Origin of the sequence: Enterobacter sp. JS8-1, from assembly GCF_049187015.1 — a bacterium.
Classification (GTDB): domain Bacteria; phylum Pseudomonadota; class Gammaproteobacteria; order Enterobacterales; family Enterobacteriaceae; genus Enterobacter; species Enterobacter mori.
On record NZ_CP185805.1, the window covers coordinates 3,600,127 to 3,712,288 of the forward strand.

Annotated in this window: 116 protein-coding genes, 1 other RNA gene and 2 pseudogenes (2 of these 119 running past the window's edge); 46 read left to right on the top strand and 73 right to left on the bottom strand. The window is 54.3% G+C overall.

Translation table 11 applies throughout. The features are described from left to right. A protein-coding gene (gene pheA, locus ACOQH0_RS17030; protein ID WP_010434130.1) for a bifunctional chorismate mutase/prephenate dehydratase crosses the window boundary here: on the top strand, positions 1 to 541 show its final stretch. 620 nt of this gene lie to the left of the window's left edge; only the last 541 of its 1,161 coding nucleotides appear in the window; its start codon lies off the left edge, out of view; its stop codon occupies positions 539 to 541. Here the strand turns inward: pheA and ACOQH0_RS17035 are convergent. Genes ACOQH0_RS17035 through aroF form a run of 3 tightly spaced genes read right to left on the bottom strand, consistent with a single transcriptional unit; the run spans position 538 to position 3,673 of the window. After that, positions 538 to 1,410 carry an SMP-30/gluconolactonase/LRE family protein gene (locus ACOQH0_RS17035; protein WP_010434131.1) on the bottom strand — a complete coding sequence of 291 codons (873 nt, stop codon included), beginning with the start codon at positions 1,408 to 1,410 and terminating at the stop codon, positions 538 to 540. The two genes, pheA and ACOQH0_RS17035, sit on opposite strands and share 4 nt — an antisense overlap. A 60-nt stretch (positions 1,411 to 1,470) precedes the next feature. Continuing rightward, the gene (gene tyrA / locus ACOQH0_RS17040; protein ID WP_120159269.1) at positions 1,471 to 2,592 is read right to left on the bottom strand and encodes a bifunctional chorismate mutase/prephenate dehydrogenase; all 1,122 of its coding nucleotides are present in this window, start codon (positions 2,590 to 2,592) and stop codon (positions 1,471 to 1,473) included. A gap of 10 nt (positions 2,593 to 2,602) precedes the next feature. Beyond that, positions 2,603 to 3,673: a 3-deoxy-7-phosphoheptulonate synthase AroF gene (aroF, locus tag ACOQH0_RS17045; RefSeq protein WP_010434135.1), complete on the bottom strand. Its 1,071-nt coding sequence runs from the start codon at positions 3,671 to 3,673 to the stop codon at positions 2,603 to 2,605. Positions 3,674 to 3,886: 213 nt separating this feature from the next. Between aroF and ACOQH0_RS17050 the strand changes: the two genes are divergently transcribed. The 4 genes from ACOQH0_RS17050 (at position 3,887) to ACOQH0_RS17065 (ending at position 6,660) form a co-directional block, all read left to right on the top strand. Further along, the gene (locus ACOQH0_RS17050; protein WP_089600696.1) at positions 3,887 to 4,261 is read left to right on the top strand and encodes a DUF2799 domain-containing protein; all 375 of its coding nucleotides are present in this window, start codon (positions 3,887 to 3,889) and stop codon (positions 4,259 to 4,261) included. A gap of 153 nt (positions 4,262 to 4,414) precedes the next feature. Continuing rightward, positions 4,415 to 4,951, top strand: coding sequence for a YfiR family protein (locus ACOQH0_RS17055; RefSeq protein ID WP_172411144.1), 537 nt, complete (start codon positions 4,415 to 4,417; stop codon positions 4,949 to 4,951). Beyond that, a complete protein-coding gene (dgcN, locus tag ACOQH0_RS17060) occupies positions 4,944 to 6,164 on the top strand; it encodes a diguanylate cyclase DgcN (protein WP_411778371.1) in 1,221 nt (406 codons plus the stop codon). The genes ACOQH0_RS17055 and dgcN overlap by 8 nt, the downstream gene beginning before the upstream one ends. A gap of 13 nt (positions 6,165 to 6,177) precedes the next feature. Continuing rightward, the gene (locus tag ACOQH0_RS17065) at positions 6,178 to 6,660 is read left to right on the top strand and encodes an OmpA family protein (protein WP_421510861.1); all 483 of its coding nucleotides are present in this window, start codon (positions 6,178 to 6,180) and stop codon (positions 6,658 to 6,660) included. A gap of 2 nt (positions 6,661 to 6,662) precedes the next feature. Here the strand turns inward: ACOQH0_RS17065 and ACOQH0_RS17070 are convergent, their stop codons facing one another. The 7 genes from ACOQH0_RS17070 to ffh all read right to left on the bottom strand — a co-directional run bounded on the left by ACOQH0_RS17070 (position 6,663) and on the right by ffh (position 12,079). Continuing rightward, positions 6,663 to 8,033 carry a PepSY-associated TM helix domain-containing protein gene (locus tag ACOQH0_RS17070; protein WP_421510862.1) on the bottom strand — a complete coding sequence of 457 codons (1,371 nt, stop codon included), beginning with the start codon at positions 8,031 to 8,033 and terminating at the stop codon, positions 6,663 to 6,665. Between the two features lie 38 nt (positions 8,034 to 8,071). Next, positions 8,072 to 8,476, bottom strand: coding sequence for a DUF2946 domain-containing protein (locus ACOQH0_RS17075; RefSeq protein ID WP_421510863.1), 405 nt, complete (start codon positions 8,474 to 8,476; stop codon positions 8,072 to 8,074). Between the two features lie 131 nt (positions 8,477 to 8,607). After that, positions 8,608 to 8,955, bottom strand: a complete 348-nt coding sequence (rplS, locus tag ACOQH0_RS17080) for a 50S ribosomal protein L19 (protein ID WP_002914145.1) — start codon at positions 8,953 to 8,955, stop codon at positions 8,608 to 8,610. 43 nt (positions 8,956 to 8,998) lie between these two features. Beyond that, positions 8,999 to 9,766 (bottom strand): tRNA (guanosine(37)-N1)-methyltransferase TrmD, encoded by a 768-nt coding sequence (gene trmD, locus ACOQH0_RS17085; protein WP_010434154.1) that lies wholly within the window; start codon positions 9,764 to 9,766, stop codon positions 8,999 to 9,001. A gap of 31 nt (positions 9,767 to 9,797) precedes the next feature. Continuing rightward, on the bottom strand, positions 9,798 to 10,337 hold the full coding sequence (gene rimM, locus ACOQH0_RS17090; protein WP_021241995.1) for a ribosome maturation factor RimM: 540 nt from the start codon (positions 10,335 to 10,337) through the stop codon (positions 9,798 to 9,800). 15 nt (positions 10,338 to 10,352) lie between these two features. Next, positions 10,353 to 10,601, bottom strand: a complete 249-nt coding sequence (gene rpsP / locus ACOQH0_RS17095; RefSeq protein WP_003863133.1) for a 30S ribosomal protein S16 — start codon at positions 10,599 to 10,601, stop codon at positions 10,353 to 10,355. A gap of 116 nt (positions 10,602 to 10,717) precedes the next feature. After that, complete coding sequence (gene ffh, locus ACOQH0_RS17100) at positions 10,718 to 12,079, bottom strand: signal recognition particle protein (RefSeq protein WP_003863132.1); 1,362 nt, start codon at positions 12,077 to 12,079, stop codon at positions 10,718 to 10,720. Between the two features lie 166 nt (positions 12,080 to 12,245). Between ffh and ACOQH0_RS17105 the strand changes: the two genes are divergently transcribed. Both ACOQH0_RS17105 and ACOQH0_RS17110 read left to right on the top strand, forming a co-directional pair. After that, on the top strand, positions 12,246 to 13,037 hold the full coding sequence (locus ACOQH0_RS17105) for a cytochrome C assembly family protein (RefSeq protein WP_041951454.1): 792 nt from the start codon (positions 12,246 to 12,248) through the stop codon (positions 13,035 to 13,037). An 18-nt stretch (positions 13,038 to 13,055) separates the two neighbouring features. Then, positions 13,056 to 14,342, top strand: coding sequence for an HlyC/CorC family transporter (locus tag ACOQH0_RS17110; RefSeq protein WP_421512366.1), 1,287 nt, complete (start codon positions 13,056 to 13,058; stop codon positions 14,340 to 14,342). 51 nt (positions 14,343 to 14,393) lie between these two features. Here the strand turns inward: ACOQH0_RS17110 and grpE are convergent, their stop codons facing one another. After that, positions 14,394 to 14,987, bottom strand: a complete 594-nt coding sequence (gene grpE, locus ACOQH0_RS17115) for a nucleotide exchange factor GrpE (protein WP_139157916.1) — start codon at positions 14,985 to 14,987, stop codon at positions 14,394 to 14,396. A 122-nt stretch (positions 14,988 to 15,109) separates the two neighbouring features. On the opposite strand from grpE, the gene nadK reads away from it, so the two are divergent. The 3 genes from nadK to bamE all read left to right on the top strand — a co-directional run bounded on the left by nadK (position 15,110) and on the right by bamE (position 18,212). Further along, a complete protein-coding gene (gene nadK / locus ACOQH0_RS17120) occupies positions 15,110 to 15,988 on the top strand; it encodes an NAD(+) kinase (protein ID WP_042717523.1) in 879 nt (292 codons plus the stop codon). Between the two features lie 85 nt (positions 15,989 to 16,073). Beyond that, on the top strand, positions 16,074 to 17,735 hold the full coding sequence (gene recN, locus ACOQH0_RS17125; RefSeq protein WP_421510864.1) for a DNA repair protein RecN: 1,662 nt from the start codon (positions 16,074 to 16,076) through the stop codon (positions 17,733 to 17,735). A 138-nt stretch (positions 17,736 to 17,873) separates the two neighbouring features. Then, positions 17,874 to 18,212: an outer membrane protein assembly factor BamE gene (gene bamE / locus ACOQH0_RS17130; protein ID WP_014884883.1), complete on the top strand. Its 339-nt coding sequence runs from the start codon at positions 17,874 to 17,876 to the stop codon at positions 18,210 to 18,212. Between the two features lie 106 nt (positions 18,213 to 18,318). Here the strand turns inward: bamE and ACOQH0_RS17135 are convergent, their stop codons facing one another. Continuing rightward, entirely contained in the window at positions 18,319 to 18,606 is a 288-nt protein-coding gene (locus ACOQH0_RS17135; RefSeq protein WP_023308884.1) for an RnfH family protein, read from the bottom strand. Continuing rightward, complete coding sequence (locus ACOQH0_RS17140; RefSeq protein ID WP_010434164.1) at positions 18,596 to 19,033, bottom strand: type II toxin-antitoxin system RatA family toxin; 438 nt, start codon at positions 19,031 to 19,033, stop codon at positions 18,596 to 18,598. The genes ACOQH0_RS17135 and ACOQH0_RS17140 overlap by 11 nt, the downstream gene beginning before the upstream one ends. Before the next feature lie 156 nt (positions 19,034 to 19,189). On the opposite strand from ACOQH0_RS17140, the gene smpB reads away from it, so the two are divergent. Further along, entirely contained in the window at positions 19,190 to 19,672 is a 483-nt protein-coding gene (smpB, locus tag ACOQH0_RS17145) for an SsrA-binding protein SmpB (protein ID WP_006178063.1), read from the top strand. Positions 19,673 to 19,761: 89 nt separating this feature from the next. Beyond that, positions 19,762 to 20,125, top strand: a transfer-messenger RNA (tmRNA) gene (ssrA, locus tag ACOQH0_RS17150). A gap of 115 nt (positions 20,126 to 20,240) precedes the next feature. Here ssrA and ACOQH0_RS17155 read toward each other — a convergent pair. The 9 genes from ACOQH0_RS17155 to ACOQH0_RS17195 form a co-directional block, all read right to left on the bottom strand. After that, positions 20,241 to 20,459: an ogr/Delta-like zinc finger family protein gene (locus tag ACOQH0_RS17155; protein ID WP_045334934.1), complete on the bottom strand. Its 219-nt coding sequence runs from the start codon at positions 20,457 to 20,459 to the stop codon at positions 20,241 to 20,243. Positions 20,460 to 20,536: 77 nt separating this feature from the next. Continuing rightward, the gene (locus ACOQH0_RS17160; RefSeq protein WP_421510865.1) at positions 20,537 to 21,628 is read right to left on the bottom strand and encodes a phage late control D family protein; all 1,092 of its coding nucleotides are present in this window, start codon (positions 21,626 to 21,628) and stop codon (positions 20,537 to 20,539) included. Further along, positions 21,625 to 22,110: a phage tail protein gene (locus ACOQH0_RS17165; RefSeq protein ID WP_014884887.1), complete on the bottom strand. Its 486-nt coding sequence runs from the start codon at positions 22,108 to 22,110 to the stop codon at positions 21,625 to 21,627. Before ACOQH0_RS17165 ends, ACOQH0_RS17160 begins: the two co-directional genes overlap by 4 nt. Then, positions 22,110 to 25,553, bottom strand: coding sequence for a phage tail tape measure protein (locus ACOQH0_RS17170; RefSeq protein ID WP_421510866.1), 3,444 nt, complete (start codon positions 25,551 to 25,553; stop codon positions 22,110 to 22,112). The genes ACOQH0_RS17165 and ACOQH0_RS17170 overlap by 1 nt, the downstream gene beginning before the upstream one ends. Then, entirely contained in the window at positions 25,546 to 25,665 is a 120-nt protein-coding gene (locus ACOQH0_RS17175; RefSeq protein ID WP_007848878.1) for a GpE family phage tail protein, read from the bottom strand. The genes ACOQH0_RS17170 and ACOQH0_RS17175 overlap by 8 nt, the downstream gene beginning before the upstream one ends. Before the next feature lie 14 nt (positions 25,666 to 25,679). Beyond that, on the bottom strand, positions 25,680 to 25,982 hold the full coding sequence (locus tag ACOQH0_RS17180) for a phage tail assembly protein (RefSeq protein WP_007848877.1): 303 nt from the start codon (positions 25,980 to 25,982) through the stop codon (positions 25,680 to 25,682). Between the two features lie 54 nt (positions 25,983 to 26,036). Continuing rightward, entirely contained in the window at positions 26,037 to 26,552 is a 516-nt protein-coding gene (locus ACOQH0_RS17185) for a phage major tail tube protein (RefSeq protein ID WP_007848874.1), read from the bottom strand. A gap of 9 nt (positions 26,553 to 26,561) precedes the next feature. Beyond that, entirely contained in the window at positions 26,562 to 27,734 is a 1,173-nt protein-coding gene (locus tag ACOQH0_RS17190; RefSeq protein WP_421510867.1) for a phage tail sheath protein, read from the bottom strand. A 62-nt stretch (positions 27,735 to 27,796) separates the two neighbouring features. After that, positions 27,797 to 28,372 carry a recombinase family protein gene (locus ACOQH0_RS17195; RefSeq protein ID WP_421510868.1) on the bottom strand — a complete coding sequence of 192 codons (576 nt, stop codon included), beginning with the start codon at positions 28,370 to 28,372 and terminating at the stop codon, positions 27,797 to 27,799. Between the two features lie 249 nt (positions 28,373 to 28,621). Between ACOQH0_RS17195 and ACOQH0_RS17200 the strand changes: the two genes are divergently transcribed. Genes ACOQH0_RS17200 through ACOQH0_RS17210 form a run of 3 tightly spaced genes read left to right on the top strand, consistent with a single transcriptional unit; the run spans position 28,622 to position 31,445 of the window. After that, positions 28,622 to 30,577 carry an ATP-dependent nuclease gene (locus tag ACOQH0_RS17200; protein WP_421510869.1) on the top strand — a complete coding sequence of 652 codons (1,956 nt, stop codon included), beginning with the start codon at positions 28,622 to 28,624 and terminating at the stop codon, positions 30,575 to 30,577. Positions 30,578 to 30,621: 44 nt separating this feature from the next. Then, positions 30,622 to 31,008 carry a gp53-like domain-containing protein gene (locus ACOQH0_RS17205; RefSeq protein ID WP_421510870.1) on the top strand — a complete coding sequence of 129 codons (387 nt, stop codon included), beginning with the start codon at positions 30,622 to 30,624 and terminating at the stop codon, positions 31,006 to 31,008. Positions 31,009 to 31,010: 2 nt separating this feature from the next. After that, positions 31,011 to 31,445, top strand: a complete 435-nt coding sequence (locus tag ACOQH0_RS17210) for a tail fiber assembly protein (protein WP_421510871.1) — start codon at positions 31,011 to 31,013, stop codon at positions 31,443 to 31,445. Here ACOQH0_RS17210 and ACOQH0_RS17215 read toward each other — a convergent pair. The 6 genes and pseudogenes from ACOQH0_RS17215 to ACOQH0_RS17240 form a co-directional block, all read right to left on the bottom strand. Beyond that, positions 31,426 to 31,611, bottom strand: a complete 186-nt coding sequence (locus tag ACOQH0_RS17215; protein WP_421510872.1) for a hypothetical protein — start codon at positions 31,609 to 31,611, stop codon at positions 31,426 to 31,428. The two genes, ACOQH0_RS17210 and ACOQH0_RS17215, sit on opposite strands and share 20 nt — an antisense overlap. Before the next feature lie 313 nt (positions 31,612 to 31,924). After that, positions 31,925 to 32,770: pseudogene (locus ACOQH0_RS17220) on the bottom strand (phage tail protein); the annotation flags it as partial. Next, the gene (locus ACOQH0_RS17225) at positions 32,767 to 33,372 is read right to left on the bottom strand and encodes a phage tail protein I (protein WP_421510873.1); all 606 of its coding nucleotides are present in this window, start codon (positions 33,370 to 33,372) and stop codon (positions 32,767 to 32,769) included. The pseudogene ACOQH0_RS17220 and the gene ACOQH0_RS17225, both read right to left, overlap by 4 nt. After that, positions 33,365 to 34,273, bottom strand: coding sequence for a baseplate assembly protein (locus tag ACOQH0_RS17230; protein ID WP_047726008.1), 909 nt, complete (start codon positions 34,271 to 34,273; stop codon positions 33,365 to 33,367). Before ACOQH0_RS17230 ends, ACOQH0_RS17225 begins: the two co-directional genes overlap by 8 nt. After that, entirely contained in the window at positions 34,260 to 34,619 is a 360-nt protein-coding gene (locus tag ACOQH0_RS17235) for a GPW/gp25 family protein (RefSeq protein WP_421510874.1), read from the bottom strand. Before ACOQH0_RS17235 ends, ACOQH0_RS17230 begins: the two co-directional genes overlap by 14 nt. After that, on the bottom strand, positions 34,616 to 35,194 hold the full coding sequence (locus tag ACOQH0_RS17240; RefSeq protein WP_014884896.1) for a phage baseplate assembly protein V: 579 nt from the start codon (positions 35,192 to 35,194) through the stop codon (positions 34,616 to 34,618). Before ACOQH0_RS17240 ends, ACOQH0_RS17235 begins: the two co-directional genes overlap by 4 nt. Before the next feature lie 93 nt (positions 35,195 to 35,287). Between ACOQH0_RS17240 and ACOQH0_RS17245 the strand changes: the two genes are divergently transcribed. After that, entirely contained in the window at positions 35,288 to 35,902 is a 615-nt protein-coding gene (locus tag ACOQH0_RS17245) for a hypothetical protein (RefSeq protein ID WP_200521266.1), read from the top strand. On the opposite strand, the gene ACOQH0_RS17250 is transcribed toward ACOQH0_RS17245, so the two are convergent. The 11 genes from ACOQH0_RS17250 to ACOQH0_RS17300 form a co-directional block, all read right to left on the bottom strand. Next, the gene (locus ACOQH0_RS17250) at positions 35,899 to 36,345 is read right to left on the bottom strand and encodes a phage virion morphogenesis protein (RefSeq protein ID WP_200521268.1); all 447 of its coding nucleotides are present in this window, start codon (positions 36,343 to 36,345) and stop codon (positions 35,899 to 35,901) included. The two genes, ACOQH0_RS17245 and ACOQH0_RS17250, sit on opposite strands and share 4 nt — an antisense overlap. Beyond that, entirely contained in the window at positions 36,338 to 36,769 is a 432-nt protein-coding gene (locus ACOQH0_RS17255) for a phage tail protein (protein ID WP_421510875.1), read from the bottom strand. Before ACOQH0_RS17255 ends, ACOQH0_RS17250 begins: the two co-directional genes overlap by 8 nt. Then, positions 36,732 to 36,980 carry an Rz1-like lysis system protein LysC gene (gene lysC / locus ACOQH0_RS17260; protein ID WP_227743268.1) on the bottom strand — a complete coding sequence of 83 codons (249 nt, stop codon included), beginning with the start codon at positions 36,978 to 36,980 and terminating at the stop codon, positions 36,732 to 36,734. The genes ACOQH0_RS17255 and lysC overlap by 38 nt, the downstream gene beginning before the upstream one ends. Continuing rightward, the gene (gene lysB, locus ACOQH0_RS17265; protein WP_421510876.1) at positions 36,865 to 37,293 is read right to left on the bottom strand and encodes an Rz-like lysis system protein LysB; all 429 of its coding nucleotides are present in this window, start codon (positions 37,291 to 37,293) and stop codon (positions 36,865 to 36,867) included. The genes lysC and lysB overlap by 116 nt, the downstream gene beginning before the upstream one ends. Beyond that, positions 37,290 to 37,805 carry a lysozyme gene (locus ACOQH0_RS17270; RefSeq protein WP_421510877.1) on the bottom strand — a complete coding sequence of 172 codons (516 nt, stop codon included), beginning with the start codon at positions 37,803 to 37,805 and terminating at the stop codon, positions 37,290 to 37,292. The genes lysB and ACOQH0_RS17270 overlap by 4 nt, the downstream gene beginning before the upstream one ends. Next, entirely contained in the window at positions 37,786 to 38,001 is a 216-nt protein-coding gene (locus tag ACOQH0_RS17275) for a hypothetical protein (protein ID WP_063843689.1), read from the bottom strand. Before ACOQH0_RS17275 ends, ACOQH0_RS17270 begins: the two co-directional genes overlap by 20 nt. Positions 38,002 to 38,004: 3 nt before the next feature. Continuing rightward, the gene (locus ACOQH0_RS17280; protein ID WP_000868184.1) at positions 38,005 to 38,208 is read right to left on the bottom strand and encodes a tail protein X; all 204 of its coding nucleotides are present in this window, start codon (positions 38,206 to 38,208) and stop codon (positions 38,005 to 38,007) included. Further along, complete coding sequence (locus ACOQH0_RS17285) at positions 38,208 to 38,675, bottom strand: head completion/stabilization protein (RefSeq protein WP_395478114.1); 468 nt, start codon at positions 38,673 to 38,675, stop codon at positions 38,208 to 38,210. The genes ACOQH0_RS17280 and ACOQH0_RS17285 overlap by 1 nt, the downstream gene beginning before the upstream one ends. A gap of 98 nt (positions 38,676 to 38,773) precedes the next feature. Continuing rightward, positions 38,774 to 39,424 (bottom strand): phage terminase small subunit, encoded by a 651-nt coding sequence (gene gpM, locus ACOQH0_RS17290; protein ID WP_110108670.1) that lies wholly within the window; start codon positions 39,422 to 39,424, stop codon positions 38,774 to 38,776. Between the two features lie 3 nt (positions 39,425 to 39,427). Further along, complete coding sequence (locus ACOQH0_RS17295; RefSeq protein ID WP_421510878.1) at positions 39,428 to 40,522, bottom strand: phage major capsid protein, P2 family; 1,095 nt, start codon at positions 40,520 to 40,522, stop codon at positions 39,428 to 39,430. 16 nt (positions 40,523 to 40,538) lie between these two features. Continuing rightward, a complete protein-coding gene (locus ACOQH0_RS17300; protein WP_421510879.1) occupies positions 40,539 to 41,372 on the bottom strand; it encodes a GPO family capsid scaffolding protein in 834 nt (277 codons plus the stop codon). 142 nt (positions 41,373 to 41,514) lie between these two features. Between ACOQH0_RS17300 and ACOQH0_RS17305 the strand changes: the two genes are divergently transcribed. Beyond that, complete coding sequence (locus tag ACOQH0_RS17305; RefSeq protein WP_421510880.1) at positions 41,515 to 43,281, top strand: terminase ATPase subunit family protein; 1,767 nt, start codon at positions 41,515 to 41,517, stop codon at positions 43,279 to 43,281. After that, complete coding sequence (locus ACOQH0_RS17310; RefSeq protein ID WP_421510881.1) at positions 43,281 to 44,309, top strand: phage portal protein; 1,029 nt, start codon at positions 43,281 to 43,283, stop codon at positions 44,307 to 44,309. Before ACOQH0_RS17305 ends, ACOQH0_RS17310 begins: the two co-directional genes overlap by 1 nt. 31 nt (positions 44,310 to 44,340) lie before the next feature. Here the strand turns inward: ACOQH0_RS17310 and ACOQH0_RS17315 are convergent, their stop codons facing one another. The 12 genes from ACOQH0_RS17315 to ACOQH0_RS17370 all read right to left on the bottom strand — a co-directional run bounded on the left by ACOQH0_RS17315 (position 44,341) and on the right by ACOQH0_RS17370 (position 52,578). Continuing rightward, a complete protein-coding gene (locus tag ACOQH0_RS17315) occupies positions 44,341 to 45,705 on the bottom strand; it encodes a hypothetical protein (protein WP_421510882.1) in 1,365 nt (454 codons plus the stop codon). 256 nt (positions 45,706 to 45,961) lie between these two features. Then, positions 45,962 to 46,228: a hypothetical protein gene (locus ACOQH0_RS17320; RefSeq protein WP_127353323.1), complete on the bottom strand. Its 267-nt coding sequence runs from the start codon at positions 46,226 to 46,228 to the stop codon at positions 45,962 to 45,964. Between the two features lie 185 nt (positions 46,229 to 46,413). Beyond that, positions 46,414 to 46,575: a hypothetical protein gene (locus ACOQH0_RS17325; RefSeq protein ID WP_045143141.1), complete on the bottom strand. Its 162-nt coding sequence runs from the start codon at positions 46,573 to 46,575 to the stop codon at positions 46,414 to 46,416. Positions 46,576 to 46,729: 154 nt separating this feature from the next. Further along, the gene (locus tag ACOQH0_RS17330; protein ID WP_421510883.1) at positions 46,730 to 49,084 is read right to left on the bottom strand and encodes a replication endonuclease; all 2,355 of its coding nucleotides are present in this window, start codon (positions 49,082 to 49,084) and stop codon (positions 46,730 to 46,732) included. Beyond that, positions 49,081 to 49,911: a hypothetical protein gene (locus ACOQH0_RS17335; RefSeq protein WP_421510884.1), complete on the bottom strand. Its 831-nt coding sequence runs from the start codon at positions 49,909 to 49,911 to the stop codon at positions 49,081 to 49,083. Before ACOQH0_RS17335 ends, ACOQH0_RS17330 begins: the two co-directional genes overlap by 4 nt. Continuing rightward, positions 49,908 to 50,762 (bottom strand): DNA adenine methylase, encoded by an 855-nt coding sequence (locus tag ACOQH0_RS17340; RefSeq protein ID WP_126493298.1) that lies wholly within the window; start codon positions 50,760 to 50,762, stop codon positions 49,908 to 49,910. Before ACOQH0_RS17340 ends, ACOQH0_RS17335 begins: the two co-directional genes overlap by 4 nt. After that, on the bottom strand, positions 50,759 to 50,986 hold the full coding sequence (locus tag ACOQH0_RS17345; RefSeq protein WP_048987514.1) for a TraR/DksA family transcriptional regulator: 228 nt from the start codon (positions 50,984 to 50,986) through the stop codon (positions 50,759 to 50,761). Before ACOQH0_RS17345 ends, ACOQH0_RS17340 begins: the two co-directional genes overlap by 4 nt. Beyond that, positions 50,986 to 51,192: a DUF2732 family protein gene (locus ACOQH0_RS17350; protein ID WP_241277385.1), complete on the bottom strand. Its 207-nt coding sequence runs from the start codon at positions 51,190 to 51,192 to the stop codon at positions 50,986 to 50,988. Before ACOQH0_RS17350 ends, ACOQH0_RS17345 begins: the two co-directional genes overlap by 1 nt. 88 nt (positions 51,193 to 51,280) lie before the next feature. Then, on the bottom strand, positions 51,281 to 51,622 hold the full coding sequence (locus ACOQH0_RS17355) for a DUF5347 family protein (protein WP_045325574.1): 342 nt from the start codon (positions 51,620 to 51,622) through the stop codon (positions 51,281 to 51,283). Further along, a complete protein-coding gene (locus ACOQH0_RS17360; RefSeq protein ID WP_126493294.1) occupies positions 51,586 to 51,786 on the bottom strand; it encodes a phage filamentation protein Fil family protein in 201 nt (66 codons plus the stop codon). Before ACOQH0_RS17360 ends, ACOQH0_RS17355 begins: the two co-directional genes overlap by 37 nt. 7 nt (positions 51,787 to 51,793) lie before the next feature. Continuing rightward, positions 51,794 to 52,303 carry a phage regulatory CII family protein gene (locus ACOQH0_RS17365; RefSeq protein ID WP_421510885.1) on the bottom strand — a complete coding sequence of 170 codons (510 nt, stop codon included), beginning with the start codon at positions 52,301 to 52,303 and terminating at the stop codon, positions 51,794 to 51,796. Between the two features lie 32 nt (positions 52,304 to 52,335). Then, the gene (locus ACOQH0_RS17370; protein ID WP_057060132.1) at positions 52,336 to 52,578 is read right to left on the bottom strand and encodes a Rha family transcriptional regulator; all 243 of its coding nucleotides are present in this window, start codon (positions 52,576 to 52,578) and stop codon (positions 52,336 to 52,338) included. A 119-nt stretch (positions 52,579 to 52,697) separates the two neighbouring features. On the opposite strand from ACOQH0_RS17370, the gene ACOQH0_RS17375 reads away from it, so the two are divergent. Genes ACOQH0_RS17375 through ACOQH0_RS17385 form a run of 3 tightly spaced genes read left to right on the top strand, consistent with a single transcriptional unit; the run spans position 52,698 to position 55,589 of the window. After that, positions 52,698 to 53,330, top strand: a complete 633-nt coding sequence (locus tag ACOQH0_RS17375; protein ID WP_421510886.1) for a phage repressor protein CI — start codon at positions 52,698 to 52,700, stop codon at positions 53,328 to 53,330. 1 nt (position 53,331) lies between these two features. After that, complete coding sequence (locus ACOQH0_RS17380; RefSeq protein ID WP_421510887.1) at positions 53,332 to 54,357, top strand: site-specific integrase; 1,026 nt, start codon at positions 53,332 to 53,334, stop codon at positions 54,355 to 54,357. Beyond that, the gene (locus ACOQH0_RS17385) at positions 54,357 to 55,589 is read left to right on the top strand and encodes a hypothetical protein (RefSeq protein ID WP_421510888.1); all 1,233 of its coding nucleotides are present in this window, start codon (positions 54,357 to 54,359) and stop codon (positions 55,587 to 55,589) included. The genes ACOQH0_RS17380 and ACOQH0_RS17385 overlap by 1 nt, the downstream gene beginning before the upstream one ends. 268 nt (positions 55,590 to 55,857) lie before the next feature. On the opposite strand, the gene ACOQH0_RS17390 is transcribed toward ACOQH0_RS17385, so the two are convergent. Both ACOQH0_RS17390 and ACOQH0_RS17395 read right to left on the bottom strand, forming a co-directional pair. Beyond that, positions 55,858 to 56,904 (bottom strand): bifunctional transcriptional activator/DNA repair enzyme AdaA, encoded by a 1,047-nt coding sequence (locus ACOQH0_RS17390; protein WP_089599037.1) that lies wholly within the window; start codon positions 56,902 to 56,904, stop codon positions 55,858 to 55,860. Continuing rightward, complete coding sequence (locus tag ACOQH0_RS17395) at positions 56,888 to 57,664, bottom strand: isocitrate lyase/PEP mutase family protein (protein WP_421510889.1); 777 nt, start codon at positions 57,662 to 57,664, stop codon at positions 56,888 to 56,890. Before ACOQH0_RS17395 ends, ACOQH0_RS17390 begins: the two co-directional genes overlap by 17 nt. Before the next feature lie 155 nt (positions 57,665 to 57,819). Here ACOQH0_RS17395 and ACOQH0_RS17400 point away from each other — a divergent pair. Further along, a pseudogene (locus ACOQH0_RS17400) lies at positions 57,820 to 58,104 on the top strand (DUF7079 family protein); the annotation flags it as partial. Between the two features lie 106 nt (positions 58,105 to 58,210). On the opposite strand, the gene ACOQH0_RS17405 reads toward ACOQH0_RS17400, so the two are convergent. From ACOQH0_RS17405 to ACOQH0_RS17435, 7 genes are all read right to left on the bottom strand, one after another. Then, positions 58,211 to 59,221, bottom strand: coding sequence for a TauD/TfdA family dioxygenase (locus ACOQH0_RS17405; protein ID WP_010434255.1), 1,011 nt, complete (start codon positions 59,219 to 59,221; stop codon positions 58,211 to 58,213). Between the two features lie 87 nt (positions 59,222 to 59,308). Further along, positions 59,309 to 59,848 (bottom strand): 3-isopropylmalate dehydratase small subunit, encoded by a 540-nt coding sequence (locus ACOQH0_RS17410; protein ID WP_010434257.1) that lies wholly within the window; start codon positions 59,846 to 59,848, stop codon positions 59,309 to 59,311. After that, positions 59,838 to 61,193, bottom strand: coding sequence for an aconitase/3-isopropylmalate dehydratase large subunit family protein (locus tag ACOQH0_RS17415; RefSeq protein ID WP_325828029.1), 1,356 nt, complete (start codon positions 61,191 to 61,193; stop codon positions 59,838 to 59,840). Before ACOQH0_RS17415 ends, ACOQH0_RS17410 begins: the two co-directional genes overlap by 11 nt. A gap of 108 nt (positions 61,194 to 61,301) precedes the next feature. Next, a complete protein-coding gene (locus ACOQH0_RS17420; RefSeq protein ID WP_421510890.1) occupies positions 61,302 to 62,528 on the bottom strand; it encodes an MFS transporter in 1,227 nt (408 codons plus the stop codon). Then, positions 62,525 to 63,130 (bottom strand): L-threonylcarbamoyladenylate synthase, encoded by a 606-nt coding sequence (locus ACOQH0_RS17425; RefSeq protein ID WP_042713381.1) that lies wholly within the window; start codon positions 63,128 to 63,130, stop codon positions 62,525 to 62,527. Before ACOQH0_RS17425 ends, ACOQH0_RS17420 begins: the two co-directional genes overlap by 4 nt. 12 nt (positions 63,131 to 63,142) lie before the next feature. Continuing rightward, the gene (locus ACOQH0_RS17430; protein WP_010434263.1) at positions 63,143 to 64,369 is read right to left on the bottom strand and encodes an HlyD family secretion protein; all 1,227 of its coding nucleotides are present in this window, start codon (positions 64,367 to 64,369) and stop codon (positions 63,143 to 63,145) included. 10 nt (positions 64,370 to 64,379) lie between these two features. Further along, positions 64,380 to 64,856, bottom strand: coding sequence for a YbhB/YbcL family Raf kinase inhibitor-like protein (locus ACOQH0_RS17435; protein ID WP_010434264.1), 477 nt, complete (start codon positions 64,854 to 64,856; stop codon positions 64,380 to 64,382). A 234-nt stretch (positions 64,857 to 65,090) separates the two neighbouring features. Here ACOQH0_RS17435 and ACOQH0_RS17440 point away from each other — a divergent pair, with 234 nt between their 5' ends. Continuing rightward, on the top strand, positions 65,091 to 65,870 hold the full coding sequence (locus tag ACOQH0_RS17440) for an L-threonylcarbamoyladenylate synthase (RefSeq protein ID WP_029485171.1): 780 nt from the start codon (positions 65,091 to 65,093) through the stop codon (positions 65,868 to 65,870). A 39-nt stretch (positions 65,871 to 65,909) separates the two neighbouring features. Then, positions 65,910 to 66,503: an L-threonylcarbamoyladenylate synthase gene (locus ACOQH0_RS17445; protein WP_421510891.1), complete on the top strand. Its 594-nt coding sequence runs from the start codon at positions 65,910 to 65,912 to the stop codon at positions 66,501 to 66,503. Here the strand turns inward: ACOQH0_RS17445 and ACOQH0_RS17450 are convergent. Next, positions 66,487 to 67,401 carry a LysR family transcriptional regulator gene (locus tag ACOQH0_RS17450; RefSeq protein ID WP_218308460.1) on the bottom strand — a complete coding sequence of 305 codons (915 nt, stop codon included), beginning with the start codon at positions 67,399 to 67,401 and terminating at the stop codon, positions 66,487 to 66,489. The genes ACOQH0_RS17445 and ACOQH0_RS17450 overlap by 17 nt on opposite strands. A gap of 340 nt (positions 67,402 to 67,741) precedes the next feature. On the opposite strand from ACOQH0_RS17450, the gene ACOQH0_RS17455 reads away from it, so the two are divergent. The 7 genes from ACOQH0_RS17455 to nudI all read left to right on the top strand — a co-directional run bounded on the left by ACOQH0_RS17455 (position 67,742) and on the right by nudI (position 87,350). Beyond that, a complete protein-coding gene (locus ACOQH0_RS17455) occupies positions 67,742 to 69,148 on the top strand; it encodes an MFS transporter (protein WP_421512367.1) in 1,407 nt (468 codons plus the stop codon). A 184-nt stretch (positions 69,149 to 69,332) separates the two neighbouring features. Continuing rightward, positions 69,333 to 69,689 (top strand): hypothetical protein, encoded by a 357-nt coding sequence (locus ACOQH0_RS17460; protein WP_421510892.1) that lies wholly within the window; start codon positions 69,333 to 69,335, stop codon positions 69,687 to 69,689. Positions 69,690 to 70,429: 740 nt separating this feature from the next. Beyond that, positions 70,430 to 81,862 carry a BapA/Bap/LapF family large adhesin gene (locus tag ACOQH0_RS17465; protein ID WP_421510893.1) on the top strand — a complete coding sequence of 3,811 codons (11,433 nt, stop codon included), beginning with the start codon at positions 70,430 to 70,432 and terminating at the stop codon, positions 81,860 to 81,862. A 79-nt stretch (positions 81,863 to 81,941) separates the two neighbouring features. Next, positions 81,942 to 83,345: a TolC family outer membrane protein gene (locus tag ACOQH0_RS17470; RefSeq protein ID WP_421510894.1), complete on the top strand. Its 1,404-nt coding sequence runs from the start codon at positions 81,942 to 81,944 to the stop codon at positions 83,343 to 83,345. Further along, positions 83,342 to 85,534, top strand: a complete 2,193-nt coding sequence (locus tag ACOQH0_RS17475; RefSeq protein ID WP_421510895.1) for a type I secretion system permease/ATPase — start codon at positions 83,342 to 83,344, stop codon at positions 85,532 to 85,534. Before ACOQH0_RS17470 ends, ACOQH0_RS17475 begins: the two co-directional genes overlap by 4 nt. 10 nt (positions 85,535 to 85,544) lie before the next feature. Then, positions 85,545 to 86,714: an HlyD family efflux transporter periplasmic adaptor subunit gene (locus ACOQH0_RS17480; RefSeq protein WP_421512368.1), complete on the top strand. Its 1,170-nt coding sequence runs from the start codon at positions 85,545 to 85,547 to the stop codon at positions 86,712 to 86,714. Between the two features lie 210 nt (positions 86,715 to 86,924). Then, on the top strand, positions 86,925 to 87,350 hold the full coding sequence (gene nudI, locus ACOQH0_RS17485) for a nucleoside triphosphatase NudI (protein WP_174340974.1): 426 nt from the start codon (positions 86,925 to 86,927) through the stop codon (positions 87,348 to 87,350). 46 nt (positions 87,351 to 87,396) lie between these two features. Here the strand turns inward: nudI and ACOQH0_RS17490 are convergent, their stop codons facing one another. Together ACOQH0_RS17490 and ACOQH0_RS17495 are read right to left on the bottom strand one after the other, a co-directional pair. After that, on the bottom strand, positions 87,397 to 88,578 hold the full coding sequence (locus ACOQH0_RS17490) for a PLP-dependent aminotransferase family protein (protein ID WP_182945828.1): 1,182 nt from the start codon (positions 88,576 to 88,578) through the stop codon (positions 87,397 to 87,399). Between the two features lie 20 nt (positions 88,579 to 88,598). After that, the gene (locus ACOQH0_RS17495) at positions 88,599 to 89,486 is read right to left on the bottom strand and encodes a LysR family transcriptional regulator (protein WP_042715351.1); all 888 of its coding nucleotides are present in this window, start codon (positions 89,484 to 89,486) and stop codon (positions 88,599 to 88,601) included. 97 nt (positions 89,487 to 89,583) lie between these two features. Here ACOQH0_RS17495 and ACOQH0_RS17500 point away from each other — a divergent pair, with 97 nt between their 5' ends. Next, positions 89,584 to 90,186, top strand: a complete 603-nt coding sequence (locus tag ACOQH0_RS17500; protein ID WP_421510896.1) for a short chain dehydrogenase — start codon at positions 89,584 to 89,586, stop codon at positions 90,184 to 90,186. Here ACOQH0_RS17500 and ACOQH0_RS17505 read toward each other — a convergent pair. From ACOQH0_RS17505 to ACOQH0_RS17535, 7 genes are all read right to left on the bottom strand, one after another. Next, positions 90,180 to 90,914: a class I SAM-dependent methyltransferase gene (locus tag ACOQH0_RS17505; RefSeq protein ID WP_421510897.1), complete on the bottom strand. Its 735-nt coding sequence runs from the start codon at positions 90,912 to 90,914 to the stop codon at positions 90,180 to 90,182. The genes ACOQH0_RS17500 and ACOQH0_RS17505 overlap by 7 nt on opposite strands. A gap of 127 nt (positions 90,915 to 91,041) precedes the next feature. Then, entirely contained in the window at positions 91,042 to 92,421 is a 1,380-nt protein-coding gene (locus tag ACOQH0_RS17510) for an amidohydrolase family protein (RefSeq protein ID WP_421510898.1), read from the bottom strand. Between the two features lies 1 nt (position 92,422). Further along, a complete protein-coding gene (locus ACOQH0_RS17515) occupies positions 92,423 to 93,379 on the bottom strand; it encodes a carbamate kinase family protein (protein ID WP_421510899.1) in 957 nt (318 codons plus the stop codon). Continuing rightward, the gene (locus ACOQH0_RS17520) at positions 93,376 to 94,956 is read right to left on the bottom strand and encodes a xanthine permease (RefSeq protein WP_218308450.1); all 1,581 of its coding nucleotides are present in this window, start codon (positions 94,954 to 94,956) and stop codon (positions 93,376 to 93,378) included. The genes ACOQH0_RS17515 and ACOQH0_RS17520 overlap by 4 nt, the downstream gene beginning before the upstream one ends. A gap of 11 nt (positions 94,957 to 94,967) precedes the next feature. Further along, on the bottom strand, positions 94,968 to 96,383 hold the full coding sequence (locus tag ACOQH0_RS17525) for a DUF1116 domain-containing protein (protein ID WP_172411100.1): 1,416 nt from the start codon (positions 96,381 to 96,383) through the stop codon (positions 94,968 to 94,970). After that, positions 96,383 to 97,924, bottom strand: a complete 1,542-nt coding sequence (fdrA, locus tag ACOQH0_RS17530) for an acyl-CoA synthetase FdrA (protein WP_421510900.1) — start codon at positions 97,922 to 97,924, stop codon at positions 96,383 to 96,385. Before fdrA ends, ACOQH0_RS17525 begins: the two co-directional genes overlap by 1 nt. A gap of 107 nt (positions 97,925 to 98,031) precedes the next feature. Further along, the gene (locus ACOQH0_RS17535) at positions 98,032 to 98,637 is read right to left on the bottom strand and encodes an ankyrin repeat domain-containing protein (protein WP_089598173.1); all 606 of its coding nucleotides are present in this window, start codon (positions 98,635 to 98,637) and stop codon (positions 98,032 to 98,034) included. A 320-nt stretch (positions 98,638 to 98,957) separates the two neighbouring features. Between ACOQH0_RS17535 and ACOQH0_RS17540 the strand changes: the two genes are divergently transcribed. Further along, on the top strand, positions 98,958 to 99,887 hold the full coding sequence (locus tag ACOQH0_RS17540) for a LysR substrate-binding domain-containing protein (protein WP_100166249.1): 930 nt from the start codon (positions 98,958 to 98,960) through the stop codon (positions 99,885 to 99,887). Here ACOQH0_RS17540 and ACOQH0_RS17545 read toward each other — a convergent pair. Next, positions 99,884 to 100,042, bottom strand: coding sequence for a YqaE/Pmp3 family membrane protein (locus ACOQH0_RS17545; RefSeq protein WP_010434321.1), 159 nt, complete (start codon positions 100,040 to 100,042; stop codon positions 99,884 to 99,886). The two genes, ACOQH0_RS17540 and ACOQH0_RS17545, sit on opposite strands and share 4 nt — an antisense overlap. A 176-nt stretch (positions 100,043 to 100,218) precedes the next feature. On the opposite strand from ACOQH0_RS17545, the gene ACOQH0_RS17550 reads away from it, so the two are divergent. The 3 genes from ACOQH0_RS17550 (at position 100,219) to ACOQH0_RS17560 (ending at position 101,307) form a co-directional block, all read left to right on the top strand. After that, positions 100,219 to 100,518: an ArsR/SmtB family transcription factor gene (locus tag ACOQH0_RS17550; RefSeq protein ID WP_089598175.1), complete on the top strand. Its 300-nt coding sequence runs from the start codon at positions 100,219 to 100,221 to the stop codon at positions 100,516 to 100,518. A 9-nt stretch (positions 100,519 to 100,527) separates the two neighbouring features. Beyond that, positions 100,528 to 101,049 (top strand): rhodanese family protein, encoded by a 522-nt coding sequence (locus ACOQH0_RS17555; RefSeq protein ID WP_421510901.1) that lies wholly within the window; start codon positions 100,528 to 100,530, stop codon positions 101,047 to 101,049. A 78-nt stretch (positions 101,050 to 101,127) separates the two neighbouring features. Next, complete coding sequence (locus tag ACOQH0_RS17560; protein WP_010434327.1) at positions 101,128 to 101,307, top strand: hypothetical protein; 180 nt, start codon at positions 101,128 to 101,130, stop codon at positions 101,305 to 101,307. A 38-nt stretch (positions 101,308 to 101,345) separates the two neighbouring features. Here ACOQH0_RS17560 and stpA read toward each other — a convergent pair whose 3' ends face one another. After that, complete coding sequence (stpA, locus tag ACOQH0_RS17565) at positions 101,346 to 101,750, bottom strand: DNA-binding protein StpA (protein ID WP_421510902.1); 405 nt, start codon at positions 101,748 to 101,750, stop codon at positions 101,346 to 101,348. Between the two features lie 492 nt (positions 101,751 to 102,242). On the opposite strand from stpA, the gene alaE reads away from it, so the two are divergent. Further along, the gene (alaE, locus tag ACOQH0_RS17570; RefSeq protein ID WP_042716310.1) at positions 102,243 to 102,692 is read left to right on the top strand and encodes an L-alanine exporter AlaE; all 450 of its coding nucleotides are present in this window, start codon (positions 102,243 to 102,245) and stop codon (positions 102,690 to 102,692) included. Positions 102,693 to 102,724: 32 nt separating this feature from the next. Here the strand turns inward: alaE and ACOQH0_RS17575 are convergent, their stop codons facing one another. Further along, positions 102,725 to 103,069, bottom strand: a complete 345-nt coding sequence (locus ACOQH0_RS17575; protein WP_010434335.1) for a DUF2002 family protein — start codon at positions 103,067 to 103,069, stop codon at positions 102,725 to 102,727. A 160-nt stretch (positions 103,070 to 103,229) separates the two neighbouring features. Here ACOQH0_RS17575 and ACOQH0_RS17580 point away from each other — a divergent pair, with 160 nt between their 5' ends. From ACOQH0_RS17580 to ACOQH0_RS17620, 9 genes are all read left to right on the top strand, one after another. Beyond that, a complete protein-coding gene (locus ACOQH0_RS17580) occupies positions 103,230 to 103,556 on the top strand; it encodes a DUF883 domain-containing protein (protein WP_421510903.1) in 327 nt (108 codons plus the stop codon). Between the two features lie 242 nt (positions 103,557 to 103,798). After that, positions 103,799 to 104,038 carry a glutaredoxin-like protein NrdH gene (gene nrdH / locus ACOQH0_RS17585; RefSeq protein ID WP_010434342.1) on the top strand — a complete coding sequence of 80 codons (240 nt, stop codon included), beginning with the start codon at positions 103,799 to 103,801 and terminating at the stop codon, positions 104,036 to 104,038. After that, complete coding sequence (gene nrdI, locus ACOQH0_RS17590) at positions 104,035 to 104,445, top strand: class Ib ribonucleoside-diphosphate reductase assembly flavoprotein NrdI (RefSeq protein WP_421510904.1); 411 nt, start codon at positions 104,035 to 104,037, stop codon at positions 104,443 to 104,445. Before nrdH ends, nrdI begins: the two co-directional genes overlap by 4 nt. Further along, entirely contained in the window at positions 104,418 to 106,562 is a 2,145-nt protein-coding gene (nrdE, locus tag ACOQH0_RS17595; protein ID WP_421510905.1) for a class 1b ribonucleoside-diphosphate reductase subunit alpha, read from the top strand. Before nrdI ends, nrdE begins: the two co-directional genes overlap by 28 nt. Before the next feature lie 9 nt (positions 106,563 to 106,571). Further along, the gene (nrdF, locus tag ACOQH0_RS17600; RefSeq protein ID WP_421510906.1) at positions 106,572 to 107,531 is read left to right on the top strand and encodes a class 1b ribonucleoside-diphosphate reductase subunit beta; all 960 of its coding nucleotides are present in this window, start codon (positions 106,572 to 106,574) and stop codon (positions 107,529 to 107,531) included. Between the two features lie 333 nt (positions 107,532 to 107,864). Continuing rightward, entirely contained in the window at positions 107,865 to 109,067 is a 1,203-nt protein-coding gene (gene proV / locus ACOQH0_RS17605) for a glycine betaine/L-proline ABC transporter ATP-binding protein ProV (RefSeq protein WP_042715648.1), read from the top strand. Next, the gene (gene proW / locus ACOQH0_RS17610) at positions 109,060 to 110,130 is read left to right on the top strand and encodes a glycine betaine/L-proline ABC transporter permease ProW (protein WP_089601292.1); all 1,071 of its coding nucleotides are present in this window, start codon (positions 109,060 to 109,062) and stop codon (positions 110,128 to 110,130) included. Before proV ends, proW begins: the two co-directional genes overlap by 8 nt. Positions 110,131 to 110,139: 9 nt before the next feature. Next, positions 110,140 to 111,135, top strand: a complete 996-nt coding sequence (gene proX / locus ACOQH0_RS17615) for a glycine betaine/L-proline ABC transporter substrate-binding protein ProX (protein WP_010434360.1) — start codon at positions 110,140 to 110,142, stop codon at positions 111,133 to 111,135. A 188-nt stretch (positions 111,136 to 111,323) separates the two neighbouring features. Beyond that, positions 111,324 to 112,162, top strand: the 5' portion of a protein-coding gene (locus ACOQH0_RS17620; protein WP_089601290.1) for an MFS transporter. It continues 346 nt past the right edge of the window; only the first 839 of its 1,185 coding nucleotides appear in the window; the start codon lies at positions 111,324 to 111,326; its stop codon lies beyond the right edge, outside the window.

Here is a 112,162-nt window from a genome sequence, read left to right on the forward strand (position 1 = left end):
CAGCCATCCTCAACCGTTCCAACAGTGCAGCCAGTTCCTTAACCGCTATCCGAACTGGAAAATTGAGTACACTGAAAGCACCTCGGCGGCGATGGAAAAAGTGGCGCAGGCTAACTCTCCAACCGTCGCCGCGCTCGGCAGCGAAGCGGGTGGCGCGCTGTATGGCCTGCAGGTGCTTGAACGCAATCTGGCAAACCAGACGCAAAACATCACCCGTTTCGTGGTGCTGGCGCGTAAAGCGATTGATGTCTCGGATCAGGTTCCGGCAAAAACGACCCTGCTTATGGCTACCGGCCAGCAGGCAGGCGCACTGGTTGAAGCGCTGTTGGTACTGCGTAATCACAATCTGATCATGACAAAGCTGGAATCACGTCCGATCCACGGTAATCCGTGGGAAGAGATGTTCTACCTCGATATCCAGGCCAACCTGGAATCTGCATCCATGCAGAAAGCCCTGCGCGAACTCGGCGAAATCACGCGCTCCATGAAAGTGCTGGGCTGCTATCCGAGCGAGAACGTGGTCCCGGTTGACCCGGCTTAATGTTCAATAAATCGACTTTTCTTCATCCCTGCCACGCTGACGGGCAGGGTGAAGATGGCACCGGAGAGGGGGTATTTCGCCACCTCTTCCGCATCCATATTTTCCCGCGTGGTGGTAATAAACAGCGTTTTCATGTCATCACCGCCAAAACAGACCATCGTCGGGCAACGTACCGGCATGCGGTATTCTTCAAGTTGCTCCCCTTGCGGTGAAAAACGGGCAATACGCCAGCCGTCAAACAGCGCGCTCCAGTAGCAGCCTTCTTCATCCATAGCCGCACCGTCGGGTATGCCTTCCCCCTCGTTAAACCGGCGAAACGCCTCGCGCTTGCCGGGTTCGCCCTGCTCATCAAGCGGCGTACGGTAGATCACGCCGTTTGGCGTGTCTGAGGTAAACATCCACTGCTTGTCCGGACTAAACGCTAAGCCGTTATGCCCGTGAATATCACACTGGATCACTTTCGGCGTCAGGTCGTTATCGATACGCATCAGCATGGCACCGTTATAATCTCCCGGCCCCCAGAAGGTGCCTGCATAGAACCGTCCCAGATGGTCGGTACCCCCGTCGTTAAAACGAGCAAGCTGCGGGTTGGACGGGTTATCGCACACCTTGCGCCGGAGCAGACCGTGTTTATCGGTCAGCCAGATCCCCGTACGCATCGCCACAATAAACCCGCCACGCTCGCGCAGCGCGAAACAGCCCACCTCTTCGTGAAAAGAGAGCACGGTGTGTTCTGCCGTGGGCAGATGATAACGATGGATCTCCCCTTCCAGAATATCCGCCCAGTAGAGTGCATTCTCTTCCGCACTCCACGTCGGGCACTCTGGCAAATGTCCGGTGTAATTCAACAGCAGCTGCGGTTCAGCCATGACAGGTCCCCAAAATGAAAAAAGCCAGCAATGCTGGCTTTCAGTATATACATCATCGCATTACTGGCGACTGTCATTTGCCTGACGCAACAGCGTGCGGCTTTCGCTCTGGAAACGCGTGGCGTAATCGCCGAACCAGTGCTCTACCTTACGGAAGCTGTCGATAAACGCCTGCTTGTCTCCGTGCTCCAGCAGCGTAATAGCTTCGCCAAAGCGCTGATAGTAGCGCTTGATCAGCGCCAGGTTGTTTTCGGAGGACATAATAATGTCCGCGTAAAGCTGTGGATCCTGAGCAAACAGGCGCCCGACCATCGCCAGTTCCAGACGATAGATAGGTGAAGAGAGCGCCAGCAGTTGTTCAAGCTGCACGTTCTCTTCCGCCAGATGCAGACCATAGGCAAAGGTTGCAAAGTGGCGCAGCGCCTGAATGAAGGCCATGTTCTGGTCGTGCTCAACTGCGCTAATGCGGTGCAGTCGCGCCCCCCACACCTGAATTTGTTCCAGGAACCACTGGTATGCTTCCGGCTGACGCCCATCACAGTAGACGACTACCTGCTTCGCCAGACTGCCACTGTCCGGGCCAAACATCGGGTGCAGACCCAGTACCGGGCCCGTATGCGCAGCCAGCATCGCCTGCAGCGGACCATTTTTGACGGAAGCCAGATCCACCAGAATGCAATCATCCGGTAAAGGAGGAAGCTTCCCGATGATCTGCTCCGTCACGTGGATCGGGACGCTGACAATAACCATTCCGGCATCTTTCATGAGTTCCGGGGCATGCTCCCAGTCTTCTTTTTCCAGAATGCGTACCTGGTAGCCAGAAAGCGTCAGCATTTTTTCAAACAGACGGCCCATCTGACCGCCGCCGCCGACAATCACTACCGGGCGCAGCGAAGGACAAAGGGTTTTGAAGCCTTTGTCATTTTCACTGGAGTAAGATTCGCGCATCACGCGGCGCAGGACATCTTCAATTAAATCCGGAGAAACGCCCAGCGCCTGAGCCTCTTTACGGCGGGAGGCGAGCATAGAGGCTTCGCGTTCCGGGACGTAAATCGGCAGGCCGTATTTGCTTTTGACCTCACCGACTTCAGCAACCAGCGCCATGCGGCGCGCCAGCAGGTCCAGCAGCGCCTTATCCACTTCATCAATTTGATCGCGTAATGCGGTCAATTCAGCAACCATAACTACCCTCTTAAGCCAGACGCGTCGCCAGCTGGCCGTTCAAATCTTTGTGGATCTCACGCAGCAGCGCATCGGTGGTTTCCCAGCTGATGCAGGCATCCGTAACGGAGACGCCATGCTTCATTGCGCTACGCGGTTGTTCCGATGACTGATTGCCTTCATGAATGTTGCTCTCAATCATCAGGCCGATAATGGAACGGTTGCCATCTTTAATCTGTGCGATCACCGATTCCGCAACCGCAGGCTGGCGACGGTAATCTTTATTCGAATTACCATGACTGCAATCTACCATCAGCGCCGGGCGCAGTCCTGCCTGTTCCATCTCTTTTTCACACTGCGCGACATCAGCCGGGCTGTAGTTTGGTGCTTTACCGCCGCGCAGGATCACATGGCCATCGGGGTTGCCCTGCGTTTGCAGCAGGCACACCTGGCCCGCCTGGTTGATACCGACAAAACGGTGCGGCATTGCGGCAGCGCGCATCGCGTTAATCGCCGTCGCCAGACTGCCATCGGTACCGTTTTTAAAACCGACCGGCATCGACAGGCCAGACGCCATCTCGCGGTGGGTTTGTGATTCCGTGGTACGCGCACCAATCGCAGACCAGCTGAAGAGATCGCCCAGGTACTGCGGGCTGTTCGGATCCAGCGCTTCGGTAGCCAGCGGCAGCCCCATGCTCACCAGTTCCACCAGCAGGCGACGCGCAATTTTCAGTCCTGCTTCCACATCAAACGAGCCATCCATGTGCGGATCGTTAATCAACCCTTTCCAGCCCACGGTAGTACGTGGCTTCTCAAAATAGACGCGCATCACGAGATAGAGGCTATCGCTGACCTCCTCCGCTAATGCTTTAAATCGACGAGCGTACTCAATGGCGGTTTCAGGATCGTGAATGGAGCAAGGACCGCAAACCACCAGCAGGCGCGGGTCGCGGCCAGCGATGATGTCAGAAATGGTCTGGCGCGAGTGCTCGATTTGAGCTTCCTGCGCAATGCTCAGCGGAAATTCCGCTTTAAGCTGATCCGGAGTGATTAAAACCTGTTCGTCAGTGATATGTACGTTATTCAGCGCGTCTTTTTGCATGATGGCGATCCTGTCAAGCTCGTTTGCGATAGTTGTTTTCCTCAAAGAGGTGAAACCACCATACCATAAAAAGTAAACATTTCAATCCAAAATACGTACACATTAGTTTACACAAGCCAATTTATTGCAAAAATCAGCCGATAAAAACGTAAACTTTAAATTACAGACGGACTTTCATTAGCCAGGCTATGCTGAAGAAAAAGGAGAATGGCTATGCGTTCAATTGCTCTCACGCTGTTGTCTCTGTTCTTATCAGGTTGCCAGATCAATCCTTACACCTTCCAGCCTGACTGGACCAGCCCGAGTTGGTTTGATGCAGGTAAAGAAGACGCCATGAATGGCCTGCCGGTTAAAGATAATCAAACCCTGGCCGATAGTTTTAACGACCCCCATGTCGATCGGAGTGAATATCTCCGGGGTTATACTGACGGTCAGAAGAAAGTGTGTGAAGAGGGTTTTATTCACGCATGGGGATTAGCAGGTAAATCTTTTCCTGCCAGTTGTGATACTGCCGAAAATGCAGCAAAGCTGCATGAGTCATGGCAAAAAGGGATGGATGAAAGTATGAGTACCAGCAGACTTAATTGAGTCTGGCTTTTAATGTCCAAATATAAGCAATTGTAGGATTTAGCTTAAGTCTGGCCTGCGATTTTTCTGACATAATGACGGCGTTGATAAACAATGGTATTCTGCCAACAACTCTTAAGGACAACTATTTCCAGAGCAGTGTGGCGGAATCTGGTGAGAAATTTATTCTTGATCTCTTTGTTCCGATTCACTCTGGTGATAATGCTGTTCTTTACGGCAGGTTCAGCGACGGCAGCTCCGTTCACAGATACCGATAAATCGGTACGTTCGATTGTTTCCGGTATTGTGAGCTATACCCGATGGCCTTCACTCTCAGGGCAGCCTAAGCTCTGTATTTATGCTTCATCTCACTATACGCAAGTACTCAGCAGTGAAGATGCGCAAAGCCAGTTACCTTATACTCCTGTCATTGTACGTAACGATCAGGAAGCACTCTCCGCGACGTGCGATGCTATTTATTTCGGGGCTGAATCGCCTGCAAAACAACTTGAATTAATTAGTCAATATCAGGGCCGAGCGTTGCTATTAATCTCAGAGCAAAATCCTGAATGTGTTATTGGCAGTGCATTTTGCCTGATAACAGAACAGAACCAGGTCAGATTTTCCGTCAATCTGGATGCATTGACGCGCAGTGGCGTGCGCGTCAATCCAGATGTATTAATGCTTGCACGGAATAAAAAGCATGAATAAGGATTTCGCCTCTACTCCGCGTCCGACGTTTAAAAGAACGTTGCGCCGGATCAGCATGATAAGCGTCATCATTACAATGACATTTATATGGTTATTGCTGTGCTTCGCTTCCGTGGTGACATTAAAGCAATACGCGCAAAAGAATCTCGAACTCACCGGCTCAACCATGAGTCACAGCCTTGAAGCCTCATTGGTTTTCAATGATTCACTCGCTGCCAATGAAACACTTGCAGCCCTTGGGAAACAAGGGCAATTTGCCGTGGCGGAAGTTCTCAATGCCCACCAAAAACGTTTCGCTTACTGGTCATGGGATCCGGAAGATAACACCGACACCCTGGGTGCGCTGGTCAGTCGCTGGCTGTTTCCTGTCCCTGTTGCACAACCGATCGTGCATAACGGCACGGTGATTGGCGAAATTCGACTTACCGCACGAGACAGCCTTATCAGCCACTTTATCTGGCTGTCGTTTGCTGTCCTGACCGGCTGCATTCTGTTAGCTTCTGCCGTTGCGCTCACCATTACACGTTCCCTGCATCACGGCATGGTTACGGAGATGCAGAATATTACCGACGTCGTCCATGACGTGCGCGCCAACCGTAATTTCTCCCGTCGGGTGACGGAAGGCCGTATTGAAGAATTCCACCAGTTTGGCGAAGACTTCAACAGCCTGCTGGATGAGATGGAAGAGTGGCAGCTAAAGCTCCAGGCCAGGAATGCCCAGTTACTCCGTACTGCCATGCACGACCCCTTAACCGGGCTGGCTAACCGCGCTGCGTTTCGTAATAGCATTGCGGCACTGATGAACGATTCATCGGCAAAGGCAAACTCGGCCCTGCTTTTCCTCGATGGGGATAACTTCAAGTTTATCAACGATACCTGGGGACATGCGGCAGGTGACGGCGTGCTGATAGAAGTCGCCAGCAGGATGGTTGAGTTTGGTGATAAACGTCATCAGTCATACCGCCTCGGCGGCGACGAGTTCGCTATGGTGCTGTACGGCGTCCATTCTGAGCGTGAAGTTCAACATCTTTGTGCTGCGCTTTCTCAGCAGTTTATCCGTCCGTTTGATCTGCATAACGGGCAAACTGCATCATTGTCACTCAGCATTGGCTTCGCTCTGGCGTGGGAAAATGCCTCCGTGGAAGCATTACTGGAGCAAGCCGACCGCAATATGTACCTGGTCAAGAATCAGCGTACAAAAACAATAACTTAGAAAGGAATGTACTATGTTAAAGCGATATATCGCGCCCTTGTTACTCGGATCGCTGGCCCTGGCAAGCTGCCAGACACCGCCAGGTAAATTTACACCAGAACAAGTTGCGGCGATGAAGTCTTACGGCTTTAACGAACTGAATGGCGACTGGTCCCTGGGGCTGTCGGATAGAATCTTATTTGATAAAAATGATGCAAGACTGCGCCCGGAGAGCGAAACACAGATCCAGACCATGGCCTCGCGTCTGGCGGCAACCGGCCTGAACCACGCCCGGATGGACGGCCACACGGATAATTATGGTGAGGATAGCTATAACGAAGCGCTCTCGTTAAAACGTGCCAATGCCGTTGCAGACACCTGGGCAAAGGGTGCGAATATCCCACGCAGTAACCTCACCACGCGGGGATTAGGCAAAAAATATCCCGTTGCCAGCAACAGCACCTCGCAAGGGCGCGCTGAAAACCGCCGGGTCGCGGTAGTCATCAGCACGCCATAAGGTTATTTAACGGAGGAGCCGGCGAGCGACACGCCTGACGCCGCTCGCCAGCGTAGCCAGTCGACAAAGATAAACAAGGCCAGACTAACGCCCATCACCGGCAACGCCAGTCCCAGCAGAGCACTAACCACTATCGTGACCACCCTCCCCCAGAATGACAGCGCCAGCCAGCTCTGACAAAGCGTCTGCACCGGGTTCGCAGCTGACCTCGCCGGACGACGCATCCACCACATTCGGTATCCCCAGATAATGAGCACGCAAAGGGCGAGTCCGAACGCAACGAGCAGCAGCTGATTCACCAGCCCGAATAAGATCCCCATATGGAAATCCACGCCCCAGCGGGTCAGTTTTGCCATTAACGGGAAATCTTCAAAGCGGGTTCTGTCCATGACCTGCATCGTATTGGGATCAACCGCAACGGCATCAACCTGCGTTGGCCAGCTGCGATCGATTTCCGTTACCGTCCAGGCTCGATCGGATGTACTGGCGGGGCGGATCTCAAGCTTGTTAGCATCAATTCCTGCCTTTCGCGCAGCACTCAGCACCCCATCAAACTGCGTCAGATCCATCGCCATCTCCGGCACGATCATTCCCCCATGATGGCCGCGATGTTCGGCGTGTTCGTCCATGACCATGGGCGTACCGAAGAGCATTGTATTGACCTGCGGCGTCAGCCAGTTCATCTCAGCACGCAGCTTATCAACGTTCCCCCCCGCCCACTGGGACCAGGTCAGGCCGGTTGCTGAGAATAACAACATTCCGCCCAGCAGCGTCCAGCCTAACGCCACATGCACTCGACGTCGGTTCTGAAAGGGGTTGTTAATGCGCCGTTTGGGTCGGGTATAAAACCACAGCGCAATGCCGCCGAGCGCAGCGACCCACATCCACGAGGCCGCCAGCTCGCTGTAGAGCCGCCCAACATCGCCCAGCATCAACGACGTATGCAGGTAATCAATGGTCTGACGCAGCGGTAAAATCCCGCTGGTGCCGTATACCGTCATATCCCCCAGCACCGCCAGGCTAATCGGATCGACAAAGATAGCCCGATGTTCCGACGGACCAAGCGACGGGTCAGCAAACATCACGCGGGTGGTTTCACCTTCAGCCAGCCCCGGACGGACGGCGTGCAAACGCAGATCTGTTCCAATGGTTTTTTCCGCCACGGCAATTTGTTCCGCCAGCGGCTGCAACTCGCCCACGGAATTCGTGTGGAGCGCGTGCCGGTAGAGCGCATTCTCCAGCTGCGGGGTTGCCACATACAGCGTACCGGTCAGCGCGGCGAAGAAGATAAACGGGCCGACAAACAGCCCGACGTAGAAATGAAGGCGACGCAGCAGGTTTCCCCATGCCGCGCGCGGAGTGCAGGTAGTCATACTTTTCCTTTTTAAGGCAGTAAGTTATCGATTTATTTTTAAAGGGAAAAAGCAGACTGCCGCGGCGGCGCGCGGGTATCAGGGTAAAGCCAGGGGAAAAAGTGCCAGTGGCTGACCGCCTGGCGCGGCGGCTTAACGCGCAGCCTTTGCAGCACCGCGCTTAGCAGGACGATCAGCGCCAGCATCACGCCAGGTACATGCGCTAATAGCACGCAGTAGCCGCAGGCCTCCGCATGGTCAACAGGTATGGAATGCTGCATATCGCCGTGATGGTCATCCACCGACATCATGCTCATATCATGATGCATGCCCGGCATGGAGCTCATGGGATCTTTTTGCAGCGAGACAGAGATAAGCGGCGCGACCACGATCAGCAGGATCGCAAACAGCGCGGCCAATGCCGCTGCGCGTTTCCCATTATGCTGATGCAGTACGTTATCCACTTACCCTCCGGTGAAGAGGCAAGCATTGTAAATGATTTATGTCGAAAGAGTTAATGCGTGAGATGCGATTACAAAAAAAAGGGCCAGCCTTTCGGCCAGCCCTTTCTAACAGGATGTCGCTTAAGCGAATCTTAGTTCAGACGCTCTTTAATACGAGCAGACTTACCAGTACGCTCACGCAGGTAGTACAGTTTAGCTTTACGTACAGCACCACGACGTTTAACAGCAATGCTGTCAACTACCGGAGAGTGAGTCTGGAAGACACGCTCAACGCCTTCGCCGTTGGAAATTTTACGAACAGTGAATGCAGAGTGCAGACCGCGGTTACGAATAGCGATAACCACGCCCTCGAATGCCTGCAGACGTTTTTTGGAACCTTCAACAACCCATACTTTCACTTCCACGGTGTCACCTGGACGGAAGGAAGGTACGTCCTGCTTCATCTGCTCTTGTTCAAGTTGCTTAATAATGTTGCTCATAATTTAATCTCTTATCCTGGGTAAACTGATATTCGGGAGCGTATTACGCATTCCCATCATGTTCATGCTGCTGGTGCGCGTGTTCAGTTTTGAACTCGGCCAGCAGCTTTGCTTGCTCTTCAGTCAGAGCCAGGTTTTCCAGAAGTTCAGGTCTTCTAAGCCAGGTTCGGCCCAGCGACTGCTTCAAACGCCAGCGACGTATCTCGGCATGGTTTCCAGACAGTAACACTGCCGGGACGTCCATCCCTTCTAACACTTCAGGACGAGTATAGTGTGGACAGTCCAGCAATCCATCGGCAAAGGAATCTTCCGTTGCCGAAGCTTCATGGCCCAGTACCCCCGGAATAAACCGGGCGACGGAGTCAATCAGCGTCATTGCGGGTAACTCACCACCGCTGAGAACGTAATCGCCGATAGACCATTCTTCGTCAATCTCGGTTTGAATTACGCGCTCATCTATCCCTTCGTAGCGACCACAGACCAGAATCAGCTTTTGATTCGTCGCCAGTTCGCTCACGCCCGCTTGATCAAGCTTGCGTCCCTGAGGTGACAGATAAATCACCTTTGCGCCTTCACCTGCCGCGGCTTTTGCTGTGTGAATGGCGTCCCGTAAGGGTTGCACCATCATTAACATCCCCGGTCCGCCGCCGTAAGGACGATCGTCCACGGTACGGTGCCGGTCATGAGTGAAGTCACGAGGACTCCAGCTCTGGATGCTCAGCAGGCCATTCTTTACTGCCCGGCCAGTTACCCCGTAATCGGTAATCGCGCGGAACATTTCAGGAAACAGGCTAATTATGCCAATCCACATAGCGCCGTCTTTTACCGTTTATCCGGAGAATTTAAAAACCAGGATCCCAATCTACTTCAATGGTTTGAGTAGTGAGATCGACTTTCTTGATAACCTGTCCATCGAGGAACGGAACCAACCGCTCCTTGATGCCAAATGCATCTTTCAGGTTTGCCTTAATGACGAGAACGTCATTTGACCCGGTTTCCATCATATCGATGACTTTCCCCAGGCTGTAGCCTTCGGTAGTGACTACCTGGCAACCCATAAGGTCTTTCCAGTAGTAGTCACCCTCTTCCAGCTGTGGCAACTGCGACGAATCCACGACAATTTCACAATTAGTCAGGGCATTCGCGGCATCACGATCGTCAACGCCTTTCAGCTTGATGATGATGTCCTGATTGTGGTGACGCCAGCTTTCCAGCTCGACCTCTTCCCACTTACCGCCTTTCTGGATAAACCAAGGCTGGTAATTAAAAATGCTATCAGCGTCTTCAGTGGAGGAAAACACTCTGAGCCAACCACGGATACCGTAGCAAGAACCCATTTTTCCCAATACGATCGGTTCAACAGGTGCTTTATTGCTCATCATGACCACCGTGACAGATTAAGCTGCTTTGTTTGCTGCTTTGATCAGCGTAGCAACGCGATCGGAAACAGTAGCGCCCTGGCCAACCCAGTGAGCGATACGATCCAGATCCAGACGAGTTTCTTCTTCTGCGCCAGCGGCCAGTGGGTTGAAGAAACCAACGCGCTCGATGAAGCGACCGTTGCGTGCATTACGGCTGTCAGTCACAACAACCTGGTAGAACGGACGCTTTTTAGCGCCGTGACGAGCTAAACGAATAGTAACCATAACATCCTCTTGTGTGAATAAAACAACCGGGCCCCATCGAGGAACGGAGCCCGGGTGTCATATTAAAAGCCCGAAAATTTTACTCATTTTCGGGCAAAAAGCAATCTCAAAAGCGATTAACGCCCTGGAAAACCGGGTGGCATCATGCCTTTCATGCCGCGCATCATCTTCGCCATGCCGCCTTTCTTCATTTTCTTCATCATGCGCTGCATGTCGTCGAACTGTTTCAGAAGGCGGTTTACGTCCTGCACCTGCATGCCGCAACCGGCCGCGATACGGCGTTTACGGGAACCTTTGATGATTTCTGGCTTCGCACGCTCTTTCAGCGTCATCGAGTTGATGATCGCCTCCATACGCACCAGCACTTTGTCATCCATCTGGGATTTTACGTTGTCAGGGATCTGGCCCATGCCCGGCAGTTTGCCCATCAGGCTGGCCATGCCGCCCATGTTTTTCATCTGACGCAGCTGCTCAAGGAAGTCGGTGAGATCGAAACCGTCACCTTTTTTCAGCTTGCTGGCCAGCTTCTCGGCCTGCGCGCGGTCAACCTTGCTCTCGATATCTTCGATCAGCGACAGCACGTCGCCCATGCCGAGAATTCGGGAAGCAATGCGGTCCGGATGGAACGGCTCCAGCGCTTCGGTTTTCTCACCGACGCCGAGGAACTTGATTGGCTTACCAGTGATATGACGAATGGAGAGCGCCGCACCGCCGCGGGCGTCGCCGTCCACTTTGGTCAGCACCACGCCGGTTAACGGCAGCGCTTCGTTAAACGCTTTCGCGGTATTCGCCGCATCCTGACCGGTCATGGCGTCAACAACAAACAGGGTCTCTACCGGGTTGATAGAGGCATGCACCTGCTTGATCTCGTCCATCATCGCTTCGTCGACGTGCAGACGACCGGCGGTATCCACCAGCAGCACGTCGTAGAATTTCAGCTTCGCTTCTTTCAGCGCCGCGTTAACGATGTCGACAGGCTTCTGCGCCACGTCTGACGGGAAGAAATCCACGCCAACCTGCTCTGCCAGCGTTTCCAGCTGTTTGATCGCCGCCGGGCGATAGACGTCTGCAGACACCACCAGCACTTTTTTCTTGTGCTTTTCGCGCAGGAATTTACCCAGCTTACCAACGCTGGTCGTTTTACCCGCACCCTGCAGGCCCGCCATCAGCACCACGGCCGGAGGCTGAGCGGCCAGGTTAAGCACCTGATTCTCTTCGCCCATCGCCGAAACCAGCTCGTTACGTACGATTTTGACGAACTCCTGACCCGGAGTCAGGCTCTTGTTAACTTCATGTCCAACCGCTTTTTCTTTTACGCGGTTGATAAAATCACGCACGACCGGTAACGCAACGTCTGCTTCGAGCAGCGCCATGCGCACTTCGCGCAGCGTTTCCTTGATATTCTCTTCGGTGAGGCGTCCGCGGCCGCTGATGTTGCGCAGCGTGCGCGACAAACGATCGGTTAAATTATCAAACATTGTCTCTCGCCTGGGGTAGAAACGTTGGGTCGCGTAAGCGACACATACACAGAATTTTGCCGGAGTATAACATGAAGGCAGCTTTGTTGTTATGCAACGGTTGGAGCACGCGTCACGTAACGTTATACTGCTTATCTTTCTTATTAAGACAACTGTCGACGCCTATATGCCTGTTTTCGCACTGATCGCCCTTGTTGCCTACTCTGTCAGCCTCGCGCTGATCATTCCCGGCCTGCTGCAAAAAAACAGCGGCTGGCGGCGCATGGCTGTTCTTTCGGCGGTAATAGCACTGATAAGCCATGCTTTTGCACTGGAATCTCGCATTATTCCTGGCGACGGCAGCGTGCAAAACCTGAGCGTATTGAATGTCGGCTCACTGGTCAGCCTGATGATTTGTACGGTGATGACCATTGTTGCGTCCAAAAACCGCGGCTGGCTTCTGCTGCCGATTGTTTATGCCTTCGCGCTGATCAATCTGGCATTGGCCACGTTTATGCCCAATGAGTTCATTACCCATCTGGAAGCGACGCCGGGGATGCTGGTGCATATCGGCCTGTCGCTGTTTGCCTACGCGACGCTGATTATTGCGGCGCTTTACGCCATGCAGCTCGCCTGGATTGATTACCAGTTGAAGAACAAAAAGCTGGCCTTCAATCACGAAATGCCGCCGCTGATGGTCATTGAGCGTAAGATGTTCCACATCACCCAGGTCGGCGTGGTGCTGCTGACGCTCACGCTCTGCACCGGTCTGTTTTACATGAAGAACCTGTTCAGCGTGGAGAATATCGATAAAGCGGTGCTCTCCATCATCGCGTGGTTTGTCTATATTGTCCTGTTGTGGGGCCATTATCACGAAGGCTGGCGCGGTCGTCGCGTAGTCTGGTTCAACGTCGCGGGCGCGGGTATTCTTACCCTTGCCTATTTTGGAAGTCGCTTCATACAGCAATTTGCTGGCTAAGTAACAAAGGAGTTCCCCCTGGAACACATCTCCACCACCACGCTGATCGTCACCCTGATCATCATGGTGGTCATCTCCGCCTATTTCTCAGGCTCGGAAACCGGCATGATGACGCTCAACCGCTACCGGTTACGCCATCGCGCCAAACAGGGTAACCGTGCCGCCCGTCGTGTCGAAAAGCTGCTGCGTAAACCGGATCGCCTGATTAGCCTTGTGCTTATCGGTAACAACCTCGTCAACATTCTCGCCTCGGCACTGGGCACCATCGTCGGGATGCGCCTGTATGGCAACGCTGGCGTCGCGATTGCCACCGGGGTACTGACGTTTGTCGTGCTGGTGTTTGCTGAAGTACTGCCCAAAACCATTGCCGCGCTTTACCCGGAGAAGGTTGCCTACCCGAGCAGCTTCCTGCTGGCACCGCTGTTGATCCTGATGATGCCGCTGGTCTGGCTGCTGAATATGGTGACACGCCTGCTGATGCGCATGGTTGGCATCAAAGCAGACGTCACCATCAGCAGCGCGCTCAGCAAAGACGAGTTGCGCACCATCGTGAATGAATCCCGCTCGCAGATCTCCCGTCGCAACCAGGACATGCTGTTGTCGGTACTGGATCTGGAAAAAGTCAGCGTAGACGACATCATGGTGCCGCGTAACGAGATCGTTGGGATTGATATCAACGACGACTGGAAAGCCATCGTCCGACAGCTGACGCACTCACCACACGGGCGCATCGTGCTGTATCGCGATTCTCTGGATGACGCCATCAGTATGCTGCGCGTGCGTGAGGCATATCGTCTGATGACCGAGAAAAAAGAGTTCACTAAAGAGGTGATGCTGCGCGCCGCAGATGAAATTTACTACGTGCCAGAAGGGACACCGCTCAACATACAGCTGGTGAAGTTCCAGCGTAACAAGAAGAAAGTCGGTCTGGTGGTTGATGAGTACGGCGATATTCAGGGATTAGTGACGGTCGAAGATATTCTGGAAGAGATTGTCGGTGACTTTACCACATCCATGTCGCCTTCCCTTGCCGAAGAAGTCACCCCGCAAAATGACGGCTCGGTGCTGATCGACGGCAGTGCGAACATTCGTGAACTTAATAAAGCTTTCAACTGGCATTTACCGGAAGATGAAGCGCGCACCGTAAATGGAATGATTCTGGAAGCGCTGGAAGAGATACCGGCAGCAGGAACGCGTGTGCGTATTGAACAGTATGATATTGATATCCTGGACGTGCAGGACAATATGATTAAGCAGGTGAAAGTCCTGCCCGTTAAGCCTCTACGCGAAAGTATTGCCGAATAAAATGTAGGCCGGGTAAGGCGAACGCCGCCACCCGGCACTACAGGCAGCACATTACGCTTTCGCTTTCGCCACGGTCACCATTGCCGCGCGAATGGTACGGCCGTTCAGGGTATAACCTTTCTGCATCACACCCAACACCTTACCGGCTTCAATCTCTTCAGATTCCACCATGGCGATCGCCTGGTGTACGTTCGGATCCAGCGGTACATTGGTATCGGCAATCACTTCCACGCCAAACTTACGCACCACGTCCAGCATCGACTTCAACGTCAGCTCGATACCTTCGATCATTGCCGCGTTATCCGGATTCGCTTTGTCTGCCACTTCCAGTGCACGATCCAGGCTATCGATGACCGGCAGCAGTTCATTGACGAATTTTTCCAGCGCAAATTTGTGCGCTTTCTCAACGTCCAGCTCGGTACGACGACGCAGGTTTTCCATTTCCGCTTTGATACGCAGCACGCCATCGCGTTCGCGATTTTGCGCTTCTACCAGCTGGGCTTCCAGGTTGGCAATTTTTTCATCGCGCGGGTCCACCTGCTCAGCAGACGCTTCTGGCTCTACAGCCTCAACTTCATCGTGCTGTTCCGTGATAATTTCTTCAGGGGCTTGCCCCTCAGGCGTTTTCTGTTCTTTACTACTCATGAATTTCTCCGCGTTTTTCTGCATTCATCTCGCTAACTTCGCTTATTATGGGGATCAGTTTCCGGGATTCAAGGGAACAAGACAGATTGTCATCATTCATCAGGCACAAGGACCTCCAGAAAATGAATAATCATTTCAGGTGTATTGGGATCGTCGGGCATCCGCGTCACCCTACCGCATTGACGACACATGAAATGTTGTATCGCTGGCTGTGTGGCAAAGGCTATGAAGTGATGGTCGAACAGCAGATTGCTCAGGAGCTGCAGCTGAAGGGCGTTAAAACCGGCACGCTGGCAGAAATTGGTCAGCAGGCGGATCTCGCCGTGGTGGTGGGCGGCGACGGCAACATGCTTGGCGCAGCCCGCACGCTGGCGCGTTATGATATTAAGGTCATCGGCATCAACCGTGGCAATCTCGGTTTTTTAACCGATCTCGACCCGGATAACGCCCAGCAACAGTTGGCTGACGTGCTGGAAGGGCACTACATCAGCGAAAAACGTTTTTTACTGGAAGCGCAGGTGTGTCAGCAGGACTGCCAGAAGCGCATCAGCACCGCGATCAACGAGGTGGTTCTCCACCCCGGTAAAGTGGCGCACATGATTGAGTTCGAAGTGTATATCGACGAAATCTTTGCCTTTTCGCAGCGCTCTGACGGGCTGATTATCTCAACGCCTACAGGCTCTACCGCCTACTCGCTTTCCGCTGGTGGCCCAATCCTGACGCCATCACTGGATGCCATTACCCTGGTGCCGATGTTCCCGCACACGCTCTCCGCCCGCCCGCTGGTCATCAACGGCGACAGCACGATACGCCTGCGGTTCTCACACCGCCGTAATGACCTGGAGATCAGCTGCGACAGCCAGATAGCGCTGCCGATCCAGGAAGGTGAAGATGTCCTTATTCGTCGATGTGATTACCATCTGAATCTGATTCATCCGAAAGATTACAGCTATTTCAATACATTGAGTTCAAAACTCGGCTGGTCAAAAAAATTATTCTGATTTTGCATCCAGCACTTTACTGTATAAAAAACCAGTTTATACTGTATGAAAACACAGTTATGGTTTTTCATACAGGAAAACAATTATGCTGGCACAACTGACCATCAGCAACTTTGCCATTGTTCGTGAGCTTGAGATCGACTTCCACAGCGGCATGACGGCAATCACCGGTGAAACCGGTGCGGGTAAATCTATTGCCATTGATGCCCTCGGCTTGTGCCTTGGCGGCCGCGCAGAGGGCGATATGGTGCGCCGGGGGGCAACCCGTGCCGACCTGTGCGCCCGTTTTTCCCTGAAAGACACCCCTGCAGCCCTGCGCTGGCTGGAAGCGAACCAGCTCGAAGACGGACGTGAGTGTTTACTCCGCCGCGTCATCAGCAGCGACGGTCGTTCCCGCGGTTTTATCAACGGTACAGCGGTCCCCCTTTCCCAGCTTCGCGAGCTTGGCCAGTTGCTTATTCAGATCCACGGTCAGCACGCGCATCAACAGTTGATTAAACCCGAGCAGCAGAAGGCCCTTCTTGATGGCTACGCAGGTGAGCACGCGCTTACTCAGCTTATGGCGGAACACTATCGCCAGTGGCATCAGAGCTGCCGTGAACTCGCTCAACATCAGCAGCAAAGTCAGGAGCGAGCAGCCCGTGCGGAACTGCTGGCGTATCAGCTTAAAGAGCTGAATGAATTCAACCCGCAGGCGGGAGAGTTTGAGCAAATCGACGAAGAGTACAAACGTCTGGCTAACAGCGGTCATTTACTTTCAACCAGCCAAAATGCGCTCAACATGCTGGCAGATGGCGAAGACGTAAATCTACAGAGCCAGTTGTATAACGTCCGTCAACTGGTTACCGAACTGGTCGGGATGGACAGTAAACTCTCTGGCGTCCTGGATATGCTGGAAGAAGCGGCCATTCAGATCTCCGAAGCGGGTGACGAACTGCGCCACTACTGTGAACGTCTGGATCTCGACCCGAACCGTTTGTTTGAGCTTGAGCAGCGTATATCCCGTCAGATTTCACTGGCGCGTAAGCACCACGTCACGCCGGAGGAGTTGCCAGCCTTTTATCAGTCTCTCCTTGATGAACAACACCAGCTCGACGATCAGGCTGATTCACTGGAAACGTTGTCTCTGGCGGTAAACCTGCACCATCAGCAGGCGCTGGCAACGGCGAAACAGCTGCACGATATCCGTCAGCACTATGCGCAGGAGTTAAGCCAGCACATCACCGACAGCATGCACACCCTGGCGATGCCGCACGGCGTGTTCAGTATTGATGTTCGCTTCGAAGAGAGCCACCTGACTGCGGAAGGCGCGGATCGCACAGAATTCCGCGTCACCACGAACCCAGGTCAGCCTTTGCAGGCCATCTCTAAGGTCGCCTCCGGCGGCGAACTGTCGCGTATTGCACTGGCGATTCAGGTGATTACCGCGCGTAAAATGGAAACCCCGGCGCTGATTTTCGATGAAGTGGATGTAGGGATCAGTGGTCCGACAGCGGCCGTTGTAGGCAAACTGTTGCGCCAGTTGGGCGAATCGACTCAGGTGATGTGTGTCACCCATCTTCCACAGGTGGCTGGCTGTGGTCATCATCACTTTATCGTCAGCAAAGAGACGGATGGTGAAATGACCGAAACGCACATGAAACCGCTGGATAAACGCGCGCGTCTGCAGGAGCTGGCGCGCCTGCTCGGTGGTAGCGAAGTCACCCGCAATACGCTCGCGAATGCGAAAGAACTGCTGGCGGCATAAACTTTTTCGGGATCTCAGAGTCATAGAGAACAACAAAAACGCCGCCAGACCGGTTTCAAAGTGGGGCAAGGTCTATTATCATCGGCATATTACATATGAGCCGCGTTCTGCTCGGGCCCGAAAAGGAATCAAATCACTATGCGTTGTAAAATGCTGACCGCTGCCGCAGCGGTTCTTCTGATGTTGACCGCAGGCTGTTCCACTCTGGAGAAAGTGGTTTACCGTCCTGACATCAACCAGGGGAACTACCTTACCCCTAACGATGTGTCCAAAATCCGTGTGGGGATGACACAACAGCAGGTCGCTTATGCACTGGGAACCCCGATGATGTCCGATCCGTTCGGTACAAATACATGGTTCTATGTATTCCGTCAGCAGCCAGGCCACGAAGACGTGACCCAGCAGACCCTGACGTTGACCTTCAGCAGCGCCGGTGTCTTAACCAACATCGACAACAAGCCTGCCCTGACCAAGTGATCAGGTCGTCAGAAATGCAAAAAGGTGCTCAATGAGCACCTTTTTTGTTTTCGGTTGATTCCCTCGCCCCTTTGGGGAGAGAGTCAGGGTGAGGGGAAAGAAAGCGCTACTTACCCGCTTTCTCCGCACGCTGACGACGCAGTTCTTTCGGGTCAGCAATCAGCGGGCGATAAATCTCAACCCGGTCGCCCTCTTTCAATACGTCGCCAAGTTTCACCGGACGGCTGTAAATCCCGACCTTATTCTTCGCCAGGTCGATATCGCTGCGAAGCTCAAGGATGCCGGAAGCGCGAATAGCCGCCTCGACGGTGGCCCCCTCTTCCAGCGTCACGCGCTGCAGATACTGCTTTTCCGGCAGCGCATACACCACTTCCACCGCAATCTTATGCGACACTGTAAACCTCTTTGGCGCGGGTCGTGAACGCCTGAACCATGTTAGATGCCAGCTCTTTGAAGATGCGGCCAAACGCCAGCTCAATAAGCTTGTTGGTAAACTCGAAATCCAGCTGGAATTCGATACGACAGGCATCTGCGCTCAGCGGCGTAAACTTCCAGCCGCCCATCAGGGTCTTAAACGGACCATCCACCAGATGCATCAAAATACTCTGATTATCGGTCAGCGTATTGCGGGTGGTGAACGTCTTGCTGATCCCCGCTTTGGAGACATCCACCGCCGCCGTCATCTGCGTTGGGCCGGACTCCAGAACACGACTCCCGGTACACCCGGGGATGAATTCAGGATAAGACTGAACGTCGTTCACTAACTGATACATTTGTTCCGCGCTGTAAGGCACGAGCGCAGTACGGCTAATCTGAGGCATAGCATTTTCCATGGTCACACAACGGACAAATAATAACATTTATCACCTGTTAAAAAAACGCTAAGCCTCATCTCGTGCTAATATAGCGCGTTAGACCTCACGGGACGCAATGAGGTGACTTTTTGAAATCAGATTACCGACGGCTTTACGACACTTATGACGAAGAAAAAAGCACATAAACCAGGATCGGCGACCATTGCGCAAAACAAGCGTGCTCGCCACGAGTATTTCATTGAAGAAGAATTCGAAGCAGGCCTTGCGCTGCAGGGCTGGGAAGTAAAATCGCTGCGCGCGGGTAAAGCAAACATTGGCGACAGTTACGTGATCCTGAAAGACGGCGAAGCTTTCCTGTTCGGTGCGAACTTTACACCGCTGACCGTCGCCTCTTCACACTACGTATGCGACCCAACGCGCACGCGTAAACTGCTGCTGAACAAGCGTGAGCTTGAATCTCTTTACGGGCGCATCAACCGTGAAGGCTTTACCGTTGTTGCGCTCTCTATGTACTGGAAAAATGCCTGGTGCAAAGTGAAAATCGGCGTGGCGAAAGGTAAAAAACAGCACGATAAACGTACTGACCTGAAAGAGCGCGAATGGCAGTTGGATAAAGCGCGCATCATGAAAAACGCAGGACGTTGATTCTGCACACTTATTGTACTATTCAATAAGTTAGCGTTTCGGGCTGGTATCCAGGAAGTGAAATCTGGTATACTCAGTTCAACACTATTGGGGCTGATTCTGGATTCGACGGGATTTGCGAAACCCAAGGTGCATGCCGAGGGGCGGTTTGCCTCGTAAAAAGCCGCAAAAAAATAGTCGCAAACGACGAAAACTACGCTTTAGCAGCTTAATAACCTGCTAAGAGCCCTCTCTCCCTAGCTTCCGCTCTTAAGACGGGGATCAAAGAGAGGTCAAACCCAAAAGAGATCGCGTGGAAGCCCTGCCTGGGGTTGAAGCGTTAAAACTAATCAGGCTAGTTCGTTAGTGGCGTGTCTGTCCGCAGCTGGCGTGCGAATGTAAAGACAAACTAAGCATGTAGTACCGAGGATGTAGAAATTTCGGACGCGGGTTCAACTCCCGCCAGCTCCACCAAATAAAACAAGGGGTTACGTGAAAACGTAGCCCCTTTTTCTATTCCAATGGCGGCAAAATGGCGACAGGCTTTTGGACTGGCGACAAAAAAACCCGCTTTCAAAGCGGGTTCTTTTTAAAAATTCATGTGCCCTTGCCCATCTTTTCCCGGATGTGGGGGCGCAGAAGAAATCACATTAGGCTTAATGATATGCCTAACAAATGTTTCATGCGTGACAAAAGTACAACCGCAGTTGATATTTTGGCACTGGTTGTAACGCTCTTTGGTTGTTGCTGATACCTGAAAACTGCTTCTTGTATGGGCTGCCTGGCCGCACTCTGGACAATTCATCATTCCGGTTATCCCACCATTTTTGCCAAAATAACAATAATGATACATCATTATTCAATTTTGAGAACCCATCACTCCATTTAGAGATCACCAATCTTAACTTCAAGCTCCAGAGCCGTAGTAAAACCATTATCTGCACTGACACTATGCGTCAGCGTGGTAATGGTCCATTCGGCATCATCAATGGGCTGTTTAAAGCCGCTCACCTTCACCGGCATTTCGGTATACAGATCAGCCCTTCCCTCTGCGAGCTGCAGGGAGAATGTTGCAACCCCGCGCTGCAGGCGCTCCCACTGCATCTTTGCCGCTCGCTCTGCATTGCTGCGGTTTGCATAAGTTCTGTTGAGTACCAGCACGTTTTCATCCGTCCCAACTAGGTAATCTCCCTGTTTTGCTTCCGGCTCCTTTGCCGCGGTGGTTTTCTTTCGACGGCGCTTAACCTTTGCTGTCTCTTTTTTCTTTGGCTCACGGGTATGGAGCCAACTGGCAATTACCCCCGTATAGGCATCGCGATCAGCCAGGGTAAAACGATGACCGTCACCGGCCTGGCGGGTGATGGTGATAACCGGCAGCGGCTTACCGCTTGCCGTTCTGCCCTGCCCCTGGCGGATAAACAACAGATTTCCGTCCTTAACTGAGGCTATCGCCCCATACTGCCGCGCCAGCTTCATCAAAAAGCTGGCGTCGCTTTCATTAGTCTGGTCAAGATGATCGACAGGCTTGTCCAACAGGTCCTTTCCCAGCGCCATCTTTAATTTATGCCTGCCCGCGATTTCCTTCACAACTTCGCCCACCGTTGTCTGGTGCCAGGACTTTTCACGCCGCGTATTCAGGGTTTCACGGAAATCTGCACTACGCGCGCGGATTGTGAGACGGTCAGGCGCGCCGCTGTGCTCAATCTCATCGACAGTAAACGCCCCTTTCGGAAAAAGCGGCTGACCTTTCCACCCCAGCGCAAACTGAATAATGGCCCCCCGACGCGGCAGAACGATTAACCCGTCCGAGTCGTCCAGTTCCAGATCAAGCTGGTCCGCTTCAAAGCCTCGGTTATCCGTCAGCGTCAGACTCATCAGGCGCGCATCCAGCACGGTAGTCACATCTTTACCTTCAATGATGATACTGAAACCGGGAGTTTTGCTGTTCAGGTTCAGGAGATCAGAGCTGAAATTCACTGCAGTAACCCTCCAACCGTATTTTTCATATTGCCTATCGCAGAGGTGGCAGATTCCTGCAAATTACTGAGCTGGTCGCTGAGGCTGCCGAACATATCAGACAGCGACTCATCCACCCGTTTCAGGCTCAGCGAAAATTCGATGCGCCGGGGCATACCGCTCTCAAAAAATTCTGTTTTTGTCTGGCTCAGACTCTCGATCACAAACATGCCGTAAATCGTCCCGCTCCCCTCAATCAGAGGCCAGGCTTTTCCCAGCTCCGCCATCTGCTCCAGCGCCAGCAAAGACAACCTGCCGCCGGTAATCTCCGGCAGCAGGACACCGGACAGAGTAAGCGTATCGTTATCCGGTCCAAGAAACTGCGTTGACGGGCGCCGGTTAACCCGGCTGTTGGCTGCGTGCCGCCAGCTGCGCTGATACTGCAGCTCCTGATAGGGCACTGTTCGCAGCATGAATACGTACAACCCCAGCACCATCATCATTATTCGTAACCCCCTCGATCACTGAAATTACTGCGTGTTTTTGCCCTGGCCCTGCGCTCACGCTCATCAAGCTGCCGGGCCACCTCGCGGGCGATATCCTGCGCGCTTTGCCCTGGCTGCGCGACAATATGAATTGGCGCGCTTATCTCGTACTTAATTACCTGCGGCTGTCTCTCTTCCTTCAGCGACGGCGCCGGTTGCGTCCTGACAGGCACACTGTACGGATGAAGTGGTGCGGCTTCTGCCGGGGCAGCTGCCAGGCCCATTACGCCAGCGACCACGGAAGCGAACACCTTCTGGCGCATAGCCATCGGGTCAGCCCTGTTATCCGTGATTTCCATAATGGCCGGTGCTGGCATGACGGCAGCAGCGATATCAGCCAGCTCCGCAGCACGATCCCGACCAGGAAGTTTTACCGGGGCGTTAACAATCTCAGGAGACAGTATTAACCTGCTTTCAGGCCGTTGCTCCGGGCTGGCTGTTACATCACGAACGGGGCTTACCGTTGCCGCCAGTTTCACCAGTTCAGTAGTGCGATTGATTACCGGAATATTTGCCGGACCGTTCACACTATCAGGCGGCAGAACTATCCCGCGTTCAGGACGTTGTTTAGCGCTGGCCGGTTCCGTCCGGGAAGGATTGAGCGTTGCCGCCACCCTCGCCAGATCAGCAGTCCGTTTCCTGCCGGTGACATTGGCGGGCCCGTTAACAATCTCAGGGCCATTCTCACCCACGATGCCGAACTGGCCGCGTGGAATGGTACCGCCGCTGTCGTACATGCCAGCAAAACCCATCGGCGGGAATCCGCCAGGCGGCAGCACCACTTTACCGTCTGTGTTTACCGTGGCTGGCTGCTGCCGCGTGACCTGCTCAGGAAGCTTCGCTTTGGCCGCCTCCTTGCTGACGATGCCGAGTTTTTCAAGCAGCCAGGACACGCCCGATTTAAGCGAATCCAGCGGGTACATGACCATGTTCAGCCCTGCCGCCAGCGCCTCCCCAAACTGCCGTCCCATCGACGCCGCGCTTTGCAGTTCTGCAGAGGTGGATTTAACCGGCGTCAGCAGATCAGTAAACCAGCCCCACAATGCCTGGACCTTGTCACCTATCCACTGGAAAACAGGCTGCAGTGGCTCAAACGCCGCACTGACAGGCGCAGCTGCAGCTTTGAATCCTTCAACCACTCCGCCTAAAAACGCGCTTATCGGCTGCCAGTATTTCCAGACAACCAGCGCCACGCCAGCCAGCGCCGCCACAACGAGCCCTATCGGACTAAGCAGGGCGCCCAGCAACCCAGAAATCCCGTACAGCGCAACGCGAAGGAGGGCCAGAGGGCCGGACGCCAGAAAACGCAGCACGCCACCGGCTGCGGATAATCCCCCGCGCAACGCGGCCAGCGGATTCATTACCATGCCGATAATGTTGCGAATACCAGACATTCCGCCGCGAAGGACAGCAAGCGGCGCCCCGGCCAGCGCTTTCAGCGCATTGCCAGCCAGCCCGGCAGAACGGCGCAGGGAGTTAAGGGGAGACGCCAGCAATCCGGCGCTGCTGCCGGATGCCGCCAGGCCACGGCGCAACAGGGAAAGCGGCGCATTTGCCAGCCAGGACAGCGCGCCGCCGGTGCGGGTCACTGCAGACATAACGGAGGGGAGTGTTTTTACACCCAGCACGGACAGGCCAAAACGGATCACCGCCAGCGGCCCCAGCACGGCAGCCACGGCCACCGCCAGCGTGCCGAGCACAACGGTGATCGCTGCTGTGGCTGCCGCCACTTTCATCAGTGTGCCCGCCAGCTGCGGGTTAGCCTCAACCCATCGACGCAGTGCCCCGGTAACGTTTTTGACGTACCCCATGATATCCATCAGCGGCTGGCGCAGGGTTTCACCCAGGCTACTGAAAGCGTTCTGCGCGCCAGTTTTCACAAGTAACCACTGCGCGGAAAGTGAATCCTTATTGATATCGGATTCTTTCTGCATGGAGCCGTTAGCCTCAGTGCCTGAGGTGAGTTTCAGCTGTCGCTGCAGCTCCGGCAGGTTGTTTGCAAGCTTCGCCGCATCATCGCCAAACTCCTTGCCAAATATCATCGTCATGGCGGACAGGCGTTTATCCTGCGGCAGCCTGTTGACCTTCTCCAGCACGCGCTGAATGGTCCCCATTGCGTCCTTTGTCATCTGCTTTTCAATCTCTTCTGGATTGAGTTTCAGCAGATCCATACCTTCCATGAACCGCTTGCTCTGCATGGTCGCAATAGACAGTTCGCGCACCATCGCATTTGATGCGCTGGCGGCAATTTCAGGCGCGGCGCCCAGAGACAGGAAGGTGGAACCCAGCGCGGCCGCCTTGCGGAAATCAAGCCGGTCAGCCACGCCGCCCATGCGCTGCAGCACATTGATGATATCGCCGCCCTTAGACATGGCGTTATCGTCCAGGTAGTTCAGGGCATCGCCAAGCTGTTCAATATTTCGGGTCGGCATTTTATACAGCTGCGCGATTTTCCCCAGCCCCTCCGCCAGCTCATCAGCGGGCAGCTCGAATGCCGTTGCGGCCTTTGCTGCAGTGGATGCAAAGGCCAGCAGGTCACGCTTCTGGTCTTCGTAAGAATCGTTCTGGTTTGTCACGCCCATGCGGGCGCCACCTTCAACCAGCGCGGCATAGTCAATAGCGCCATTCTCCATCGGCAGCTGTTCACTGGCGGCCTTGATGGCATCCTGCATATCGTAAAACTGTTTTGTGCGATTGCCGTTGTCGTCCCGCAGCCCGTTAACCTGCTTTGCAACGCCTTTCATTGCATCTTCCATGCTGGCATAGCTTTTAACGGCTGCCATCACCGGCGCGCCCATCGCCAGCCCGGCGGCAGTAGTCGTTGCTCCGGCGCCCGCGATGCGATCCCGCACCTCAAGTCGCCGCGAATACTGATCGCGTACGGCGTTCATACGGGCCTGCTGCTCGCCCAGGCGCTTAAGGGATTTCTGCTGTCGGTCCAGCGCCTGCCGGGTTTCGTCGGCATTCTGTCGCAGCTCCCGTTGCGCACTGCTCAGCTTTTTGGTGTCCAGCCCGGCCTCATTGAGCGCAAGACGCTGACGCTGCACCGACTGACGCAGGCCGTTGTATTTGCTCTGCAGCTCGTTAACGCGGTTTTTTGCCTGCTCAAGCAGACGAGCCTGCGCCGCCGTCGGGCGGTTAGTGGCCGAGAACTGCGTGGCAAGTTTCGCCGCTTCTTCGCGTGCGGCTTTAAGACTGTTGCCGGTAACGGCGAGCTGCGCGCTTGCCTTGCGGAAACCGTCAATACGGCCCGCCTGGGCGTCCAGTTCTTTTAATCTTGCGCGGCTTTGCTGAATGGCGGTAGCCAGCTCTTTAGAGCTGGCCTGCGCTGATCGGAATGGGCGGGTGAGCTTATCAACCGCATTTAGAATTACCTGCAAACGCAGGTTAGTATCACTCATCGCTGGCCCCGCTTCTCTGAATCGCTTTATGCCGCCACTCCAGCACTTCGGTCAGCGGCATAACGTCAGTGACGGACGGCGGCCAGTGAAAAATGGTGGCGATATCAGCCACCAGGTCTTCTACCGTCAGGCTGTCGGCAAACCGGCAAGCACCGATTTCTTCAACAAAAAAGTGACCACCTCAACCGACAGCGCGGTGAGATCGGCGGGGTCCATTTCAGCCATTTCCTGAGCGGTCAGCGCGGGCGTGGAGATGCGGGGAATAATCGTCATCATCGCGCCGACGTCCATATCCATGATCGCCTGCAGACGGGTGCCACGCAGCGCGCCGGACTGCGGCTTGCGCAGCACAATTTCGGCAATTTCGGTTTTACCGCGTTTGATTGGGGTGTCCAGCTGTACGGTTTTTTCAGTCAGTTGTTCGCTCATTGTCATTTCCTGTTAATAAGGTACTGGCGCGGCTGCCCGCGCCTTTAAAGTAGATCAGAGGCCCAGGGCGTTGCGGTGTTCTTCCATCAGGTCCACGCCATCAACGATTTCAATCATGTTGATCACATCAACCTCATAGAGCACCTCGCCGTTAATGGTCAGCTTCGCGTAGCTATTAGTGCTGCTGACTTTTGTGGTGTTGCTCTCGCCGGTTTTCCATTCGCCGGAATCGACTTCTTTATGTCGCCCGCGCACAACCAGCTCAACGGCCTGCACTTCCCCGGTATCGTCACGCTGAATGGAGCCGGTGAAACGCAGCTGGATGCCGTCAACGGTGGCTTTACCCATCTGCTTGAATAACAGCAGTTCGGTGCCACCGATTGAAAATTCCGTATCCAGCGCGCCATCATCCAGCCCCAGATCAACATCAGCCGAACCGGGCATACCCCCGCCGCGATACTTTTCAAACTTGCGGCCGAATTTTGGCAGGGTCAGAGACTCAACGATCCCCTGATAGTTATTCCCGTCGTTAAACAGGTTCAGGTGTTTTAACTTGCGTGGTAAAGCCATATTGTCCCCTTACGCGCTGACCTGGCTGGAGAAATCCAGCAGATACTGATCGGTGATGCGCTGGCGCAGCATCAGGTTTTCCAGAGGTGGTACCGGCGTATAGTCGTAATCGATAGTGAGCTTCCCGGCTTTCAGGGAATCTTTATCGTTTACGGACTCATCCAGCCAGCAGTCGGCGCCGATGATATAGCCCTGCGTTTTCAGGTTGCGCAGTTTGGCGCGAATACCTTCGATAATGTCGCGGGCCAGCGACGGGTTAAGCACGCCATCAACCGCCCACATGTGCGCTTCGGTGATGGTGTCAGCCAGTACCTGCGCAGTTCGGGTGTAGTTTTCAAAGGCAAACAGAGGATCGTCACTGAGGCAGCGGGAGCCCCAGAAGCGGAAACCGTCTTTGCGGATCAGCGTGGTGACATCGTTCTGGTTCAGCAGCCCCGCATCGGTTGCCGGGTCCTGCAAATCCCAGAACACATCCGCAGAAATGCCGGTGACGCCGTTCACGCCCACGTTGGACAGGGATTTATGCCAACCGGTCTGCTCGTCAATTTTGGCACGCAGACCAAGCGCACGGGCTGAGGCGTAAGCCGTTGCGTTACCATTCAGCACGGTGTCAAAACTGATGAAATCAGGCCAGATCAGCATTCCCTCGCGCTGGCTGAAATTAGCGCGGTAGGCAATGGCCTCCTCTACCGTTTTGCAGCCGTAGGCTGACAGATAGGCGAACCCGCGCAGACTCTGCGCCACGCTCAGCAGCTCAGTGGCAACTGCCTGCGTGTCGTGCCCCGGCACGCCAAGAATGCGCGGCTTAACGCCGAGCTGGGACTGCGCAGATAACAGCGCTTTCATGCCCGTTTTTTTACCGTCAGCTGTCACGCCGCCGATAATGTTGGAGGTTGTTTCCGCTTCGGTTTCGCCCTGCGCCACGCGCACAACGACGGTGACTGGTTTAGCCTGGTCGGCAATGGCATCCAGCGAACGGGCCAGCGTGCCAGATTCGCCCGCTTTACCGCTGGCGGTCAGCACATCGGTCAGCAGGACCGGCTTATTGAGGGGAAACATGGACGCATCAGCATCATCGCCGGTACAGACCATACCGACAATTGCCGTGCTTACTGTTGAAATGGGGCGGGTGCCATCGTTGACCTCAACGACGCGCACACCGTGGTGATAATCCTGAGCCATACGGCGAACCCTCCGGTGTTTAGGTTTCGCCCTATGGTGAATTGAATGGGCCGTGCAGACAGCTACGCGGATTTGTCCTGTGATTCACACAATGCAGCAGGAAATTTTCGGTACAGTGTGGATATACCCACATCAAAAATTAGTGCAACGCGTTTTCTGCTTTCCCCTGCATCAAGAAGTCGCCCGACCTGTCCCCATTGCTGCTCTGTCAGTTTTGGTCGCCTGCCACCGACACGCCCTTGTTTCCTCGCTGCCGCCAGCCCGGCACGGGTACGCTCCACAATTAACTCACGTTCCATTTCGGCGAGGGCGCCCATAACGTGGAAAAAGAAACGCCCCATCGCGGTTGACGTATCAATGCTGTCCGTCAGGCTGCGAAAATTAACGTCCCGACTGCGCAACTCTTCAATCAGGGTAACGAGATGCCGCATGCTCCTACCAAGCCTGTCCAGCTTCCAAACAACCAGAGTGTCACCTTCTGAAAGATTGCGCAGTGCCTTCTTTAGCCCTGGCCGTTCTGAGGTTTTACCGCTGATTTTATCCTCAAAAATCAGCTCACATCCTGCGCACTCCAGTGCATTTCGCTGTAATGCAGTGTTCTGGTCATTTGTTGACACCCTCACATAGCCTACTTGCATGATTGATCGCCCATAAAAGCGAGCAATAATGCCATCATTTTATCAGGCACGTTCATTTTTAAAGCCCACAGCATTATGACCAGCAGAGATAAGAGTTCTCGTGTATATACGAAAGTCTACCTCCAAGTGTTCTGATTCACCGATCACAATTTTAGTAGCTAAATGACAATATCTAAAATATATGCTGGAAGAAAACACTTAACAGTAGATATTATGAATTCCTTATAACAGTGAAACATAAGGATATTTATGAACACAGCAAATCGCTCTAAACTTCTTAGCATGACAGTTAAAAACATAGGATGCATAGGTGAGAACCCTGTCACAGTTGCATTAGATAAAGTAGTCTGCCTTGTGGGTAAAAATAACTCTGGAAAAACCACTATTCTTCGTGCTTATGAGCTTGCTAGGGGAGATATAAAGTTCATCCCTTCTCAAGATAGATATCTTCGAGCAAAAGAAACCTCACCTTCCGAGATTGTTCTGGATATTCATATACCCGATAACATAGGAAATATTTCAAACGAATGGAAAATAATTGATGGGGAACTGAAAATTGTACGTAGTCGCTGGCAGTGGGCTGCTCCAGACTATAAAGTTATCAGGACTACATGGCATCCAAAGGGTGGGGAAGATGGTAAAGGAGATTGGTCAGAAGATAAAAAAGCAGGTGGGTTAGATAACGTATTCAACTCTCGCTTACCAAAAGCAATCAGGATTGGTTCTTTAGAGGATGCAGAATCAACCGAGAAAACGTTACTTGCCTTAGCTTTACAGCCTTTAATTGAAAAATTAAACTTAGAAAAACAGGATGCAGAATCAAAACTGACCAAGGCAATAAAAGCTATAACTGAGCACATTGATAATACTAGCTCTCATCACAAACAAAGCTTTAACGAAATATCACAAAAAGTAACTGATGGTTTTAAGAGCGTATTCCCTGAATTAAGCGTCTCTTTAAATATAATGTCAGGACCAATGTCTATTGAACCAGATAAAATCATTAAAAGTGGTTCAGGTTTAATTGTTAAAGATGGCGAGCTTGAAACTTCTCTATCTCAACAAGGTACTGGAGCGAGAAGAGCGCTCTTCTGGGCAATGCTTCAAGTTCATAACCAGCTGGAGAGAGAGTCGGAAATTCGTAGAGGCTACCGTAAGGGACTGATTGATGAGAAAGAAGCCTTAGACAAAGAGACTAAAAAAAAGGGTACTAAGTCAGACAGGCTTCAAGAGATTGGTTTAAGAATTGAGGAAATATCAGCATTGGTCAAACATTTTGACGATGGGGGGAGCATTCCTCAGGACAAAGAAGATCCAGCATTACCTGGTTATCTTTTATTAATTGATGAACCTGAAAATGCACTGCACCCTCTCGCAGCCAAAGCAGCACAGCGTCATCTATATAACTTGGCGGAGAATCCTGACTGGCAAGTCATCATGACAACTCACTCACCTTATTTTATAAATCCATTTGAAGATCACACCACAATAGTTAGACTTGATAGAAGTTATCAAGATAACAAAGACATTCTCGTTAAAACCTACCGTTCAGATAATGTTGATTTTGAAGCAGATGAAAAACAGAGATTACAAGCGCTACAACTTATAGATCCCAGTTTCTCAGAAATTTTCTTTGGCTCATTCCCTATTCTAGTGGAAGGTGACACTGAGCATGCCGCTTTCTTAGCCGCCATTGTTAAAGAAAATAATGAACTACTAGATAAAATCACAATTATACGAGCAAGAGGAAAATCCATACTCCTTCCAATAATTAAAGTCATGAACCATTTTAAAATAAACTTCAGCATAGTTCATGATTGTGACTCCCCATTCAAAAGGAACGGCCATAATAATGGAATGTGGACCGAGAATAAAAAAATCCGAGATGCTATCCAAGAGGCTAGAGGAAATGGCCTTACTGTAAGACATCGAATTAGCATCCCTGATTTTGAAAGATTCCTTGGTGGCGATGAAGAGAGCAAAGATAAACCATTCAATGCCTTCATTAAAATCCAAACCAATGAAACATTAAAATCTAATGTACAAGATTTGCTGCATGATTTGCTTACTGGAGAGAGTCACGATTGTTTCCCCCCTGAAAAATTATCTGAAAAAGAATATCTTGATGTTCTTTTGGAAGATATTACAGAATGGGCATCAAAAAACGACTTAAATAATGATGTAAGATTCTTTGGCTCGCTTTAATATCAATATAATCTCCCACTATCATTAGTGGGAGATTTGCACGGATGGTCAGCATTACTTCTCTTATAAACCTCGGTTTAGGAACAGCCTCTAAGCGAAATGGTATCACGGGGCTTTTATCCGGTAGCGGATATCTGAAAATTCCATTTCTTAATAATACGACAGAAAGAACATTTATCATCCAATGGGGGTCCGTATCGAATGGTGGATCAGGCACAACAGGTAGCGCAATTTTTCCAATTGTCTTTCCTTCCTCGATTATAGGTGGGGCTTTTGGGCCTTTAGATACCGAAAATGGGGGGTTTAGTGTTTCTTTCAGCACAAGGTCTGTATCTGGGTTCACGGCTATTTTTCGTGACGTGTCTAACGCACCTTATCCGCATGTGCCAACACGCCTACAGTCATCCACTTATTTTGTTTTCGGGTATTAATTATGAGCAATTATATTTATAGCCCCTCCCTGAATCTTTTTTATGATGCAGATCTTGAGGAGACATACAAAAAGGCTCATAGCTGGCCTGACGATGGTTTAAATGTAACAGACGAGATTTTTTCAATTTTCACAGGCTCAGCCCCGGAAGGTAAAGTCAGGATCTGCGGGAAAGATAACCGGCCAGCCTGGGGCGATATTCCACCACCAACTCATGATGAGCTTGTGTCCATTGCTGAGGCGGAAAAACAATCACGTATTGAACAGGCCAATGACTACATAAACAGTAAGCAATGGCCCGGAAAAGCGGCGATTGGACGCCTGAAAGATGACGAACTGGCACAGTACAATTTGTGGCTGGATTATCTCGATGCGCTGGATGAAGTCGATACCTGTACTGCGCCTAATATAGACTGGCCTATTTCTCCATTACAGTAACATCAATCAAAACTGGCTCGCCGTTCTCATTGGCGGCGAGCATTTTTCCTTTCGGTATCTCAGTTGTTTTGAAAAACCAGTTATCATCCGGCAATTCAATTGCATCAGTGATGTCATGAAAGCCCGGAATAACTTCGGTTAACGTTATCGGATTAAACAGGCGCATAATAAACTCTCCAGGAAAAACCGTTACTTGATGGGTTACCCGTTGCGGACATTGTGCAACGGGCTTTGAAGCCAGCTTTTGTCGTTAATGAGTCAATGACCATAGATGTATGGGAAGAATTGACCGAAGCACCAGAATCCCCGGCAAGGCGTTCAGCGATGCTGATATAACGTGACAGGTCAGGTAACTCTATCGGGTAATTAACTGTGGCTAAGCCATTATCTATGGTTACTCCATATCCCATCATCTCAATGGCACCATCAGACCATATCACCCATGTACCGTTTGCGTTCCGGCCTCGGCTCGTTACAAACTTAGCTGTTCCTAAACCGAGGTATTCGAGAATGGCCGCAATAGATTTTCCCGACAAGGCTGTCAGCGTATTATCCAGTGGCTGCTTGTTCGCCAGGGCATTAGTCATAGTGGCCGCAAAGTTAGGATCGTTACCTAACGCCGCCGCCAGTTCGTTCAATGTATCAAGCGCTGCAGGTGAGGAACCAACAAGCCCTGCAATAGCGGCCTGCACAAAAGCAGTATTGGCAAGCTGAGTGGAATTGTTACCAACCGTCGCCGTCGGGGCTTTTGGGGTGCCGGTAAACGTAGGGCTGACTTTTGGTGCATATTGCGAATGCGGATCAGCAGCCGCAAGATGTGCCGCCATCAGCTCATCCACATACACCTTAAGCTCCAGCACCTTATCATCCACGTATTTACGGGTAGCGAGCACCACGGAAGGATCAATTTTCAGCGTAACATTATCGGTGCTGCTGGTAATTAACACCATGCGCACTGTCTGCGTGCGGCCGCTGCCCTCTACCAGCTGCGGCTTGTAGCTCTCCGGGCAGTTACCGACAGCAATCAGCGCGCCGGTTTCATCAAACAGACCAACCTCACGAATCCACCAACCGCCCTCAGTTTCGGGTATCACCTGCTCAGCGATCACCTGGCTGCTGTTCTGTGGATCGATATACAGCATATTCAGAGCTGCACGGCGTTTTTCACCGACCAGCTTTGTCTGTTGTGCATTTGGCGTTGGCAGCACGCCGCCGCCATCACCCACTGCCATCTGTGTAATTTTCAGCGGAACACCGAGCGCGGCGGCATTTGCCAGTTTCGCCGCGCCGATATCCGTCAGCAGGGTATAAAATTTTGCGCTCATGGGTTCACTCTCATTGTGTCAATTACATGGACGGCGCCGCCCTCGTAGGCAGTGCCACCGGAAATGATGGTTTCGTTGATATATGGGTAAATAGTGATTTCTTCGCCGGTGTAAGTGGCAGCCCCAACAAAATATGGTCCGCTCGTCTGTAGGTTTATGGACATGCCGATCAGATGCCGACTGCAGGGTTTGGCGTCACCAATCAGGCGCTCCAGCTCCAGATAGGTTTCCTCTGTTATGCCCTGGTCCTGCACCCCAATATCCAGGCGAAACGTGCCCGGCGCATCGCCGGTCTGCCACCATTCAATGATGCGGATCAGAAAGCCGAACGGCTCCACCACACGCCGCACAGCGCTGGTTGTGCCCTTGTGCTGATGGATATAGAACGCATCCTGCACCACGCGGCGCTTCACGCTCTCCGCCCATCCTTCGTCCCAGCGATCAACCGAAAAAGCCCACGCCAGATACGGCAGAAACTTGACCGGGCATGTTGCCGGGTTCCATAAATCCCGCAGCGGCACCTGCAGATCGGAAATTCCGCCGCAGGTCTGAGCGAGACGGCGCTCAAGCGGCGAGGAGCCAGGAGGAAGCAGACTATTCATCCGTTCCCCCGTTGGTTACGCTCCATTCCGTACATGAAGCGGCTTGTGTCTTATCCAGCACCACATCAGCGAGCGGCGAGGCCAGCTCAACACGCTGCACACCTTCAACATGCAGCGCGGCATAAATTGCACTGCGGCGAATATCACGCCCCAGCCTCGTCTGGCTGGCGATATATTTCTGCAGGCTGGCTTTTGCCGCCTCCATCACCGGCTCAGCTTCTGGCCCCGGGTAAAGAAAGATCGTCGCATCCACGCTGTAGGGAATAATTTCAGCGCTGCGCACCGTCAGACGGTCAGCAACCGGCCGCACGTTCTCACTGTTAAGCGCCTGTTCAACCACAGCCAGCAGGTCCGCCGCTGCCGTCCCGTCTCCCTCACGGCTCAGCACGGTAAGCACCACCTCCGCCGGGGCCGGGCTGGTTGCGCTGGCGTCAGCCACTCGCCCGTCAGCGCTTTTAGCGTGAAACTCGTAAGCTCCCGTTGGGCCTGCAACTGACAGCCCTTCAAAAGCTGCAGGAACACGCTGACGCAGAGCCTCATCACTTTCCATCACGGCAGCAACCGGCGGTACCGCGTCGTTATCTGCAGGTATAACCGTCAGACGTTTTACGTTGCAGTTACCGGCCAGCTGATCGAGATCACTCCCCATGGAATAAGCCACCATGACCGCCTGCGCCGCCTCGTTAATGCGCTGACGCAGGAGGATTTCACGATACGCATTTTCCTGCAGGAGCTTGGTCACGGGTTCAGACTCCAGCTCAAGCGTGCGCCTTACCGCGTCCTGCTCGTCTGCCGGATAAAGGGCTACAAACGCGGCTTTCCGTTCGTTTAGCAGCGTTTCAAACTCCGGCACATCCACTATCTGCGGGGCGGGCAGCTGGGAAAGGTCAATGACTGCCATTGTCTGCTCCTGTTGATACCGAAAGTGAAACCGGCGCGCCGTTATCACGCTGCCCTGTAAGCTCAACCACCATCGAACCATCAAAACTGCTGTTTATGGTGATGGAATCCAGGGTAAGCCGTGGCTCCCAGCGACTCAGAGCCACATAGACCGCAGACATAACCTGCAGGCGCAGCGCCGGGTTCTGCGGCTGGTCTATCAGTTCAGACAGAAGCGAGCCGTATTCCCTCCGGGCAATGCGGCTCCCCTGCGGGGTCAGCAGAATATCCCGGACCGACTGGCGCAGGTGGTCCATGTCGGTAATGGCCCTGCCGTTGCCCTGACTCATGCCGATATACAGCGTCATACCGGACCTCCCGATGTATCACCGCCGGACTTAACGCCGGTATGACCGTGTTTATCGACTACGATCCCGTTAGAACTCATGGCGCCGCCGCCCTGGGTGACGCCACCATTGATCACCACTTCGCTGTTTATGCGCGTGTTACTTGCTTCCACCACAAATTCCCCCGTTTTCAGGGTTATGTTATCTGCAGCCTCGATCACCATGGATTTGATGCCCCGCACATGCCAGCGGCCGGTCGCTGGTTCATATTCAAACCAGCCACCGTCCGGGTATTCCGTTACGCATCCGTCCACGGAGTCCGACGGCGGCGCGAACTGGTTGGAATAGATCGCAGGTAAGGCAAAAGCAGTTTCCAGATTGCCGCCCATACTCAGCACCACCACCTGCTCATCCGGCGACGGGCACCACCATGTACGGGCACCACCTGCGCGCAGTGTCAGCCAGTTAATCCAGTTGGTTTCAAGCTCGCCCACTTTCACCCGGCACAGCCAGTTTTCTCGGTCCACTTCGGTTACGGTGCCGGTGCGGATCAGGTTGGTGATAAGGCGCATGATTTCTGTAAGTTGTGCGTTCATGTCGTTATACTGTCAACACATAGGCAGCTTCGATAGATTGCGGACTTGTGCTATAAATGGCACAAAGCTTAATTAAACGAACGAGTAGAGATCATGAATTTAGAACCTGACGAATACAAAAAAGTATTATTCGCTCTAGAATCCAGAACTAAAAAATCAAAAATTGCAACCTACTCCATCATTCTTCTTTCGTTATTTATGGTGGCTTCATTTTTCTCCACCTTTTTGTATTATCACAATCAAGAAAAGAAATCAGGAAGTCTTCAAGACTTGATTACAATCATTGAAAAAACTAATTCCGCGGTCAAATCGTTAAGTGACCTTAATCAAGAAATAACGGATAACAAGTTAGGAGTAAAACGCAGCGATATTACCCCAACAGTTAGCAACAAACCTGCTGAAAGTACTATTAAGGAAGCAATTGCTGTTGCTGCGCCGTACCTCATATTCTTCACTGCAATTATGTTTATCGGTTACACACTTAGACTCTTAATTATTTTCATAAAATACAATATGCAAATGACTAATGATTATGAAAATCAAACAATTTCTTTTTTACTTTCCAAAGGTTCCACTTCTGAGTTCAAAGACCTAATTCAAACCCTTAGAAGTCATAATATAAACTTTGAAAAAACGCCCAACCTCCCTCAAGAAAAACTAATTTATGAGTTAATAGATTTGGCCCGTTCAAACAAAAATAAAAACTAACCAGCCAGCCAGAGCAGCAAAATATCGCGTGTCAGCGTCTCCACCTCATCGTTAACACCCAGCAGGCGGCGTTCTGCGTAACGGACCTCCGGCCCTTTTCGGCTGACGCGATCACGCAGACCATAATGGTGAACACGGGCGATGCGCTGGACTTTCCCATCAAACTGCACGCTGGCAGAGTCCGCAGTGGCTGTGGTTTTCAGGTATTTAGTGGTGCGCAATTTGGCGAACATCTGGCGCTTGATGCGCCCCTTTTTACTTCTGGCCGTCACCCGGCGCGCCTCAAAGGCGGTTCCGTCTGGATTGCGCTGCAGCCTGATGTTTTGCTGTTGCGACCGGCGCAGCTCCTGCGCCAGTTGTCGCATCATACGGTTGCGGGATGCCGGTTCCAGATTCGCCAGCAGGGCCGCCAGCCAGTCATCCACCCTCTGCAGGTCATCCACGTTTCACCGTCCACATTTCTTCGGGTACGTCGGGTTCCGGCACCGCTTCTACGCTCGATACGGTGCCGTCTGTGCTGACAATCACGCGCTCCGTGAGCTGCAGATTGAGGCTGAGATCACACAGATCGTTGCTCAGGATATCGACGTCAAAGGTAAAAAGTTTTTCGTGCAGCTCCGGGTTGTTGATAGCGTCCGGTTGATTGGTCATTAACCAGAGCAGCACGGGTGCCATCACTAAATTCTGGTTGCCGCTAAAATCTTCAATCACCACGTTCAGGGTGTAGCGATATTCCCATGACATTGAACGGGCGCCGGTTGCGACCAGCGAACCGTTATCAATAAAAAGGTGCAGTTTGTCCGGGTTGTCACGGACATACGCCACCGATTTATTCAGGGCGTTGCGTAAGGACTGCGGCTTGTTCACTGTCTCGCTCCTGACACGCAATGATCGTGTCCACTTTGTCGGCACATGCCGCCCAGGCGGCCTCAGTCTCATCCAGCACCTGATTCAGATCCCCATTACTGCGCGGCGCTGACCTGTCCAGGCGGCACTGCGTCACTTTTGGACAACCACTCACGGTAAGCTGCACCTCCGGCGAGGGGCGGGCGGTCCCGCAGCCGGATAATGTCAGCAGGCAAAGGAGTGTCAGCCCAGCGGCGTAAATCCTCGTTTTCACGTTTTAGCTCCTCGATCCGGCGCTGGCGACTCCGCAACAGCGCGGAAGTCTCCTCCGCTGCAGCATAAAGTTGCGTCTGCGCCCGGCTGTTGGTTTCGGTAAGAATGAACAGGCTGATGAGCTGGCTGTTTTTCTTCGTCAGCTCCTGCTTGTTCTTTTTAAGCGCCTCAGCCTGCGTCCCGATGGTGTGACCGGCATTGTTGAGCCGCCATGACTGCCAGCCCAGCAGTGCCAGCACCAGAGCCAGGATCACCGCCAGCGCGCGCTTCATGCCCCTGCCCCTTTAAGACACCAGGCAAGCTCACGGGCGCGCCGGTTTTCCAGCCCTTTATTCCGTTGACCATTTACATAAACCCAGCGGGGGAGTTGGTTGCACGCCTGCCACCATTGCTGGCGATTGATGTAAGAAACCATTGTTGACCGGCAGATTGCCCCCGTTCCGACATTAAAGCCGATACTGATCAGGGCATCGTAAACATTCTGAGGTGGCTTAACCTGCAGGCATGCTTCAATCCTTTTTTCCGTCAGCAACACGTTATTAATCAGCCCCTGCGCGGCCTGTCGCTCCGTTATGGTTTTGCCCGGCACTACCCCGGACGTATTGCCGATCCCGTCAGTCCAGACCCCGGCGCTGCACTGGTATGGCTGCAGGCGGCACCCTTCGAAATCAGCAATCAGCTTCAGCCCCTCGACGGAGGTATGAAGCGACTGAAAGCCCGGCAGCGTGGCGGCAATCGCCAGCACCGCGCCGACCAGGCAACGCTTAACGATTGAAGGACTCATATTCCCCCCTCGATATTCTGCCGTCCCGCAGCAGCTGGTAGGCTTTCCAGCGTAAATAACAGGTCAAAGCTGCAGTAATAATCCCCAGTGCAAGACCGGTAATGGTCGATACATCTTTAAGAGACAAATCGCCGAGCCATGCCAGAAGCAGGGCAACGCAGTAAGTGATAAAGGCGCTGATTCGTTCAAGCGTCATAGTTCAGTCCCATAACTGGACAGTCTGCGCAGTGGTTGACGCCGTAATGTCCGGCAGCTCCACCTGCAGCCCGTGCGGTAAAAAGGGGCCATATTCAGCCAGCCCCGGATTCGCCTGCAGCACCTGTTCAGTGACTCCCTGCGTGCGCCCGTAATGGCGCCAACAGAGTGCGTCCACCGTGTCATACTGATGCGCACGCACTTTCATCAAATCAGCTCCACCGTCATATGCGGCATATCGCGCAGGCGGGACTCTGCCCAGCGCACATCGCGCCACAGCTCGCCTAAGGTTGTTTCGATATCTTCGGCTTTCTTGCTTCCGTCGCCGGTTGCGTCAAAATCGCGATAGCGCTCAACCAGGTTTGCTTTTGCCCAGCAAAACACCGCACGGCGATACAGCATGAGCCGCTGGCTTTCGCCGTCGATCACATCAGCAGGGACGTCGGCCAGGCTCGCATACCCCTGCGCCCGTTGTTTCTCGCGGAACTCATAGAGATCGGCGTTAACTTCAGCAATCGCTGTCAGCAACGCCAGACGCAGGCGTGGATCGGTGACACTCCCATCCATGCGCATATCGCGGCGGAACTCTGAAACCCTGATATCAGGCCAGAAACTGGTGTTTTTAATAACGTCCTGGGTACTTTCCCCGGCCTGTTCCGGCGAAACGAATTGCATATTTCTGGCACTCCCAAATAGTTGGGCGGTGGACGGGGTTTTGACGCGGCATAAAGCCTGTCGCCACCCCGTGCCGCCCCGCGCGTTGGCACGATTCGTTAGCGGCTGTCACTGCGCAATCTGCGCTCCAGCTGCTGCTTTTCTTTTTTCACGCCGCAGCGGGGATCGAGCTGCAGCGCATGGGTAAGGTGATTAAGGGCAGAAGCCGGGTTGCTATCGGTCAGTACCGCGCCGATGGCTTTGTGCAGGCGTGCACGGGACTGGTCCGGCATATCCAGATCGGTAGTCAGGTCCAGCGTCTGCAGGAGCAGATCGGCATCAAAACCGGTTGCGGCCAGCAGCGCGCTTTGTGCGGCATCCGCCATTTCTTCCGCCAGAACGGTCTGCACGTTACGGTTGCCCAGCGGCATCACCCAGCCATGGCGCAGCGCATGACGCCCGATTTCCAGCGCACCGGCATAATCACCGGCGTCGATACGCCACAGCATCACGTACATCAGCACGTCATCCTGCTGCGCACCTCCGGCAGCCAGCACGCCTTCCGCCCAGGCGGCATACTTCGGCAGAAGCTCCACCTTGATTGCCGCCTTTTTCACGGTGGACTGGATACCCTTAAGGCGGCGGCGGTCTTCTGCCAGCTGCAGCAGCATCAGGTCATAGCCGGACGCATGGCGAACACTGCCGCCCTCCCGGGCGGCCTGTTCGGCCTGAATGCGCAGGCGGTGCTGCCGTGCGGGACTCAGGCTCATGCGTTACTCCTCAGTTTCTGTTTCGGCGGGTTCTTCCACAGGCGCAGACTGCACCGCAGCTGGCTCGCTGAAGTCACCGATAGTGATGTTTTCGACCAGGGCCGCGCAGCGATAATCTTCAATCACATACGCTTCGTTGACGGATTCGAAGTTTTCAATCCGGTCACGTTTCGGGTTGTCGATAACAGAACGGCGGCGGGTGTCCTCCTGCCAGTAGATGGACAGGTTATCCAGACGGGTGATCAGCAGGGCATTGGCCGGGAAGAACGGCGCACGCACCGCCTGCAGGCCGCCCATGCGTTTCTGGCTGATAATCAGATCGGCGGCAATTTTCTCGCTGTTTTCCTGCTCTTTGTTAACCAGCGGGAAATACTTGTCAGACAGCAGCTCGCGGCCGCAGATAACAACCAGCTCGTCATCATCCTGGTAAACCACGTCGATCAGCTCGTTAACCGCATCCATCACCACGGCGTCCAGGTTGACATAGTCGCCGCCCTTGCCCACCTTCACCGCGCCTGCCGTGGTGGTGCCGTCCTGGGTGGTACTGCCCATAACGTGGTCCGGCGCGTCTTCGCGGATTTTCTGCAGCCAGCCCTTATTCACGTCCTGCAGCAGTGGGTTTTCAGCGCGGTTAGAGGTTTTAGCACGCTTCACACCGTTAAAGCCGATCATGATGCGGTCCAGCGCCTGACGCTTTATGATGGCGTTACGGATACGCACCTGGAAGTCCTGGAATTTCGCCCACAGGTCCAGCTTTGCGTAGGTCAGCACCGTGTCAAAGTTGGTCTGTTCGCATTTATATTCCACGTCCTCCATCAGCATCGGATCGGTAGGTTCGCGCTCTTTGGTGGTGGTGTCGGTGGTTCCGGCAATGGTGGAGCCAACGCCCAGGCCAAGCAACTGGCCGGACTGTTCCGCAACCGGCGTGATGTTAATCAGCGTCAGGAAAGCGGCGGACTGCTGGATCTGGTCTTCCAGCGTCTGCTGCACGGACGGGTCCACGGTGAACTTGCTGGAAAGCTCTTCCACTTCCACATTGTTCAGGCGCGCCAGCTGCTGCAGGTAGGCGTTAAAGGCAAAGCGGGTATTCTTTTTCATCAGGTTTTATGCTCCATCAGCAATTGGTCAGGGTGCCTGCCGGTGCGTCACCGCCCGGTGCGCGCTGGCGGTAATCTTTACGGCTGTCTTCACGGCTCAGCTGCTGCTGAAGCTCGGCAAAGGCGGCCTGCTGCTCCTGCAGCGAGGATTCAAGCTCAGAAATGCGCGCATCCTGGTCTGACAGAAATTTATCAGTGCGCTCGCTCAGGTTCTGCTGCTCGGTGGCGACCAGCTCAACGGCTTTGTGCACGTCTGAAAAACGCGCATCGTCGGTCTGCTCTTTTTTGGTAAACAGCGCGGATACGCGGGCAAAGAGGGACGGCTTTTCGTCCTGGGTTTCTTCCAGTTCAATCAGCGTTTCTTCAGCGGCGGTAAATAGGTTTTCAGGGCTTAGCTTGCGGTTAGCCAGCGGGTTCTGTTTGGCGGTGGCACTGAAAGCCAGCATCTCGGTGCCCAGGCTCGCCGGATCGTCAGTGGCAGCCAGGCCGACAAGGTAGGCCTTACCGGTGTCAGCAAATTTCGGGCTGACTTCCATAGAGGTGAATTGCTTTTGCCACTGCTTAATCAGACTAATCAGGTCAGGCGACGGGTTAATTTCGGCGTACAGCGCCATTTTCCCTTTTAATGGCCCTTCCGTGATTTCTTCGGCGGTTAAGCCGGTGACATGCCCATAACGCTTAAACGTGCCATCCGGCGAATAGCCTTTAATGTGCTCAAGGTTAATTTGCGCCGTATACACCGCAGGGTTGTAGCTGGCAGCCATTTGTACCAGCCATTCGCGCTGGATTTCGCGCCCGTCGGTGGTGGCACCTTCCACCCCGATGCGGAAACGCTTTGCTTTCACTGTCATGAGCCGTGCTCCGTTAGAAAAAACTTACTGGAGCCTTATGTTTGCGGTGATGGGGAGAGTGAAACAACGCGCGGCGCTTGTACGGTCAGCCACACAAACCGCAGCCGGGGAAAGCCGCCGGGCAAGGCCGTATGTTTGGGCCATGAAGACGACAATGACCCCCGCAGACCTCGATCCCCGTCGGCAGGCCATGCTGCTGTACTTTCAGGGATACCGCATAGCCCGCATTGCAGAAATGCTGGGCGAGAAAGTTGCAACCGTTCACAGCTGGAAGAAACGCGACAAGTGGGGCGAGTATGGGCCGCTGGATCAGATGCAGCTCACCACCGCCTCGCGCTACTGCCAGCTCATTATGAAGGAGCAGAAAGAAGGGAAAGACTTCAAGGAAATTGACCTGCTGGCGCGCCAGTCAGAGCGCCACGCCCGGATCAGTAAATTTAACGATGGCGGCAATGAGGCTGATTTAAATCCGAAGGTTGCCAACCGCAACAAAGGCCCGCGCCGCCAGCCCGAAAAGAATGTTTTCACCGACGAACAGATCGAGAAGCTGCAGGAGGTTTTCCACGGCTCGATGTTCGCCTACCAGCGCCACTGGTACGAGGCAGGCAACCGCCACCGTATCCGCAATCTGCTCAAATCGCGCCAGATCGGAGCGACCTTCTTTTTTGCCCGGGAGGCGCTGATTGACGCCATCACCACCGGCCGCAACCAGATTTTTCTCTCAGCCAGCAAGGCACAGGCGCATGTTTTCAAGCAGTACATCATCGACTTTGCAAAAGAAGTGGATGTAGAGCTGAAAGGCGATCCGATGACGCTCAGCAACAGCGCGTGCCTGTACTTCCTCGGCACCAACGCCCGCACGGCGCAGAGCTATCACGGCAACCTGTACCTGGATGAATATTTCTGGATTCCGAAATTCCAGGAGCTGCGCAAGGTGGCCTCCGGTATGGCCATCCATAAAAAATGGCGGCAGACCTACTTTTCAACCCCGTCCAGCCTAACCCACAGCGCCTATCCATTCTGGTCCGGTGCGCTGTTCAACCGGGGCCGGGCCAAAGCGGACAAGGTGGATATTGACCTGACCCACCGCAATCTGGCACCGGGCCTGCTTTGCCCGGACGGTCAGTACCGCCAGATCGTCACCGTGGAGGATGCGGTGCGCGGCGGCTGTAACCTGTTCGACCTGAACCAGCTGCGCATGGAGTACAGCCCGGACGAATACCAGAACCTGCTGATGTGCGAATTCATTGACGATCTGGCGTCAGTGTTCCCTCTGAGCGAGTTGCAGGCGTGCATGGTGGACAGCTGGGAAGTCTGGTCCGACTTTCAGGCCCTGGCGCTGCGCCCGTTTGGCTGGCGTGAAGTCTGGATCGGCTATGACCCAGCGAAAGGTACACAGAACGGCGACAGCGCCGGATGCGTGGTGGTGGCACCGCCCACGGCGCCGGGCGGCAAGTTCCGCATTCTGGAGCGGCACCAGTGGCGCGGGATGGACTTCCGCGCCCAGGCTGACGCCATTAAAAAGCTGACCCAGCAGTACAACGTGACCTATATCGGCATCGACTCGACCGGCGTTGGCCACGGCGTCTATGAGAACGTGAAAGCGTTCTTCCCGGCGGTCCGGGAGTTTGTTTACAACCCCAACGTCAAAAACGCCCTGGTGCTAAAGGCATACGACATTATCAGCCACCGGCGCCTGGAGTTTGACGCCGGGCACACCGACATTGCTCAGTCTTTCATGGCAATCCGCCGCGCCACTACCGCCAGCGGTAACCGCCCCACCTACGAAGCAAGCCGGAGCGAAGAAGCCAGCCATGCAGACCTGGCCTGGGCAACGATGCACGCACTATTTAACGAACCGCTGCAGGGCGAAGCCGCCAATACCAGCAATATTGTGGAGATTTTTTGATGGGTAAGAGGAATAAAAACCGCGCTGCAGCTAAACAGAGCGTTCAAAAGAGCAGCGGCGTATCTGCAGAAGCATTTAGCTTTGGCGACCCGATCCCGGTACTGGACCGCCGGGAACTGCTGGATTATGTGGAGTGCGTGCAGATGGACCGCTGGTATGAACCGCCGGTGAGTTTTGACGGGCTGGCCCGCACCTACCGAGCCGCCGTGCATCACAGCTCACCAATCGCGGTGAAGCGCAACATTCTGACCAGCACCTTTATTCCGCATCCGCTGCTGAGCCAGCAGGCGTTTAGCCGCTTCGTACAAGACTATCTGGTGTTTGGTAATGCCTATCTGGAGAAGCGCACCAACCGCCTCGGCGGCATCCTGTCGCTGGAACCGTCGCTGGCGAAGTACACCCGACGCGGCGTGGATCTGGATACCTACTGGTTTGTGCAGCACGGCATGACTACGCGGCCATATGAGTTCACCAGAGGAAGCATCTTCCATCTGATGGAGCCGGATTTAAATCAAGAGATTTACGGGTTGCCGGAATATTTGTCTGCCATCCCTTCGGCCCTACTGAATGAGTCCGCCACTCTGTTCCGACGCAAGTATTACATTAACGGTAGTCATGCAGGCTTTATCATGTATATGACCGATGCCGCGCAGAATCAGGATGACGTAAACAATATCCGCAACGCAATGAAAAGTGCCAAAGGCCCTGGCAATTTTCGTAATCTGTTTATGTACTCCCCCAACGGTAAAAAGGACGGGATTCAGATTATTCCGCTTTCAGAGGTTGCGGCGAAGGATGAATTTCTGAATATCAAGAACGTGAGCCGAGATGACATGATGGCGGCACACCGCGTTCCACCACAGATGATGGGGATTATGCCCAACAATGTTGGCGGATTTGGGGATGTGGAAAAGGCCAGTAAAGTATTTGTCAGGAATGAATTAATGCCTTTACAAAAAAGGATTTTAGAGATTAATAATTGGCTGAATGCAGAAATAATTGCCTTTACGGATTATAACTTAGATTAATAAAAGGGGCTGAAGCCCCTTTTATTACACTTCAATCTTCCGCTGTATTTTCTGCAGGTTTAACAACCTCGTCTTTTACCACATTTTTCCTTTTAACTAGGCCTGCTTTTTCAAGAATTGCATCCATTTTATCACCTCCATCATCTACGATTTTCTTAAAATTATCTGATGATAATATTTCCATAATCGGTGACGAATGTGTTTTTTCTTCCACAAATCTTAAAGGCGGCTCTTCGAGGCGTGACAACGCATTTCCAAATAATCGCTGCGAGAAATCCGAATCAAGCTGAACAGCCTCTCTACGATAACCCTCATAAGCTTTCGAAACAGAAGCTTTGAATTCATAATCTTCAGCAAGTCTAAAGCGCTGGCCAATTTGCTTAGTTGATAGCCATGCAAACCAAAGTGGCGCACCGACACTTAAGAAAGATAAAATAAGTTGGATAGCTAATTTAACACCTGAGGAATCCGGATTAGATAAATAAGTTTCAAGCGCATTAAGTCGTAAATATCCTACGCCAGCACCTGCAACTAAAGCTGCAATCAAGCCACCGACCCAATAGCGTATACTCAAGTTAAGTTTTTCCGCCTTATCTTGAAACGCTCCAGCCAAGCCTTTTGAAGTAGTAGTTCTAAAGGCTTCCTCACATTTGTCAATGTATGTTTGAGCTTCATCTTTAAGTTTACCTAAATACTCCTTAACTTCTGATATTGCATCCTGACTTAACTTCGCTGCAGTATCTTTAAGCTCCTCGATCTCTTTAGCTCCATCTTGAGCAAACTTTAATTTTTTTTCAATTTCAGAGTAATCCGAAGAGGATGTCCCCTTTAAAAGTGCGATCTCTTGGTTAGTGTCGCGAAGCATTTTTAAAGTGGTTGGTAGATTTTCAGCTGCATCATAAGCTTCATTTATAGTTTTTATTTTCCCTTCAATGCTGCCGCTTTTCTCCTCAATTGTAGCTAATCCGGAATTGTACAACTCCAGCCTTGATATTATTTTCTTCGGTAATAAATCCTTATCTTTAAGAGCAGCAAATGAGAATAACTCATTGACTTCATTGCTGATATACAGCATAGACAACAGATATGAATAAATTGCTGTTTGAGAAACTGAAGAATTACTATGGGCAATATGCTCTATGTTTGGCTGTGCCCTTTCCAAGTCGTAGATGAGCGAATCAATTACATTCACGTCGTCTTCCGATGGTTCATACTTCCCCATTCGAGATATCTTTTCAGAAAGCATTTTGGGGAAATAAACTAAGTCTGCTGAATGCAAAAATGGAAATGTATAAGCACCTAGATCAATTAAATCGTCACGCTGAAAACTTAAACCTTCGAGTGCTGTATGCAAATTATCTAACTTATCTTTTAGCTCATTAAGTTTTGGGTTCATTTCACAACCTATAAGTATAGTTCTTATTAAGACAAAAGTTAAACTAAAACACTACCATACACCATTCTTCCGAATAGCACTATATCTTAGCCGAGCGCGCACTCGTAGCCCCGCCACGCCTGGCCGCTTTGTGTAACAGTTTTCATGCGCCTGCATGCACTAAGTAAAGGCCCACCAATACTGGTGGGCCGGGTCATTTGCGATCATTAAACGATCATGCGGATTCATGCAGCATAGCCATGCATCCTTCTTACTGTTACTTTGCAGCAGTAAAGGTAATCTTTCCATCTAAGAATTTCGTAAGCTCGGTCCGTAGAATTGGCTTCTTACCAGGATACGCAGCTATATTCTGCATTATTACATCTCTGTTTTTATCACTGGTTGTGCTGTTGTGGTCTTTAAGATATTTGTCAACAAAATAGCCAACCTCCCATTCTTCTGTGGTTGAAACATAAATACGATCGAGATGTCCCCGATAATGTTTATTGTCCTCATGTTTCCAATCACTTTTTTGTAATGCCATTTCCAGAGCACCTTGTGTAAGTTGATAATGAAGGCAACCATAAAAAACCATGCTGCGAAAAAAATCGTTGCCTTTGTAACCAAATTACATTTTTGCTTTTCACAAAAATGTGATGAGCACAGTAAAATCATAAAAATCAATAGATTATTTTATATGCAATATATCTTGACCTACATCAGTCAGTTTCACTCATAAGCATGAATTTTCATCATTAACTCATCAGTCAATTCAGATACCCACTGGATCGCTAAACGTTTTTCTTCGTCACTGCACTCGCTTGCCGCTACTAACTTAATGAAAAAATCAATGCGCTGAAGTTTCAATGACTCCGAAAGATAATCCTGCATTTTCCCTCCTATTACGGCCACTTAAACAACATAACTGTATGTATATACACTGTTTATATATACAGTATAATATCAATTTCTAAATGTAAAATGCTTTTTGAACTTCAGTAAGAAAGCTCAGGTAAGGGCCATAAAATGAAATATTTTCGGGATGTTAGTAACACTTTCGCCATTTATCATCCTCACGCAGTCGCCCGTTCTGATAGAAGATGCGCAACCCGCCACCTGACGGAAGGCTGCCGCCGCGTAGGAGTAAATTCACTTCATACTCACTGCCATCGAACCCTCTGGAGTGCAGTTCATACTCCAGCTGCACGCGTTGCTGCTCAGAAATATCCTGCTTGTAAGCCTTCTTCCGTTGCGGTTTTACCAGCCTGAGCCGGGCAACCAACTCCCGCCTCTCCTTTTTTCCCATTCCATGCAGGTAATCCTGCAGCGCCTTTTCTTCCATGGAAGTAATATCCGGTACTTCACCCCCTGTCTGGTTCAAATTTTCAACAGGGGGACAGTTATTGCCACGAGTCCAAGGGGCGCAAGCGCCCTGGTCGGCTGTCGCCTCCTGAAGGTCAACGGCTTTACGAACCATTTTCCACTTCACTGCATGAGTGCAGATCCGGCCCTCAATGATCGGGGACCAGATGCCATAAATACGAACACCGTGATCGCCGTAGGTGCTCGGTTCGTCGTTAAGCTCATAGGCAGTTCTGACAAGGTGATGTTTACGGGGAACCAGGACGCCGCCCTGTTTCATGATGTAGGTGGCAAAACAACCAGCATCCGCTGCGGCCAATACAGCATCCAGACGCGGGTTTTCCAGTACCGGCGCGCCTGCCTTCTTGTCACCCTGCGCCCTAGCAGCCTGACCGGCCAGCAGGCGCAGCTCACGGTATGCCTGGCGGCCAGGAATACCAAAGAAGCGGAATTGCTGTACACGGTGCAGCGAAGCCCAGGCGTTTACATTCTCAGCGTTATCGCGCAGCGATCTGCCCGTTTCTTTACTGATTTCCTGCGCCAGTCCGTGCCCGTCAATGTTTTTACTGATGTATTTGGCGATATAGCTGGTCGGTGTCCCCTTGCGCGGGTTAATAAGCTCAGACTTGAATCGCGGCCCGGTATTGGTGCCCAGCTCCTCCCGGTCCTCACGAATGGCGAATTTACGCAGCAGCGCGGTGATGGATTTTCGGTCCTTTTTGCGCATGAAGCAAAGCAGGTGCCAGTGCACGGTGCCGTCATGGTGTGGCTCAGCAACGCGAACGCCATACCAGCGCAGCCCGGCTTTGTGCAAAGCCTTACGGAAGGCGGCAAACATATTCACCAGGTAATCGCTGCTCTGGCGGACCGTGGCACTGCTCCATTTCGGGTTCGGCCTGCCGTTATTGAGCGTTGCGTGAAAGCGTGACGGGCAGGTGATGGTATAGAACACGGCGCATTCACCACGCATTTCTGCGATCAGCTCCAGCCCCTTAACGCAGGCCATCATTTCGTTGCGCCGGTGCGCCGGATTGCTGCTGCTGGCGTTTACCACTTCTTCCATATCCAGCGTGTCACCTTCGGCGTTAACCAACTCATGCGAGCGGAAAAACTCCAGTGATTTGCGATGCTGTTCGCGTTTGTGGATCACAGCTTCATAGCTGACATACGGGGACGCTTTTTTGTTAACCAGGCAGACAGCGCGCAACTGTTCTTCCCGCCATTCACACCGCATTTGCCACAGCTTGCGATACCACCAGTCCGCGCAAAGCATACGGGCAAGCGAGCCCGGAATAAGCTCGTATGGAACCGGCTTACGGCGGTGCTTTTTACGGCGTAGCTGCTCGAAAGCAGGCGGGATAACATCAAGGCGCATAGCCTCAGCGGCCACCCTTTCCCATGACCGGCGGATCTCTTCCGGCGTAACGTTTTCATCCATAAACAGCTCACCGCAGGCAGCATCCAGACACATACTCATGTGTGCCGCCACCAGGGTTGACAACCGCTTAACCTGCTCCTGATTCATTTCGGGCAGGACCAGCAAGCCCCCCAGCCCGTCGTGGCTCGCCATAAAACGGAATGACGTAGAAATCTGGCTGGTACGCACGCGCTCGAGGCGTTCCAGGCACGGCCTGATGGTTTCACGCAGATAGCGGGAATGTGCCTTCGGTTTGCCCAGGCCCTCGAAATATTTAATCCGTTCAAGAAGCGGCTTACTGATATGCGCCGGCTGGGCGCTCACGTCAGCAACGATGACCAGATCGGGATTGAATTGCTGCTGTTCGCGGGCCATTTTGGCGCGGCTTAGCAGCTGGTCCTGCTCCATTTCCCGCTGAACAGGATCACGGGATTCATTGAAGAAATAGCGATCCCAGACCTCATTACTCAGGGCTTCGCGGCGCAGCTGTTCCTGCTCGTTATCCGCAGCATAGAGAGTAATCAGGTTTGAAAGCACGGATGAAGTGGCACGCTTATCTGTATCCAGATAAGGGTTAACCGCTTTCTTTTCAGCATTCCAGGAATAGCGGTAATTGCTCATGCGATCTCCAGTTCAAGCTGGAAAGGCTGCAACCCTTTTGAGGACCATTCAGAGATAGAGGGCGGCCGCACTGCCTCGATAGCGCCTTTAAGAATGGCGCAACGGTTTTTCAAAATTACGGCTTTGAGCTCTTTTTCGCTAAGACCGCGTGAATACTCAGCCTCTCGGATAGCCCTGGTTAGTTCAGGATATTTAGAGTTGAATTTAGGAACATTGCAGGCCAGATTCGTGCTGTCAGCGGTGGCGAGTGGATAATTACCCATCACACGCCCATCCAGCATACGCAGGCCATAAACTCTGGTTTGAAAGGTATATTTGCAGTAAATAGTTTCGAAAGCCTCCTGCATACGACGATGCCAGCGCTCTGTCCTGATAACCGCATATTCTCCAGATGACCCAAAACAAACCCGGGGCCATTCGCGGCAAAGCTCAACCAGACGATCTATAGATTCGTGCAGGTGCCAGACAGGAGCCGCCTTATCCCGAAACATGCGAGGAACCTGACGAATCAGTGCATCGTTATCACTTTCTCCCCCCTCCACAACGTCAGGGATCACGAAAAAAGCCACTTTAGGATGGTGGTAATAGCCAAGCAGCCACTCATAGAATTCGCACCAGTTAATAACCAGGCTCCGCATCCATGCTGAAAATGCTCCGTTATCAATACCCACTGCGGCGGCAAAATTGAGAGATGCTGCAATCTGGTCCGGGCGCACATATGAAACGAAAGCACCGGCTCCGCTCACCGCAATGCGATGAACATCACCGGCACTCCCCCAAACAGGCGTCCCGTGAAAATGATGGGCCCCGAGCTGCGCCCCTTTCACGCAGGCACCTTCCATACAACAGAGCAATCAGGGCCACCTGGATCGACGCTTACGCACATCTTTGGTTTAAGCACCGCAATGAGCTCGTCAGCTTTTTTCCCTTCGCCCGCGGCAACGCCAATGCTGCGTTTTGTGCTGATGCGGTGAAGGGTGAATTTTCGATAAAACGAACGAATCAGGCGGGTGTCGCTATTTGACACGACGATCGGGTGCCCCTCTGATGACCGGCGCACCAGAATAGATGCCAACTCATACTGGTCATCATCAGAGAACCCGGCAGTGTGATAACCGCTAAAAGTACCGTCATAAGGGGGATCGCAGTAAACAACATCACCCGCCGTCAGCATTGCCAGCGTTTCGTCATAGCTGGCGCAGATGAATGTTGCACGCACTGCCTTTTCAGCAAAGGTCAGGATTTCTGCATGAGGGAAATATGGATTTTTATAATTACCGTAGGGAACATTAAATTTCCCGCGTTGGTTATAACGACACAACCCACGATAACAATGGCGATTTAAATACAGGAATAATGCGGCACGCTCCAGCGTGGTCAGGGATGTATCTTCGTTAAAACGCAGACGATTTTCATAATACTTTTCAGCACTGTTATCCTCGCTGAATAATACCCATGCAACCTGTATTAATTCCTCAGGATGGTAGGCCGCTTTCTTATACAAATTAATAAGGTCAGCGTTAATATCCGCGACAAGATAATGAGGATAGTCTGTTGCCATCATCACAGCGCAGGAACCTGCGAAAGGTTCAACCAGTCGAGGGCCATCAGGGAGGTGCTTTTTGAGTTCGGACATGATGGCGGTTTTGTTTCCCGCCCATTTCAGGATAGTGCTCATACAACACCTCCGTTGTAGTGCTTGCCTTTAAGCTCTGCGATTTCCTGACAGGTCACACAGCATTGCACGCCCGGAATAGCGCGGCGGCGAGCTGGAGGGATCGGCGCATCGCATTCGATGCAAAGCACACGGGAAACGCCCGGCGCTCTGTTGCGGGCAGTGTGGATGTGGCGCTGGCGTTCTTCTTCAACGCGCTGTTGTACGAGGTCCATAGAGTCAGCCATTAGTGCAGCTCCTGAGATTCGTTTTCGTAGCGGGTTGCTTCGCAGCGCAGTAGTTCAGCCGCTTCAACACCGTTTAACCCTTTGTTGGTGATGTGGGTTGCCAGTGCCTCAAGGCGGATTGAAACTGCGAGCGCGCGGCCTTTGCGCTCCTCACGTTTGGCAATATCGATCACCGTCATAAGCGAATCGGTTTCGGCTACAAACATTTTTCGTAATTCTTTCTGCATTGTTCTCTCTCCTGAATTTGGGCAAAAGAATGCCCGGCGGGTTTACGCCATTAATTTCTGTTGTGGGTTAATTCGGCATGGTTAGCCGTTTGGGAAATAAGCTCACCACTGCACGAAAATGGTTCATTGCTTTAACCAATTCCCGCTTTTCGTCAGTAGTCAGATCACTAATATTGACGCCGTGACGTTCTGCCGGAATTTTTGCCATAAAGAATATGGCTGCCAGTGCGCGCTCATTTTGCTTATGGTTTATATCGCGACGGTCACGCATATCTTTAATGAACCTTTCAAGCTCTGGCTCAATATTCAGACCAAACACACTCGCCCTTAATTCAGCTATACGGTTCAGACCTTCAAGCCGTTGACCCGGGCTTAGTGGAACAGTCGCAGAAGTGCCTTCAATAGCCATGGTTTCACCTGTTTGGTAGTGGTCAGCCCTGCCAGTAGTTCTTCTTGAGAGCGGGACGGGTGCCAGCGCTTGCCATCTTTCCCGATAATCCAGCCATGGCCGCAGTGCATACCCTGGCTTTGTTTAACCAAAAGTGATGCGAATGAGGGTTCTTTATTAAGCATGAGCACCTCATATCAGACCAAAAGACGCGCTGAGGCCCGTCACTGTATCAACAGCACTTGCCATTGCCGGGTTGTACTGAAGGCGCGCGTGTAGGGAAACAGCTGTAAGTGCCATCAAACGAGTAACAGAATTGATGCTTTCTATAACCTGGCGGCGTTCCGTTGTTGTCTGGTGTTCGCCAGAAACAGCGCTTGCTGCAACGCGACCGATCTCTGCTGTAGCATTCAGAACGTAATGAGGCATTTTCTCGCTGGCTACTTCGTTCAGCGGCACACATGGCAGGCAATGGATTTGAGCCAGAAACCCATCAACCAGCGTGGAGTCCTCAGTGATATCAGTCAGCATCCAAATTTCCGGCGCCGTTAGTTGATGTGGTTGCTCCGGGTTCAGTTTGTTGCGCAGCGTCTGGACATTCATGCCTGCACGGTCGGCCAGCTTCGCTATATTGTGACGCAGTGCGAAAGCGCGGCAGGCTTCATCAAAGTGCGGATGTTTGGAAATCTTATAATCAAACATGTGAGCCTCTTCGAAAGTTCTCATAATTGAACTTACTGACCAACAACAACGCGGAAGTTGGAATGACCAAGGGACTCACGAACCTGATCGGTTTTGTACATCAGATAGCGCAGACTAACGCGCCCCTTGTTTTTATCCTTCTTCACCATGTATTTAGCGAGCTGCCCATGATGAATTTTCTGGTAAACAGAACCGCGGGAGATACCTTCCCATTCCGCGAACTCTGCAGGTGTCGCCATCTCTTTTGGTACACGAATTGAAATATCGGTGCTCATAGTGCAGTATCTCTCAGTTAAGGTTTGGTTTATGTCGTTTTATCTTGTTTTATGCGATTCAATACTTGAACAATTGAGATACTACGATCCAATATTTGATACGTCAATAGGATTAAGAAATGATACAGGTGAAAGCTGGCGAGAATACAGGGGGTAGAGAGGCTATCCATAGGTTAATGGCTGCCTATGATTTTAAGTCCAGGCAGCAGCTATGCGATCACCTAGGCGCATCTAAAAGCACTATGGCTAACAGATACTTAAGAGACAGTTTCCCTGCAGAATGGGTAATCCAATGTGCTCTTGAAACGGGCGTTTCTTTACTCTGGCTTACCACAGGTCAAGGTGAACCCGGAACAAAAATTGATGATAAAAAAAGTATCAATTTCGTGAACTCTGGCAAGGTAAAACCTCTTTCTGAACTTGTATCGCCTGAGATCGACAAGGTTAATCTCATGGGAGGTTCGCTGGTTGAAGCCGGGAAGGCCATCATTGATAGCAGCCTGCTTCCATCTGACTCACGCGAGCTGCTTCTAGTAAATACCGCTGGCGATTCATATTTAGTTGACCGTACCCAGGCACCACCAGTGAATGGGATGTGGTTGGTCGATATCGACGGGATAAAAAGCATTGTTAAGTTAACTCGTCTTCCGGGAAACAGATTAGTTGTGCATCAAGATGACTCTTCGTTTGAATGCAGCCTAGATGATATCGAGGTAGTTGGCCGCGTATTGAAAATCATTAAGAGTCTTTGATATGACGATCAGAAAGCAGCCGAATGGAAAATGGTTGTGCGAGTGCTACCCTAACGGACGTGACGGCAAGCGCGTGCGTAAGCAATTTACAACGAAAGGCGAGGCTGTAGCATTCGAGAACTTCACCATGGAAGAAGTGAACAAAAAGCCATGGCTGGGTGAAAAGGAAGATCGGCGGCGTTTGTCTGAACTGATTGACCAATGGCATTCCCTCTACGGCCAGACGCTTGCAGACCCCAAACGCCTGATGGCGAAACTGAACATTATCTGCAATGGGCTAGGCGATCCTGTCGCTTCAGAGTTAACCGCCGGTGACTTTACGAAATATCGTGAAGCACGATTAAAAGGGGAAGTGCGTAACGAAGACGGCGCGCTATTGTCGCCTGTTAAGCCCCGTACGGTAAATCTTGAGCAGCGCAACCTATCATCTGTTTTTGGCACATTAAAAAAGTTGGGCCACTGGTCACCGCCTAACCCACTCTCCGGACTACCAACATTCAAAATCGCTGAGGGGGAACTGGCGTTCCTAGCTTCGGACGAAATTAAACGCTTGCTGAATGCCTGCGCTGATTCTCAAAGCCCTAGCCTATTGATGATCGCAAAGATATGCCTTGCCACCGGTGCGCGATGGAGTGAAGCCGAAAACCTTCAGGGCCATCAGTTATCAAAATATCGGATTACTTATACCAAAACGAAAGGCAAGAAAAACCGTACTGTACCGATATCTCAGGATCTGTATGACGAACTTCCTAAGAACAGAGGGAAGTTATTCACACCTTGCAGAAAAGCCTTTGAGCGCGCAGTAAAACGAGCCGGGATTGTTCTTCCCGAGGGGCAGTGTACCCACGTCCTGAGACATACATTCGCCAGCCACTTTATGATGAATGGTGGAAACATACTCATCCTTAAAGAAATCCTAGGCCATGCCGATATCAAAATGACAATGATTTACGCACATTTCGCACCAGAACACCTTGAAGATGCTGTTACTAAAAACCCATTAACTATGTTGCCAAGAGATGAATAATGGATATGACGCCAAGGCCTGATATGGAAGCGTTTTTTTTGTTGCAAAAACTAGACGCAAAATTACTGCCACCTTTCAAAGTAAAAGACAATATTATTGATGATTTTACAAATTTATGTGATGTATATTATCAATTTTTAGAGGATTTTATAAATAGTGAAAAGAGCGCGCTAAGCTTTAAGCTATCTAGACGATTAAATAAAGTTGGTAATATTTCCCTTGGGTTATGCAATACCATGCAATATTTTCTCATGGGAGATATAAAGAAAGCTTATGATACTTTCGATAAGATTTTTCAAGATAAATCAACACAAAGATACATTCATCAAATATGTATACCATTAACTGATATATCTAATGGCAAAAAACCGCTCTTCAGAGTTAGGAAATCAGACAAACCATTGTCAAGAAGAGAGGATATGTTCCATATACCATTTAAATTAAGACATCTAGTTAGTGCGCAACGATACTCCGTGGCGGGGTTACCATGTTTATATCTTGGAACATCTTTATATATTTGCTGGCAAGAAATGAATAAACCGGATTTTGATAAATTATACATTTCATCATTCGAGTCCAATGATAATGAAGCTAAGGTACTAAATTTTGCTCCTGAAGTGCTTTTCTACAAAATAGACCTATCTTCATATGATAACAAACGAATTAGTTCAATCCCTGATATCGACACCCTTTTAGCTTACCTAACCTTATATCCATTATTCATTGCATGTAGCTACGTAAAAAGTGAGCAAGATGCCTCATTTACTCAAGAATACATTATACCAAATTTATTAATGCAATGGATTAGTACCAGAAACAGATCAAATATTGTAGGCATTGCATATCGCTCAACAAAGATCGTAAAAACAAATCACAATAGCAAAGCCATTAATGTTGTTCTTCCACCTAAAACGACATATAAGCAAATTACCCAGAATGATTTTTGCCCAAGTTTATCTTCTATGTTCAAGTTAACGCTCCCCGTTTCTTGGCAGGTTTTAAAAACTCTAGATTATAATCTTGGAAGAACATCTTCAAAGGAGAAAGATGAAGCTGAAATGTTACTCAAAAAAAAGGAATTACTCTTTGGGATCAAAAACTTTGATGAGGATTTACTTAATTTTTATCCTTTGACGGATTTTTTTAAGTTAGAGAGTTCGATTGACGGTCTACTTGAGTATGGAAAATTATCTAACAAACCTATTGGCGGCGAATTGGCGGCAAAAGACTAAAAACATATAAAACGTACACATACCATATAACACCAACACCTTGTTTTAAAAGATAAATAATTGTTTTTACCACAATTAAAATGGTATGTAGAAATTTCGGACGCGGGTTCAACTCCCGCCAGCACCAAAATTCTCCATCGGTGATTACCAGAGTCATCCGATGAAGTCCTGAAAGCCCGCATGGCGCAAGCCCTGCGGGCTTTTTTGTGCCCTCAATTTGTCCCGCGAAGTCCATAAGTTTTCCCGATCATACTGGAGCATCACACCATTAAACATTATTTCTCTCATGCTCAATGAGCCATTCTTTTCGAGAAATACCGCCGCCATAACCTGTCATCGCGCCATCTTTTCCAATTATCCTGTGACAGGGGATCACAATCGCAATCCGGTTTGCACCATTAGCAGCAGCGACGGCGCGCACAGCATTTGGCTTATTCATCCGTAGTGAAATGGCCTGATAGTGTGAGGTCTGTCCATAGGGAACTGCCCGCAGCTCGCGCCAGACGGATTGTTGAAAATCACTCCCTGGGGCATCTACTGAGAGATCAAACTGTCGGCGCGTTCCGGCAAAATACTCGCTGATTTCCTTTACTGTCTGCCGGGTATGGCTGTTTTCTCCGGTGACGATTTTGGCGTTAAATAAACGCTGAATATCGCGAAATTCTGTTTCTAACATCCGGCGATCGGTAAACTCCAGTAGACAAACTCCCCGCTCTGTCGCACAGACAAACATCGGCCCAAGCGTCGTGGTAAAACGGTGAATGACAATCACCTGGGTTGCCTGAGTCGGCGCTGCACCAGTAAGTCGCTTGTAGGTATAACCAAACCCGCTCAGGGATTCATAGCCGTTGTCCAGCGCAACGTCAGTCGCCGTTCGTCCGCTTTTCAGCTCCTGCAGGGCAACGTTCACCCGCTGCATTCGTTGGAAAGCCTGAAAAGTGATGCCGTGATGTTGCAGGAACCAGCGTCTTACCCGCTCCGGACTGATTCCATGCTGGCGAAGCTCCGCGTCTGCAACACGGGATTTAATATCGCGCCTGACAAGCTCAAGCGCCTGTTCAACAAATAATGGCGCGCTGTGCGCATTCTCAGCGGGTCTGCAGACCTTACAGGGTCGAAAACCGGCCGCAAGGGCAGATTTGGCATCTTTATAAAATTCGACATTTTCACGTTTGGGCTTTCGCGCCCTACATACCGAAATGCAGAACACGCCAGTGGTTTTGACGCCGACAAAAAACACGCCAGTATATTCTGAAGCACGTTCCAGTAATGCCTGATACCAGATATCACATAAATTCTTATCGGTTATTTTCATCACCAAAAAGTCCTTCAAACGTCTGACGAGATCGGATCGTAAGCATGATATCAGTCAGCGTTGACTGCATGGCCGAATGCACAAAATTACCCATGGAAATGCGGCTTACTCCGGCCATCTTCAGCCTGTCGAACGACGGAAGCTCAGGCATACACATGACATTAAGAGGAAGACTCGTTGCCTCTGCAATGAGGTTGATGTGTTTCTCTGACGTCAGACAGGGAACAAAAAGGCCGTCAGCACCTGCAGCTTTATAGCTTTGACCCCGTAATATCGTCTCCCGCAACGCATCTACATGCCCGAGCAGGTAAGTGTCAGTCCGGATGTTCAGAAACAGGCTATGATTTTCGCTTCTTAGCGCATCGCTTACTGCTTTCAGATTGCGGGAAAACACAGAGGCATCGTCAATCTGACGCACCCCGTTTATGACTCTGCTGTCTTCGAGGTTAACGCCTGCTACGCCTGTCTGAGCAAGGCGCCTGAGATTAGCTGTTATCTCTTCGGCTGAATCACCATACCCTGCTTCCATGTCAATGCTCAATGGCAGTTTGCTGACAGCCTGGATACGGGTGACCATATAAAATAACGCATCAAATGGCATTCCCTGCCCGTCTTCATATCCCAGTGTGGACGCGATTGCTGCGCTGGACGTTCCCAATGCCTGATAACCTGCTTCTTGCGCTGCGACAGCACTGGCGGCATCCCAGACATTAGCGATAAGAAGCGGCTCATGCCGGTTGTGGAGTTCTGCAAAGTTCATATCCATATCCTCTCGATAGATTGAAAATGAATCTAAGCAGTCAGCAAGAACGTCACAACCGAAATTCAGACGACCATTTTTTTAGCAAACGTCGTCTGAACCCGGGGCGAACCAGACCGAAACCTTTAGGGTCGGGTTTAGGCTTTCAGCATGGCAAAGTACTGATGAAATCCCGATTAAACCGAGAAGAGATCTTCAGAATTGTGGATGAGGAAGTGGCCCCTGCTCTACAGGCTAATCTGCTTTACAACCCAACGCCGGTGATGGACGGTTGGTCAGAGGAAGACATCAAACGGCTTGTCACAGCGTATTTGAAAAGAAAGCCGACAATTATCGAGCGCATCATTCCGGCCCGGGTACTGTTAAAACAACGGCGTAAACACATCAGCAAGGAACTTAACAGGCTATCCGCTGAGTTGGATAAAGGTGTAATAAGTTAGAAAGCGAGATGATAACTAAAGGATGTTAATAGCACAGGTCTTCTCGCACAGACAAAAAAACCGCACACCTCAGGCATGCGGTATTTATATACCCGTCAGGTCAACCTTACTCGGCGACCACAAACCCCGGCAGCTCGGCATCGAAGTAGTTGTGATACATATTCATCACCTCAGGGTTGCGGAAGCTGTAGGTTTTCAGCAGCCAGCGTTTTTCCGCGGAATAAGGATCTCGCACCTGGATGATTTCCCGGTTATGCAAAGAGTCCTGATTGGCGAAAGAGAACAGGTCACCTTTGTTAATCGCGACGCGGCCTTTTGCCGCTTTGGTGATCGACACCTTAAGGTCAATCAATGCTTTGATCGCCTCTGCTGGTGCGTCCGGAGAATAAGTCGTTCGTGTGTCGTAGTAGCGGAAAGTATGAATATTTTCCAGGATCGGATGCAGTTCAGAATCAATCTGGCTGGCGTTCGAATCGCGAGAGTATTCATCAAAAGGGGTAATAAAAAGCGGCTTTCGTAACCACTCCTGGGATTCAGCTTTCAGGTTATCCAGAATCGCTTTACCGTCCAGGTAGCCGGTAAAAATCAGGTTTTCTTCGCTGCAACGCATGCCTAATAAGCTGAGAAAATCAGCGCGCACGGGGTGAGCGGTACGATCGTTGTGGTAGTAAAGTTCGCCGTCCGTTTTTTGCGTTTGTGTGTTGCTGTATTTTTTGTCGGCATAAACATCATGGAAAAAATCACCGTTGTTGCGCGTGCGGTAGGCCAGTAACGGGGAGTCGGTGAGCTGAGCGAACAACTCCAGCAGCGCCTCTCCAACAAAGGTCAGCTTTTTGGCGTACTTATCGTTAACGGGATTGGTCTGATCAAATTCAGGAATGATGGTGTCGAGTGGAACGTTTTTTAATAAATGCGCGTTAATCCCCTGATCCTTGCGTTCTTGCCTGACGCGCTCGCAGGCCTGTACAAAAAAAGTAGGAACCAAACCATTTTCAATGAGTTCGGTGATGGACTGCTTGAAAAGTTTGTAGTCCGTATAAGGGCTGATGGTGACGCGGCTGATAAGTTTTGATAGCTCATCTTTTTGAAGATCGTTAAACTCTAGCTGGGTGATCATAGTTTGATTGCCTTATGTACGCTCAAAACAGACGCTGCACCCTGAGAAAGTAAGGCGTCTTGTTTTGAGTCTTATGGTTGTAATGGATTAAATCTTTCCTGTTTGCCTTGCGTAAGCGAACAAGCCACCCGCGGCGACAATGTTCGCAAGTTCCCCTACCGGAGCGGTTTTCAGAATCCCATCAGCAGTAGCGATCTGATGAGCGTCTAAATCGATTTCAATGGTATCCCCCGTTTTCAGCGCACGGATATCGCAGCCTTCATTCAGCGTGACGGGCATGATTTGCCCCGTGGATACACAGTTGCGGAAAAAAATACGGGCGAATGACTGCGCGACAACGGCCTTCACGCCAGATGCTCCCAGTGCCACTACCGCATGCTCGCGCGAAGAGCCACAGCCAAAATTTTTCCCGGCCACAATAAAGTCATAACCGGCACGCTGAGTCTGCGGATTGATAAACGGCAGCGCCCCTTCCGGCAGCCCGCACATGGCAAGCGTTGCCAGCTCCTCACGCCCCTCGGCAGAGGCCGGGTTAATTTTCAAATATTCTGCCGTTAATATCTGGTCGGTATCGATATTGTCGCCTAACACATAAACCGTACCGCGCATTACGTTATTAATAGTCATTAGTTAAGTACCGCTCTGGATTAGTAATAAAACCGGACACTGCTGCGGCAGCCACAGCATAAGGTGAGGCCAGATAAATCATCGCGCCCTTATTTCCCATTCGTCCCACAAAATTACGGTTGGTGGTTGAAATCACGCTTATCGGATCCCTGACTCTGCCAAAGGTATCCGCGGGTCCGCCGCAGCAGGCCGCGCAGCCGGGTTCAGACGATAATTTGACGCCAGCACGGGTCAGAATTTCGTATACGGAACGGCCCTTCACCTGGGTGGTGATCAGATTATGAAATACCTCTTTGGTTGCAGGGACGGCATAGGTTGGAATGGTCACCTTGCGCTGCCAGAGTATTTCTGCAGCAGCAATAAAATCATCCGTTTTACCGCCCGTGCAGGAGCCAATATAGGCTTGTGAAATAGCAATGTTTTCCAGCTGCGCTACCGCCACCACATTATCCGGCGAGTGTGGCCGTGCAATAACGCTGGTTAATCCCGAGACGTCAATATCAATCGTGCGAACGTATTGAGCATCTTCATCAGGCGTCATCACGGTATACGGGATGCGGGTTCTGGTCGCCAGATAATCCAGCGTGGCCTGATTTGGCACCATAATGCCGTTTTTAGCCCCGCACTCCACGACCATATTGCACATCGTCATCCGCTCTTCGACCGATAATTCGTCGATGACGTTTCCGGTAAATTCGATGGCATTATAGGTCGCCCCTTCCACACCCAGTTCTTTCATCAACACCAGAATTAAATCTTTCGCCTGGACGCTTTTCGCTTTCTTTCCGTAGTAATTCACTTTTATGGTGGCGGGAACCATCAGCGGGATCTCCCCCGTACCCAGGGCATACGCCCCGTCAGTGATCCCCACGCCAATGGCGAAAGTGCCAAAGGCGCCAGCGGTCACAGTGTGAGAATCGGTCCCCAACAGCACCTCTCCCGGCCGGGTATGTCCCCCTTCCGCCAGACCGATATGGCACACACCTTTATAGTCTGGGGTACCCACATCATAAAAATGCGTAATATTTTGCGCGTTTGCGAATTCCCGCATCACCCGAATATTTTGATTCGCCTGTGGGTCTGCGGAATAAACAAAGTGGTCAGGGATCATAATAAAACGATCCGGGTCCCAGACTTTTGCTTCTTCACCAAACTCTTTTTTAAATACGCTGGCGACGCCAGGCGTGCAGGGGTCGTGTGACATCAATACATCAACATTCACGAAAAGAACTTCACCCGGTGAAACATGCGTTCTGTTACTGGATTTGGCGATAATTTTTTCGGTTAACGTCATCCCCTGATTGATATTTACCGACGCATAATCATCAGTCTCGTGAATATTCATTTTTTTCTCCTCATTATCTGATGAGGAAATTACACCGTACAGAGGAGGGTCTTTCAACGGGAATCCGTTATTAGTCAGGTTAGTTTCATTTTGCGTGTGAATTGTTCCTCAGGTGGAACTGTGGTCCCCGCAGCACAGATTCTTTAAGTAAAGAAGAGCAGATATGCATACCACCGAAATATAGATCAGACAGAAGATCAGCATCAGCGTGGTAAAGTCCCTGCTCACCAGCAGCCACGCCCCGACGGCCAGTAAAAATGCATTGGCCAGCCCGAAATCACGCTCCATGCGTGCAAACACGCGCATGCGTTCATCCGGGGTATTGGCAGAGAGATCGAGGTTAGCAAGCGTGACGGGCCGAATCGTCCCTGAGCCAAACCCCAGCAGCACCAGCGCCAGCAGCCCGGAGATAAAATAGTCCATGCCTTTCGCTGCAAGCCATTCATTGCTGGCAAAAAGGCCCAGCGCCGCCGTCATGAAAAGGCTGGTCGTCGCCAGCAACGCCGTTACCCCAAACCGGGCGATGAAAGGTCCGGCTATTTTGATTGCCCCCCAGGACGAGAGCGTGAAGCAGCTCAGCACGGCGCCAAAAAGCAGAGGGTCGACGTTCACCATAATAAAGTAGAACGGAATAAAGCCGATGAAAGGCGCCAGCGTAAACGCTCTTGAGATGGAATAGAACAGCATCCAGAAGAGCTGATCCCCTCTGGGCGAAAAAGAGACCCGCTCAACAGGCCGCGCAGGTTCATGCTCTGACTCCTGCACGCGAATCAGCAATACGCATCCGGAGGAGATAACGCTCACCAGAATGGCGGCGATAAACGGCCACTGGGGATTATAGTCAAACAGAATGCTCCCCAGCGAGCCTGCCACCAGCGTGGCAATAAACATCCCGCTTTGCGACGTGGTCTGGATCTGCATAAACCGGTGCTGATCGCCTGCGGTGAGCTGGCGCAGCAGGGCCGCATCCGTGGTTAGCGCGATGGTAAACCCCGCGCCGCCAAGCAGCTGCGACGCCACCAGCAGAGTAAGATTGACCTCACTTTGCCGGGTACTCCACAGCATCAGCGCCATTCCCAGCGCCTTCAACAGTTCGCCTGCAATCACCGTCTGTCTGGGAGACGAGAAGCGCAGCAGCCAGCCGGGTATGCCGCTGCTGAAAGTACTGGTTAATCCATACAGCGCCAGCAGGAAGATAATCCGGTACATCCCCATATCTATCGTCCAGAAATAGAGTAACAGGACGGGAAGATGGAAATAGCAACGGGAAATAATACGGTAGGCCAGGAACAGGCCATGGTTGCCAGATCCGGGATGTAACCGGCGCGTCGTCATGACGACAGCATCGCCATAATGTCCATATCTCCCGCACGAAGGATGTTAATCTCCTCCTCCAGCAGCGAGACGATGGTGCTCGAGACCGTTGTCACAGGGCGCTGGGCTGCGGGCAGAATATAACCCACACGGTCGCCAAACGTCTGGCGGGCGGCATCAATGTCAATCAGGCAGTCAGACTCCACACCGGAGAGATTGGCTGAACTCATCCCCAGCGGGCGGCCAAACAGCGCAATGACCTCTCGCAACACGCTCTGATGGTTGCACACCAGAGAAACAGATTCAGGCTTCAGATACGGGTTCTGCGGTACTTTATCCGATGCCGGAACCACCACATTCAGCGCGCCGGGCATGGCACCAATCAGCTTGTCGAGCGCAGCGCGGTGCTGAAGCTTATCAACAGCGATGTACTCCCACGCCTGTGCCGGTTCCGCGACAAAAAGCGTCAGCGGTTTCTGTCGTTCGCGTTTTTTGAGATCGTAAATTTTCTGGCAGGCGTCAATATTCCACGGGTCTGCCGCCAGGGCGTAATTGGTATCCGTGGGAACCAGAACCACCTCACCGCGCTTGAGGGCGGCGACCGTATTGTGTATATGCTGCATCTCTTTTCCTGTTTAAATGTTGACGGTTACGCTACGGCCCGCGAGACAGAAACTGGCGGGATCCGGCACGTCTTTCCAGTCGATATCGATATGTGCAGTCAGGACTTTCACGGGCAACTGGCGCCGCGCGATTTCAGGTGGGGGCTGAACGTCCCTTTCCCCTACCGCCACACGTCCACTCCCCGCGCGGAGGGTTCTTATTGTTCCTTTCCAGCGCATGGCTGACGAGGTGCTCAGGCGAACCGTGACGGCCATCCCCGGACGCAGACGATCGGCATCAGACTCATCAAAAAACGCCTCAACCCAGCGGGTGCGGCAATCCAGAATGCGCACAATCGGCGAGCCGTTCTGAACGCTTGCGCCATTCTCCTCGGTGACGTCCCAGATCACGCCGTCCGTGCTGCTGCTGAGCGTCGCCTGCTGACGAGAGTGAAGGAGCGCGGCAACTTCCTGAATGCTTTGCGTCGTCGCCTGCCTGCGGGCAATTAGCTGCAGCCTCTCCTGCTGCATATTCTCGATCGTGAGCGACATATCGCGCTGATTTTGCTGTGGCGCATCCAGCGTTCTTGGCCCTGTCAGCTGAAGGCCGGATTTTGCGGCATTCACGTCCAGTAAACGCTGACGCAGCTCGGCCGCTTTCGCCTCCTGGCTGGCCTGTAGCACCTGCGTGTTGTTCTTACGCTCTTCATACTCCATGCGGCTGATAAAACGCTGCTGGTAGAGGTTTTTATAGCGCTGAAGCTGCTGTCGGGAGAATGCGGTCTGCGCCGTAATCGCGCTCAGCTCCTCCTTCAGTTGCACAAACGTGGCAGCCGATTGTTTCTCACCTAACTGCTGCTGCATCCTGCTCTCGGCGAGGTATTGCTGTCGCTGCTGCTGATAAACCTGCAGTCGCTGATCGATCCCCGAAATGTGCTTGTCGAGCTCAGCAAGCTGGATCTCCAGCGCGCTGCGCTGGGCCACCAGGCCAGGGATCTGATCGTTTGCCTGTGTGGTCACCACATTGCCCAGGGACTGTCGGGCCTGGACCGCCTGGCCCGGCGCGATGTTCTTCGCCAGCACGAGCTGTCCCGGCAGCGGGGAGAGCACCGTGGATATCCGGCCATTGATAAAGGCCTCCTTGCTGGAGACCCCCATTCCCGCGAAAAACAGCAGAACAATGGCCGCCAGCACGCCACCCGCCACGCCCCATTTGAGGAGGCTATGCCGGGCGAAAACCGCTCTGATTCGGTTAATCACACACGCCTCATTAACGCTTATACAGCGTGACGATGCTGGCTTTCTCAAGGGTATGCATGTTGATGAGGAAACGTATCACCGCGTTGGGCAGATCCGGCGTCACGCCCAGATCATCACAGCTCAGGGCGTGCAGGGTGAAGATGTAGCGGTGCGGAATATCGCCTTCAGGCGGGCAGCAACCGCCGTAGCCAGGCGCGCCAAAATCTGATTGTGCATGTGTGATGTCGGGTGTGTTCGCCGGGTTTCCCGCTCCCGCCGCAAGTGCGGTCAGGCTGGCAGGAATGTTATAGGCCACCCAGTGCCAGAAACCGCTGCCCGTTGGCGCATCAGGATCGTAAGCGGTGACGGCAAAACTTTTGGTCCCCTGCGGGACATGTTCCCAGGACAAGGCGGGAGAGACATTATCGCCATTTCCGCCAAAATTATGATATTCGTTCGCTTTAGTAAGAAAACCATAGTCGTATAAACCTGCAATAGATAATTTCATAGCGTTAACCTCTGCTTGATTGTTGGCATTTACCGGTGGGTTGTTCTATTGGTAACCGATTGAAAGCAAAACCGGTAACAGAATTCGCCAACCCGGCGAATTGCCCAGGAATAACGCGATATTGTTCCAACACTGAAACAATGCGGTGAAAATTTCTCTGCCGATTGCGAAGCCTCTTATTACACGACATCCTTGGCCTAAATTTATGACACCAGTGTGGTGCAGGGAGAATGAATGATGAATAAGAAAGTCGCGTGGAATGGTCAGGTTCAGCCGGAAGCGATTAACGTATTATCGGCGGAAGGCGGAATGATTGTTTGCCCTACGAAAGTGGGTTATATCATTATGACCTCGGATAAAGAGGGGCTTGAGAGAAAATTCGAAGCGAAACAGCGAAACCGTAATAAACCCGGCGTGGTATTGTGCGGCAGTATGGAACAGCTGAAATCGCTGGCGGAAATGAACCCGGAAATTGAGGCATTTTATCAGGCACACTGGGATGCAGACGTATTACTGGGCTGTATTTTGCCGTGGCGAGAAGATGCCATCGCCAGATTGCCTGATAACGGCCTGAAAGATCTGATGATGGACGGCAGAAAAACCAGCTGCTTCGTGATTAAATTTGGCAAACCCGGTGAAATGATTGCCAAAGAGCTGTGGGAAAAACATCAAAAATTCTCTTTTGCCAGCTCGGCGAATCCGTCAGGCAAAGGCAACCGCGGTATGGTGGAGTTCATTGGGGAACGCATCGAAGCGCGTGCAGACGTAATTATTTGCGCCAACGAGTACGTTAAATCTATTCAGCCTGATGAAACCCAGGAGAGTCGCTATGAACAAGGCGTCATGGTGTCAATGGTAGACAGTGAAGGGAAACTGGTTCCTGAACAGGGTAGTGCCCGAAAAGTGACCCCTTGCCCGGTATTAATTCGCAAAGGTCTCGACGTCAATAAAATTATTAACTTCATGTCAGCCCAGTTTAATACCTGGGACTATCGCCACGGCGATTATTATTAATATTTCGGGTTTAACCACGTCATAGGGATGTCGATAATTATGTCATTTATAGACAAGGCCATTACCGTATTGCGTAATAGCGGGATCATACTGATCCCTACCGATACCCATTTTGCACTGGCGGCCGATCCTGACAGCCCGGACGCCATGGAAAAATTGACGCTGTTAAAAAGATCGCCCGGTACGAGAGAGATGACGTTTTGCTTCTGCGAACTGGCTGATATATGGGAATGGGTGGATGTCAGCCCGTGGCAAAGAAGCAAAATTGAAATGCTCAGCCGGGCCTGCTGGCCCGGCACCCTGAAAATCAGCCTGCGAAAGAAACAGCTAGCCGGTTTTCTTCCCGGCGCAGGCGATATTCTTCCGGTCGTCTGCGTGAAAAACAGTCAGATGCGAACCATCATCAGCCGGTTAGGCAGGCCTTTGGCGGTCATCCCGGCAGGATATCCGCAGGCTGAGGGCGATCTTGTGAGTTTTACGCTCGCCCGGGAAGACATGGGAGACCGCGTCGATCTGGTCGTCCCGTCCAACTGCAAAAATCCCAGCCGTACCGCCACCACGCATATCTCTTTGCTGGATGACAACGTCTCGATCCTTCGTCATGGTGAGCTGGATATCAGTAGCCTGCTTTGACCTCAGCTCCGGTGATAAGCTGCTGAAGTTCGTCGCTAAAACGCTTAATGCCTGACGTCATCGTATTTTTATTTTTTGACAGCAGCCAGACTTTATATTCATCCATCTGCCAGCCGGGTAAAAGCCGGACCAGTTTTCCGGTGGCGAGACTTTCTCGCGCAATGTAATTGGGCAAGTAGGCAATGCCCAGACCGGAAAGTGCCATGCTGATCAGCGCCACGCTGTTATTACTCCTGAAGCGGCTATGGACGTCAATATTGACCTTCTGTTTCTCTTTTCTGAACGGCAGCGAAACCGTACGAGCCACACCACGGAACAGGATGTAGTTATGGGCGGGGAGATCGCTCGGGGTCTGGACAGGACGCATCCGGGAGATAAAGTCAGGGGTGGCATACAGCCCCCACTGGATGGAGCATAAAAATTTGGTATGCTCATGCGTTGGCGTGTCCTGAGCCACGATGATGGACAGATCGTACGGGCTCTCTTTGATATCCACCGCTTTATCGGATAAATCGAGATCGACGTTGGCCATAATATTTCGTTCTAAGTAAGCATTTAAAGCTGGCACAACATACTCTTTTCCGAACGTCACCGGGGCCAGTATTTTTATTGTCCCCGCCGGCTCCTCATAATAATCACGTATAAACCGTTCTGCAGAACGCAGCTCATTCAATATTTTGAAACAGTGCTGATAGTAGCTCAACCCCAGCTCCGTAATCTCTATTTTCCGGGTGGTACGCTTAAGCAGCATTGCACCAATACGTTTTTCCAGCGTTGAAATATCCCGGCTAACTGACGACTTCGACATTCCCAAAGAGAGTGCGGCCTCGGTGAAGCTCAGGGTTTCGACGACACGCGCGAAAACCACCATCGGAATTAAATTCTCGATTTTTTCCATTCTACAATCTGCACCCGATCAGCAAACGTCACCCGACAATTAGTCGCAAAAGTCCTTACTAGCGTCAAGTGAAAAATTTCCAGCGTGCCGCTCTTTGTGCGTTTTTTATTAACGCAAAGAGGGCGTGTTGATATTTTTTCTCATCGACGCAAGGATATATTTTCGTCGAAAAATGAGAGAAGCCGGCAGGTGAATATCCACGCACTAAAAGAAAAATATCTGGTTTTTTATGCTTTATTTATTGCTTCTGAATACGAATTAAATATTTAAATCCGCTAATTTCCCACTAGCATAACGACTCAGGGTGAATGTTACTAGAGGGTTAACAGTGAGTGAATGCATAGTTTCAGAAACACAGTGGGGGGCACAAAACCCCATCCGCGAGGACGATCTTGCGGCAAGGATCGATGCCTTACCGGCTTCCGCCGGGCTTTGGCGATTCATCGCCTTGCTGTCTCTTGGCGGTTTTTTTGAGCTTTACGATCTGTTTCAAACTGGTTATATCAGCGCCGGGCTCATTGCTGATGGGATCTTTCATACCGGGCAGCAGGGTGTGTTCGGTATGGCCGACCAGGCCGCATTTGCTTCCGCGACCTTTCTGGGGCTCTTTATCGGTGCCAGCCTGCTGAGCCCCTATGCTGACCGCATTGGCCGACGCGCGACCTTTATGTATGCCCTGCTCTGGTACGGGCTGTTTTCCCTCGTCATGGCGTTTCAGCATCAGGCGGAATGGGTGATCTTTTTCCGTTTTATGGTGGGGATCGGGCTCGGCGTTGAACTGGTGACCATTGATACCTATCTGACAGAGTGGGTACCCGCTCACCTTCGCACCCGCGCATTTGCTTTCGCCTTTTTCATTCAGTTTCTCTCCGTTCCTGCCGTGGCGCTGATGTCGTGGTGGCTGGTCCCGCAGACGTGGTTTGGCCTGAGCGGATGGCGGTTCGTGGTGATTGCCGGCGCGCTGGCGTCCATCGTCATCTGGCTTGTACGTAAGGGGCTGCCGGAATCGGCACGCTGGCTGCTGCAGCAAAAGCGCTATCTGGAGGTGAGAAACGTCATGCATGAGATGGAAAAACGCTGCGGTGCCGACGAGCAGGCTGATTTCCCTCTCCGTGCCGGGCAGCACAGCGACCAGCCTTCCATCAAGGGCAGATTTAAAGACATCTGGTCCCCGCGCTACCGTGGCCGGGTTGTCATGCTGGTGGTGATGAATATCTTTCAGGCGATCGGCTTTTTTGGCTTCGGAAACTGGCTCCCTGCCCTGCTGTCCGGCAACGGGACATCGGTCACGCACAGCCTGCTGTATGCCTTTTTCATCACGCTGGCCTATCCTCTCGGCGCGCTCATCTGTAGCCGCTATGCCGATCGGATGGAAAATAAATGGCAAATCGTCTTGTCCTGTCTGACCACGGTCATCTTTGGTTCGCTGTTCGCGCTTCAAAGCAACCCGCTGCTGTTGATTGCCTGCGGCTTCTTTATTACCTGGTCCAATGCCTGGCTGACCTACAGCTACCACTCCTATCAGTCTGAGATTTTCCCCACCCGTATTCGGGCTCGCGCGGTCGGCTTTTGTTATTCCTTTAGCCGTTTATCCACCGTATTCAGCAGTATAATTATCGGTCTTATCTTGCAATATAGCGGCTCGACGGCGGTTATTGCCTTCATTGTAATAAGTATGCTGATTGTGATGCTGACCATTGGTATTTTTGGCCCCAACACGCGCGGTATCGATTTGGAAAATATTTAATCACCGTGACTAATAAAATGCCGTCTCACGCCAGGTGAGCGGCATCCATGATTATTTCTGCTGCCCCGGAAATAATAGCCCCGTCATGGCATCTCCCTTTTTACAGTTTTTTCCTAAAGCCGCTTCGCTTCGTCTGTGACATGCTGAATCACGCTCATAACCGATAACGTTAAATGAGGATATTATGAAAAAAACAATTATCGCATTATCTGCCATTCTGCTGGCTTCCCCCGTTTTTGCTGCGACCACACATGCAACTGACGACACTGTCGCCGCGGCGAAAGCAAACGCCAACGACGCGAAGCAAAAACTGCACGAAGAGCAGAACAAAGGTGAAGAACTGAAGCTGAAAAACGAGCATGCCGCAGAAGGTAAAAGCGAAAGCTTTGGCAGCAAGGTCAGCGAAGACTCCCAGAAAGTCTGGCATAAAACCAAAGAAGGCACCGAAAAGGGGTGGGATGCCACCAAAGAAGGTGCTGAGAAAGGCTGGAATAAAACCAAACAGGGTGCCAGTGAGTTAGAAAAGAAAGTCACTGAGTAATCCCCAAAGAGGCCGCGTTAGCGGCCTTTTTTTTTGTCTCTCCGAACAAAGACGCAAGATACCCGCGTGGCGTGCAGAAAAAGATCGGTGTTGCTATCAACCGAATGTATTTGCCCTTCTCTCAACGACGTTTAGCGCTCTCTAATTAGCAGAAATTTGTCTGCGCATCAGAATATATTTTATTACTTAAAAAACATAATATATCTTACATCAAAAATGTTACCCTAACTTAAACACGAATTAAGTAACCATAAATAATATAATTTAAAATAAAGGGTAACTTTCTTTCTGCCGCATTAATTTACTTCTTAAGAAACGTTCAAAAAGATGTCAGGCCTTAATAAAAAACCTTCAAAAACAGAGCGTTAATTATTTGCATCGATAATTAACATCAATATATTAATGCCAACTTCACAATATCCACCTGTATTTACAGCAGCTTAATTTGCATATCGAGACTTTTCTGACTATATCATTTTCATACCGTTTCGGATTAATTCCTCTATTAATTACAGGGTTATCTAGAGCACAAAAAAAAGAATACGCAATATTTTCCATCAAATAAATAGATTCGCTCTGATGTTGCCACTCTATATCCTGGCGGGCATCGTTCGCTCTAAAAAAAATACGGTGAGTACTGCTTAATTGCAGTGACTCCGCCGGGGGCGCGCTTTTCCCTTCATAAACAGATGGCTCATCTTGCACGCCGTTCACGACAACTCGTCTGGAGTAATGACTAAATGAGCCAAATCTCTGTTATATCGAAACTTACTGGCGTGGAAACCACCACAGAGGGCACCCAGGTTACGCTGAGCCATTCCTCTATCGTGGAGCTACACGTAGAGCGAACCGATATTTCTCATTTCGCCCGTAGCGGTAACGATCTGGTGGTGACGCTGCACTCCGGCGAGGTGATCACACTAAAAAACTTCTACGTCACGGATGCCCAGGGCGTGAGCCAGCTGGTCCTGGAAGAGAGTGACGGCGCGCTGTGGTGGATTGAAGACCCTACCGGGGCCGCCACATACGAATCAATCGCCTCCACGGACGTATTACTTGCCGCGTCAGGGAGTGATGCAGGCGGTGCCGCCGTCTGGCCATGGGTGCTGGGTGGTCTTGCGGTAGCGGGTGGGATTGCCATCGCGGCGGGCACCGGCGGAGGAGGTGGCGGTGACGATGATGACAACAGCAACCCCGGCAATCCGGGCACGCCGACGGATCCCGATACCACGGCGCCAACCGCGCCAACCAACTTACAGTTCTCCGACGATGGCAAAACCGTCACGGGTACCGCGGAGCCGGGCAGCACCGTCACGCTAAAAGATGCCGACGGTAACGTGGTCGGCACCGGAAAAACGGGCAATGATGGCAAATTTACCATCGTGCTGGATAAGCCCCTGACCAACGGCGAGGTGATCACCGCTACCGCGACGGATTCATCCGGTAATACCAGCCAGGCCGGGCACGTCACCGCGCCCGATACCACCGCACCGGATGCGCCCACCAATCTGCAGGTATCGGATGACGGCACCACCGTCACGGGTCGCGCTGAACCGGGCAGCACCGTCACGTTAAAAGATGCCGACGGCAACGTGGTCGGCACCGGGAAAGCAGGCAGCGATGGCACATTCACAATTGAACTGGGTAAACCGCTGACCAACGGCGAGCAGCTTACCGCCACCGCGACGGACACCGCGGGCAACACCAGCCAGCCTGGTCAGGTCACCGCTCCAGACTCCACCGCGCCAGATGCGCCAAACCTTCTCATCGTAAACGATAATGTCGGCACGGAAACGGGCCCGCTGGACAATGGCCAGCGCACTGACGACGCCCGCCCTACCCTCAGCGGCATTGGCGAAGCCGGAACCACCCTCACCATTTACGATAACGGCACCCAGATCGGCACCACCAAAGTGGATGCTAACGGCAACTGGAGCTTTACCCCAGCAGGCAATCTCGCCAACGGAAGCCACACCATCACGACCACGGCAACCGATGCGGCGGGCAACACCAGCGCGCCATCGACCGCCGTGACCTTTATCGTCGATACCGTCGCCCCGACGGCGCCAATCGTCATCAGCGTTGTTGATGATGTCGCCCCCATTACCGGTACGCTGGGCAATGGCAGCAGTACCAACGATCCGCGGCCACAGCTCACCGGTACCGCAGAAGCAAGCTCGACCGTCACCATTTATGACGGCACCATCGCGATCGGTACCGCCGTGGTAGCCGCTAACGGAAGCTGGACGTTTACGCCCTCCGTGAACCTCAGCGAAGGCAGCCATCAGCTGACCGTGCGTGCCACCGACGTCGCAGGCAACATCGGCCCAGCCTCCCCGGCGTTTACCCTTACCGTGGATCTCACTGCCCCGTCTACGCCGTCTGCATTCGTGGTTAATGATGATACCGGAGGCCTCAAAGGTGCCATCAGCGCAGGACAGTTTACGGATGCCTCACAGCCGCGTCTGACGGGCAGAGGTGAACCTGGCAGCACCATTACCGTTTACGATAACGGCGCGCTCGTAGGGACTGCCACGGTGCAGCCTAACGGCACATGGAGCCTGACCCCGACATCACCTCTTGCAGAAGGCGCGCACTCGATTACGGTGCGTGAAACCGATGCGGCAGGCAACCAGAGCGGCCTGTCTCAGCCGATTAATTTCATCGTTGACACCACACCGCCGGATCAACCCGTCATTTCTCTGAACCCGGCTGGCACGCAGATTACCGGCACCGCCGAGCCCAACAGCAGCATTGTGATCACCAACAGCGACGGAGACGTCATTGGCCGTACGACCACGGACGGCAACGGTAACTTTGTTGCCCCGCTTACCCCTGCGCAAACCAACGGCCAGCTGATCTCCGTGGTGGCGTCTGACGCTGCAGGTAACCAGAGCACGCCAGCGATCGCTACCGCGGCCGATACCACCCCGCCAGCCCTGCCCGGCAACCTCGTGGTGTCCGACGATGGTCAAAGCGTCAGCGGGACGGCAGAACCGGGCAGTACCGTCACCATTAAAGCCCCGGATGGCACAGTCATCGGCGAAACGACAGCCAATGGGGACGGGACCTTTAGCACGCCAATCAGCCCGGCCCAGACAAACGGCGAAGTGCTGACAGTTATCGCAACCGATGACAGCGGTAACGTTAGCCTGCCGGCTACGGCCACTGCACCTGATTCGACGCCACCTCTCGCGCCGGATAACGTCGTCGTGTCCGGTGACGGCACAACGGTCACGGGCACCGCTGAACCGGGCAGTACGGTGACTATTCGTGAAGGTAACGTCACGGTGGGTCAAGGCAAAGCCAATGATGACGGTAGCTTCAGCGTCACGCTCACGCCGCCAAAAGCCAACGGCGAAAGTTTGACCGCAGATGCCACCGACGCCGCAGGCAACACGGGGCCAACAACCCCTACCGTTGCGCCGGACATCACGCCTGCGCAAACGCCGGTGATTATTTCCGTGGTGGATGATGTGCAGGCCACCACGGGTCCTGTCGCCCAGAATGGCCTCACTAACGACCGGACGCCTACCATCAACGGGACGGGTGAACCCGGTACAACCATTACCGTTACCAGCGGCAGCACCGTCATCGGTACCGTGACCGTTCCGGCGTCCGGCGAATGGAGCATTACCCCAACCGCACCGCTGCCTGATGGCGGTTACGTCCTGACGGCAACGGCAGTCGATGGAGCAGGTAACCCGAGCGGATCCTCAAATCCCTGGAGCATCACCGTTGATGGCACTGCGCCGGTCGCACCGGTCATTACGCAGGTCGTGGATGATGCCCCTGGACGCACCGGCCCGCTCGATACCGGTGAAACGACAAACGACGCCACCCCGACGCTCAACGGCACCGCCGAGCCGGGTTCAACGGTCACCATTCGTCTTGATGGCAACGCCATTGGTACCGCGCTGGTCGACAGCAACGGTGCGTGGACCTTCACGCCCACAACGCCGTTGAGCGAGGGGCCGCATACCCTGACCGCCGTCACCACCGACGCGGCGGGTAACACCAGCCCGTCATCCGGCGGCTTTACGCTGACGGTCGACGTTACGCCACCGGTGGCGGCCACTATTGAGACAGCGCTGGATAACGTGGGTCCGGTGCAGAACCCGCTTCAGGACGGTGATACGACGGACGACACCCAGCCTCAGCTGCAGGGGACGGCACCGGCGGACACCATCATCACGCTTTATGACGGTAATACCCTGCTCGGCACGGCGACTGTAACGGGGGGAACATGGACCTTCACGCCAACCACCCCGTTAACCAACGGCCCACACTCCCTGACGGTGCACGCCACGGATGATGCCGGTAATACGACGATTTCGCCTCCGTTCGTGCTCACCATTGATACCATCGCGCCTGATACACCGGCGATACCGGATATCACCGTAAACCCGGACGGCAGCACGCCGGGTACCGCACTGAACCCGGGTGAAACGACCCGCGATACCACGCCAACCCTGAGTGGAACGGGCAACCCGGGTGACGTGGTGAATATTTATGATGGCACGACCAAAATCGGCGAATCTCTGGTGGACGGTGACGGTAACTGGACCTGGACGCCGAACCCACCGCTGGGTAACGGGACCTACGATCTCTCCCTGACGGTCACCAATCAGGATGGCGCAGGCAACGAAAGCGCCCCGTCCACCCCGGTGACGATCACCATTGATACTGAAGCCCCTCTGGCCCCAACGGTGCCGGTCGTGACCGACAGCGTGAGCCAGATCACCGGCCCCGTAGCCGACGGCGAAACCACCAACGATCCGCGCCCGGTATTGAGCGGAACAGGTACGCCAAACGATGTGATCACCATCTATGACAGCCGCGATGGCGGCACAACGACGACAGCCGTAGGCACGGTGACGGTAGACGGAAACGGCAACTGGAGCTGGCGCCCTGATAGCAACATTGGGGAAGGCACGCATGAATATACCGCCACGGCCACCGATGAGGCGGGCAACGAATCAGATCCGTCAACCGGCATCACCATTACGGTAGACACGATCGCGCCCGATACACCGGCGATCTCGGCCATCGGTGGTGCACAAAACGGTGGTTCTACGACGGATAACACCCCAACGATCGGCGGAACCGGTCCTGACGGTGAAACGGCGATCATTTACAACAACGGTGTTGAACTGGCGCGCGTGGATATCGTCAATGGCCAATGGACATACACGCTTCCGACGGCCCAAACAGACGGCCCGCTGAATATTACCGTTGCGGCAGTGGATAGCGCAGGTAACGTCAGTGCGCCAGGCCCGGTCTTTACCGTGACGATCGATACGCAGGCTCCCGCGACGCCAGCTATCGACGCGGTTTCTGATAGCCAGCTGACAAACGGTACCCTCTATACGCGCGACGGCACCCCGGCTCTCAGCGGTACCGGCGAGCCGGGCTCAACAATCATCGTTTCAGTGGATGGGACGCCATCAACCATTACCGTAACGGTTCCTCAAAACGGTATCTGGACGTGGACCGCCGACAGCACCTTACCTGATGGCCCGCACACCTTCTCGGTCTCATCCCGCGATCCCGCAGGCAATATTTCGGGTAGCTCTCCGAACCTGGCGGTAACCGTCGATACGGGTATTCCGGCAGACCCAGCCAACCTCGCCCTTACTCAGCAAGGCACCCCGCTTACCGGGACCGCTGAAGCGGGAGCCACCATCACCGTGTATGCCGCAGACGGTACGACTGTCCTCGGCACCGGCGTTGCCACCGGTGGCAATTTCTCCATTGCGCTCAGCCCGGCACAGCTGGATGCCACCACGCTGAAGGTGACCGCCACGGATGCAGCGGGGAACACCAGCCCAGGTGCAAGCTTTGTCGTCACCGACTCGCCGCTGGACCTTCCGGACGTACCGGTCATTACGGCTATTACCGATAACGTTGGACCGGTCACGGGCAATGTGAAAGACAAAACCTCTGATGACACCTCGCCTACGCTGACCGGGACAGCAGAACCTAACGCCGTCATCACGATTTATCAGGATGGCGTACTGGCAGTGCCGCCAACCGTGGTTGCGGATGGAAGCGGCAACTGGAGTTACACCCCGCTCTTCCCGTTGACAGCAGGTCCACATACCTTTGAAGTCACCGCGACGGATATTGTTAGCGGCGAAACCAGCGGACGCTCTCCTGCCGCAACCGTCACCATTGACCTGACCGCACCCGACACACCGGCTATCGGCTCCATCATTGATGACGTCGGTCCGGGCATTGGGCCATTGAGCGACGGCCAGACCACCAACGATAACCGCCCAACACTGAACGGCGTGGGGAACGTGGGTGATACGATTACCATTTACAATAACGGTACTCCGTTAGGCAGCGTGGTCGTCGGCTCAACGGGCACATGGACCTACACCCCGCCAGCGCTGGCTGATGGCGATCATACCCTGACGGTCCGGGCCACCGATCCGGCGGGCAACGCGAGCGGAATCTCTACGGGCATCACCATCACCGTTGACACCGTCTCCACGACGCCGGTGATCACCAGCGTGACCGACGACGCGGGGAATGCCGCGACCGTAGTGCCTAACGGTGCGCCAACCAACGACGCCACGCCAACCCTGACCGGGACGGCGGAAGCGGGCAGTGTCGTCGTTATTTATGATGGCACAACGCAGATCGGTATCGTGGCAGCAGACAGCGTCACCGGCGCATGGACCTTTACGCCTGAAACCGCCCTCGTGGAAGGCTCTCACTCCTTCACCGTCAAAGCCACCGATCCGCAGGGCAACGTGAGCCAGACCTCCAACGCCTGGAGCGTTGACATCGACCTGACGGCGCCAACGGTGCCGACGCTCGATACGGTTAACGACAACGTGGCGGGCGGCGTGACCGGTAACCTGACCGCCGGCCAGGTCACCAACGACAATACGCCGACGCTGAGCGGGACCGGTGCGCTGGGCAGTACAATCCACATTCTGAATAATGGGGTGGAGATTGGTACCACCACGGTAGACAGCAACGGCAACTGGACCTTTACGCCTGGCACTGCGCTTGGCGATGGCAACTATAACATTCGCGTCAACGCCACGGATGCCGTAGGCAACGTCTCGGCTAACTCTCCGGTATTCGCCTTCACCGTGGATACCGCAGGCCCTGACGCGCCGGTTGTAACGACTGTCATTGACGATGTCGGGCCGGTCACCGGGACGCTCCTCACCGGCAACAGCACCAACGATGCGCGCCCAACCTTCAACGGCACGGGCGAAGTCGGTGCGACGGTTCACGTGATTGTGGATGGCACTGAAATTGGCACCGCCGTGGTGAACGCTCAGGGGAACTGGACCTTTACCCCGGGCACGGCGCTTGGTGAAGGGCTGCACGCCATCACCTTCAACGCCACCGATACGGCGGGTAACACCGGCGCCACCTCGCCAGCGTTTAACCTGACGGTGGATACCGTTGCACCGCTGGCACCGGTCTTTACGCCAGCAACGGATAACCAGGGTACCGTTCTCAACCCACTCACCTCGGGGCAAAGTACCGACGACACCACGCCAACGCTGAACGGAACCGCAGCGGCCAACGCCACTATCACCCTTTATGAAAATGGTCAGCAGGTCGGAACCGTTCAGGCCAACGGTAGTGGCGTATGGAGCTTCACACCTGCTAACCCACTCAGCAGCGGCAGCCATACCTGGACCGCCACGGCAACCGACGCGGCAGGCAACGTCAGCCCGGCTTCACCGGCCTTTACGCTGATTGTCGATACCACTCCACCGAACGCGCCGGTTATCTCGCAGGCTATCGATGATGTCGGCACGGTGACGGGCGCGCTTGGCTCAGGGCAAAGCACCGACGACACCGTACCGCGTCTTGTGGGCACCAGCGAGCCGTTTGCTACGGTGAACATCTATGAAGGCACAACGCTTGTCGGCACGGGCACTGCAGACGCCAGCGGCAACTGGAGTATCTTGCTCAACACGACGCTGGCGACTGGCCCGCACAGCTTTACGGCACAAGCCACCGATGCGGCGGGCAATACCAGCGCGTCATCAGCCACCTTCACGCTGACCATCGACACCACGCCGCCAGCGCTGCCGGTGCTGACAAGCATCACGGATGACGTCGGTAACGCTGCCACGCCAATCGCCAACGGTGGCTTAACCAACGATGCGCAGCCGACGCTCACGGGCACGGCAGAAGCGGGCTCGACGGTGAAAATCTTCGATAACGGCGTGCAGATAGGCAGCGTCGTTGCGACCGGCGGAAACTGGAGCTTTACCCCTTCTCCGGCGCTGGGCGACGGCTCGCACAGCCTGACCTTCTCGGCGACCGATTCGGTAGGTAACGCCAGTGCGCAAACCCCAGGGTATGTGATTAACGTTGACGCAACCGCGCCAACCGCGCCGGTTATCAGCTCTGTTGTCGATGACGTGGGCACCGTCACCGGTCCGGTGACGGGCAGCAACCCGACCAACGACACGCGCCCTACGCTCAACGGCACCGCGGAAGCCAACGCCACCGTTCGCATCTATGACGGTACGACGCTCGTGGGTTCCGTGACGGCGGATGCCAACGGGAACTGGACGCTACCGCAAACCAGCACCACGCTGGCGGAGGGGCAACATAACTTCACCGCCACGGCGACCGATGCCGCAGGCAACACCAGCGCGCCATCGTCGGTCACCACCATCACCGTTGACCTGACGCCGCCAGCGGTTCCTTCCGGCCTGGCGGTGATCACCAACGGGACGCACGTCACCGGTACCGCCGAAGCGGGCAGCACGGTTACCATCACCACCAGCACCGGTACGGTCCTCGGTACGGCGGTAGCGGACGGTAGCGGCAACTTTAACGCCACGATCTCCCCCGCGCAGACGGGAGGAGAGTCGCTGGTGGTCTACGCCACCGACAAAGCCGGAAACGCCGGTGTGAGCGCATCGGTTACTGCGCCGTTCACGACGCTGCCGAACGCGCCGGTAATCGCCACTATTACCGACAACGTCGGTACGGTCACCGGTAATCTGACCAACGGTAAAACGACCGATGACACCACGCCAACCCTGAGCGGAACGGCGCAGCCTAACGCTACCGTCACGCTCTACAATAATGGCGTCGCAATGGGCAGCGTTGTCGCCGACGGATCAGGCAACTGGACCTTCACCACTCCGGCGATGAGCGAAGGCTCCCATGCGTTTACTGCCACCGCGAGTAACGGCTCGGGAACCGGTCCGTTCTCTTCCGCCACGACGGTGATTGTCGACCTCACCGCGCCAAACACGCCAACCGGCAGCTTTAACGCCGACGGTAGCGTCCTGACGGGTAACGCCGAAGCGGGCAGCACCGTCACCATCCGTCTGGCAGATGGCAGCACGGTGACCACAACGGCAGGCAGCAACGGTACCTACAGCTATACCTTCCTCAATAAACAGACCGAAGGTCAGACGCTGCAGGTCACCGCGACCGATGCCGCAGGTAACGTTTCGCTGCCAGGATCGGCCCTCGCCCCGGTCGTGCCGCTGTCGGCCAGTAGCAACGTTGAAGAGTTGGACCTCACCACAACCGCAACGGTCACCAACTCGCAGTACAGCGATTATGGCTTCCTGCTGGTGGGCGCGCTGGGTAACGCGCTGACGCTGCTCGGCAATGACACCGCGCAGGTCGGCTTTACGGTGGGCAGCGGCGGCAGCGCGGACATCACCGTCAACGCCAACGCCACGGGTGCGGTGCTGTCGCTGCTCAATACCCTTGAACTGGTGGTGCAGCGGTTCGACAGCGTCAACAACACCTGGACAACGGTGGTGGATACCGGCCAGCCGCAGTTTGCCGATCTGCTCACGCTCGGGGCGACCGGCGTTTCGCTGAACCTGAACGGCCTGGCCAACGGTCAGTATCGCGTCCTGAGCTACAACACCAACCTGCTGGCGACGGGCTCTTACACCAGCATTGATGTGGGCGTGAAAGAGACCAGCGCAGGCACCGTCACCGGCGAAACCAGCCTGGGCGGCAACGTCATCCTCGACGTTGACCCGACTACCGGTAGCGATAACGCCCCGGCGGGCACCACGGTTACCGCCGTCACTAACGCGCTGGGGGTAACCACCAGCGTTACCGCCGACGGCACGGCAATTCAGGGGCAGTACGGTACGCTGACCATCAACCGCGACGGCAGCTACACCTATACCCTGACGAATACCAGCGCCTCGGTGATTGGCCGTACGGAGAACTTCACCTACACCATCTCCCACAACGGAACCAGCGCCTCGGCGAACCTGGTGCTGTCGCTGGGAACAGGCACGGCCACCAGCGGCATCGTGGCCGTGGATGACACCGCATCGCTGACCTTTGACACCACCGTGAGCGCCATTAACAACGGCACCTCGTCGCAGGGCGGCTTTACCGTGGTCGGGATTAACCTCGGTAATACCCTGGGCCTGAATCTGCTGGATGATTTGAGCAATCCGATCATCTACAGCGTGGAGGAAGGCACCACCCGCACCATGACCATTCAGGCCTCCGTGGGGGGCGTAGCGCTGGCCTCGGTGTTTGACCTGTACATCTATAAGTTCAACGACGCGACCCAAACCTTCGAGCAGATGCGCGTTCAGCCGGGCTGGCTGCGCGCGCCGCTGCTGGGCGGCACCTCATCCACGCTGACGCTGAATCTGCCGTCTGGGGAGTACCTCTTCCTCCTGAACACGGCGGCGGGGATCACCGCGCTGACGGCCTACACGCTGAACGTGCTGGAAGACCACGTCTATAGCGTGGCAAGCGTCGGTACCAGCACCACCGGGGATGTGCTGGCGGATGACGTCGCGCCATCCGGCACGCTGGTGACGGAAGTAAACGGCGTGGCGGTAAACAGCAGCGGCCTCACCACCATCGTGGGGGAATACGGCACGCTCTCCATTAACGCGTCCGGTCAGTACACCTACACCCTGAAGAGCGGCGTTGGCGCTGACCACATCAGCACGCCGGATACCTTCGTCTACACCATTACCGCGCCGAACGGTGCCAAAGATACGGCCTCGCTCAACATCACCCCAACCGCGCGGGCGATGGATGCGGTGAACGATGTCAGCACCGCGATGGACGTGACCTCGGTACACCATACGACGGCCTACTCGGATACAACCGTAGGGACGGCGAGCTGGAACGCCGCGCTGTTGGCATCAACCCAGGGTAGCGGAAACGGTACCTTCGTGGTGGATCCGAATACGGCCCTGCACAACGTGGTCTTGACCTTTAACGTCGCATCGCTCCTTTCTCTGGGCGGGTTGACGGTGGACTGGACGATAACCAATGGCGCGACCACCGTAAGAAGTGGTTCATTCAACGGCGGGCTGCTGCTGGGCGGCACAGCCACCATCAACCTGACGGGACTGGATCTGGATGCAGGTACCTATACGCTCAGCTATACCGGCAAAATGGGTCCACTGGCTGCGGGGAATATCACCATTACCCCAAGCGTCAGCGGCACCGCCTACTCCCTGACCCAGTTCGACTCTACCAGCGGTCACACCGTCAACGGCAACATCTTTGACGGCACCGACTCCGCCGGGGCAATGGATCAACTGCACTCGGTGGATACTCGCCTGAGCATCACAGGCTACAACGGCGTGACCACCACCCTGGATCCTTACACCGGCAGCACTGCGGTGAACATTGTGGGCCATTACGGCACGCTGGCGATTGCGGCAGACGGTCATTACACCTACAGCCTCAACGCCGGGGTATCGCTCTCAACCATCACCTCGAAGGAGGTCTTTAACTACACCCTGACCGACGCGACCGGTAAAACGGATACCGCCTCGCTGACCATCAATATGGCGCCGCAGTTCATCAGCTCTGAACACAACGACGTCATCACCGGTACGGCTTACGGCGATACGCTGATTTACCAGGTGCTGAACAGCACGGCAGGCAACGCAACGGCGGGGAACAGCGCGGGCGACCACTGGACCAACTTCTCACTGGCGCAGGGAGACAAGATCGACATTGGCGATCTGCTGGTGGGCTGGAACGGCAGCGCGTCGACGCTGGGTAACTATCTCACTGTTTCACAAAGCGGTGGCAATACTGTGATCTCCATCGACCGTGACGGTACGGGGGCCGCCTACACTAAATCTGCACTCGTTACGTTGGATAACGTTCAGACCACCTACGACGAGCTTGTTAACCAGCAGCACATCATTACCTGATAGCAACAGAACCACCTGACCCGGGCGCACAGCGCCCGGGCACAACAATAAAGCTGTACCATTTTATTAGGGACAAGACATGGGAAAGAAGATGCCTTACTGGTGGCTCTCGTGCTGCCTGATATCTGTGCCCGCTCTAGCTGCCAACCCGGCGGCAACGATCAATGCCGAACAACTCAGCGAAACGCAGGAACTCCCCTCTTTGAACGGCCGCGTGGCCCCGGTGGCCACGAAAGCCGCGCCCGGCACGCTGCAGCTGAGCGAAGCCGTAAACCGTGCCGTCACCTGGCACCCGGCCATCAGCGAAGCGGTAGGTAAACTCTACCAGCAGAGCGAAAACGTGGACGTCGCCAAATCGAAATACTATCCGCAAATCAATGCCGGAATGGAGAACGGCTATACCCACGACGGTGACGACAACGGCTTCACGCCATCGCTGGTGCTCTCCCTCTCGCAAATGCTCTACGACTTCGGCAAAGTGGCGAGCCAGGTGCGCGCCGAAAGCGCGGGCGTCGCCCAGCAGCAGGCTAACGTGCTCGTCAGCATTGACACCATCGCCCACGATACCGCCATCGCCATGGTGCAGGTTCAGACCTTGCAGCAGATGGTAGACACCGCCAAAGAGCAGCTTGATGCCCTCTCCTCTATCGGAAAGCTGACGAAGCTGCGCAATGACGAAGGGGCCACCTCTCTCTCTGACGTGGTGCAGACCGATGCCCGTATCGAAGGCGCGCGCGCCCAGCTGATGCAGTACCAGGCCAGCCTCGACAGCGCCCGCGCCACGCTGATGAGTTTTCTGGGCTGGGACAGCCTGAACGTCGTCAGCAACGACTTTCCCCAGAGCCTGGCCCGCAGCTGCGACATCGCCGAGCCGGACGATCGTCTGGTGCCCGCCGTGTTAGCGGCCTGGGCGCAGGCCAACGTCGCGCAGGCCAACCTTGACAATGCCAACGCGCAGATGACGCCGACCATTTCGCTTGAGCCGGAAGTGCGCCACTACCTTAACGACCGCTATGCGGGCAACGAAACGCGGGATCGCACCCAATACTCCGCCTGGGTCAAAGTGCAGATGCCGCTCTATCAGGGGGGCGGCCTGACCGCCCGACGCAATGCGGCCGGACATGCGGTCGAGTCGGCGCAGTCCACCATTCAGCGCACCCGCCTCGACGTGCGGCAAAAACTGCTCGAAGCGCGCAGCCAGGTAATGAGCCTGATGGCCACGCTGCAAATTCAGGGGCGTCAGGAAGCGCTCAGCGCCCGCACCCGCGAGCTGTATCAACAGCAGTATCTCAACCTCGGCTCGCGTCCGTTGCTCGACGTGTTAAACGCCGAACAGGAGGTTTATCAGGCGCGTTTCACTCAGCAGCAAACCGCCGGACAGCTGCATCAGCTTCAGCTCAACTGCCTGTACAACACCGGGCGCTTACGCCACGCGTTCGATCTTGATAACCGTACCATCCAGACCGTGGAGATCCAGCCATGAAGCAACGCGATATCCCGCAGGGTGAAAACATGACGGATGATGCGCTGGAACAGTGGGCACAGGCGTTTGGCTACGTGGCAACGCGTTATCGCGTAGCCTGTTCACCCGGCGCGCTGATGGCGGGTGCGCCGTGGCTGAAAGGTAAACCGATGGTGCCTGCCCTCACCCAGCTTGCGCGCGAGGCCGGACTGTCATTTGAGCTGCTGACGGCAGATCGGCAGTCCATCAATAGCTGGCGTTTGCCCGTCGTGGTGGAGCTGAGCGAGGGGAAAATCGGCGTCATTGAACATTTCGACGGCGAGGACACGCTTGAGGTCAGCTTTTTCGACGGCAACACGCACACCAACCGCCTGTCGATGACAGCCATGCTCCCGGCCATCCGCCATGTGATCGCCCTGCGTCCCCTGGCCGCCCTGAAGGACAGCCGGGTGGATGCCTATATCTCTAAATATCGCCCGGACTGGCTCTACCGGCTGGTGATGCGCGATCTGCGCCCCTATAGCTGGGTCATGCTCGCCGCGCTGTTTATCAACGTGCTGTCGCTTTCGGGGATCGTGTTTTCCATGCAGGTCTACGACCGGGTGATCCCGGCCCAGTCCTACCCGACGCTGTACGTTCTGACTATCGGGGTGCTGATCGCCACGCTGTTTGGTTTTGTGCTGCGCGTGGCGCGCGGGCACATTATGGATCTGCTGGGCAAGCGCTCGGATCTGCGCGTGTCGGATCGCGTCTTTGGCCATGCGCTACGACTGCGCAACAGCGCCATCCCCCGCTCCACCGGCAGCTTCATTTCCCAGCTGCGCGAGCTGGAGCAGATCCGCGAAATGGTCACCTCCTCTACCATTTCCACAATTGTTGACCTGCCTTTCTTCCTCCTGTTTGTGGTGGTGCTGGCGATCATCGCGCCGCAGCTGGCGTGGATCGCCCCGGTCGCGGCGGTGATCATGGTATTGCCCGGCCTGCTGCTGCAAAAGCGGCTGGCGGAGCTGGCGAAGCAGTCGGCACACGAATCCACCCTGCGCAACGCGGTGCTGGTGGAGAGCGTGCAGGGGCTGGAGGACATCAAATTGATGCAGGCGGAAAACCGCTTTTTGCAGCAGTGGAACAGCTATATCCAGATCACCGCGGAATCTGGCCTGCGCACCCGCGAGCTGACGCAGAACCTGATCAACTGGGGGATGACCATTCAAAGTCTGGTCTACGCAGGCGTCATCGTGGTCGGCGCGCCGATGGTGATCGACGGCACCCTGACCACTGGCTCGGTGGTCGCCGCCTCGATGCTGGCCTCCCGCATGATCGCTCCGATGGCGACGCTGTGCGGCGTGCTGGCCCGCTGGCAACAGGTGAAGGCCGCCAAAGAGGGGCTGGACAGCATTATGCAGCTTCCCACCGAAAACCAGCGCGAAGAGACACCGATCCGCCAGGACGTGCTGCGCGGCCATTACCTCTTCGAGCAGGCGCAGTTCCGCTATCACCCGGAGGATCCGCGCATGGCGCTGCGCATTAACCGTCTGGAGATCAAACCTGGCGAGAAAGTGGCGATCCTCGGGCGCAACGGCGCGGGCAAGTCAACCCTGCTGCAGGCGATGGCGGGCGGGATGGATCTGGCGGGCGGCGAGCTGCGGCTCGACAACTTCAGCCTGCCCCATCTCGACGTGGCGGACGTGCGGCGTAACGTCGGCTTTATGACCCAGAACGCGCGGCTGTTTTACGGCACCCTGCGCGAGAACATCACGCTGGGTATGCCGCGCGCCACCGATGAAGAGATTTTTGAAGTGCTGGAGATGTGCGGCGCGGCGAGCTTTGTGCAGAAGCTGCCGAAGGGGTTGGACTACCCGATTATGGAAAATGGCGTGGGGCTGTCCGGCGGGCAGCGGCAGTCCATTCTGCTGGCGCGCATGCTTCTGCGCGATCCGAATATCGTGCTGATGGACGAACCCACGGCGTCGCTTGACGAGCATACCGAGCGGGAATTTATCCAGCGCCTCAACGCCTGGCTCGGCAACCGCACGCTGGTTGTCGCCACCCACCGCGTGCCCGTGCTGGAGCTTGTTGAGCGCGTGGTGGTGTTGAAAGAAGGGATGCTGGTGATGGATGCGCCAAAAGCGCAGGCCCTGAGTAACAACCGCATGCAGCAACAGCAGGCAGCAACCGGACGGGAGTGGAAAAATGAAAATCAGTCAGCGTGATGTTGCCGCAATGGACGATCTGGATAACGCCCTCGACTCCGAAAGCGGCTACACCGGCGCGCGGCGGATTGTTGTGTTCTCCCTGCTGCTGTTTGTGGTGCTTGGCGTCTGGGCGTGGTACGGCATTCTGGATGAAGTTTCCACCGGAACCGGCAAAGTGATCCCCAGCTCGCGCGAGCAGGTTTTACAGTCGCTCGACGGCGGGATCCTGACGGAACTGAACGTGCACGAAGGGGATCAGGTTCAGGCTGGGCAGGTACTGGCGCGGCTCGATCCGACGCGGTCGGAATCGAACGTCGGCGAAAGCGCGGCACGCTACCGGGCATCGCTCGCCTCCAGCGTCCGGTTGTATGCCGAAGTGAACGATCTGCCGCTGAAATTCCCGCCTTCGCTGGCGAAATGGACGGATCTGATCGGGGCCGAAACGCGCCTTTATAACTCACGTCGCGCACAGCTTGAAGATACCCAGCGCGAGCTGCGCTCGGCATTAGATCTCGCCAATAAAGAGCTGGCGATCACCCAGCGGCTGGTCAAAACCGGTGCCGCCAGCCACGTGGAAGTGCTGCGTCTGCAGCGGCAGAAAAGCGATCTGGAACTCAAGCTGACCGACGTGCGCTCGCAGTATTACGTCCAGGCGCGCGAGGCGCTCTCCAAAGCCAACGCGGAGGTGGATATGGTTTCCGCCATTCTCAAAGGGCGTGAAGATTCGGTGACGCGTCTGACGGTGAAATCCCCGGTGCGCGGCATTGTGAAAAACATCAAAGTGACCACCATCGGCGGCGTGATCCCGCCGAACGGCGAGCTGATGGAGATCGTGCCGGTGGACGATCACCTGCTGATTGAAACCCGCCTGTCGCCGCGCGATATCGCCTTTATCCACCCTAATCAGGAAGCGCTGGTCAAAATCACCGCCTACGATTACGCGATTTATGGCGGGCTGCATGGCGTGGTGGAGACCATTTCACCGGATACCATCCAGGACGAAGCTAAGCCGGAAGTGTTCTATTACCGGGTATTTATCCGCACCAACCAGGATTACCTGGTGAATAAGGCGGGCAGGCACTTCTCGATTGTGCCGGGGATGATTGCGACGGTGGACATTAAGACCGGAGAGAAAACGGTGCTGGATTATATGATCAAGCCGTTTAACCGGGCGAAAGAGGCGCTGAGGGAGCGGTAGTCAATCGCCGGGTGGCGGCTCCGCCTTACCCGGCCTACATCCGCATGGAGTAAAAATTCGCTATGATTTTCTCCCTCTCCCTGTGGGAGAGGGCCGGGGTGAGGGCATAACAAAATGCAGAAAACCAAGGAGCGAGAATCGAACACCTCTAACATAACCATCACCCCCCAATCTGCTAAAGTAGCTCAAACTCATTTTCAGGAAGAAACCATGCGCCAACGTACTATTGTCTGCCCCATCATTCAGAACGACGGGGCCTATCTGCTGTGCAAAATGGCCGACGATCGCGGCGTATTTCCCGGCCAGTGGGCGCTGTCCGGTGGAGGGATGGAGCCGGGTGAAACGATGGAACAGGCGCTGCGCCGGGAAATCCGCGAGGAACTTGGCGACGCGCTGGAGATTACCGAGGTAAAACCCTGGACATTTCGTGATGACACTCGGGTGAAAACCTACGCCGACGGCACCACGGAAGAAATTTATATGATTTACCTGATCTTCGACTGCATCAGCGCCAACCGTGAGGTGACCTTCAACGAAGAGTTTCAGGAAATTGCCTGGGTTCGCCCGGCGTCCTTACAAGATTTGGATCTGAATGAAGCCACTCGTATGACATTTGCCCAGAAAGGGCTGCTGTAAGAAAGGCTTGCGCATAACGGCAGGAGCGCCATTATGCGCAGGTCTTTTACAGCGAGATTTTCAAACGTCGAACCGCTTCTTTCAACTGCTCATCCGTTGGCGTCACAAACGACATACGCAGCGTCGTATGGTCCGGTTCATTGCAGTAGAAGAACTCACCTGGTACAAACACCACGCCGTTGCTTAACGTCTTCTCCAGCCAGCGCGTGGTGTTCATGCCGTTGTTCATTTTCGCCCACAGGAACATGCCGCCCTTCGGCTTGTGGAACGACATCACATCGCCCAGCTCGGCCTCCAGCTCAGTGGCAAACGTCTGGTATTTCTGGCGATAGGCTTCGCGGATCATCTTAATCTGCCCCGCCAGACGACCGGTTTTCAGGTACTCATAGGTCATCAGCTGTGACAGCGTACTGGTGTGCAGATCGGTGGTTTGCTTCAGATTAACCACCGCACGTTTCAGCCACTCGGGGACCAGCACCCAGCCCACGCGGGTTCCCGGTGCGAGGATTTTAGAGAAGGTGGAGGTGTACACCACGTTCTCTTCATTGCCGATATCTTTGGCGTGAGCAATCAACGGGCGGAACACTTCGTCGGTGTAATTAATTTCGCTGTACGGGTCGTCTTCGATAATCACGAAATCATAACGTTTTGATAATTCCACCAGCTGTTTACGGCGCGCTTCGGAAAGCGTCACGCCGCCGGGGTTACCAAAGGTTGGAACGATATAGACCGCTTTGATGGCTTTCTTTGCCACCAGCGCTTCAAGCTCATCCACCTTCATACCATCGCCGTCGGTGCCGACGGATTCAAAGTTGGCCTGCGCCAGGCCGAAGACCTGCAGTGCGGCGAGATAGGTTGGACGCTCAACGACAACGGTGTCACCCGGGTTGATTAACGCACGCGCCAACACGTCAAGTGATTGCTGCGAGCCGGAAGTAATAACGACATCATCGGCCTTACAGGCGATACCGCGCCCCTCGCAGATGCGTTTAATTTCCTCGCGCAGCCCCGGGACGCCCTCCGTCAGGCCGTACTGGAACGCCTCGCCAAAATGCTGTGATAAGACGGAATCGGCAGCAATTTTAAGCCCTTCGTGATCGAACAGATCGGGATTAGGAATACCACCGCCCAGCGAAATCACCCCTGCCATTTTGCTATGTTTTAATAATTCACGGATGGCAGAGGATTGCAGGCCCTGCGCGCTGCTGGCGAGTTTGTTTGCAGACATTCTTTGATTACCTTCTTTTTTTATATTGTGCCCAATCTTAGCAGAATATGGGCGATAAATTCCGTAAGCTTAGGCAGTTGACGTAAATCCTGACGCCACAATAAATGCACCGGCCTCGGCGCGGGCGTGTACTGCTCCAGCACCCGCACCAGCCTGCCGCTTGCCAGCTCTTCCGCCACCAGCACCTCCGGTTGCAGCAGTAATCCTGCACCTGCCCGCGCCGCCATGCGTAATCCATAGCCATCGTTGCATCTTAAGATCGCATCCCGCTTCCAGCGCACTTCTCCTTCCATGCCCGGTAGCCGCCACTCGTTACGCGCGGTCCACACCGTGTGCGATAGACACAGATGATTCACCAGATCGGCAGGCGTCTGTGGCGTGCCGTAGCGCGCTAAATAGTCCGGCGCGGCGCAGATCACCATCCGGTAGGGGCAGAGGTACTTCGCTACCAGATCGTCGTTTTGAATGTCGCCAATGCGAATGGCCAGATCGACCCCTTCATCCACCAGATCGACCATTCGGTTGGTGAGATCCAGCTCCACACGCACCTCCGGATACCGCTGTAAATAGGTGGCGGTGAGCGGTGCAATCACACAGCCACCAAACGACGTCGGTGCCGTGACGCGCAACGTTCCGGCAGGCGCAGCACGCAGCCGCTCGACTGCATTTTCAGCAATGGAGACCTGCTCCAGCACCCGCTTCGCCTCCTCGAAATAGACGCGCCCGGCGTCGGTCAGGCTTTGACGGCGCGTGTTGCGCTCCAGCAGTCGCGTGCCGAGCTGGGTTTCCAGCAGGGCAATATACTTCCCCACCATCACCGCCGACATCTCCAGACGTGATGCAGCACCCGTAAAGCTACCGCTTTCCACCACCGCAATAAACGTCTCCATACCGCGAAGCTTATCCATATTCCGAACCTCTGGTTAGCAATCTTCTAACGTTAGCCCAGTTTATCTGACTTTTTATTTATTAAAGAATGAAGTCTCACAACATAAGGAGTCTGCTATGAAAATCGTCATTATTGGTGCCAGCGGTACAGTCGGTCGTGCAGTAACGGAAGCGCTGAGTCGTCGTCACGAAGTCATCCGCGTGGGTCGCACGCAGGGCGACTATCAGGTGGATATCACCTTGCAGGCGAGCGTCCAGGCGCTGTTTGAGAAAATAGGTCCGGTGGACGCGATAGTCTCCGCCAGCGGCAGCCTTTACTTTGGCCCCCTCGCGACCATGAAGGACAGCGATTTCAATCGGGGATTGCAGGATAAGCTTTTGGGGCAGGTGCGCCTGGCGCTGACCGGCCAGCACTACCTGAACGAAGGCGGATCGATTACGCTGATAAGCGGGATTGTGGCGCACGAGCCGATTGCGCAGGGCGTGAATGCCACCACGGTAAATGCGGCGCTGGAAGGGTTTGTGCGCGCTGCAGCCTGCGAACTGCCGCGCGGGATCCGCATCAACCTGATTAGCCCGACGGTACTCACCGAATCCGTCGAAGCGTACGACGGCTTCTTCCCGGGCTTTGAGAGCGTTCCCGCCGCGACCGTGGCGCAGGCCTACCGCCGCAGCGTGGAAGGCGTGCAGAGCGGACGCGTGTATAAGGTGGGTTACTGAGCCTTACGGGCGGCGATCAGCACCAGCATCGGGCGCTCTGCCTCTTCGGCCAGCGCGGGCCATGCGTCAATCTGCGCCTGCGTTGGCCCCCACTCGTTGACCTCGCTTATCGTTAACCCGGCCCCGATCAGCGCGTTAAGCGTGGTGCCCAGCGTGCGGTGATACTTGATAACGCCGTCCGCCAGCCAGTTGCTGACGCGCTTGCCTTCTTCCTGATAATGGTTCACGCCCCAGAACCGCTCGCCACTGTCGTCGGTCAGCCAGCCTTGACGGGTGGCGCAGGTGTAAATGGGGTGCTCCATGGAAAAGACCAGGCTGCCGCCGGGCTTAAGCGCACGCTGAACCTTCGCAAACAGGGTATCCAGCTCCGGCAGGTAGTGCAGCGCCAGCGAGCTATAGACCAGATCGAGGCTGTTCTCGTTGAGCTCGAGTGATTCCAGGTCGCTACGCTGATAGTGAATCTGTGGGTCAACGGTAAGCTCCCCAGCGCGGGCGAGCATCTTTTCGGAGATATCAACGCCCGTGACGTCATCAGCGCCCAGCTCACGCGCCGCGCGGCAAAACCAGCCGTAGCCGCAGCCGAGATCGACAACCGATTTGCCGGTTAAATCTGGCAGCATGGCATTAAGCGCGGGCCACTCCGGCGCGCCGTCGAGCCCCTGAACCGAGCGCGGAAGCTGGGCGTAGCCTTCGAAAAATGCAGGGTTGTCGTAGATGTTTTGTGCCATGGCAGATCCCTCTTTAAGAATGTGCATAGCAGTATACTGCATTGTCGGGTGGCGGCTTCGCCTTACCCGACCTACAAAATCTCCGAACCGTAGGCCGGGTAAGGCGAAGCCGCCACCCGGCTCGCTTTTAGCCTACGACACCCCAGACAAGGTTGCCCTTGTGGAACGTCGCGGTACGAGGTGAAATGCGCGCCACCGCTTCGGCGGAACAGGAGGCATCCACCAGCACAAAGCTGGCGTCGTCCTGCGCTTTCGGCCACACGCGCTCGCCTTTGTCGTTCAGCGGCAGCACGTCGCCGGTGGCGATACCGAGCGCGCGGGAGAGCGTCTGCTCGTTCGGGCGGATGTAGAGCTGCGCATAAAGATTCGCTTTTTCCAGCATGTCCCCCAGACCGTAGGGCGACCAGTGGTCGATCACGCTGTCGGTCCCCGTCATCACGAACACGCCCTTCTCACGCAGCTGCTTCAGCGGCATATGCAGGGTGCCAATCGGCACGGTGGAGGCGATGGTCACTTGCTGCGCCGCCATGCGGGTGGCGATCTCATCCACCTGCTGCTCGTTGAGCGTCGCCAGCGCGAAGGCGTGGCTGATGGTCAGTTTGCCCTTCAGCTCCGGCGTTTTCTCCACGGTTTCGACCATGTAGTTCACCGCCGCCACGCCCGCCGGGCTGGTTTCGTGCAGGTGAATATCCACCCCTTTGTCGTAGTCCAGCGCGATCTGGAACATCAGATCGAGAGATTTCTCCATCGCACCGTCAACGTTAGTCGGGTCCAGGCCGCCCACGTAGTGCGCCCCGGCCTGCATCGCCTCGCGCATCAGTTTTTCTGAGTTTGACAGCAGCAGCCCGTGCTGCGGGAAAGCGACGATTTCACAGTCAAACCCCGCTTTGCGGCGCGCCAGCACCGCCTGCAGATTTTCCAGGTTTTTCAGGCCGGAAACCGGCTCAATATTGCAGTGGCTGCGGGCGATGGTCGAGCCTTTCGACTGGATCAGGTCGATCAGCTTTTCCGCGCGCTCCTGGGTGTAGGGCTGCAGCTCCGGCAGCATTTTTTGTTCCAGGCGGATCATGTCCTGAATCGTGGTACCCGCCGGACGGTTCAGCGAGCGCCACGGGCCGCCATAAAAGGTTTTATCCAGATGGATGTGCATGTCGCGCATCGCCGGAAGCATCAGCTTGCCGCCCGCGTCATAGTGCGGCAGCGTGGCGTCGGCATGGCTTTTATTGTCGCGCAGGGCGACGATCTTGCCGTCTTTGATTTCCAGCGTTTTCAGCTCGGTGCGGGTGCTTGTCGCCACGCTGCCGTCAACGTTAAACCCGGCTTCGAGCAGCACGTTGTCCAGATAGTAATGCTTAGCGGTGATGTTCATCGGTTTGCCGGTCTCGCAGGTTGGCTTTGCTGAGTCTGCAGCATACGCGACGGATCCGGTCGCGCCAAACAGCGCGCAGGCGGTGACCATTTTGCCACTCTGGCTGATGAATTCGCGGCGGCTTTTGTATTCACTCATCTTATCTTCCTTCATTAACAATATGGGTACCGGTTTCCCCGCGCAGCGCCGCGGGCAGACAGTCCGGCGAGGTGATGATCACCCGCCTGCCGCCGTGTTTTAAAAATTCCAGCGAGGCGACGATTTTGGGCAGCATGCTGCCCGCCGGGAAATGGCCCTCGTCTTTGTAACGCGTCATCTGCGCCACGCTCACCGCGTCCAGCGCCTGCTGGTTTGGCTTGCCGAAGTTGACGCACACCTTTTCGACCCCAGTGGTGATTACCAGTACGTCGGCGCGGATCTCGCGCGCCAGAAGCGCGGTGGAGAGATCTTTATCAATCACCGCGTCAACGCTCTGGTAATCGCCCTGCTCAGTGCGCACCACCGGAATACCGCCGCCGCCCGCGCCAATCACCACAAAGCCTTTTTGCGTCAGCGTTTTGATGGCGTCGGCCTCAACGATGCGCAGCGGCTGGGGTGAAGCCACCACGCGACGGTAGCCCCGACCGGAGTCCTCAACAAAATGCCAGTCCGGGTGGGCGATTTGTAGTTCATCGCGCTGCGCCTCGCTGAAGAAGGCGCCGATCGGTTTCGTCGGGTGCGTAAAGCCGGGATCGTTTTTATCCACCTCTACCTGCGTGACGACCGTGACCGCTTTTTGCTCTCCGCGCGCGGCCAGGCGGTTGTTTAGCGCCTGCTGGATCAGGTAGCCGATACCGCCCTGGGTGTCAGCCACGCAGTTTGCCAGCGGGGTCAGCGGCAGCCCTTCCCGCTCGTGGGCGATTTCAGCACGGCGCAGATCCAGCCCCACCTGGGGGCCATTGCCGTGCGTGAGCACAATGTCATAGTCAGATGCCAGCATCTCCAGCACCGACTCTGCCACCGCTTTTACCGCCTGCGCCTGATGTTCAACCGACTGGCTGGCGTTGTCTTTGATAATGCTGTTGCCGCCAATGGCGACGACCATAAGCTCTTTCATTTTGTTTCCTTTAGAAGGTGCGTTCTGGTGCCCTCACCCCGGCCCTCTCCCACAGGGAGAGGGGGATTAACAGAGATATCCAGCACATGCTTCACCACAAACATGCCGCCCATCATGAGATACGCGGTGACGAACATCAGCGAACTGCCTTCGGCAAATCCCACCACCGGGGCATGGATCACCCCAAACAGCGCCAGCAGCGCCCCGCCCGCCGCGGCGACAGCCCCGCGCAGCGGTTTGTTGATGATGGCGAAGATGGCGATACAGCCCCACAGCATGCTGGCGAGCGGTGCGCCGTTGCCGAGATGCATCAGCCCTTCGTAGTAGATCCCTTTGCTGTGCAGCACGTCGGTGCCGATTTTCCCCGCGCTGGTGCCTGCGGCGCTCATCACGCTGTTCATCATGGTCAGCGCCCAGTTGGCGATCCACGGGAACAGGCAGATGAAGATGACGGGCACCTCCACTTTGGGCGTTTCCCTCACCACCTGGTTGGCCGTCACGACGCCGATAAACACCAGAATCGGCACGATGGCGGTCATCGGTATGATGGCGAGCATAAACGCCCCTAGCCCGAACAGCGGCACGATGAACATGGTCACGCCCGAGGCCAGCGTGTAGCCGATGCTGGCCCCCATCGCTTTCCAGCCGGGATGACCGACGTAGACCGTGACCGGGAACGGGTTCCCCATCAGGCAGCCGAGCATCGACGCCAGACCGTTCGCCAGCATCACCTTGCGGGTCGGGTATTCATCCCCCGCCGCGTGGGCGCTTTCGATGTTTTCCAGGTCAAAGATGTAGTTCGCCAGCCCCAGCGGTACGGCAGAGGCAAGATACGGCAGCGCGTGCGGCAGGCCCTGCAGGAAGCCTTCGACGTGCACCTGCGGCGGGTTAAAGCCGAAGGAGGACATGGACGCTTTAATCGCTTCCGGGCTTTGCAGACCCGAGAGCCACGCTAGCGCCGTTCCTGCAACCAGCAACAGCAGACCGGTCGGGATTTTGGCGAAAATGGGCTTTTTACCGAACCAGTTAATAAAGATCAGCAGCAGCACGATAAACGACACGGTCGGCGCTTCGAACGCCTGCAGCATCGGATTCATCGCCAGCAGCAGCAGGCCCAAACCGGAGAGGCACGACAGCAGCACGGTGCGCGGGATCATCTTGCGAATGGTCTCACCCAGGAACGAACCGCCCGCCAGGATCATCGCCTCAACAAAGCACCACACCAGGCCAATCTGAATGGCGAACTCCGCATCGCCCGTTTGCTGATACACCGGCATCAGCACCAGGAAGGTCACGGTAAAAATTGACGGCGCGCTGGGGCCGGACGGCAGCGCGGTGACATCCGTTCGCCCGGTGGCGCGCGCCATTTGCATGCCGAACCAGGCGTAGCAAATACTTGCGACCAGCACCGCCAGCCCGAAGGCTGGCGCGATGCGCCCATAAACAATCTCCTTCGGGATGCCGACGACAAAAATGAGCAGCCCCATCATGGTCAGCAAATTGGTCAGGTTGTTGGTCATCAACCCGAAATACGCCGCCCAGTCACCTCTTTTCCACTCCAGTTTCATGTTTTTCATGGATGCTTGCCTTATAAAAAGTAGCGATCGCGGAAGGTCAACAGCGCCTTTTCAAAACAGCTAAACGGCGGGTGAACGATGCCCGCCCCAATCATGCCGATGCCCGCGTCTTTATGGGCAATGGCGGTGTTAATGACCGGCAGAATGCCGCTGCCCGCGACTTTGGTAATGTCGATGGCGGTTGGGATGCCCATAAACGAGAGCAGCGGAATGGTAACGTTCGGGTTTTCGCCGAGGGTGATTTCGCGCATCTGACGGGAGAAGTCGATGGCTTCGTCCACCGTCCCGCCCACCAGCGCGACAATCGCCGGGGCCGTCGCCATCGCAAAGCCGCCAATGCCGTAGGTTTCGGTGATGGCGCTGTCGCCGATATCCAGCCCGGAGTCTTCCGGCTTATAGCCCGCGAACATGGGACCGATCACCTGCTGCGCCGGGCCGGTGAACCACTGCCCCGGCAGGCCGGAAATGCGCAGGCCGAACTCGTAGCCGTTGCGCGCCATGGTGGTGACGACGGTGCTGTACTCAATGCCGTGAGCGGCGTCCAGCGCGGCCTTACACATCGCCATCCACGTCGGGCCGGAGAAGTAGTCGCTGCTGGCGACAAACTCGAATACCTCGCGCTGCTGCTCCACCGGATAGCCCGCCTGGATCAGCCCCGGCGTCAGCGCCTGGATCAGCAGCGTGGTGCCCGCGTTGTTGCGGTTGTGGCACTCGTCGCCCATGTGCAGCGCCTGCGCCAGCATCAGGCGCAGGTCGATTTCGCCGATAATCTTCATCGCGTCGCGCAGCATCGGGCCGAGCACGTCGCGCATCCAGATCAGGCGGTCAATGACGCTCTGGTCGTTGGCCCCCATGCGCAGGATCTTCGCCATCTGCTCGCTGAGGTTGGTGAACGCGCGGTTGCCGTAGGTTTTGTTTTCAACGATGTGCATAAACATCGACGCGGAGGTGACGCCCGCCATCGAGCCCACGCAGTCATGCTCGTGGCACGGCGAGAACGTAATATCTCCGGAGGCGGCGAGCCTTGCCGCATCGTCCAGATCTTTCGCCAGCCCTTCAAACACCAGCGCCCCGGTGACCGCCCCCTTCATTGCCCCGCACATGTTTTCCCAGGAGACGGGCGGACCGGCGTGCAGAATGGTGGTGCGGGTCATGCCCGGCACAACGTTAATGGCCTGGTCATAGCCCACCAGCACCGGATGGGACTGAATAATGCGCTCAAGCGCAAGCTTGTTGGCGGTGGCGATTTTCTCCGCCAGCGGTTTTTCGGCCAGCTGGTCGAGCGCCTCAACGACCTGCATATTGCCCTGCCCCGGCGGCGTCCAGTCGAGCTGGGTGACGGGAACGTGCTGTTTTTTGAGGTCATCGCTGAACATCGCAATGCCGACGTTAATGACGTTCAGCGGCTGGTTGAATAAGGTCGTCATTATGCTTTCTCCCCTTTGCAGACAAATTCGCGTGCCAGTAATCCGGTGTTGGTACTGCTGCTGGCCCAGATAACGCCAGCGTCGGTCAGCAGCTGGCACTGCTGCGCCAGGGACTGCGGATCCTGGTCAGTACCGAGCACGTAGCCGAGAATTTCCAGTGGACGGTTATCCGCCTTCGCGATGGCCTGCGCCTCCTTAATGGCATCAAGCATCACCCCCACCGGATCCTCATGCGCGCCGAAGCCCAGCACGAAGTCCATTACGATGACGCCCACTTCAGGATCGCGCGCCTCCTGCAGCAGGCGGCTGATGCGGTTGGTCGGGTCGATCATCGGATGCGGCTTGCCGTTGGTGAAGTCGTCGTCGCCAAAGTCGAGGAAGGTGTGGGCTTTACTGACGCTGATGTCACTCAGGCGCCTGGCCGGATCAGGCTGAATGTTGCTGTAGACGTCGTCGAATTTCGCAAGCGCCGCAAACATCGCCTCGTCGCACAGGGTGCCGCCGCAGAACAGGCCGCGAATGTACTTCTGCTGCGGGGTCAGGCGGGCGCGCACCTCTTCAATCAAAGGCCAGTTGAGCGGATGCAGGTCCAGGGACTCTTTTTTGATGCCGGTAAGCAGGACTGCCTTCAGAGCCGCCTCTTTGGTGCCGCGGGCAAACTGCAGGCCGTCTTCATCGGCGGGCGGTTCGCTGCGGCCGAGGAAGCAGACGACCACCGGCTTGCGGCAGGCTCTGGCGCGGGCCAGCACTTTTTCCGCCACTGCAGGAGCCGCTGGTTTGGAGATCAGCGCGATAACCTGGGTGCCCTCGTCGGCTTCAAGCATGTCGATGGCGTCGAGCATCATCAGACCGCCAATTTTCTCGCTGAGATCGCGCCCGCCGGTGCCAATCAGCTGCGACACGCCGCCGCCGAATTCGTGAATGCGCACGCTCAGCTCCTGACTGCCGGTGCCGGAAGCGCCGACGATGCCAACCGAGCCGCGGCGCACAGCGTTAGCAAAGCACAGTCCCGCGCCGTTGATGATGGCGGTGCCGCAGTCCGGCCCCATCATCAGCAGCCCTTTCTGGTGCGCGAGCTGCTTCAGCGCCAGCTCGTCGTCGAGCGACACGTTATCGGAAAAGAGCATTACGTTAAGATCGTTTTCCAGCGCCTGGCGCGCTTCGCGGGCGGCGAAAGTACCGTTGACGGAAATCACCGCAAGGTTTGCGTCCGGGCGATGGGTTTTGGCGCTGGCAATCGTGGCGTAGCGCGCTTCATGAGAGCCTGCGCTCTCTTTACGCGTGAACAGCGCTTCAATAGCGGCCAGCGTTTCATCATTCGCCGCGTCGCCTTTAATCACGATCATCAGGTCGCCGTTTTTGGCTTCCGCTAATTCCTGCGTTAATAGCCCGAGGTTTTTTAATACGCCTTTGTTCATTTCCGTTGCCATGGCCACAAACGCCTGCTCGACGCCCGGCAATTTATTGGCTTTGGTGGAAACGGACATTAATGATACGGAGTCAAAATAGGTATTCTTTTTAATCACGATTTTCGTTGGCATTATTTTCTCCTGAAAGCGGATAAAAGGGGGCCGCCGTCGTGCAAAATGCACGTCGGTTAAAAATACTTTTGAATTAACGGCCAGCCGGAAAAGGCTGGCCGAATGCGTTATGCGCCTGCCGCCAGCAGCAGCTCGGCTATCGCATCGAAGCCTTTTTCCCGCGCCAGCTCAAGCGGGGTTTTGCCGTATTTGTCGGTCATGTGCGGGTTCGCGCCGTGATCCAGCAGCAGCTTGACGATCTCCTGCTGCTTCGCGCCGCCGTCGTTAAGCACGATCGCTTCCAGCAGCGGCGTCCAGCCGACAAAATTGGTGTGGTTGACGTTGATATCCGTTTTTTCCAGCAGCTCGCGCACGATCTCCACGTGCCCTTTTTCACTGGCAGGGGTAATGCCCACGCCGCCAAAGCGCGTCAGGCGGTCAAGATCCGGGTTTGCCGGAAGCACAAGGCGCAGCAGGGTAATATCGTTGGTCAGGCAGCTAATCAGGAAGGGGTTAAAGCAGGTCTGGTCCTGTTTATCAATATCCGCACCGGCGGCAATTAATAGCTCCACGCAGGAATAATGCTTTTTCAGGCTGGCAATAATAACCGCGGTTCTTTTCTGACGGTTGGTGGCGTTAATATCCACGCCTTTCTCCAGACAGGCTTTTAGCGCATCGCTATTGCCCTCTTCTGCCGCCAGCAGAAATTCAGTAACGAGTTCAGTTTCAGACATATTCAGACTCCGATGTTTTTTATTTCTGTTGACCTGAGAATAGCAACAGCCTGGTCATAAAAGAATCCGCTTAAAAATGATTCATCGACAGTCAATTCATTGTTGAGCTAAATTCAATAAACCGGTTAAAACGTGCGTCTGTGCAACCTTTTTCTTATGTTTAACCGCGTTTTAGCGCGCGAAGCTGCATTATGCTTATGCCTGACGAAGCCTTACCGAGTGCGGCCTGCAGCAAATAGTCAGAACTGTGACCGGCTTCAAATGCGTTGTAACATCGTTGTTAAAATATGTTCAAAACTGATGGCTGACGGGAGTGAGATATGAATTCCATCTTTACCGAAGAGAACCTGCTGGCCTTCACCACCGCGGCGCGCTTTGGCAGCTTCAGCAAAGCCGCCGCCGAACTGGGCGTGACGACCTCCGCCATCAGTTACACCATTAAGCGCATGGAGACCGGGCTGGACGTAGTGCTGTTTGTGCGCAACACGCGCAGCATCGAGCTGACCGAGTCCGGCTTTTACTTTTACCGCAAGGCCACCGACCTGCTAAACGACTTCCACGCCATCAAGCGCGGGATTGATACCATTTCGCAGGGCATTGAGGCGCGGGTGCGCATCTGTATTAATCAGCTGTTGTATACGCCGCGCCACACCGCCAGGCTGCTGCAGGTGCTGAAAAAACAGTTTCCGACCTGTCAGATCACCGTCACTACCGAGGTCTACAACGGCGTCTGGGATTCTATTATCAACAACCAGGCCAATATCGCGATTGGCGCACCGGACACGCTGCTCGACGGCGGCGGGATTGATTACACCGAAATTGGCGCTATTCGCTGGGTGTTTGCCATCGCGCCGGAACATCCGCTCGCCTTTGTTCCCGAACCGATAGCGGAGAGTCAGCTGCGCCTGTATCCGAACATCATGGTGGAAGATACCGCGCATACCATTAACAAAAAGGTTGGCTGGCTGCTGCACGGGCAGGAGGCGATTTTAGTGCCGGATTTCAACACCAAATGCCAGTGTCAGATCCTGGGGGAAGGGATTGGCTTTTTGCCGGAATACATGGCGAGAGAGGCGGTGGAGGATGGACTCCTGGCGACGCGACGCATTAACAACCCGCGCCAGGATTCGCGCATGCTGCTCGCCACGCAGCATGCCGCGACCGGTCAGGTGACGCGCTGGATCAAACAGCAGTTTGGTCCAGAAGGTGTGCTGACCGGGATCTACAGCGATTTACTCTGGCGTGCTTAGCTTTTGGTTTGCACCCAGAACGCGTGGATAAGGCCGGGGAAGTAGCCCAGAATGGTCAGCAGGATATTCAGAATAAATGCCCAGCCAAATCCTTTACCAAGCAGCACCCCTAACGGCGGGAGAATAATCGTAAAAACAACGCGCCAAAAACCCATAATGACTCCGTGCAAGCTAACTAATTGAATAAAAAGAGAACACTCTCTAAGCGTAGCCAGTTTACCCGGCTGTGCCATTGCCCCGCCGTTCTTTTACCCTCTTTTACGATTTTGACACTGGCTTAACGCGCACTTTTACTTTAGCATTTACTTAATTAAGGAAACGCTAAAACAAAATGACTGAACTTGAACAGCTACAGGCCAGCGCTGAGCAGGCCGCAGCATTAATGAAAGCGATGAGCAACCCGCACAGGCTGCTGATCCTCTGCACACTTTGCGGCTCACCGAATACCAGCGCGGGCGATCTGGCGCGCGCGACAGGGCTGAGCGCGTCCGCCACGTCCCAACATCTTGCGCGCATGCGCGAGGAAGGCCTGATCGGCAGTACGCGGGATGCCCAACGCATTCTCTACGCCATTAAGAATGACGCTGTATACCAGATTATCAGCACCCTCAAACACCTCTATTGCCCGTAAGGAGCCGCCATGCCTCTTCCTCTGATTACGCCACAGCAGGCAACTGCGCATATTGCTGAGGGCGCTAAACTGATTGATATTCGCGATACCGATGAATATGCCCGCGAGCATATTGCCCTCGCCCACTCCGTCCCGCTGGATTCCTTACCCGGCGCACTTCAGGCTCAGGCAGGAGAAACGGTGATTTTCCACTGTCAGTCCGGTGCGAGAACGTCGAACAACGCCGCGCGTCTGGTACAGGCGGCCTCTCCCGCGCAGGCATACATCATTGAAGGTGGCATTCAGGGCTGGAAACAGGCCGGGCTGCTAACCGTCGAAGATAAATCACAGCCTCTGCCCCTGATGCGGCAGGTACAAATTGCAGCGGGGCTGCTGATCCTGCTCGGCGTGGTGCTGGGCTACACGCTCTCAGGCGGCTTTTTCCTGCTGAGTGGTTTTGTGGGGGCGGGCCTGCTGTTTGCCGGTCTGACCGGTTTTTGCGGCATGGCGCGGCTGCTGAAGATCATGCCGTGGAACCGTCGTACCTCGTAAGCAGTACCAGACCGGTTAATGCTGTACCCTTTGCACGACGTGGGCTAAGGTGAAGATCGCTAAATGAGAGGAGGTACTATGTTTTCTGTTGGTGATTATGTGCAGCCGCGTCAGGGCGGTCCAAAACTGAAAGTGCTCGACGTGAAGGACGACAGCATTGTGGTCGTGCAGGCCAGCAATGAACAGGGCGAGACATTTACCCTGAAAGCCGCAGAGGTGACGTTATATACCGAAGCGGGTGATTTTGGCGTCTGCTGATTGTAAAACCGGGCGGATACGTCCGCCCGGCTCAAGACTTAAATCAGAAAATCATCCAGTGTTTTACCGTTTGCCAGCGCATTGGCAATCGCCTTTGGCGTACGGCCCTGGCCGGTCCACGTTTTCTCTTCGCCATTCACATCGATAAAGCGATATTTCGCTTCACGCACTTTGCGTTTTTTCGCCGGTTTGCCCGCCTGCACGCGTTCAGTACCGAGCAGATCGGAAGGTGAAATACCGTCGGCTTTCATCCGTTCCAGCAACGCATTAATTTTATCCTGCTGCTCTGCACGTTGCTGCTCGAATTCCGACTGCTCGTGTTGTTTTTCTTCAACAACGATCCTGACCTTCTCCAGCATTTCTTCAAGAATGTTGACGGATAATTCACGTGCCATTGCACGCAGCGTACGGATATTATTAAGATTCTGTAACGTCAAAGACATAATAATTAAAAACCTTTTCTTTGGAGTAAACCGGAAATCAGCCGACAGAATAATTCATTTTAAACACAATATCTACCCATCAGTGCGACAGGACAATTTTGTAAATATTTTAAAATAAATAATTTATATATCAGCCGAGAGAACCGCATGCGTCCCGGGAATTAATTGCCGCATCAATATATACGGTTACCTTTGAGCCAAATTGTAGAATATCACGCGGTTCTCAGAGACGCGGTTACGGCCTCTGAAAGGATCCAGCATAACCAATTGATTTATAAACACAAAAATACATCAAGGAGAGAAAATAACGAAGCGAGCAAAAAACAGACAAATTTAGAGCATATTGTGGAAAAAACGCCAGCAAATAAAAATTTATCACTAGTTGTTAGTTCAAAGCCAGAGAGATACGCTATACGCGTCAAACAAACCAATCTAAATCACTAAGGCTTACCGATAAAACATCACCTTTTGTGCTTCTCAAGGAGTTCAGACATGTTCTCACCGCAATCACGCCTGCGCCATGCGGTAGCGGATACCTTCGCGATGGTAGTCTACTGCTCCGTCGTCAACATGCTGATTGAAATTTTCCTCTCCGGAATGACCTTTGAGCAGTCACTTTCATCTCGTCTGGTGGCCATCCCGGTCAACATCGTTATTGCCTGGCCTTACGGATTATATCGCGATGCGATTATGCGCTTTGCCCGTCGCATTAGCCCGGCAGGTTGGGTTAAAAATCTGGCCGACGTGCTGGCGTATGTCACATTCCAGTCACCGGTTTATGTGGCTATTCTGCTGACCGTAGGCGCAGACTGGCATCAAATCGCGGCGGCGGTCAGTTCAAATATCGTGGTTTCGATGTTAATGGGTGCGGTCTACGGCTACTTTCTCGACTACTGCCGCCGTCTGTTTAAAGTCAGCCAGTACAGCCAGGCAAAAGCATGAGGTGGGGCGACTGGCTCATGCCAGTCGCAGACTTACTGAATGTCGCCAAACAGTCCCTTCAGAAAACGCTCCAGCGCCATCCGTGAACTGAAACCGTGCGGAATACCATAATGCTCATGCGTCTCACCGCCTAAATAGAGCGGAAATTGCTGATAATGATCGCAGGTTTTAATATCCGAGGCAGGCTCAGCAAAGGACAAACTTCTGTCTTTCAGGGTCGGGTGAATAATGAGAGCGGTGCGCCCCATTCTCGCTTCACGGTTTACGTAAACATAATTCTCGCCACGGCGATATCCATACGCTTTAGATGTCACCTCATCCATGGTGAATCCCTCTTTTTCAAGAACGCGCGCCACCTCATCGGGTCGTAAATACATATCTCTTCCTCGTTATCTTTTCCTGCCCGGCAACCTTACAGTATTCAGCATTAGCAGGGCTTTCAGAATATTCCATAAACTGTTCAATAAGCCGTGACTCGCTTCAGATATTAAATTTCTGAACTAGACTAAACGGGAACGCAAAATTATGGAGGATCCTATGTTTAACAGACCGAACCGAAACGATATTAATGATGATGCGCAGGATATTCGTAATGATGTCAGCCAATTAGCGGACACGCTAGAGGAAGTGCTGAAGTCCTGGGGAAGTGACGCGAAGGATGAAGCAGATGCCGCAAAACGTAAGGCTCAGTCTCTGTTGCGTGAAACCCGTGCCCGGATGCACGGTCGTTCTCGCGCTACGCAGGCGGCCTGCGACGCGGTGAACTGTGCCAATACCTTCGTCCGTGAAAAACCGCTTTGTGCACTGGGTACGGTTGCCGCCGTCGGTATTTTTGTTGGTGCCCTGCTCAGCCTGCGTAAGTAAACACGACTTATCAGCCCCGGTTGCCTCAGGCGCCGGGGCTTTTCTTTGTCCGAACGCCTGTAAAACCCGTACAGCACGCCCTGCCCCGCTGTGCTCATCACCCGGGCATTATCAATCTGAATTTCCCATATCTTGTATGGTTGATAATTATCACAACTACATCTAGTATTCCTTTAGCAACAGAGACACAACCTGACGCGTTCAATCGCGCCGTTTTCTTATTCTAAATGGAAATACGAATCATGAGCATTATTATTTACACTCGTAACGATTGTGTTCAGTGCCACGCAACCAAACGTGCAATGGAGAGCCGCGGCGTGGCGTTTGAGATGGTGAATATCGACCTGGTGCCCGATGCCGCCGATACCCTGCGCGCGCAAGGTTTCCGGCAGCTTCCAGTGGTCGTCGCCGGGGAGACCAGCTGGTCTGGCTTCCGCCCGGACATGATCAACCGCCTCGCCGCTCAGGCCGCCCGTGCATGAGTGGGCTGGTATTCTTCTCCAGCAGCTCGGAAAACACGCTCCGCTTTATCGAGCGTCTCGGGATGCCTGCGACCCGCATCCCGCTTAACGAGCGGGAGCGAATTCAGGTAGACGAACCTTTCATACTGGTGGTGCCCAGCTATGGCGGCGGGGGTACGGCGGGGGCGGTTCCCCGTCAGGTGATCCGCTTTCTCAACGATCCCCATAACCGGGCGCTGATCCGCGGGGTTATTGCGGCGGGAAATCGCAATTTCGGCGATGCCTTTGGCCGCGCCGGGGATGTCATCTCTCAAAAATGCGGCGTGCCGTATCTCTATCGCTTTGAACTGATGGGGACACAGCAAGACGTAGAAAACGTGCGTAAAGGAGTGAACGAATTTTGGCAACGACAACCGCAGAACGCGTAATGCAGGCAACGCCTGATTACCACGCATTAAATGCGATGCTCAACCTCTATGACCGCGAGGGGCGCATCCAGTTTGGTAAAGACCATGATGCGGTGGATGCCTTTTTTGCCGCCCACGTTCGGCCTAACACGGTGACGTTTGGCAGCCAGCATGAGCGTCTCGACTATCTGGTTAAAGAAGGCTACTACGAAGAACGCGTGCTGACCCGCTACGACCGCACCTTTGTGGTGAAGCTGTTTGAACGCGCGCATGCCCGCGGTTTTCGTTTCCAGACGTTTCTTGGCGCGTGGAAGTACTACACCAGCTATACCCTGAAGACCTTTGACGGCAAACGCTACTTAGAGAGCTTTGAAGATCGCACCGTGATGGTGGCGTTAACCCTGGCGCAAGGGGATGAAGCGCAGGCTGAACGCTTGATGGAGGAGATCCTCTCCGGCCGCTTCCAGCCCGCCACGCCGACCTTCCTCAACTGCGGCAAGGCCCAGCGCGGCGAGCTGGTCTCCTGTTTCCTGCTGCGCATCGAAGACAATATGGAGTCGATTGGCCGTGCGGTGAACTCGGCGCTGCAGCTCTCTAAACGCGGCGGCGGGGTGGCGTTTCTGCTCTCGAACCTGCGCGAAGCGGGCGCGCCGATCAAGCGCATCGAAAACCAGTCCTCGGGCGTGATTCCGGTAATGAAGATGCTGGAAGATGCCTTCTCCTATGCCAACCAGCTTGGCGCGCGTCAGGGCGCGGGGGCGGTTTATCTGCATGCACACCACCCGGATATTCTGCGCTTTCTGGATACCAAGCGCGAAAACGCCGACGAAAAAATCCGCATCAAAACCCTGTCGCTCGGCGTGACGATCCCGGACATCACCTTCCAACTCGCCAAAGAGAATGCCGAGATGGCGCTCTTCTCGCCCTATGACATTGAGCGTATTTACGGCAAAGCCTTTGGCGACGTGGCAATAAACGACCTCTACGACGAGCTGGTGGCCGACGATCGCATCCGTAAAAAGTACATCAACGCCCGCGATTTCTTCCAGACGCTGGCGGAGATCCAGTTTGAGTCCGGCTATCCCTACATCATGTACGAGGACACGGTGAACCGCGCGAACCCGATTGCCGGGCGCATCAACATGAGCAACCTGTGCTCGGAGATTTTGCAGGTCAACAGCGCCTCCACCTACGACGAAAACCTGGACTACGCGGACATCGGAAAAGATATCTCCTGCAACCTCGGCTCGCTGAATATTGCCCACACCATGGATTCCCCAGACTTTGGCCGCACGGTGGAGACCGCCATTCGCGGGCTGACGGCGGTGTCCGACATGAGCCACATCCGCAGCGTGCCGTCTATTGAAGCGGGCAACGCCGCGTCCCACGCCATCGGGCTGGGGCAGATGAACCTGCACGGGTATCTGGCGCGGGAGGGCATCGCCTACGGCAGTCCGGAGGGCCTGGATTTCACCAACCTCTATTTCTACACCGTCACCTGGCACGCGCTGCACACCTCGATGATGCTGGCGCGCGAGCGCAACCAGCGCTTCGCGGGCTTTGAGCAGTCGCGCTACGCGAGCGGAGAGTATTTCAGCCAGTACCTTGAAGGCGACTGGCAGCCGAAAACCGAAAAAGTGCGCGAACTTTTTGCCCGCGCGGGTATTACCCTGCCGACGCGCGAGATGTGGCAGCAGCTGCGTGTCGACGTGATGCGCTACGGCATTTATAACCAGAACCTGCAGGCGGTGCCGCCAACCGGATCGATTTCCTACATCAACCACGCCACGTCGAGCATTCACCCCATCGTGTCGAAAATTGAAATTCGTAAGGAAGGCAAAACCGGGCGCGTTTACTACCCTGCCCCGTTTATGACCAACGAGAACCTGGCGCTCTATCAGGATGCGTATGAGATCGGCCCGGAAAAAATCATCGATACCTACGCCGAGGCGACGAAGCATGTGGATCAGGGGCTGTCGCTGACGCTGTTCTTCCCGGACACCGCCACCACGCGGGATATCAACAGGGCGCAGATCTACGCCTGGAAGAAAGGCATCAAAACGCTCTACTACATTCGCCTGCGCCAGCTTGCGCTGGAAGGCACCGAAATCGAAGGCTGCGTGTCCTGCGCGCTGTAAGGAGAAAGGATGAAACTGTCACGCGTGAGTGCCGTTAACTGGAACAAAATCCAGGACGATAAAGACCTGGAGGTGTGGAACCGCCTGACCAGCAACTTCTGGCTGCCGGAAAAGGTGCCGCTTTCGAACGATATTCCGGCCTGGCAAACGCTGAGCCACGCCGAGCAGCAGCTGACGATCCGCGTCTTTACCGGCCTGACGCTGCTGGACACCATTCAGAATACCGTCGGTGCGCCAGCGCTGATGAGCGACGCGCTGACGCCGCATGAAGAGGCGGTGATGTCGAACATCAGCTTTATGGAAGCGGTGCATGCCCGCTCCTACAGCTCGATTTTCTCCACGCTGTGTCAGACCAAAGACGTGGACGCGGCCTATACCTGGAGCGAAGAGAGCGAGTCGTTACAGCGCAAGGCGGAGCTGGTGCTGGAGTATTACCGCGCCGACGAGCCGCTGAAGAAGAAGATCGCCAGCGTGTTCCTGGAATCCTTCCTCTTCTATTCCGGCTTCTGGCTGCCGATGTACTGGTCGAGCCGGGGCAAGCTCACCAACACCGCCGACCTGATCCGCCTCATCATTCGTGATGAAGCGGTGCACGGGTATTATATCGGCTATAAGTATCAGAAAGGGCTGGAGAAAGTCAGTCCGGAGAAACGCGAGGAACTCAAAGGTTTTGCCCTCGATTTGCTGATGGATCTGTACGACAACGAGCTGAGCTATACCGAAGAGCTGTACGCCGGAACGGGCTGGGAGGACGACGTGAAGGCGTTCCTCTGCTACAACGCCAACAAGGCGCTGATGAACCTGGGCTACGAGGCGCTGTTCCCGCCAGAAATGGCGGAGGTGAACCCGGCGATTCTGGCAGCGCTGTCGCCTAACGCCGACGAAAACCACGACTTCTTCTCCGGGTCTGGCTCGTCTTACGTGATGGGCAAAGCGGTGGAGACGGAAGATGAAGACTGGGATTTTTAATGTATGAATTAACGTTCATTAATTAAATATAAATCTCATTATTTCCATACCAATATTTCACCAGGCACTACACTGTAATTTCCCCGTCATATTCGCCTGAATCATACCGATTCAGGCGAAATTTCCCGATGCAGCAGCAAAAAATTCAGAAAAATTCAAAAAGCCCTCAGCCCTTTACTCATGGGAAATTCAGCCATTTCGCTTGCCTCAAAATTCCGACTTCAGGCCACCTCAGGGTTGTCTCAGATTCTCAGTATGTTAGGGTTATGCCCGTTAACAATTTACCATGGTAATCATATCGACATAAACTAATAACAGGACACTCTCTATTGCATGGCAATTAAATTAGAAGTGAAAAATCTTTATAAAGTATTTGGCGAGCATCCGCAGCGCGCATTCAAATATATTGAGAAAGGCCTTTCGAAAGAGCAAATTCTGGAAAAAACCGGGCTATCGCTTGGCGTGAAAAACGCCAGTCTGGCCATTGAAGAAGGCGAGATTTTTGTCATCATGGGGTTATCCGGTTCGGGTAAATCCACTATGGTTCGCCTTCTCAATCGCCTGATTGAACCCACCCGCGGGCAGGTGCTGATTGACGGCGTGGATATCGCCAGAATATCAGACGCAGAGCTTCGCGAGGTGCGCAGAAAGAAGATTGCGATGGTGTTTCAGTCATTCGCGCTGATGCCGCATTTGACGGTTCTGGATAATGCCGCCTTCGGCATGGAATTAGCCGGTACGCCCGCTCAGGAACGGCAGGAAAAAGCCCTTGATGCACTGCGTCAGGTTGGGCTGGAAAATTATGCCCACGCGTATCCGGATGAACTTTCCGGCGGTATGCGTCAGCGTGTAGGATTAGCCCGCGCGTTAGCCATTAATCCAGACATATTATTAATGGATGAAGCCTTCTCGGCGCTCGATCCGTTAATTCGCACCGAGATGCAGGATGAGCTGGTAAAATTACAGGCTAAACATCAACGTACCATTGTCTTTATTTCCCACGACCTCGATGAAGCCATGCGTATTGGCGACCGTATTGCCATTATGCAAAACGGTGAAGTCGTGCAGGTGGGAACACCGGATGAAATTCTCAATAATCCGGCGAATGATTATGTCCGCACCTTCTTCCGCGGCGTGGATATTAGCCAGGTGTTTAGCGCCAAAGATATTGCCCGTCGAACTCCGAACGGTATTATCCGTAAAACGCCAGGCTTCGGCCCGCGCTCGGCGCTGAAGCTGCTGCAGGATGAAGACCGTGAATACGGTTATCTGGTTGAACGCGGCAATAAATTTGTCGGCGTTGTCTCCATCGACTCCCTGAAAACGGCTCTCACTGAGAACCAGGGGATCGATGCGGCGTTAATTGACGCTCCGCTCGCCGTGGACGCAGAAACGCCGCTCAGCGAGTTGCTCTCTCACGTGGGTCAGGCGCCATGCGCCGTACCGGTCGTTGGTGAGGAACAACAGTACGTCGGCATCATCTCAAAACGGATGCTGCTGCAGGCTTTAGATCGCGAGGGGGCAAACAATGGCTGATCAATCTAACCCGTGGGGTACCACTGAAGCAGCAGACAGCGCTGCGCAATCTGCCGACGCGTGGGGTTCCACGCCAGCGCCGACCGATGGCGGCGGTGCGGCAGACTGGCTGAACAGCGCGCCCGCGCCTGCGCCAGAACACTTCAACATTATGGATCCGTTCCACAAAACGCTGATCCCGCTGGACAGCTGGGTTACGGAGGGGATCGACTGGGTGGTCACCCACTTCCGTCCGGTCTTCCAGGGGATCCGCGTCCCGGTGGATTACATCCTGAACGGCTTCCAGCAGCTGATGCTGGGCATGCCAGCACCGGTGGCGATTATCCTGTTCTCCCTGATCGCCTGGCAGTTCGGTAGCGCGGGCATGGGGGTCGCCACGCTGATCTCGCTAATTGCCATTGGCGCAATTGGCGCGTGGTCGCAGGCGATGATCACCCTGGCACTGGTGCTGACCGCCCTGCTCTTCTGCGTTGTCATCGGCTTACCGATGGGAATCTGGCTGGCGCGCAGCCCGCGGGCCGCGAAGATTATTCGTCCGCTGCTGGATGCGATGCAGACCACGCCGGCGTTCGTCTATCTGGTGCCGATCGTGATGCTGTTCGGCATCGGCAACGTGCCGGGGGTGGTGGTGACCATTATCTTCGCCCTGCCGCCGATTATCCGTCTGACCATTCTGGGGATTAACCAGGTGCCAGCGGATCTGATCGAAGCCTCACGTTCCTTCGGCGCCAGCCCGCGTCAGATGCTGTTCAAAGTTCAGCTTCCGCTGGCGATGCCGACCATCATGGCAGGCGTTAACCAGACGCTGATGCTGGCCCTGTCGATGGTGGTGATCGCCTCGATGATCGCCGTTGGCGGACTGGGCCAGATGGTGCTGCGCGGTATTGGCCGTCTCGACATGGGTCTGGCTACCGTCGGCGGCGTCGGCATTGTGATCCTCGCTATTATTCTTGACCGCCTGACTCAGGCCGTCGGTCGTGATTCACGTAGTCGCGGCAACCGTCGCTGGTACACCACCGGCCCCGTCGGGTTACTCACCCGCCCTTTCACGAAGTCAAAATAAGGAACAACGATGCGACATAACGTTCTTTTTGCCACAGCGTTTGCCACCCTTGTCTCCACCAGCACGTTTGCGGCTGAGCTGCCTGGCAAAGGCATTACCGTACAGCCGGTGCAGAGCACCATTTCGGAAGAGAGCTTCCAGACGCAGATCGTCAGCCGCGCGCTGGAGAAGCTGGGCTACACGGTCAACACGCCGAGTGAAGTGGATTACAACGTGGGCTACACCTCGATTGCCTCCGGTGACGCCACCTTTACCGCGGTGAACTGGCAGCCGCTGCACGACGACATGTATGCCGCCGCCGGTGGCGACAAGAAGTTCTACCGCGAAGGCACCTTCGTGACGGGCGCAGCGCAAGGGTACCTTATCGACAAGAAAACCGCCGATCAGTACCACATCACCAATATTGAACAGCTGAAAGATCCGAAGATCGCCAAACTGTTCGACACCAACGGTGACGGTAAAGCCGACATGATGGGCTGCTCGCCGGGCTGGGGCTGTGAAGCGGTGATTAACCACCAGAACAAAGCCTTCGATCTGGCGAAAACCGTCGACGTGAGCCACGGCAACTACTCCGCGATGATGGCAGACACCATTGCCCGCTTCAAAGAGGGTAAACCGGTGATCTACTACACCTGGACGCCGTACTGGGTGAGCGACGTGCTGAAGCCAGGTAAAGACGTGGTGTGGCTGCAGGTGCCGTTCTCCTCCCTGCCGGGCGAGCAGAAAGATATCGACACCAGGCTGCCGAACGGCATGAACTACGGCTTCCCGGTGAACACCATGCATATCGTAGCCAACAAAGCCTGGGCAGAGAAAAACCCGGCGGCGGCGAAGCTGTTCTCGGTGATGAAGCTGCCGCTGGCGGACATCAATGCCCAGAACGCCATGATGCATGCGGGTAAATCGTCAGAAGCGGATGTGAAAGGCCACGTGGACGGTTGGATCAAAGCCCACCAGCAGCAGTTTGACGGCTGGGTGAAAGAGGCGCTTGACGCGCAGAAGTAAAACATTTTCCCTCACCTCAGCCCTCTCCCGAAGGGAGAGGGTGTTAGCGTTCCCTCTCCCTTCGGGAGAGGGTTAGGGTGAGGGGTTAAACCGCACAAACACACACATAACAATCCCCCAACATTCACCATCATTGGTTATTATGGTTTCCGGAAATATAATCACTCAACTAACGATTCCTGAAACTAATGACAAAAACAACTCAGGGGCTTAGCCCCGCACTCATCCTTTTAATGTCCGTGGCAACGGGTCTGGCAGTCGCCAGCAACTACTACGCGCAGCCTCTTCTCGACACCATCGCCCGCGCGTTCAATCTCTCAGCCAGCTCCGCAGGCTTTATCGTCACTGCCGCCCAGCTTGGCTATGCCGCCGGACTGCTGTTCCTGGTGCCGCTCGGCGATATGTTTGAACGCCGGATGCTGATCGTCTCCATGACCCTACTGGCGGCCGGTGGGATGTTGATCACCGCCAGCAGCCAGTCGCTGACGATGATGATTATCGGTACCGCCCTGACGGGACTGTTTTCCGTGGTGGCGCAAATTCTGGTGCCGCTGGCGGCAACGCTCGCTTCACCGGAAAAGCGTGGCAAAGTGGTAGGCACCATCATGAGCGGCCTGCTGCTGGGGATTTTACTGGCGCGAACCGTCGCCGGGCTGCTGGCTAGCCTCGGCGGCTGGCGCACCGTTTACTGGGTGGCGAGCGTGTTGATGGTAGTGATGGCACTGGCGCTGTGGCGCGGGCTGCCGAAAGTGAAGCAAGAGAACCATCTTAACTACCCTCAGCTTCTGGCCTCCGTGTTCAGCCTGTTCACGCAGGATAAACTGCTACGCACCCGCGCTCTGCTGGGGTGTTTCACCTTCGCCAACTTCAGCATTCTCTGGACGTCGATGGCCTTTCTGCTGGCCGCACCGCCGTTTAACTATTCCGAAGGGGTGATTGGTCTGTTTGGTCTGGCCGGTGCGGCAGGCGCGCTGGGTGCACGACCGGCGGGTGGGCTGGCTGACAAAGGCAAATCGCACATGACCAC

Bases quoted from the DNA above. Each gene is read 5' to 3' on its own strand.
- ACOQH0_RS17575 (WP_010434335.1), bottom strand. From the start codon at position 103,069: ATGTATTTACGACCCGATGAGGTGGCGCGCGTTCTTGAAAAAGAGGGA.
- ACOQH0_RS17415 (WP_325828029.1), bottom strand. From the start codon at position 61,193: ATGAATATTCACGAGACTGATGATTATGCGTCGGTAAATATCAATCAG.
- ACOQH0_RS17370 (WP_057060132.1), bottom strand. From the start codon at position 52,578: ATGAGCACCGATATTTCAATTCGTGTACCAAAAGAGATGGCGACACCT.
- smpB (WP_006178063.1), top strand. From the start codon at position 19,190: ATGACGAAGAAAAAAGCACATAAACCAGGATCGGCGACCATTGCGCAA.
- ACOQH0_RS17180 (WP_007848877.1), bottom strand. From the start codon at position 25,982: ATGAGCGAACAACTGACTGAAAAAACCGTACAGCTGGACACCCCAATC.
- fdrA (WP_421510900.1), bottom strand. From the start codon at position 97,924: ATGCCAACGAAAATCGTGATTAAAAAGAATACCTATTTTGACTCCGTA.
- ACOQH0_RS17405 (WP_010434255.1), bottom strand. From the start codon at position 59,221: ATGATCACCCAGCTAGAGTTTAACGATCTTCAAAAAGATGAGCTATCA.
- ACOQH0_RS17155 (WP_045334934.1), bottom strand. From the start codon at position 20,459: ATGATGAATTGTCCAGAGTGCGGCCAGGCAGCCCATACAAGAAGCAGT.
- ACOQH0_RS17305 (WP_421510880.1), top strand. From the start codon at position 41,515: ATGAAGACGACAATGACCCCCGCAGACCTCGATCCCCGTCGGCAGGCC.
- ACOQH0_RS17320 (WP_127353323.1), bottom strand. From the start codon at position 46,228: ATGGCATTACAAAAAAGTGATTGGAAACATGAGGACAATAAACATTAT.
- ACOQH0_RS17285 (WP_395478114.1), bottom strand. From the start codon at position 38,675: ATGCAATTCGTTTCGCCGGAACAGGCCGGGGAAAGTACCCAGGACGTT.
- ACOQH0_RS17545 (WP_010434321.1), bottom strand. From the start codon at position 100,042: ATGGGTTTTTGGCGCGTTGTTTTTACGATTATTCTCCCGCCGTTAGGG.
- ACOQH0_RS17520 (WP_218308450.1), bottom strand. From the start codon at position 94,956: ATGAAAAACATGAAACTGGAGTGGAAAAGAGGTGACTGGGCGGCGTAT.
- ACOQH0_RS17580 (WP_421510903.1), top strand. From the start codon at position 103,230: ATGTTTAACAGACCGAACCGAAACGATATTAATGATGATGCGCAGGAT.
- alaE (WP_042716310.1), top strand. From the start codon at position 102,243: ATGTTCTCACCGCAATCACGCCTGCGCCATGCGGTAGCGGATACCTTC.
- ACOQH0_RS17140 (WP_010434164.1), bottom strand. From the start codon at position 19,033: ATGCCTCAGATTAGCCGTACTGCGCTCGTGCCTTACAGCGCGGAACAA.
- ACOQH0_RS17340 (WP_126493298.1), bottom strand. From the start codon at position 50,762: ATGAGCACTATCCTGAAATGGGCGGGAAACAAAACCGCCATCATGTCC.
- ACOQH0_RS17210 (WP_421510871.1), top strand. From the start codon at position 31,011: ATGAGCAATTATATTTATAGCCCCTCCCTGAATCTTTTTTATGATGCA.
- ACOQH0_RS17425 (WP_042713381.1), bottom strand. From the start codon at position 63,130: ATGCAGCATATACACAATACGGTCGCCGCCCTCAAGCGCGGTGAGGTG.
- ACOQH0_RS17185 (WP_007848874.1), bottom strand. From the start codon at position 26,552: ATGGCTTTACCACGCAAGTTAAAACACCTGAACCTGTTTAACGACGGG.
- ACOQH0_RS17490 (WP_182945828.1), bottom strand. From the start codon at position 88,578: ATGTCTGCAAACAAACTCGCCAGCAGCGCGCAGGGCCTGCAATCCTCT.
- ACOQH0_RS17225 (WP_421510873.1), bottom strand. From the start codon at position 33,372: ATGAATAGTCTGCTTCCTCCTGGCTCCTCGCCGCTTGAGCGCCGTCTC.
- ACOQH0_RS17070 (WP_421510862.1), bottom strand. From the start codon at position 8,033: ATGACTACCTGCACTCCGCGCGCGGCATGGGGAAACCTGCTGCGTCGC.
- nudI (WP_174340974.1), top strand. From the start codon at position 86,925: ATGCGCCAACGTACTATTGTCTGCCCCATCATTCAGAACGACGGGGCC.
- ACOQH0_RS17515 (WP_421510899.1), bottom strand. From the start codon at position 93,379: ATGAAAGAGCTTATGGTCGTCGCCATTGGCGGCAACAGCATTATCAAA.
- ACOQH0_RS17500 (WP_421510896.1), top strand. From the start codon at position 89,584: ATGAAAATCGTCATTATTGGTGCCAGCGGTACAGTCGGTCGTGCAGTA.
- bamE (WP_014884883.1), top strand. From the start codon at position 17,874: ATGCGTTGTAAAATGCTGACCGCTGCCGCAGCGGTTCTTCTGATGTTG.
- ffh (WP_003863132.1), bottom strand. From the start codon at position 12,079: ATGTTTGATAATTTAACCGATCGTTTGTCGCGCACGCTGCGCAACATC.
- ACOQH0_RS17540 (WP_100166249.1), top strand. From the start codon at position 98,958: ATGAATTCCATCTTTACCGAAGAGAACCTGCTGGCCTTCACCACCGCG.
- ACOQH0_RS17205 (WP_421510870.1), top strand. From the start codon at position 30,622: ATGGTCAGCATTACTTCTCTTATAAACCTCGGTTTAGGAACAGCCTCT.
- aroF (WP_010434135.1), bottom strand. From the start codon at position 3,673: ATGCAAAAAGACGCGCTGAATAACGTACATATCACTGACGAACAGGTT.
- gpM (WP_110108670.1), bottom strand. From the start codon at position 39,424: ATGAGCCTGAGTCCCGCACGGCAGCACCGCCTGCGCATTCAGGCCGAA.
- ACOQH0_RS17295 (WP_421510878.1), bottom strand. From the start codon at position 40,522: ATGAAAAAGAATACCCGCTTTGCCTTTAACGCCTACCTGCAGCAGCTG.
- ACOQH0_RS17310 (WP_421510881.1), top strand. From the start codon at position 43,281: ATGGGTAAGAGGAATAAAAACCGCGCTGCAGCTAAACAGAGCGTTCAA.
- ACOQH0_RS17480 (WP_421512368.1), top strand. From the start codon at position 85,545: ATGGACGATCTGGATAACGCCCTCGACTCCGAAAGCGGCTACACCGGC.
- ACOQH0_RS17555 (WP_421510901.1), top strand. From the start codon at position 100,528: ATGCCTCTTCCTCTGATTACGCCACAGCAGGCAACTGCGCATATTGCT.
- tyrA (WP_120159269.1), bottom strand. From the start codon at position 2,592: ATGGTTGCTGAATTGACCGCATTACGCGATCAAATTGATGAAGTGGAT.
- ACOQH0_RS17410 (WP_010434257.1), bottom strand. From the start codon at position 59,848: ATGACTATTAATAACGTAATGCGCGGTACGGTTTATGTGTTAGGCGAC.
- ACOQH0_RS17510 (WP_421510898.1), bottom strand. From the start codon at position 92,421: ATGAGTGAATACAAAAGCCGCCGCGAATTCATCAGCCAGAGTGGCAAA.
- ACOQH0_RS17395 (WP_421510889.1), bottom strand. From the start codon at position 57,664: ATGAACTTTGCAGAACTCCACAACCGGCATGAGCCGCTTCTTATCGCT.
- ACOQH0_RS17275 (WP_063843689.1), bottom strand. From the start codon at position 38,001: ATGACGCTTGAACGAATCAGCGCCTTTATCACTTACTGCGTTGCCCTG.
- proW (WP_089601292.1), top strand. From the start codon at position 109,060: ATGGCTGATCAATCTAACCCGTGGGGTACCACTGAAGCAGCAGACAGC.
- ACOQH0_RS17240 (WP_014884896.1), bottom strand. From the start codon at position 35,194: ATGAACGCACAACTTACAGAAATCATGCGCCTTATCACCAACCTGATC.
- rpsP (WP_003863133.1), bottom strand. From the start codon at position 10,601: ATGGTTACTATTCGTTTAGCTCGTCACGGCGCTAAAAAGCGTCCGTTC.
- ACOQH0_RS17450 (WP_218308460.1), bottom strand. From the start codon at position 67,401: ATGGAAAAAATCGAGAATTTAATTCCGATGGTGGTTTTCGCGCGTGTC.
- ACOQH0_RS17200 (WP_421510869.1), top strand. From the start codon at position 28,622: ATGAACACAGCAAATCGCTCTAAACTTCTTAGCATGACAGTTAAAAAC.
- ACOQH0_RS17105 (WP_041951454.1), top strand. From the start codon at position 12,246: ATGCCTGTTTTCGCACTGATCGCCCTTGTTGCCTACTCTGTCAGCCTC.
- proV (WP_042715648.1), top strand. From the start codon at position 107,865: ATGGCAATTAAATTAGAAGTGAAAAATCTTTATAAAGTATTTGGCGAG.
- stpA (WP_421510902.1), bottom strand. From the start codon at position 101,750: ATGTCTTTGACGTTACAGAATCTTAATAATATCCGTACGCTGCGTGCA.
- ACOQH0_RS17525 (WP_172411100.1), bottom strand. From the start codon at position 96,383: ATGACGACCTTATTCAACCAGCCGCTGAACGTCATTAACGTCGGCATT.
- nrdF (WP_421510906.1), top strand. From the start codon at position 106,572: ATGAAACTGTCACGCGTGAGTGCCGTTAACTGGAACAAAATCCAGGAC.
- ACOQH0_RS17435 (WP_010434264.1), bottom strand. From the start codon at position 64,856: ATGAAATTATCTATTGCAGGTTTATACGACTATGGTTTTCTTACTAAA.
- rimM (WP_021241995.1), bottom strand. From the start codon at position 10,337: ATGATGAGCAATAAAGCACCTGTTGAACCGATCGTATTGGGAAAAATG.
- ACOQH0_RS17465 (WP_421510893.1), top strand. From the start codon at position 70,430: ATGAGCCAAATCTCTGTTATATCGAAACTTACTGGCGTGGAAACCACC.
- ACOQH0_RS17325 (WP_045143141.1), bottom strand. From the start codon at position 46,575: ATGCAGGATTATCTTTCGGAGTCATTGAAACTTCAGCGCATTGATTTT.
- ACOQH0_RS17495 (WP_042715351.1), bottom strand. From the start codon at position 89,486: ATGGATAAGCTTCGCGGTATGGAGACGTTTATTGCGGTGGTGGAAAGC.
- lysB (WP_421510876.1), bottom strand. From the start codon at position 37,293: ATGAAGCGCGCGCTGGCGGTGATCCTGGCTCTGGTGCTGGCACTGCTG.
- ACOQH0_RS17460 (WP_421510892.1), top strand. From the start codon at position 69,333: ATGAAAAAAACAATTATCGCATTATCTGCCATTCTGCTGGCTTCCCCC.
- ACOQH0_RS17190 (WP_421510867.1), bottom strand. From the start codon at position 27,734: ATGGCTCAGGATTATCACCACGGTGTGCGCGTCGTTGAGGTCAACGAT.
- proX (WP_010434360.1), top strand. From the start codon at position 110,140: ATGCGACATAACGTTCTTTTTGCCACAGCGTTTGCCACCCTTGTCTCC.
- ACOQH0_RS17560 (WP_010434327.1), top strand. From the start codon at position 101,128: ATGTTTTCTGTTGGTGATTATGTGCAGCCGCGTCAGGGCGGTCCAAAA.
- rplS (WP_002914145.1), bottom strand. From the start codon at position 8,955: ATGAGCAACATTATTAAGCAACTTGAACAAGAGCAGATGAAGCAGGAC.
- nrdH (WP_010434342.1), top strand. From the start codon at position 103,799: ATGAGCATTATTATTTACACTCGTAACGATTGTGTTCAGTGCCACGCA.
- ACOQH0_RS17355 (WP_045325574.1), bottom strand. From the start codon at position 51,622: ATGGCTATTGAAGGCACTTCTGCGACTGTTCCACTAAGCCCGGGTCAA.
- grpE (WP_139157916.1), bottom strand. From the start codon at position 14,987: ATGAGTAGTAAAGAACAGAAAACGCCTGAGGGGCAAGCCCCTGAAGAA.
- ACOQH0_RS17065 (WP_421510861.1), top strand. From the start codon at position 6,178: ATGTTAAAGCGATATATCGCGCCCTTGTTACTCGGATCGCTGGCCCTG.
- ACOQH0_RS17470 (WP_421510894.1), top strand. From the start codon at position 81,942: ATGGGAAAGAAGATGCCTTACTGGTGGCTCTCGTGCTGCCTGATATCT.
- ACOQH0_RS17035 (WP_010434131.1), bottom strand. From the start codon at position 1,410: ATGGCTGAACCGCAGCTGCTGTTGAATTACACCGGACATTTGCCAGAG.
- ACOQH0_RS17375 (WP_421510886.1), top strand. From the start codon at position 52,698: ATGATACAGGTGAAAGCTGGCGAGAATACAGGGGGTAGAGAGGCTATC.
- ACOQH0_RS17390 (WP_089599037.1), bottom strand. From the start codon at position 56,904: ATGAAAATAACCGATAAGAATTTATGTGATATCTGGTATCAGGCATTA.
- ACOQH0_RS17475 (WP_421510895.1), top strand. From the start codon at position 83,342: ATGAAGCAACGCGATATCCCGCAGGGTGAAAACATGACGGATGATGCG.
- ACOQH0_RS17505 (WP_421510897.1), bottom strand. From the start codon at position 90,914: ATGGCACAAAACATCTACGACAACCCTGCATTTTTCGAAGGCTACGCC.
- ACOQH0_RS17535 (WP_089598173.1), bottom strand. From the start codon at position 98,637: ATGTCTGAAACTGAACTCGTTACTGAATTTCTGCTGGCGGCAGAAGAG.
- ACOQH0_RS17165 (WP_014884887.1), bottom strand. From the start codon at position 22,110: ATGATGATGGTGCTGGGGTTGTACGTATTCATGCTGCGAACAGTGCCC.
- ACOQH0_RS17195 (WP_421510868.1), bottom strand. From the start codon at position 28,372: ATGCAAGTAGGCTATGTGAGGGTGTCAACAAATGACCAGAACACTGCA.
- ACOQH0_RS17245 (WP_200521266.1), top strand. From the start codon at position 35,288: ATGAATTTAGAACCTGACGAATACAAAAAAGTATTATTCGCTCTAGAA.
- nadK (WP_042717523.1), top strand. From the start codon at position 15,110: ATGAATAATCATTTCAGGTGTATTGGGATCGTCGGGCATCCGCGTCAC.
- ACOQH0_RS17300 (WP_421510879.1), bottom strand. From the start codon at position 41,372: ATGACAGTGAAAGCAAAGCGTTTCCGCATCGGGGTGGAAGGTGCCACC.
- ACOQH0_RS17280 (WP_000868184.1), bottom strand. From the start codon at position 38,208: ATGAAAGTGCGTGCGCATCAGTATGACACGGTGGACGCACTCTGTTGG.
- ACOQH0_RS17350 (WP_241277385.1), bottom strand. From the start codon at position 51,192: ATGTTTGTAGCCGAAACCGATTCGCTTATGACGGTGATCGATATTGCC.
- ACOQH0_RS17420 (WP_421510890.1), bottom strand. From the start codon at position 62,528: ATGACGACGCGCCGGTTACATCCCGGATCTGGCAACCATGGCCTGTTC.
- ACOQH0_RS17550 (WP_089598175.1), top strand. From the start codon at position 100,219: ATGACTGAACTTGAACAGCTACAGGCCAGCGCTGAGCAGGCCGCAGCA.
- ACOQH0_RS17050 (WP_089600696.1), top strand. From the start codon at position 3,887: ATGCGTTCAATTGCTCTCACGCTGTTGTCTCTGTTCTTATCAGGTTGC.
- ACOQH0_RS17445 (WP_421510891.1), top strand. From the start codon at position 65,910: ATGTCATTTATAGACAAGGCCATTACCGTATTGCGTAATAGCGGGATC.
- ACOQH0_RS17380 (WP_421510887.1), top strand. From the start codon at position 53,332: ATGACGATCAGAAAGCAGCCGAATGGAAAATGGTTGTGCGAGTGCTAC.
- ACOQH0_RS17170 (WP_421510866.1), bottom strand. From the start codon at position 25,553: ATGAGTGATACTAACCTGCGTTTGCAGGTAATTCTAAATGCGGTTGAT.
- ACOQH0_RS17330 (WP_421510883.1), bottom strand. From the start codon at position 49,084: ATGAGCAATTACCGCTATTCCTGGAATGCTGAAAAGAAAGCGGTTAAC.
- ACOQH0_RS17315 (WP_421510882.1), bottom strand. From the start codon at position 45,705: ATGAACCCAAAACTTAATGAGCTAAAAGATAAGTTAGATAATTTGCAT.
- ACOQH0_RS17440 (WP_029485171.1), top strand. From the start codon at position 65,091: ATGATGAATAAGAAAGTCGCGTGGAATGGTCAGGTTCAGCCGGAAGCG.
- recN (WP_421510864.1), top strand. From the start codon at position 16,074: ATGCTGGCACAACTGACCATCAGCAACTTTGCCATTGTTCGTGAGCTT.
- dgcN (WP_411778371.1), top strand. From the start codon at position 4,944: ATGAATAAGGATTTCGCCTCTACTCCGCGTCCGACGTTTAAAAGAACG.
- ACOQH0_RS17360 (WP_126493294.1), bottom strand. From the start codon at position 51,786: ATGCTTAATAAAGAACCCTCATTCGCATCACTTTTGGTTAAACAAAGC.
- ACOQH0_RS17345 (WP_048987514.1), bottom strand. From the start codon at position 50,986: ATGGCTGACTCTATGGACCTCGTACAACAGCGCGTTGAAGAAGAACGC.
- ACOQH0_RS17235 (WP_421510874.1), bottom strand. From the start codon at position 34,619: ATGACGCTGTATATCGGCATGAGTCAGGGCAACGGCAGGGCCATTACC.
- ACOQH0_RS17230 (WP_047726008.1), bottom strand. From the start codon at position 34,273: ATGGCAGTCATTGACCTTTCCCAGCTGCCCGCCCCGCAGATAGTGGAT.
- ACOQH0_RS17385 (WP_421510888.1), top strand. From the start codon at position 54,357: ATGGATATGACGCCAAGGCCTGATATGGAAGCGTTTTTTTTGTTGCAA.
- ACOQH0_RS17365 (WP_421510885.1), bottom strand. From the start codon at position 52,303: ATGTTTGATTATAAGATTTCCAAACATCCGCACTTTGATGAAGCCTGC.
- ACOQH0_RS17215 (WP_421510872.1), bottom strand. From the start codon at position 31,611: ATGCGCCTGTTTAATCCGATAACGTTAACCGAAGTTATTCCGGGCTTT.
- ACOQH0_RS17270 (WP_421510877.1), bottom strand. From the start codon at position 37,805: ATGAGTCCTTCAATCGTTAAGCGTTGCCTGGTCGGCGCGGTGCTGGCG.
- trmD (WP_010434154.1), bottom strand. From the start codon at position 9,766: ATGTGGATTGGCATAATTAGCCTGTTTCCTGAAATGTTCCGCGCGATT.
- nrdI (WP_421510904.1), top strand. From the start codon at position 104,035: ATGAGTGGGCTGGTATTCTTCTCCAGCAGCTCGGAAAACACGCTCCGC.